At 33.7% G+C, this 93800-nt stretch carries 73 protein-coding genes, 1 pseudogene and 2 other annotated features; of the genes and pseudogenes, 69 read left to right on the top strand and 5 right to left on the bottom strand.

Translation table 11 applies throughout. The features are described from left to right. Positions 1–126: 126 nt before the first annotated feature. The 41 genes and pseudogenes from J2Z80_RS04960 to J2Z80_RS05160 form a co-directional block, all read left to right on the top strand. Positions 127–546: pseudogene (locus tag J2Z80_RS04960) on the top strand (carbohydrate ABC transporter permease); the annotation flags it as partial. 299 nt (positions 547–845) lie between these two features. Continuing rightward, positions 846–1646, top strand: a complete 801-nt coding sequence (locus J2Z80_RS04965; protein ID WP_209453406.1) for a polysaccharide deacetylase family protein — start codon at positions 846–848, stop codon at positions 1644–1646. A 172-nt stretch (positions 1647–1818) separates the two neighbouring features. After that, entirely contained in the window at positions 1819–2859 is a 1041-nt protein-coding gene (locus J2Z80_RS04970; RefSeq protein ID WP_245301155.1) for an alpha/beta hydrolase family protein, read from the top strand. A 99-nt stretch (positions 2860–2958) separates the two neighbouring features. Further along, positions 2959–3879, top strand: coding sequence for a pectinesterase family protein (locus tag J2Z80_RS04975; RefSeq protein ID WP_209453408.1), 921 nt, complete (start codon positions 2959–2961; stop codon positions 3877–3879). Between the two features lie 36 nt (positions 3880–3915). After that, positions 3916–5478 (top strand): glycoside hydrolase family 28 protein, encoded by a 1563-nt coding sequence (locus J2Z80_RS04980; protein WP_209453409.1) that lies wholly within the window; start codon positions 3916–3918, stop codon positions 5476–5478. A 64-nt stretch (positions 5479–5542) separates the two neighbouring features. Further along, a complete protein-coding gene (locus J2Z80_RS04985; protein WP_209453410.1) occupies positions 5543–6994 on the top strand; it encodes a tagaturonate reductase in 1452 nt (483 codons plus the stop codon). 1 nt (position 6995) lies between these two features. Further along, the gene (locus J2Z80_RS04990) at positions 6996–8486 is read left to right on the top strand and encodes a UxaA family hydrolase (RefSeq protein WP_094045932.1); all 1491 of its coding nucleotides are present in this window, start codon (positions 6996–6998) and stop codon (positions 8484–8486) included. A 164-nt stretch (positions 8487–8650) separates the two neighbouring features. Continuing rightward, entirely contained in the window at positions 8651–9988 is a 1338-nt protein-coding gene (locus J2Z80_RS04995) for an MATE family efflux transporter (protein ID WP_094045930.1), read from the top strand. A gap of 11 nt (positions 9989–9999) precedes the next feature. Beyond that, complete coding sequence (locus J2Z80_RS05000; RefSeq protein WP_094045928.1) at positions 10000–10836, top strand: sugar phosphate isomerase/epimerase family protein; 837 nt, start codon at positions 10000–10002, stop codon at positions 10834–10836. 252 nt (positions 10837–11088) lie between these two features. Next, the gene (locus tag J2Z80_RS05005) at positions 11089–11850 is read left to right on the top strand and encodes a DeoR/GlpR family DNA-binding transcription regulator (RefSeq protein WP_094045926.1); all 762 of its coding nucleotides are present in this window, start codon (positions 11089–11091) and stop codon (positions 11848–11850) included. 41 nt (positions 11851–11891) lie between these two features. Continuing rightward, on the top strand, positions 11892–13343 hold the full coding sequence (locus tag J2Z80_RS05010; RefSeq protein ID WP_094045924.1) for a tagaturonate epimerase family protein: 1452 nt from the start codon (positions 11892–11894) through the stop codon (positions 13341–13343). Positions 13344–13361: 18 nt separating this feature from the next. Continuing rightward, a complete protein-coding gene (locus tag J2Z80_RS05015; protein ID WP_094045922.1) occupies positions 13362–14339 on the top strand; it encodes a D-isomer specific 2-hydroxyacid dehydrogenase family protein in 978 nt (325 codons plus the stop codon). Positions 14340–14357: 18 nt separating this feature from the next. Continuing rightward, the gene (locus J2Z80_RS05020; RefSeq protein WP_094045920.1) at positions 14358–15842 is read left to right on the top strand and encodes a gluconokinase; all 1485 of its coding nucleotides are present in this window, start codon (positions 14358–14360) and stop codon (positions 15840–15842) included. A gap of 18 nt (positions 15843–15860) precedes the next feature. Next, positions 15861–17267: an NADP-dependent phosphogluconate dehydrogenase gene (gene gndA / locus J2Z80_RS05025; RefSeq protein WP_209453411.1), complete on the top strand. Its 1407-nt coding sequence runs from the start codon at positions 15861–15863 to the stop codon at positions 17265–17267. A 33-nt stretch (positions 17268–17300) separates the two neighbouring features. Continuing rightward, on the top strand, positions 17301–18917 hold the full coding sequence (locus tag J2Z80_RS05030; protein ID WP_209453412.1) for a mannitol dehydrogenase family protein: 1617 nt from the start codon (positions 17301–17303) through the stop codon (positions 18915–18917). A 110-nt stretch (positions 18918–19027) separates the two neighbouring features. Continuing rightward, positions 19028–19252, top strand: a complete 225-nt coding sequence (locus tag J2Z80_RS05035) for a DUF2281 domain-containing protein (protein WP_209453413.1) — start codon at positions 19028–19030, stop codon at positions 19250–19252. After that, positions 19245–19508 carry a type II toxin-antitoxin system RelE family toxin gene (locus J2Z80_RS05040; RefSeq protein WP_209453414.1) on the top strand — a complete coding sequence of 88 codons (264 nt, stop codon included), beginning with the start codon at positions 19245–19247 and terminating at the stop codon, positions 19506–19508. Before J2Z80_RS05035 ends, J2Z80_RS05040 begins: the two co-directional genes overlap by 8 nt. Positions 19509–19537: 29 nt before the next feature. Continuing rightward, positions 19538–20539, top strand: coding sequence for a LacI family DNA-binding transcriptional regulator (locus J2Z80_RS05045; protein WP_432422705.1), 1002 nt, complete (start codon positions 19538–19540; stop codon positions 20537–20539). Positions 20540–20636: 97 nt separating this feature from the next. Then, positions 20637–21467, top strand: coding sequence for a 5-dehydro-4-deoxy-D-glucuronate isomerase (kduI, locus tag J2Z80_RS05050; protein WP_094045912.1), 831 nt, complete (start codon positions 20637–20639; stop codon positions 21465–21467). Positions 21468–21483: 16 nt separating this feature from the next. Further along, positions 21484–22263 carry a 2-dehydro-3-deoxy-D-gluconate 5-dehydrogenase KduD gene (gene kduD / locus J2Z80_RS05055; RefSeq protein ID WP_209453416.1) on the top strand — a complete coding sequence of 260 codons (780 nt, stop codon included), beginning with the start codon at positions 21484–21486 and terminating at the stop codon, positions 22261–22263. Positions 22264–22691: 428 nt separating this feature from the next. Further along, the gene (locus J2Z80_RS05060; protein ID WP_209453417.1) at positions 22692–27761 is read left to right on the top strand and encodes an S-layer homology domain-containing protein; all 5070 of its coding nucleotides are present in this window, start codon (positions 22692–22694) and stop codon (positions 27759–27761) included. 155 nt (positions 27762–27916) lie between these two features. Further along, on the top strand, positions 27917–29239 hold the full coding sequence (locus tag J2Z80_RS05065) for an ABC transporter substrate-binding protein (protein WP_209453418.1): 1323 nt from the start codon (positions 27917–27919) through the stop codon (positions 29237–29239). A gap of 113 nt (positions 29240–29352) precedes the next feature. Next, entirely contained in the window at positions 29353–30291 is a 939-nt protein-coding gene (locus J2Z80_RS05070) for a carbohydrate ABC transporter permease (RefSeq protein WP_094045906.1), read from the top strand. Positions 30292–30342: 51 nt separating this feature from the next. Continuing rightward, positions 30343–31197, top strand: coding sequence for a carbohydrate ABC transporter permease (locus J2Z80_RS05075; RefSeq protein ID WP_094045904.1), 855 nt, complete (start codon positions 30343–30345; stop codon positions 31195–31197). Positions 31198–31258: 61 nt separating this feature from the next. Next, a complete protein-coding gene (locus J2Z80_RS05080; RefSeq protein ID WP_094045902.1) occupies positions 31259–33028 on the top strand; it encodes a glycoside hydrolase family 2 protein in 1770 nt (589 codons plus the stop codon). Positions 33029–33062: 34 nt separating this feature from the next. Then, positions 33063–34256: a glycoside hydrolase family 88 protein gene (locus tag J2Z80_RS05085; RefSeq protein ID WP_209453419.1), complete on the top strand. Its 1194-nt coding sequence runs from the start codon at positions 33063–33065 to the stop codon at positions 34254–34256. 442 nt (positions 34257–34698) lie between these two features. Next, positions 34699–36939 carry a glycoside hydrolase family 2 protein gene (locus J2Z80_RS05090; RefSeq protein WP_209453420.1) on the top strand — a complete coding sequence of 747 codons (2241 nt, stop codon included), beginning with the start codon at positions 34699–34701 and terminating at the stop codon, positions 36937–36939. 76 nt (positions 36940–37015) lie between these two features. Next, positions 37016–37654: a lactate utilization protein gene (locus J2Z80_RS05095; RefSeq protein ID WP_094045896.1), complete on the top strand. Its 639-nt coding sequence runs from the start codon at positions 37016–37018 to the stop codon at positions 37652–37654. A gap of 45 nt (positions 37655–37699) precedes the next feature. After that, positions 37700–39514, top strand: coding sequence for a heparinase II/III domain-containing protein (locus J2Z80_RS05100; protein WP_209453421.1), 1815 nt, complete (start codon positions 37700–37702; stop codon positions 39512–39514). Between the two features lie 258 nt (positions 39515–39772). Beyond that, positions 39773–41623: a DUF2264 domain-containing protein gene (locus tag J2Z80_RS05105; RefSeq protein ID WP_209453422.1), complete on the top strand. Its 1851-nt coding sequence runs from the start codon at positions 39773–39775 to the stop codon at positions 41621–41623. A gap of 290 nt (positions 41624–41913) precedes the next feature. Further along, positions 41914–42145, top strand: a binding site (T-box leader). 89 nt (positions 42146–42234) lie between these two features. Further along, positions 42235–42762 carry a tryptophan transporter gene (locus J2Z80_RS05110; RefSeq protein ID WP_209453423.1) on the top strand — a complete coding sequence of 176 codons (528 nt, stop codon included), beginning with the start codon at positions 42235–42237 and terminating at the stop codon, positions 42760–42762. Between the two features lie 156 nt (positions 42763–42918). Next, entirely contained in the window at positions 42919–43926 is a 1008-nt protein-coding gene (locus J2Z80_RS05115; RefSeq protein WP_209453424.1) for a substrate-binding domain-containing protein, read from the top strand. Positions 43927–43937: 11 nt separating this feature from the next. Beyond that, positions 43938–45443 carry a sensor histidine kinase gene (locus J2Z80_RS05120; RefSeq protein ID WP_209453425.1) on the top strand — a complete coding sequence of 502 codons (1506 nt, stop codon included), beginning with the start codon at positions 43938–43940 and terminating at the stop codon, positions 45441–45443. Further along, positions 45440–47041: a response regulator gene (locus J2Z80_RS05125; RefSeq protein ID WP_209453426.1), complete on the top strand. Its 1602-nt coding sequence runs from the start codon at positions 45440–45442 to the stop codon at positions 47039–47041. The genes J2Z80_RS05120 and J2Z80_RS05125 overlap by 4 nt, the downstream gene beginning before the upstream one ends. 97 nt (positions 47042–47138) lie before the next feature. Beyond that, positions 47139–48101 carry a sugar ABC transporter substrate-binding protein gene (locus tag J2Z80_RS05130; RefSeq protein ID WP_432422706.1) on the top strand — a complete coding sequence of 321 codons (963 nt, stop codon included), beginning with the start codon at positions 47139–47141 and terminating at the stop codon, positions 48099–48101. A gap of 177 nt (positions 48102–48278) precedes the next feature. Beyond that, on the top strand, positions 48279–49454 hold the full coding sequence (locus tag J2Z80_RS05135; RefSeq protein WP_209453428.1) for a sugar ABC transporter substrate-binding protein: 1176 nt from the start codon (positions 48279–48281) through the stop codon (positions 49452–49454). A 119-nt stretch (positions 49455–49573) separates the two neighbouring features. Beyond that, positions 49574–51073, top strand: a complete 1500-nt coding sequence (locus J2Z80_RS05140) for a sugar ABC transporter ATP-binding protein (protein WP_209453463.1) — start codon at positions 49574–49576, stop codon at positions 51071–51073. Positions 51074–51092: 19 nt separating this feature from the next. Further along, positions 51093–52265: a sugar ABC transporter permease gene (locus tag J2Z80_RS05145; protein ID WP_209453429.1), complete on the top strand. Its 1173-nt coding sequence runs from the start codon at positions 51093–51095 to the stop codon at positions 52263–52265. A gap of 130 nt (positions 52266–52395) precedes the next feature. Beyond that, on the top strand, positions 52396–53565 hold the full coding sequence (locus J2Z80_RS05150) for a pyridoxal phosphate-dependent aminotransferase (protein WP_209453430.1): 1170 nt from the start codon (positions 52396–52398) through the stop codon (positions 53563–53565). 149 nt (positions 53566–53714) lie between these two features. Then, on the top strand, positions 53715–56285 hold the full coding sequence (locus J2Z80_RS05155) for a transglycosylase domain-containing protein (protein ID WP_209453431.1): 2571 nt from the start codon (positions 53715–53717) through the stop codon (positions 56283–56285). A gap of 143 nt (positions 56286–56428) precedes the next feature. Then, complete coding sequence (locus J2Z80_RS05160) at positions 56429–57622, top strand: M28 family peptidase (RefSeq protein WP_209453432.1); 1194 nt, start codon at positions 56429–56431, stop codon at positions 57620–57622. Between the two features lie 12 nt (positions 57623–57634). On the opposite strand, the gene J2Z80_RS05165 is transcribed toward J2Z80_RS05160, so the two are convergent. Further along, the gene (locus tag J2Z80_RS05165; protein WP_209453433.1) at positions 57635–58147 is read right to left on the bottom strand and encodes an ECF transporter S component; all 513 of its coding nucleotides are present in this window, start codon (positions 58145–58147) and stop codon (positions 57635–57637) included. A 189-nt stretch (positions 58148–58336) separates the two neighbouring features. Between J2Z80_RS05165 and J2Z80_RS05170 the strand changes: the two genes are divergently transcribed. Further along, positions 58337–59041, top strand: coding sequence for a YjgB family protein (locus tag J2Z80_RS05170; protein ID WP_209453434.1), 705 nt, complete (start codon positions 58337–58339; stop codon positions 59039–59041). 55 nt (positions 59042–59096) lie between these two features. After that, positions 59097–59290 (top strand) — a binding site (T-box leader). Positions 59291–59337: 47 nt separating this feature from the next. Continuing rightward, the gene (gene leuS / locus J2Z80_RS05175; RefSeq protein ID WP_209453435.1) at positions 59338–61782 is read left to right on the top strand and encodes a leucine--tRNA ligase; all 2445 of its coding nucleotides are present in this window, start codon (positions 59338–59340) and stop codon (positions 61780–61782) included. Positions 61783–61870: 88 nt separating this feature from the next. Here leuS and J2Z80_RS05180 read toward each other — a convergent pair whose 3' ends face one another. The 3 genes from J2Z80_RS05180 to tlp all read right to left on the bottom strand — a co-directional run bounded on the left by J2Z80_RS05180 (position 61871) and on the right by tlp (position 63259). Continuing rightward, positions 61871–62284 (bottom strand): HEPN domain-containing protein, encoded by a 414-nt coding sequence (locus J2Z80_RS05180; protein ID WP_209453436.1) that lies wholly within the window; start codon positions 62282–62284, stop codon positions 61871–61873. Beyond that, the gene (locus tag J2Z80_RS05185) at positions 62281–62769 is read right to left on the bottom strand and encodes a nucleotidyltransferase domain-containing protein (RefSeq protein ID WP_245301161.1); all 489 of its coding nucleotides are present in this window, start codon (positions 62767–62769) and stop codon (positions 62281–62283) included. The genes J2Z80_RS05180 and J2Z80_RS05185 overlap by 4 nt, the downstream gene beginning before the upstream one ends. Before the next feature lie 220 nt (positions 62770–62989). After that, entirely contained in the window at positions 62990–63259 is a 270-nt protein-coding gene (tlp, locus tag J2Z80_RS05190) for a small acid-soluble spore protein Tlp (protein WP_014757081.1), read from the bottom strand. 139 nt (positions 63260–63398) lie between these two features. Between tlp and J2Z80_RS05195 the strand changes: the two genes are divergently transcribed. From J2Z80_RS05195 to J2Z80_RS05210, 4 genes are all read left to right on the top strand, one after another. Further along, on the top strand, positions 63399–64265 hold the full coding sequence (locus J2Z80_RS05195; RefSeq protein WP_209453438.1) for an aldose epimerase family protein: 867 nt from the start codon (positions 63399–63401) through the stop codon (positions 64263–64265). A gap of 82 nt (positions 64266–64347) precedes the next feature. Continuing rightward, positions 64348–65346, top strand: a complete 999-nt coding sequence (locus J2Z80_RS05200; RefSeq protein ID WP_209453439.1) for an inorganic phosphate transporter — start codon at positions 64348–64350, stop codon at positions 65344–65346. 13 nt (positions 65347–65359) lie between these two features. Next, the gene (locus J2Z80_RS05205; protein WP_209453440.1) at positions 65360–65974 is read left to right on the top strand and encodes a DUF47 domain-containing protein; all 615 of its coding nucleotides are present in this window, start codon (positions 65360–65362) and stop codon (positions 65972–65974) included. 188 nt (positions 65975–66162) lie between these two features. Continuing rightward, complete coding sequence (locus J2Z80_RS05210) at positions 66163–67797, top strand: peptide ABC transporter substrate-binding protein (protein WP_209453441.1); 1635 nt, start codon at positions 66163–66165, stop codon at positions 67795–67797. A gap of 33 nt (positions 67798–67830) precedes the next feature. Here the strand turns inward: J2Z80_RS05210 and J2Z80_RS05215 are convergent, their stop codons facing one another. Continuing rightward, complete coding sequence (locus J2Z80_RS05215; protein WP_209453442.1) at positions 67831–69225, bottom strand: APC family permease; 1395 nt, start codon at positions 69223–69225, stop codon at positions 67831–67833. Positions 69226–69447: 222 nt separating this feature from the next. Between J2Z80_RS05215 and J2Z80_RS05220 the strand changes: the two genes are divergently transcribed. The 22 genes from J2Z80_RS05220 to J2Z80_RS05325 all read left to right on the top strand — a co-directional run bounded on the left by J2Z80_RS05220 (position 69448) and on the right by J2Z80_RS05325 (position 93703). Further along, entirely contained in the window at positions 69448–70884 is a 1437-nt protein-coding gene (locus J2Z80_RS05220) for a glycoside hydrolase family 1 protein (protein ID WP_209453443.1), read from the top strand. 61 nt (positions 70885–70945) lie between these two features. Further along, complete coding sequence (locus J2Z80_RS15390; protein ID WP_209453444.1) at positions 70946–71137, top strand: hypothetical protein; 192 nt, start codon at positions 70946–70948, stop codon at positions 71135–71137. Next, positions 71109–71987, top strand: coding sequence for an oxidoreductase (locus J2Z80_RS05230; RefSeq protein ID WP_209453445.1), 879 nt, complete (start codon positions 71109–71111; stop codon positions 71985–71987). Before J2Z80_RS15390 ends, J2Z80_RS05230 begins: the two co-directional genes overlap by 29 nt. Before the next feature lie 132 nt (positions 71988–72119). After that, a complete protein-coding gene (locus tag J2Z80_RS05235) occupies positions 72120–74822 on the top strand; it encodes a sigma-54-dependent transcriptional regulator (protein ID WP_209453446.1) in 2703 nt (900 codons plus the stop codon). A gap of 170 nt (positions 74823–74992) precedes the next feature. Then, positions 74993–76243: a PTS sugar transporter subunit IIC gene (locus J2Z80_RS05240; RefSeq protein ID WP_209453447.1), complete on the top strand. Its 1251-nt coding sequence runs from the start codon at positions 74993–74995 to the stop codon at positions 76241–76243. Positions 76244–76264: 21 nt separating this feature from the next. After that, positions 76265–76582, top strand: coding sequence for a PTS sugar transporter subunit IIB (locus J2Z80_RS05245; RefSeq protein WP_209453448.1), 318 nt, complete (start codon positions 76265–76267; stop codon positions 76580–76582). Position 76583: 1 nt separating this feature from the next. Then, positions 76584–76916, top strand: a complete 333-nt coding sequence (locus tag J2Z80_RS05250; protein ID WP_209453449.1) for a PTS lactose/cellobiose transporter subunit IIA — start codon at positions 76584–76586, stop codon at positions 76914–76916. After that, the gene (locus J2Z80_RS05255; RefSeq protein ID WP_209453450.1) at positions 76909–78219 is read left to right on the top strand and encodes a 6-phospho-beta-glucosidase; all 1311 of its coding nucleotides are present in this window, start codon (positions 76909–76911) and stop codon (positions 78217–78219) included. The genes J2Z80_RS05250 and J2Z80_RS05255 overlap by 8 nt, the downstream gene beginning before the upstream one ends. 129 nt (positions 78220–78348) lie before the next feature. Next, positions 78349–79191, top strand: coding sequence for a MurR/RpiR family transcriptional regulator (locus tag J2Z80_RS05260; RefSeq protein WP_209453451.1), 843 nt, complete (start codon positions 78349–78351; stop codon positions 79189–79191). A gap of 11 nt (positions 79192–79202) precedes the next feature. Beyond that, positions 79203–79685 (top strand): PTS sugar transporter subunit IIA, encoded by a 483-nt coding sequence (locus J2Z80_RS05265; RefSeq protein WP_209453452.1) that lies wholly within the window; start codon positions 79203–79205, stop codon positions 79683–79685. 120 nt (positions 79686–79805) lie between these two features. Then, complete coding sequence (locus J2Z80_RS05270; protein WP_209453453.1) at positions 79806–81179, top strand: PTS transporter subunit EIIC; 1374 nt, start codon at positions 79806–79808, stop codon at positions 81177–81179. 35 nt (positions 81180–81214) lie between these two features. Next, on the top strand, positions 81215–82297 hold the full coding sequence (locus J2Z80_RS05275) for a DUF871 domain-containing protein (protein ID WP_209453454.1): 1083 nt from the start codon (positions 81215–81217) through the stop codon (positions 82295–82297). A 4-nt stretch (positions 82298–82301) separates the two neighbouring features. After that, positions 82302–83228: an N-acetylmuramic acid 6-phosphate etherase gene (gene murQ, locus J2Z80_RS05280; protein WP_209453455.1), complete on the top strand. Its 927-nt coding sequence runs from the start codon at positions 82302–82304 to the stop codon at positions 83226–83228. Positions 83229–83692: 464 nt separating this feature from the next. Continuing rightward, the gene (locus J2Z80_RS05285) at positions 83693–87319 is read left to right on the top strand and encodes a 5'-nucleotidase C-terminal domain-containing protein (RefSeq protein WP_209453456.1); all 3627 of its coding nucleotides are present in this window, start codon (positions 83693–83695) and stop codon (positions 87317–87319) included. Positions 87320–87460: 141 nt separating this feature from the next. Then, positions 87461–88435: a tRNA dihydrouridine synthase DusB gene (dusB, locus tag J2Z80_RS05290; protein WP_245301156.1), complete on the top strand. Its 975-nt coding sequence runs from the start codon at positions 87461–87463 to the stop codon at positions 88433–88435. A 65-nt stretch (positions 88436–88500) separates the two neighbouring features. Further along, positions 88501–89283 (top strand): YiiX/YebB-like N1pC/P60 family cysteine hydrolase, encoded by a 783-nt coding sequence (locus J2Z80_RS05295; protein ID WP_209453458.1) that lies wholly within the window; start codon positions 88501–88503, stop codon positions 89281–89283. Between the two features lie 108 nt (positions 89284–89391). Continuing rightward, entirely contained in the window at positions 89392–89580 is a 189-nt protein-coding gene (locus J2Z80_RS05300) for a hypothetical protein (RefSeq protein WP_014757061.1), read from the top strand. 163 nt (positions 89581–89743) lie between these two features. Beyond that, complete coding sequence (locus J2Z80_RS05305; RefSeq protein ID WP_209453459.1) at positions 89744–90601, top strand: cation diffusion facilitator family transporter; 858 nt, start codon at positions 89744–89746, stop codon at positions 90599–90601. Positions 90602–90735: 134 nt separating this feature from the next. Continuing rightward, complete coding sequence (locus tag J2Z80_RS05310; RefSeq protein WP_209453460.1) at positions 90736–91662, top strand: hypothetical protein; 927 nt, start codon at positions 90736–90738, stop codon at positions 91660–91662. Positions 91663–91664: 2 nt separating this feature from the next. Further along, on the top strand, positions 91665–92249 hold the full coding sequence (locus J2Z80_RS05315) for a hypothetical protein (protein WP_245301157.1): 585 nt from the start codon (positions 91665–91667) through the stop codon (positions 92247–92249). Between the two features lie 143 nt (positions 92250–92392). Further along, on the top strand, positions 92393–93175 hold the full coding sequence (locus tag J2Z80_RS05320) for a helix-turn-helix domain-containing protein (protein WP_209453461.1): 783 nt from the start codon (positions 92393–92395) through the stop codon (positions 93173–93175). A 135-nt stretch (positions 93176–93310) separates the two neighbouring features. Continuing rightward, a complete protein-coding gene (locus J2Z80_RS05325; protein ID WP_209453462.1) occupies positions 93311–93703 on the top strand; it encodes a hypothetical protein in 393 nt (130 codons plus the stop codon). The last annotated feature ends 97 nt before the right edge of the window (positions 93704–93800 follow it).

Here is a 93800-nt window from a genome sequence, read left to right on the forward strand (position 1 = left end):
TCTGTGCCGTACACTCTAATTATACCACGATTCCTACTGTCTATCGTGATAGTTTTCGTTTATCGTGATGCTGTCAAAGCATGATGTTTATTTTGGAAACAACTTCACTTATTAGATACCTATGTTCCTCTTTATGCGAATACAATTTTTGCCAATCAAGCGTTTTTTGTATTTTTACTGATACAATTTTTTAGAGGAATTCCAAAGGAGTTGGATGAAGCTGCAACAATAGATGGATGTAATTCATTTGAAATATTGATAAGAGTATTACTACCAATTATTAAGCCTGCTATTATTACAGTTATGCTGTTTCAGTTTTTATGGAGTATGAATGATTTTATGGGCCCACTTATTTATATATCAAGTGTAGGGAAATATCCTGTACCTATTGCGCTTAAAATGGCAATAGATACTACTATGGGTAATTTTGAATGGAATAAGATTATAGCTGTATCAATAATTACACTATTACCGTCAATAATTATATTTTTTGCAGCACAAAAATATTTTGTTGAAGGTATAGCAACAAGTGGATTAAAAGGCTAATGTGTATTATCATAGAAAGAAACTACTTAGTAGTTGTTTTGGAAATATTTAAGAACAATATCTTTAGAATTAAATTATAATAAGTGTTAGCAAAATCATTCATTAAGTTAAATATCAATGAAGTAAATTATAATGAAATTAGTGCTAGATATTAGTTTATAAAGACAACAACAATAATATATAAATTTTACTTTCGAAGCAAAATGGTCATTACCTTAAAATATTGATTAATATAGATTTTAAATAATTTTTATGTAATTTTAATAAATAGGAAATTTGGTTCAAAGGTGATATGAACTATGAAGATAACTTTCAATTATTATTTCGGGGCCAAGAAAAAAGCATTAACAATGAGTTACGATGATGGACAGATATATGATAGAAGATTGGTGGAAATATTTAATAAATATGGTATCAAGGGGACTTTTAATTTGAATTCTGGAAATTTTGATAAAGAACCATATGTTTCAAGTACAGAGATAAAGAATTTGTATCAAAATCACGAAGTTGCAGTTCATTCATTGAATCATCCGTATTTGACATTAATACCGCGGGAAGATTTGGTAGAGCAAGTAATGGAAGACAGGAAAAATCTTGAAGCGATTGTAGGATATCAAGTTTACGGTATGGCATACCCATTTGGTGATTATGATGATGAACTGTTGAAGAGTCTTCCATCCTTTGGTATAGAGTACTCCAGAACGACGATATCAACGAAGGGGCTTAGACCACCCAATAATTTTTTAGAGTGGCATCCGACATGTCATCATAACCAAGATTTAATTGAAAGATGGAAAGAGTTTAAAAATTTAAATGACAAGAAACAAATGTCGCTATTTTACGTCTGGGGCCACAGTTATGAATTTGAGAATAACAGCAACTGGCATGTTATAGAGGAATTCTGCAAGATGGCATCCTATGATGAATCTGTGTGGTATGCGACAAATATAGAGATATACGATTATATAATGGCATTGAAAAATTTAAAGTTCAGTGCTGATCATAGCATTGTATCAAATCCTTCATCAATACCAGTATGGATTGGTATAGATGGTGAAGCAGTAAAAATAGATCCTGGTGAGATTATTTACTTAAAGTAAAATCTGAGTTGTAGCAATTTCTTGAATGTTCATGTATATAAATTTGTTTGTTGAATTAAATTGTATAATAAAGAAAGTTTAAAATTGTATAGCAATAACAGGATCATGTTTATATACAAAAACGATTATATATTTTTGGTAGGATTTTATATTTGGGAAGGTGAATTAATTGTTGAAAAAATCAGACGTAAAAAATGAATTTCGTCCACTATATTCTTTAGAAAAACTATATAATTCATCTATACGTTCGATGGGTTTTGAGATTGATGATCCGTCAGATTTTACACAATGGAAGGAAGAATTAAAAAAGAAATTGATAGAGATTTTAGGTGGTTTTCCAGAACTAATTCCACTTGAACCACAAGTATTAGAACATAAAGAATTTAATAATTATATAAGAGAAAAAGTAGTTTTCAAGAGTGCACCGTATATTGATGTGCCAGCTTATGTATTAATACCTAAGAACATAAATAAAAGAGTGCCTGGTGTAGTTGCATTACATGGACATGGTTATGGGAAAAATGATGTGGTTGGATTATGGGAAGATGGTGAAGAACGTTCTGTCCCAGATGGTTATGAAGGTAATTTTGGTTTAGAAATTGTAAATAGAGGAATGGTTGTTATTGTACCTGATCAAATAGGATTTGGTGAGCGACGGGAAATAGAGGATATACAAAATGGATATAATACAAATTCATGTAGGAAATTAGCTTTTTGGGCTCAATTATTAGGCAAAACAGTTATGGGAATGCGTGTTTGGGATGTAATGAGATCAATAGATTATCTTACTAATTTACCAATGGTAGATAATGAACGTATAGGTTGTATAGGTATATCGAGTGGAGGAGCTACTACATTATTTGCATCAGCCATTGATGAAAGGATTAAAGTAGTGGTAATTAGTGCCTATTTAAATACATTTAAAGATTCTATTCTATCTGTTAGACATTGTGAATGTAATTATATACCAGGAATTTTAAAATATGCTGAGATGTATGATATTGCATGTATGATAGCACCGAAACCATTGTTAATAGAAAGTGGTATTAGAGATCATATATTTCCTATAGAGGCTGCAAATATAGCTTATGAACATGTTAAAAGAGCTTATAAGTTGTTAAAAGCTGAAGATAAGTTAGATAGGGATATTTTTGAGGGGCGACATCGTCTCAGTGGATGTAAAGCTTATGATTGGTTAAAAAGGTGGCTATAAAATATTTAAATTTAAAATTCAGGAAATAGATAAATTAGATGAATATTTTGTGTATTTAAAATATAATGAATACTATTTATTTTATTGGAGGTAATGAGTTTGCAAAAGATAACAGTATCTAAAAATGGCGATAGCGATTATAAATCGCTTCAAGAAGCAATTGATTCTATTAGAGTGCATCCACTCGAGCATGTAACTATCTTTTTAAAAGAAGGCATTTATGAGGAAAAAGTAATTATTCCAGATAACAAACCAGATCTTAGAATAGTAGGAGAAGGACCACGAAAAACAATTATCAGATTTGGTGATTATGCAGAAAAAATTGATGAAAATAATAAAAAATATGGTACTTTTAGAACACCTGTATTTTATGCTCAATCAGATAACTTAATAATTGAAAATCTAACAATTGAAAATATTGCAGGGTTTGGACCTGATATTGGTCAAGCAATTGCACTTTATGTTTCTGGTGATAAATGTATTTTTAACAATGTTAGTCTATTGGGGAATCAAGATACTTTATACAGTGCAAAGGGAAGACAATATTTTTACAAATGTTATATAGAAGGTCATGTGGATTTTATATTTGGATCTGGAACTGTTGTTTTTGATCATTGCACAATACACAGTTTGCGGGATGGCTTTATAACTGCACCATCTACTCCAAAAGAAAACAAATTTGGTTTTGTATTTTTAGATTGCAATTTGACTAGTTCATCACCAAATAATATAGTTTATCTTGGAAGACCATGGCGACCATATGGGCATGCAGCATTCATACGAACATGGATGGACACTCATATAATACCAACTGGTTGGGATAATTGGGATAATGTGGAAAATGAAAAAACGGCTCGATTTTTTGAATATTGTAATAAAGGACCAGGTGCAATTATTGAAAAAAGAGTTAAATGGTCTCATCAATTGACCACATCAGAATCATTGGAATATACAGTAGAAAATATATTTACAATTAAGGATGAATGGGTTCCTAATGTAAAAGCTCAAAACAATAATTAAGAGAATATCGTTTATCTTATGAAAGAAGGAATTAAAATGTTAAAATTAAATCTTATCTCTGTTTCATCAAGGACGATATCTATAGAAGTTGAGAATGATGAGTGTTATTATACTGATAGAGAGTATGTTTTATATATTAATTCTTTAAATGCTGGTTCTATCAAAACAAATGTTTTTACGATTAAAAACTTGGACCCAGATGAAGAATACAGTATATTAATAAAAGATGAAGAGACCAAAGAATTAAGTGACGAACTTGCTATAAGGACAAAGCCTGAGACAGCATATATTAATGTCAGGGATTTTGGTGCAAAAGGCGATGGAAAAAATCTCGATACTCTTTCTATACAAGCAGCGATAATGGCATGTCCAGATGGAGGAAGGATATATTTTCCTGAAGGTAAATATCTGACATGCCCACTTTTCCTTAAAAGTAATATGACATTGGAATTGGGAAAAGGCGCAGTTTTATTAGGTGCAAAAGAGAGGGAGATGTACCCTATCCTTCCTGGAGAAATAGATTGCAAAAAGATTGAGGACAGCTATTTAGGCTCATGGGAAGGTGAAGCAAAAGAGATTTTTGCAAGTTTAATAACAGGAATTGACGTAGAAAATGTGAATATTATTGGAGAAGGCACAATTGACGGCAATTCCAGCTTTGATACATGGTGGCACGACGCAAAGGTCAAAAGAATCGCATGGAGACCTAGAACTATATTCTTAAACAAGTGCAAGAATGTGTTAATAGAAGGTATTACAATAAAAAATTCGCCTTCTTGGACGATACATCCTCTGCTTTCTCAAAATTTGAAGTTTATCAATCTAAATATAGAAAATCCAAAAGATGCACCAAATACTGATGGACTAGATCCAGAGTCATGCAAAGATGTTGTCATCTTAGGAACCAGATTTTCAGTAGGCGATGATTGCATTGCCATAAAATCGGGGAAATTAGCGATCAGTCGAAAACTGCCAGTTCCATCTGAGAATTTATACATCAGAAATTGTCTGATGGAATATGGTCATGGAGCAGTTGTAATAGGAAGTGAAATGTCTGGCGGTGTAAAAAATGTGCATGTTGATAGATGCGTATTCAGAAAAACAGATAGAGGAATACGCATAAAGACTAGAAGAGGAAGAGGGAGTACAGGCATTATTGATGAGATACATGCTTCAAATATAAAGATGGATAAGGTATTGACTCCATTTACTATAAATAGCTTTTACTTCTGTGATGCGGATGGAAAGACTGAATATGTGTGGAACAAAGAAAAACTTCCTGTAGATGACAGGACGCCTTATATTGGCAATATATATCTAAAAGATATAACGTGCAACGATACGCAGGTGGCTGCTGGATATATGTATGGACTTCCAGAAAGAAAGATTGAGAAAGTAACGATGGAGAATATTTATATTAAATTTGATTTAAATGCAAAGCCTGATTATCCGGAGATGCTTAGTTTTGTAGATGAAATGTGCAGAAATGGCTTTTACTTAAACAATATTAAAAAGCTGAAATTAAAAAATGTAATAGTAGAAAATGCGTCGACAGAGCCTTTTATATTATTGAATATTGATGATGAAAAAATCGAATAGATATTTTTTTAAAATAAAATGTTCACGTGTGCCAAAATAAATCATATCAAGGAGGATGAAATTGATGAAGTTATCGTCAAAGATTTATAAGGATTATAAGAAATACCCAGAAAAAGTTGTACAGTTTGGAGAAGGGAACTTTCTAAGGGCATTTGTCGACTGGATGATTAATGAGATGAATGAAAAAGGCGTTTTTAATGGAAGTGTCGTTGTCGTCCAACCTTTAAGGAATGGATTAGTTCACCTATTAAATGAGCAGGATGGCCTGTATACGCTTATTCTTCAAGGCATAAAGGATGGAAAGGCTGAGAGGATGCATAAGATAATGAACAGCATCAGCAGAGGAATAGATCCATACAGAGATTATGAAAGCTTTCTTAAAGTGGCCGAAAGTGATAGTATAAGATTTGTGGTGTCAAATACCACTGAAGCAGGCATTGCATTTGATGAAAATGATAGATTTGACATTACACCGCATAACAGCTTTCCAGCAAAATTGACTGCCTTTATGTATAGAAGGTATAAACACTTTAATGGAAGAAGTGACAGAGGTCTTATTGTAATTCCGTGTGAACTTATTGACAAAAATGGTTTGAAGCTTAAAGAAATGATTTTAAAATACGCAGATTACTGGAATCTAGAGAAAGGGTTTGTTGACTGGGTAGAAAATGACAATGTATTTTGCTCGGCTTTGGTTGACAGGATTGTAACAGGATATCCAAAAGAAGATATCGACAAGATACAGGAGGAGATAGGGTACGAAGATAGCCTAGTAGATGTAGGAGAAATATTCCACTTATGGGTTATAGAGGGGCCGAAATGGATTGAAGAAGAGTTTTCTGCAAGCAAGATTGGCTTAAATGTTAAATTTGTAAATGATATAACACCATACAGGGATAGAAAAGTAAGAATCTTAAATGGGATGCATACGACAATGGTACCTATTGCTTATCTATATGGTATAGATACAGTCAAGGAAGCTGTAGAAGACGAAGTGGTAGGCAAATTCATAAGAGATGCTGCATATGAGGAGATAATGCCAACTTTGGATCTGCCGGAAGACGAGATTAAAGAGTTTGTTAAAGAAGTCTTTGACAGGTTTAAGAATCCATACGTAAAACACTACCTGACAAGCATAGCCCTTAATGCAATGTCAAAATATGAGACAAGAGTTTTGCCTTCTCTTTTAGAGTATGTCAAAAGGTTTGGAAAATTACCTCATAAACTGGTCTTTTCGCTTTCTGCATATATAGAGTTTTACAAAGGGCAAAGAGGCAGTGAAGTCATACCATTAAATGACGATCCTGAAATACTAAAGATGTATCAAAACTTGTGGAAAAACTTCGATGGCAGTTATGATGGTATAAAATATATTGTCACTAGAGTTCTAGAATACGATAAAGTGTGGAGGATGAATCTAAATGAAGTCAAAGGCTTAAATGATGCTGTTACAGAGTATCTCTACTCAATTGAGAAAAATGGAATCAAAGAATCCTTAAAAGAGGTGCTAAAATAATATGAAGGATGTCATAAAAATAAATTCCAGCGACAATGTGGCAGTTGCATTAAGGAATATAAAAAAAGGTGAAGAAATTGTAGAAGATGGTAAAAAAATAACACTTCTTGATGATGTACCGAGGGGCCATAAAATTGCTTTAGGAAATATTAAAGAAGGACAGAACGTAATAAAGTACGGGTATCCTATAGGTCATGCACTTTCAGATATACCTGAAGGTGCATGGGTTCATACCCACAACATGAGTACTAATTTAAGCGGAATTCTAAAATATACTTACAATAAGAGGCAAATTGAGGAAAGTGTGTATGAGAAAAGAAACATTACTTTTAAGGGATATAGAAGGAAATACGGCAAAGTAGGTATAAGAAATGAGCTGTGGATTGTACCGACTGTAGGTTGTGTAAATGGTTTAGGAGAAAAAATTATAAACAGATTCAAAGATGAAGTCAAGATAGACAGTATTGACGGAATAGAGATATTTAAACATAGCTATGGGTGTTCACAGCTTGGAGATGATCATGCCAATACAAGAACAATTCTAATGGATATAGTAAAGCACCCCAATGCCGGCGGTGTCTTGGTTTTAGGGCTTGGATGCGAGAACAACAATATACCTGCATTTAAAGAAAATTTAGGTGAATATGATAAAGACAGAGTCAGATTCTTGGTTGCACAGGATGCTGAAGATGAGGTAGATGAAGGTGTAAAATTATTAAAAGAACTTTATTACAATATGAAAGAAGATAAGAGGGAAGACGTAGACTTAAGCGAATTGACAGTAGGACTTAAATGCGGTGGCTCTGACGGATTTTCAGGCATTACTGCAAATCCTTTAGTTGGTGCTTTTGCAGACTTTATTATATCGCAGGGTGGAAGTGCTGTACTGACAGAAGTCCCTGAGATGTTTGGCGCAGAGCAAATGCTTATGGAAAGAGCACATGACGAAGATGTATTTAAAAAGACTGTTAACCTGATAAATGATTTTAAGCAGTACTTCATGAAATACGATCAGCCTATATATGAAAATCCTTCTCCAGGAAATAAAGCTGGCGGGATAACAACTCTGGAAGAAAAATCTCTAGGGTGCGTTCAAAAAGGTGGTAAATCAGAGGTGGTTGATGTCTTAAGGTATGGTGATACGGTTAAGAAGAAAGGGTTAAACCTCTTAAATGCACCTGGAAATGACCTTGTTTCATCTACTGCATTAGCAGCTTCAGGATGTCAAATTATTCTTTTTACTACTGGAAGAGGGACTCCTTTTGGAACATTTGTTCCAACAATAAAGATATCTACAAATACTCAATTATACCAATTAAAACAAAATTGGATTGATTTCAATGCTGGAACTCTTGTTGAAGATAAAAATATCGATGAAGTTTTAGAAGAATTGGTTAAATATGTAATTAAGGTGGCTAGTGGGGAGCTTGTTAATAACGAGAAGAACAATTTTAGAGAGATTGCTATTTTTAAGAATGGTGTAACACTGTAGACATGGTAAAATGACAGCTATTGCAAGGAGTTTGTATCACAAATAGTCATAGTATCTACTTTATTAAGTATTTTAATACTGACTTTAGTTATATACTTTTAAGGGTTATCTTTCCTGTGCATTAGATGATTACTATTAAAGCTTCAAAGGGATCGAGGAGAGCAATGATTATCAAAAAGGACATATTCAAATTGATTGGGCCTATAATAACGGAGCAGACATTTATAAGCTCCATGGGCATAATAAATACAATATTAGCCAGTAGACTTGGAAAAGAAGCTATATCATCTATAGGAATGGCTGACTCAATAAATAACATTTTGATTGGATTTTTTTCTTCACTGGCAGTTGGCGGTACAGTTGTCGTAGCTACTTACATTGGTCAAAAGAATCAAAAGGCTGCTAACGAAGCCAGCAAGCAGATAATGTACTCTGGAGAATTCATTACGATTTTGATAACTATTTTAATATGGTTTTTGAGGTATCATCTTGTTTATTTGCTATTTGGTAAGGCAGAGAAAATAGTTTTTGAAAATGCAATTTTATACTTAGGGATAAGCCTTATAACATACCCGTTCATAACTGCCCAGTTGGTGGCATTTGGAGTTTTAAGAGGTGCTGGAGATACCAAGACACCTATGTATATAAATATATTCATAAACGTATTGAATGTTGTTTTAAGTTATTTATTTATATACGGGTTAAAGATTTTAAGATTTCATGGCATGGGTGTGAAAGGAGCGGCAATAGGTATTGGATTGTCAAGGCTTGTGGGAGCTATAATTGCTTTATATGTTTTAATAAAGGGAACTAGCGTGATAAAATTAAGCAATTTGCGTTATTTCAAGCCGGATTACAAAATGCTTAGATCTATATTCAATATTGGACTTCCGGCAGGAATTGAGTCGCTTTTATTCAGCGGTGGCAAACTTATAACGCAGGTCTTTGTTGTCTACTTTGGAACTGCATCAATAGCTGCCAATTCTATAGGTTTTTCAATACAGCAGATATTCAATATACCTGGGAATGCATTAAGCATAGCTTCAACGATAGTTGTTGGCCAGGACATGGGCAGGGGTGATCCAAATGCCGCAAGAAAATCACTGTACTACATGACAGCTCTTGCTAGCACATGCATGGGTATACTAGGGCTTGTTTCATATCCATTTTCAAGATTTTTAGTCTCAATATATACCACAAATCAGGACGTCATAAATATAGCTGTGAAGGTTGTAAGGCTTAATTTGCTGTGTATGGTTTTGTGGGCATTGTCATTTGTTTTGCCTGCAGGATTAAAAGGCGCTGGTGATGCAAAATATACTCTTATGACATCTATTATTGGCATGTGGGTATTCAGAATAGTATTAGGTTATGTTTTAGGAGTAATTTTAAATTTTGGGCTTGTTGGTGTTTGGATAGGCATGTTTACAGACTGGGCTGTGAGAGGCATACTTTACCTGACAAGGTTAAGGGGCACGAAGTGGCAGAAAGCTGTGGTATAGAGGTGGTATTTATGAATTTAGGCATTAGAGCACATGATTTAGAGCATCTTTCAATAGAGAAACTCCCGGAAGAAGTTTTTAAAAAAGGGCTTTCTTCTGTTCAATTGGCCATTAATAAATCTTTTCCAGAATTAAATTTGAAAAATGGAAGTTTATCTCCCGGGTTAGCCCGCTATATTGGAGATTCTTTTAAAAGTTATAACATCCAGATTGCAGTACTTGGATGCTATGTAAACATAATTCATCCAGACTTAGATGAAAGGAGGAGATCATTAGAGTTTTTTAAAGAGCACATCAGGTTTGCAAGGGATTTTGGATGTAGCATCGTGGGGACAGAGACAGGAAATGTACATGCTAAGATGGGCTTTACTACTGATAACTTCCGCGAAGAGCCTTTTCTTGAAGTTGTAAAAAGCGTCAGTGAATTAGTAGAAGAGGCAGAGAGATTTGGAGTTTTTGTTGGAATTGAGGCTGGTGTAAATCATCCGGTTTATTCTCCTAAAATGATGGGAAGGCTTATGGATGAAATAAAATCAAACAATTTGCAGGCTATATTTGACCCGACAAACTTATTGACAGAAGAAAATTACATGAATCAAGATACCATATTTAATGAAGCGTTTGAACTTTACGGTGATAGAATTGTGGCTGTTCATGCAAAGGACTTCACAATAAAGAATGGAAAATTAGAATTTGTGCCTGTTGGAAAAGGTTTGCTGGATTATGATACCATATTTAAATTTATAAAATATAACAAGCCGTACATCAATATTTTGATGGAAAATACAAAAGAACCTTTTATTGACGAAGGCATTTTATATTTAAAGCAAAAATACAAAATTGTGTAATGTGAAATCCACAAAAACCACATAAAAATTTTTGATTTTAAGAAGGAATTTTTGGATTTATGTAGAATATATTAAATTAAAGAAGAGAAAAAGCCAAATATAGATTTATAATATAAAAATTTTTTCAAAAGCGAAATTTGTGATCGTTGATAAATTTTTTAAATAATAATGTAAATCATTCACTTTTGAGTTGGGATTTATCATGTTTAACATAGATAATGATGTGAATATTTGTATATAGGATGGTGTTTTATGTTAGCTGCAACAAGAAGAGGTAAGATAAAGGAAATACTGATGAAGAAAAAGTCTGTGAAAGTATCTGAGCTTTGTGAGATGTTCCAGGTATCTGATGAGACAATAAGAAGAGATCTTGAAGAATTAGAAAAAGAAGGACTAATTGAGAGAAACTATGGCGGTGGGGTACTGAAAAAGAATGTAATTGTTCCGCCGCTCCTAATTAGGATGGAAGAAAATATCGAAGAAAAGGAGAAAATAGCGAATAAGGCTTTGGATGAAATAAAAGAAGGCATGAGCATATTTTTAGATGCAGGTTCAACGACGTATCAAGTAGCACGCGCTATTAACTATAAAGGTGTAAAAAACTTAACGGTCATAACAAATGGATTAAACATCGCTGCAGAGCTTGCCAGCAATACGGATGTTAATTTATTTGTGACTGGTGGGAACTTAAAAAACGTCAATTATTCATTAGTAGGACCAGATACTGTGGAATATGTAAGACGGTACAATGTCGATACAGCTTTTCTTGCGGCAGCCGGCGTTTCGGCAGAAAAAGGCTTTACAACGTCAGATATTTTTGAAGCGGAAGTTAAAAGGTCTATGCTTGGCTCTGCAAAAACGGCTATAGTTGTTGTTGACAGCAGTAAATTTGGAAAGGATGCTATGGTATCATTCTGCAACATAAAGGATGTTGACAAGGTGATAACGTCAGGAGACCAAAATCTTGATGTGATAGAAGATTTAAAGAGTCATGTCAACATAGTATTGGTATAGATATATTAATGGTCTTTCGTGTTTGAAAGGAGAGAAGAGAAATGATAGGGAATGTTTTGTCCACGTTGGAAGAGAATGGATTTAAAGTTTACCCTGATTCTCTGATGAAACTTGGAGAAAATATATATATATTCGTCGTTAAAAGGCAAAATGAAAAAATGGTCGGCATTCTGTCTTCTAGCGATGTAAAACTTAATGGGGCATATTTTTCTGAAGATAAAAATGTCAGTGATAAGTTGCGTTTAAACATATATCCATTTACTTTTGAAAATTACGTTACATTAAATGGCAAATTTCATATAGGGCCTACAGTTTGCAGAGGAAATTCCTCATTTGGAACAGGTGATAGACTCGGACTTGTGACAGCAGCTCAATTAACCGCATTAAAAAAATACGATGTTTTTCCAATATTAGCACAGCAATCTCCAAGAGAGCTTATAAAGACAAATAGAGATTTTAAAGACGTTCTTTTAAAGGTGGTGCTGGGGGTATTAGAGACAGGATATATAGGACATTTTGGCGCAGATGCAGATCATATCAAGGACGAATATTATTTATTGGAAGGTATAAATGCAGGATATACAATGTACACATTGGACTTAAGCGAACAGCTAATTGATATCAGCAGTTTAAATCCATCAGAGATGAGAAACAAAGCTCAAGAATTATCTCAGGTAAGCAAAGACATAATTAAAGATTTTAGCGGTAAAAAATTAGACATAATTTCAGATAGCGGATATGTTGTATCAGAAGAGGAACTCTATAAATCGGCGGTTGCTTATGAAAATGCTATGAAGTTTGTGGATAAAGTAAATAACATTTTAAAAGAAAAATTAAGTGATTTTGATATGGAGATATCTATAGATGAGGGTGGAAAGGTAACGACTTTGGAGGACCATTTGTATGTAGCAGAATATCTCCACAGAAACGGCATAGATTTCTTCAGCATAGCACCTAAATTTCCTGGGGAATTTGAAAAGGCTGTTGACTACATTGGAGATTTGGATGAATTTTTGTTAGAGCTCAAAAAACATTACCAGTTGTCAAGGATGATAGGCGGGTACAAGATAAGCCTTCATTCAGGAAGCGATAAGTTCAGCATTTACAGGATATTTAGCGATATTACTGAGAAAAATTTTCATATAAAGACATCAGGTACAAGTTGGCTGCAGGCTATAAATTTAATATACGATTATGACAAAGAATTTTACAGGGAACTCTATAAAATCGCTCTTGAAAACCTGGAGGAAAGCAAAAAGTCTTATAAAGTTCTAATTAAGAAAGAAGATTTTGGTAAAGAACCAGAACTTAATAACCCGAAATTTATTTTAAAACCTGAGATAAAACAGCTTTTCCATATATCCTTTGGAGTTTTGCTGGATTTAAAGAGAAAAGAAATTGTAGATTTTCTGAATAAATATGAAGAAGAGCATTATAAAATGGTTTCTAAGAACATAGATAACCATTTGAAAGAAATATTCTATAAAAATTAATCTTAGGAGGAGAAACTAATGAGTGTAAAGATAGCTATTGTAAATTCCAGTAGTTTCGGGAGAAATTTTCCTGAGCATTTAGAAAAACTGAAATCCTTTGGAGAAGTTGATAGGTTTCAATTTCCATACGATATGAGAGGCAAAGAATTGGCTCACGAACTTATGGGATACTCAATCATCATAGCCAGTGTGAAGCCGTACTATGACAAGGAGTTTTTCCAGTATAAAGACAAGACGCTTCTTATTACAAGGCATGGCATAGGATACGACAACATTGATATAAAAAGCGCTCAAGAAAAAGGGACATACGTTACAAAGGTTGACGGATACGTTGAAAGAGAAGCTGTTGCAGAATCAGCAGTTACATTACTTCTTGATGTGATTAGAAAAGTAAGAGCAGCTTCATTAAAAGTAAAAGAAGGCAAATGGAGTGAAAGAGCTAGCTTCATGGGGTGCGAGATAAGAGATAAAGTTGTAGGTATAATTGGCATCGGCAATATTGGAAGCAGGGTTTGTGAAATATTGAAATATGGATTTAATGCTAAAGTTATAGCATACGATCCGTATCTGGCACCGGGTTTAATAAGAGAAAGAGGAGCAGAACCGGTAAAGACTTTAGAAGAGCTTCTCAAGACGGCAGACATGATATCTTTAAATGCATCGTTAAATGCAGGAAATTACCACATGCTATCTAAAAAAGAATTTTCAATAATGAAAAAAGGCGTTTATATTGTTGATACGGCTAGAGGAGAGCTTATAGACCAGGATGCCTTAATAAAAGCTCTTGATGATGGAATTGTTGCCGGTGTAGGCATGGATGTTGTTGAAAATGAACCTATTGATGAGAATCATCCGCTTTTAGCGTATGAAAATGTCATTATCACGCCACATATTTCTGCATACACTAGAGAATGTTTAAAAGGAATGGGAGACAAAGTCGTTTCAGATGTGGAGAAAGTTTTAAATGGCGAAGTTCCTGATGGCGTGATAAAATGAGAATCGTGGAGGATTAATATGGAAGATAGGTTAGCTCTTTGTGTTGATATAGGTACGACTAATTTAAAAGCAGGCGTTGTAGATAAAGACGGAAATGTATTAAGCCTTTCTAGGTCTGAGATTCCGCTAGAGAGGGATAATAATGGAAAGGCTGAACATAATCCAGAAGTGCTTTTTGCAGCGTTTGTTAAGGCGGCAAAGGAAGCATCAAGGGGATTTGAAGGGAAAATTTCGCTGATAATACCATCGTCTTACATGTTTGGATTAGTTCCGGTTGATAATGATTTAAACCCATTGATGGGGATAATGACGCTTCTTGATTTAAGGGCAAAGGAAACTTATGAAGACCTGTTAAGCACAATTGATGTAAATGAAGCGTACAAAAGGACAGGCTTTGCACCTACATTTCATGCACCTTTATTTAAGATTTTTTGGTTAAAACAAAGGAGAAGAGAAGTATTTGATAAAGCCAAGTATTTTTTAAGCTCAAAAGATTATATAATATCAAAGCTGCTTGATAAGCCGTATACAGAACCAAGCATATCATCCGCTACAGGTCTTATGAATATTAATACACTTAAATGGGACAGTTATTCGCTTAATGCTTTGGGAATAGATGAAAGCAGGTTACCTGAGATAGTGCCGTCAGATGGAATTTTGGCTGAGTTGCCACAAAAATCAAAAGAGCTTTTGGGTTTGGAAGGAGATGTAAAACTTCTTCCTGGTGTTTATGATGGTGGGGCAGTAGGTATAGGCATCGGAGCATTTGAAGAAGGTGTTGGCGCGATAAATATAGGCACTACTGGAATGTTTAGAGTAGCTTATCCTGAAGCTATACTGGATAAAGAAGACTCAATGAGGCTTCAAACGTATTACCTTTCATCAGGAAAATGGTTTGTCGGTGCAGCCATAAACAATGCAGGGATAATTTTAAGGTGGTTAAGAGACAATATTTTTAATGTAAGTTATGATGAACTGACAAATGAGGCTTTAAAGGTAGATACATCAAATCTCTTTTTCTTGCCGTATATCACAGGAGAGAGAGATAAGGAAATTGGGAATATTGCATCAGGTGTATATTTTGGGCTGAAAAACAATCACAATAAAGGGCATATGATCAAGGCTGGAATGGAAGGTGTTGCGTACTCTTTAAGGATGCTTTATGAAGCAGTCAAGGACAACAACGTTGAAGTTAAAGAGATAAGGGCAGGAGGAGGTGGTACGAACTCTGATTTATGGATGGACATATTTTCATCTGTATTAGGCCTGCCTATAAAGGTATCTAATGTAGAAGAGCCTGAGCTTTTAGGTTCAGCATTGCTTGGCTTCTATTCACTAGGGATATATAAAGACCTTGATGAGGCGACAAAGAAAATGGTAAAAATAAAAAATGTTTATGTGCCTCAAGATGAAAAAATAAGGCAGTATGACAAGGGATTTCAATTTTTTAAGTTGATGACAAAGGATTTAAAGAACCTATTTGAGGTTCACAGTAAATTATAAAAGATGGAGGTTAATAAGATGAACAACATTGGATTAATTGGACTAGCCGTAATGGGACAAAATCTAGCTTTAAATATTGCAAGAAAGGGCTATAGCCTGTCAGGCTACAATAGATCTCGTCAAAAGACTGATGAATTTATAAATGAAAAGGTGAAAGACGAAAAGATTTATCCATACTACGATATTAAATCATTCGTAGAGTCTTTGGAAAAGCCAAGAAAAATAATCCTCATGGTTAAGGCTGGTAAGCCTGTTGACGATGTCATACAAGAACTTTTACCGTATCTAGACAAAGGGGATTTAATAATAGATGGTGGCAATTCATACTTTAAAGACACAAACAGGAGAATTGAAGAACTGAAAGCAAAGGGAATATATTATTTAGGTATGGGTGTTTCTGGCGGCGAATACGGTGCACTGCATGGACCGTCGTTGATGCCTGGTGGAACAAAAGAGGCTTATGACATGGTAAATGAATTGCTTCTTAAAATAGCTGCCCAAACAGAATCTGGCCCATGCTGCACATATGTTGGCAATTATTCTGCCGGACATTTTGTAAAGATGGTTCATAATGGAATAGAATATGCTATAATGCAGTCAATATCAGAAGTATACGACGTGATGAGGAAGGTTTTGAAGCTTTCCAGTGAAGAAATTGGCAATATATTTGAAGAATGGAATAAAGGTGAGCTTAATTCATATTTGATGGAAATATCGTATAAAATCATGAAGCATAAAGACGAAAAGACGGGAAGGCCACTTGTAGAGCTTATTCTAGATGAAGCAGAACAAAAGGGTACAGGTAAGTGGACGGCAGAGACGTCTCTTGACTTGGGAATTCCTACACCATCATTAAATCTTGCAGTTGTTGGAAGAGCATTGTCTTTCTTTAAAGAAGAAAGAACTAAGATTTCAAAGAGAGTACAGAGAAATTATCCTACAGGCAATTTAAACAGAGATGAAATAATTGAGGATTTAAAGAATTCGCTGCTTTTTGCTGTATTTGCCTCCTTTTCACAAGGGCTTTGGCTTATATCTGAAGCATCAAAGGTGTACAACTACAATATAGATCTTTCTGAAGTCTTAAGAATTTGGAAAGGTGGATGCATTATAAGGGCCAGAATTTTAGATTTCTTAAGAGAAATCCTCTCTGATGACAAAACAAATATCAACTTGTTAAACAGTCAAAAGTCTATAAGCTATTTGGAAGAAAAATTAGAATCTATAAAGAAAGTGACAAAACTGGCTAAAGATTTCTACATCCCGACGCTTACGATTAATTCTTCGCTAGATTATTTCTTTAGCATGTCAGAAGCAAATCTTCCTGCAAACTTAATACAAGGACAGAGGGACTTCTTCGGTGCACATACTTATAGAAGAATTGATATGGAAGGCATTTTCCATACAGAGTGGGAGCAAGATTAACAATATAAAATTTTGAGTAGGGAGAGAATTGGGATGAAATTAAAAATACATGAATTAAAAGATCCTAAGAAATGGGAAGAGATGGGGATAAAGCTTCCGCAGTTTGATATAGATAAGGTAATAGACGAAACAAAGAAGAATCCAAGATGGATTCACTTTGGAGCAGGCAATATATTTAGAGGATTTATAGCAATGCTGCAGCAAACACTTCTGAATAAAGGCTTGGCAGATTCAGGTATAATCGCAGTTGAATCGTACGATTTTGAAGTGCACGACAAGATATACGTGCCTTATGATAATTTAGGGCTACTAGTTATAATGAATTCCGATGGAACATTGGAAAAAGAAGTAGTAGGCAGCATAAGCGATATTTTGCTTGCAGATCCGTCGAACAAAGAAAATTGGGATAGATTGAATGAAATATTCTCTAATCCTTCGCTTCAAATAGTAAGTATGACAATAACAGAAAAAGGCTACAATCTAAAAGATTTTGCAGGTAATTTTATAAAAGAAGTCATGGAAGACATTGAAGCAGGACCGGAGAATCCTAAGAATGTCGTGTCAAAGCTTGTATCTCTTGTTTACTCTAGGTATAAAAAGGGAGAGTATCCTCTCGCACTTGTCAGCCTAGACAATTTCTCTGGCAATGGTGAAAGGCTTCACAGTGCTGTAATGACAATTGCCGAGGAATGGGCAAATAAAGGATTTGTAGACAAGGGATTTACTCAATATTTAAATGATCCGTCAAAGATTTCTTTCCCGCTTACGATGATAGACAAGATAGTTCCAAGGCCACATGAATTAGTAAAAAAATCATTAGAGGAAAAAGGCTTAGAAGATATGAACATAATCAAGACATCTAAAAATACAGTAATTGCTCCATTTGTAAATGCTGAAAAAGCTCAATACTTGGTTATAGAAGATAAATTTCCCAATGGGCGCATGAAACTTGAAGAGGCAGGAGTCCTTTTGACCGACAAAGAGACAGTTGAAAAAGTCGAGAGAATGAAAGTCACAACATGCTTAAATCCGCTTCATACAGCATTAGCTATATACGGATGCTTATTAGATTATAGAACAATAGCAGATGAAATGAAGGATGATTGTTTAAGAAAGCTGGTTGAAAAAATTGGCTATGTTGAAGGGATGCCTGTTGTCATAAATCCAAAAGTACTTGATCCGGAAGAATTTATAAAAGAAGTAATCGAAGTAAGGCTTCCGAACCCGTACATGCCGGATACGCCACAGAGAATCGCAACAGATACATCACAAAAGATGGGAATCAGGTTTGGGGAGACGATTAAATCGTATATTCATAGAAGCGATCTTGAAGTAAATGACTTAAAATTTATACCATTAGTCATAGCAGGTTGGTGCAGATATCTGATGGGGATTGATGATGAAGGAAATCATATGGATTTAAGTCCAGATCCGCTTTTAAATGATTTAAAATCTCACGTATCAAATATCAGGCTTGGCGATGTTGACTCCGTAAAAGACAACTTAAGGCCCATTCTTTCAAACAAAGAAATATTTGGACTTGACTTGTATGAGGTTGGCTTGGGAGAAAAGGTAGAAAGCTACTTTAAAGAATTGATTTCTGGTACTGGTGCAGTAAGAAGCACACTTAAAAAATACCTTGAATGCTAAATATAAAATGAAATTAGAGAGTGCAGAGGAAAATTTCCTTTGCACTTTTTATTTTTATAAAAATAAATTATAATAAAAGAAAAAAATAATAATAACGGTGGTGTTGAAAAATGGATAATACTTTAAAAAAGAAAGTACTGGACATTATTGAAGAGTTACCTGAGGATAAGATCGTAGAAGTAATTGATTTTATGGAATTTTTAAAATTAAAAGATGAAGCAGAAGATGATGAAATACTTAATGATAAAGAATTGATGGAATCTATAGAAAGAGGATTAAAAGATATAGAGAACGGTAATGTATATGACTTTGAGGACGTGTTTAAAGATGTATAAGATTCAACTTTCAAAAGAAGCCGTTAAATGTATTGAAAAATATAATAAAAAAACAAAGGAAAGAATTAAGAATTGTATAGAGAAAATATCACTTTCACCGTATGGTGGGAAAAACATAAAGAAACTTAAAGGTATGTCTTGTCAATTATACAGGTACAGATTAGGCGATATAAGAATTATTTATACGATCAAAGAGGAAAAAGCATTAGTTATAGTGGTTACAGTAGGGCATCGCGGTGATGTTTATAAAAAGTAAAATGATTAGTTACATCATTAGAAAAAAGGGTGATTATTTTGGTCAACATAAGAGATGTGGCTAGATACTGCGGTGTGTCAGCCATGACTGTATCGAGAGCATTGAATAATAGCAATCAGATATCACAAGCTACAAAAGAAAAAATACTGAAAGCTTGTGAAGAACTAGGATACAGGCCTAATTTTGCAGCTAGAAGCTTGGTGACAAAAAAGACTAACATGGTAGGCCTTATTATACCAGATATTACAAATCAATATTATTCACACGTAAGCAAAGGTGTAAGCTCATATCTGAGTTTACAAGGTTATGGACTTTTGCTGTGCAACAGCGATAGAAGAAAAGATGATGAGATAAGATATTTGAATTTTCTTTCGGAAGGAAGAGTTGATGGAATAATTATTTTGCCTGTGCAGCCAAGGAAAGAAGACTATGAAGGTATAGCGAAGGAAATACCATTTGTGATGGCAGATAATTACGCGGAAGGGCTTGATGTAAGCTTTGTTGGCACTGACAACTATCATGGAGCATCAGAAATTATAAGTCACATGATAAAACAAGGATTTAAAAGGATTGGAGTTATATTGGGTCATAGCAGTTCTAGTGCATCTAATGAAAGGTTTAAAGCTTATAAAGATGTTTTGAAGAAAAATAATATTGAACTCGATAATGAAATTGTTTTAAATAGCAATGCTACATTTGAAGATGGCTTCAATTTGGCAAAAGTGCTTATTGAGAAGGGCGTTGATAGCATTTTTGCAATAAATGATACGGTGGCTTTAGGGGTTGTAAAATATTGTTATTTAAACAATATCAGGATACCTGAAGACATAGGAGTTGCCGGATATGACAATATTGAGCAATCATCAATGCTGCCTGTGCCATTGACGACGGTAGATCAAAATGGCAATCAACTGGGGAAAGTTGCAGCTGAAACTTTATTAAATCTATTAGCAGATGAAAGTACGGTACCAAAAAAAATTATACTTAAACCCAAATTGATTATCAGAAAATCTTTAGGAGAAAATATTTAGCGTTATTGACTATTCTCTAAATAAAGGTTATACTTAATTTAGAACATTTCGTTAACGGTAACACTCTGAAATGATAAATTAAGAGGAGGCTTTTAATATGGAAGTAAGGTATGCAAGTCATTATGAAGACGTTAAGCATTATGACACAACTGAGTTAAGAAAGCATTTTTTAATTGAAAATTTATTTACACCAGGTAAGCTTAATATGGTGTACAGTCATGTAGACAGGATAATCGTAGCAGGTGCTGTTCCGACAGATAAGCCACTATACTTAGAGGCAAGCAAAGAATTGGGCTCTAATTATTTTTTAGAAAGAAGAGAGATGGGAATAATTAATATAGGTGGAACAGGCATTGTGAATTTGGACGGTGAAAGGTATGAATTAAATAACAGCGATGGATTGTACGTGGGCATGGGCATAAAAGAAGTCAGCTTTGAAAGCTTAGACGCAAATAATCCAGCAAAATTCTATATAAATAGTGCGACTGCACACAAGAGTTATCCTACTGTAAAAATAGGCTTAAGTGAGGCTAACAAAGTAAAAGCCGGTACAGATGAAGAATGCAATAAAAGGACAATAAATCAATATGTACATCCTGCAGTATGTCAAAGCTGTCAATTAGTCATGGGTATGACGATATTAGAGCCTGGTAGCATATGGAATACGATGCCGTGCCATACCCACGATAGGAGAATGGAAGTTTATTTGTATTTCAATATGGACGAAGATAATGTAGTATTCCATTTCATGGGTACACCAAATGAGACGAGGCATATTGTTGTTAAAAATGAGCAAGCGGTTATATCACCAAGCTGGTCAATTCACTCAGGCGTAGGTACAAAGAATTACACATTTATTTGGGGAATGGTTGGAGAAAATCAGACGTTTACTGATATGGATGAAATACCTACAAAAGATCTGAGGTAAGAGAAGGAGGTAAAACATGTACAATATTACAGACTTTTCAATGGACTTTTTTAGACTAGATGGCAAAGTTGCCATAGTTACAGGTGGCAATACCGGATTAGGGCAAGGATATGCCGTTGCACTTGCGAAGGCAGGTGCTGACTTATTCATCGTTACTCATAATGACCGCTTTGATGAAACGAGGGAACTTATTGAAAAAGAAGGCCGAAAGGTAGAATTCTTCCAGACAGATTTATCGGTTAGAGAGAATATAAATGAAGTTGTAGACAAGTGTCTCGAATCTTTCGGCAAGATAGACGTGCTTGTCAATAATGCAGGGACAATAAGGAGGGCACCGCTTCTTGAGTACAAAGATGAAGATTGGAAAGCAGTTCTCGACATAAACTTAAATGCAGTATATTATTTAAGCCACGAGGTAGCAAAAGTTATGGTAAAGCAAGGCAGTGGCAAAATTATAAATATAGCTTCAATGCTTTCATTTCAAGGTGGAAAATTTGTTCCTCCATATACAGCATCAAAACACGGCGTAGCAGGTATAACAAAAGCTTTTGCTAATGAATTGGCTGACAAAAATATACAAGTAAATGCAATAGCACCGGGATATATTGAGACGAACAATACAGCTCCAATAAGGGCTGATGAAAATAGAAACGCAGAAATACTTTCAAGGATACCTGCAGGAAGGTGGGGGCATCCATTTGATGTGATGGGCGCTTTAGTATTTTTGGCAAGTAAAGCTTCAGACTACGTAAATGGACACGTATTGGCTGTCGATGGCGGCTGGCTTGTAAGATGATAGGAAAAAGGCATGGCAAAGTGCCGTGCCATTTTTTAATATACTTTATAAAAAAATTTAATTAACAATAAAAACATTAGAAGGATTTTTTAAATTTGTGTCGAATATATTAAATAATATAGTAATCAAGTTTTAATAGTATTAAATATAATTTATTTAAACAATAAAAAAGTAAATGTTGTTTGTTTACACAAAGGTATGGTATGTATATTAAATTAGAATATTTAATTAAGGTATAAAATGTATAAGATTATTTAAAAATGGCAGCTTTAAAATAAAAAATAAATATATTACAGTAAAAATTGATTATCATATATATATATATATATATAAGGGAGGTGGTACGAGATAAAATTTTTAATGTTAGTTGTAATCTAAGGTTGCAGAGTATATACTAGCAAATTATTTTGAGTGAAAGGAGTGATAAGATGAATTGCAAATTAGAAAAGACAGTATCGTATATAATGACAATAATATTTAGTATGACTTTTGTTTTCTTTAATGAGGCGTTTGCTATGACAAACAATAACAATGTCAATACTACAATAAGTTCAGCTGCTGATAATACAGACGTGCTTTTAGAAGATGATTTTCAAGAATGTGTTGCAGGTAGCAATAATGTTGTTGGCTGGAATTTAATAGGAGGTACTTGGACTGTTAAAGAAGATACGACGACAAATAACGTTTATCTTAGTAATAGCAGTAATAGCGAAGTATTTGCAATTGCTGGTGATACTTCTTGGACAGATTATTCAGTTGAAGCTGATGTTCAATTGAACGGAAATGGAACTGCATATCCAGGTATCTTAGCAAGATATACCGATAATACTCATTATTACATGTTTAGACTTGATCCTACAAATTTAAGCACATTAGAATTAAGCAAGAATATTGGTTCGACATCTGGAATTATATTGGCTTCAAAAAGTTTTCCTACCAGTGTTAATAAATGGTATAATCTAAAGATGGAATTAAGAGGGAATTCAATAAAATGTTATGTTGATGGTACTTTAGTTTTTGATGTTCAAGATAGTTCGTTGTCTTCTGGGAAAATAGGATTTCGGGCTAAATGGGGACCCATTTCTATTGATAATTTTGTAGTACGAGATTTAAGATATTTTTCGGATGATTTTGAAGGTACTTTTAGTACAGCATGGACTGTTGATTCAGGAAATTGGAGTGTTATTAAAGAAGTATATAATGAAATGAATTATGTATATCAACAAAATGATAATAGTGTTGAAGGAATTGTAATTAATAATAATACAAAAAATTTAGAAGATTATTCTGTTCAATCAGATTTTATGGTAATTACCCCTAACACAAAAGGTGGTATTATAGTTAGAGAACAAGACAAAAATAATTATTATTTATTTAGACTAAACTTAATAAATCCTCAACAAGCAGAACTAATAAAAGTTGCGAATGGCATTCCAATTTTATTAGGTAGTTATTCTTGCACTTTAGAATTATATAAATGGTATAAAATTAGAATAGAATTGATGGGTTCAAAAATATTATGCTATTTAAACGGTAATAAAGTTATTGAGGTGAAGGATACAACTTATGCGTCTGGTCCAATGGGACTTTGGACAGAGAGTGGTATAGCTGATTTTGATAATGTAGCTGTAGGTCCTATGACTGATACAACAAAAATACCAAAAATCGTCAATGTGGATGGTTCAAAAGAAGGTAGGACTTTTGAAGGCATTGGATTGGTATCAGCTAATGGTTCGTCGAGACTTTTGATGGATTATCCACCCGAGCAGCAACAGGACATTCTAAATCTATTATTTAAGCCTAATTATGGTGCTAGTTTACAACATTTAAAAGTAGAAATTGGTTCTGATGCTAATAGTTCGTCAGGAACAGAACCTTCACATATGAGAACGGAAAACGATTTTGATATAACAAGAGGAGCTGGTTTATGGTTAGCTAGTAAGGCAAAAGCTATAAATCCTGATATTTATCTCGATGCTTTAAGATGGGGTACACCAAGTTGGATTAAAACTGATGAGCAAAAACTTGAGTATTATTTGAAGTTTTTACAGGGTGCAAAAGATGTATGGGGATTAAACTTTGATTATTTAGGTGCTGATCAAAATGAAGGAAGTTTTGATTCTAATTGGGTGACTAATGTACTTAGACCAGGATTAGATTCGGCAGGTTTTTCTAATGTTAAGCTTGTTGCTGATGATTCTGTTAGTAATCCGTGGGGAATTGCATCAACGATTAAAAATAATCAAGCTTTGAAAAATGCTATTGATGTATTAAGTGCTCATTATACTTCTAATAGCACAACTGATGCACAGAATAGTGGAAAACCTCTTTGGTATAGTGAAGGAAGGCCTCAGATGAGAGCTTATTCACTAGAGGATCCAAATGGACCGCTTCAAGATATGGCAAAACAAATAATTTCTTCCTATGTTAACGGTAAAATGGTAAAATTTGAGATGCAACCGTTCTTCGAATCATATTACAATATAGTACCATACAATACAAAGGGAAACTTAATTGCTGATAAACCATGGTCTGGGTACTATGAAATACCTGTAGGATTTTGGATTACAGCACAGTTTACTCAGTTTATAAAACCTGGATGGATTTATTTAGATGATGGCTGTGCTTCTGATAGCAGATATAACTATTTAACTCTTAAAAAACCTGATAAGAGTGGGGATTATAGTATCATTATAGATAATGTAACTAGTGATCCGGAAACTTTCCAATTTAATCTTACAGGTGGGTTATCTAATGGGACTGTGCACGTGTGGAAAACTACAGAATATGTTCAATTTGAAAAGCAACAAGACATAATACCCACAGTTACAGATTCAAGTGTAACATTCACTGTAACAGTAGATCCATATTCTATTACCTCACTTACGACTACAACTGGACAACAAAAAGGACAACCTAAATATGCTATTCCACAAGATACAAATTTAGTACTTCCGTATGCTGATAACTTTGATAATTACCAATTAGGTAAAGAGCCTAAATATGCCACTGATGAGGGAGGAGCATTTGAGGTATCTAATGGAGGGGAAAATGGCAGTAAATGCCTTGAGCAGGTTATTACCGAACAAATTAAACCAATTGATTGGGGTTCAAGAACAACACCAGATCCTTATACAATATTAGGTGATCTAGAATGGTCAAATTATTCTGTTAGCTGTGATGTGAATCTTGAAAATCCACAAATGTCTGATCCTACAAAAGGATATGTTGCATTAGGCGGAAGGACTTCAGATGCGACTAGTAATACAGATATAGCGCAGTGTTATAATATAAAGCTAATGCAAAATGGAGATTGGGAATTAAGGAAAGGAATGAGTGTTTTAGAATCAGGAACATTAGCTGATTTTGATCCTTCTAAATGGTACAATTTAAAATTGTCTTTTGAATATAATAACATAAAAGCTTATATTAATGGGAAAATTGTGGCAGATTATAATGATACTATAGGTGCAATAATAAGTGGAAATGTGCTTTTAGGAAGTGGATATCATATTGCGAAATTTGATAATCTTGTTGTCGAACCTATCAGCGATACTATACCAATATATGTTAAAAGAATCGATGATTCAGATAGTAATATTTTATATCAAGGTAAATGGAATAAAACGGTGGATAGTTATACAAATTGGAATAGAACGTTAACGGTTTTTAATCCTAATACATCTGTAAATGATAATACATTAGGGAATGGTTTAAATCAATTTGAATATGTTGGAACTTGGAGTTATGGTTCTCAGAGTGGGGCGTATCAATCTGATAACCATTGGAGTAGTGTTATTGATTCATATTATCAAGTAAGATTTCAGGGAACACAAATAAGATTGTACGGCGCTTTAGATAAAGTTCATGGAATAGCTGGTGTGTCAATCGATGGTAGTCCTGAGACATTGGTAGATTTTTATAGTCCACAAAGAGTAGATCAGGCTTTGGTTTATACGAGTCCAGTACTAGAAGCTGGCACACATATACTTAAAGTAAGAGTTACAGGAACAAAAAATAATAATTCTACAGGAACAGTTATTACGGCAGATAGGGTTGATATAGTTGATAATACTCAAAGTCCTACAGAAAATTATTTGGAGTATTCTTTTTCGGGAACTGGCATAAATATTGTTGGTATTACTGGTACAACAACTGTTGAAGCGGATGTATATATTGATGGGCAGCTAAAAGATAGTATAAATGAAGTTCCAGATTTTCAAGGAACAAAAAAATTAATATACGGTATAAGCGGATTAGTACCGGAGAATCATATAATAAAATTTGTTCCAAAAACTCCAATAAGTGTAGACGCTTTAGAAATATATGGATTACCACCAATTAGTTATAGTAGAACAGGCGCCTCGACTACTACAAGTGGCAGTAGTAGCAATACAAGCAATACAATAGGTGTAGTCATAAAGAATGGTAACATTATTACATTGACGCTTGATGCAGGAAAAGCTAAAGACTTGATAGTAAATTCAAAAGACAAGGAAGTCGTATTTGACATAACCACAATAGGCCAAGGACAACAAAAAGTCGTACAGATTTCTAAAGACATTTTAGACACAAGTGCTGCTAATGGCAAAGAAATCGTCATAAAATCAGACAACGCATCGATAGCACTTACGAAAGACGCACTTAACCAAGACCAGATACAAAACGGTGTCAATGTATCTATAAAAGACAATGGAAAGCCTAATGTGACAAATTATGTGCCGCTTTCTAATGTAGTAGACATAACAATAAGTGGTAGCAGTGGAAATGTAGCATTGGTAAAGCCAGTGGAGGTAACACTGAACATATCAAAAGCTAACGATCCAAGAAAAGTAGCAGTTTACTACTACAACCCAACAAATCAATGGGAATATGTAGGCGGAAAAGTAGATGCGGCATCTGGAACAATAACATTCAATGCAACACACTTCTCACAATATGCGGCGTTTGAGTACGACAAGACATTTAATGACATAAAAGACAATTGGGCGAAAGACGTAATAGAAGTATTAGCATCAAGGCACATAGTAGAAGGAATGGCAGACACTCAGTATGAACCAAACAAGACAGTAACGAGAGCAGAATTCACAGCAATGATACTGAGGCTTCTAAACATAAAAGAAGAGCAATACAGTGGAGAATTTAGCGATGTAAAGAGTGGAGACTGGTATGCAAACGCAATAGAAGCAGCATACAAAGCAGGATTAATCGAAGGTGACGGAAAGAACGCAAGGCCCAATGACAGCATAACAAGAGAAGAGATGACAGCAATAGCCATAAGGGCATACGAGATGCTGACACAGTATAAAGAAGAAAACTTAGGTGCGACATCATTTAGCGATGACAAATCTATAAGCGACTGGGCAAGAAATGTAGTGGCAAATGCAGCGAAATTAGGAATAGTAAATGGAGAACCAAATAACGTATTTGCACCTAAAGGAAATGCCACAAGAGCAGAAGCAGCAGCTATCATATACGGCTTATTAGAGAAAATTTAATGTCAGTAAAAATTATAGATAAATTAAAACCAAAATGGTATAAAAAGCTTTTTTAGAATGATTTTTAGGAGATTAAAATATGTCTCCTAAAATTCAGATATATAAGGCAACAGAAGTTGCCGAGAATACTCTAAAATAAAAAGGAGGAGATTTAAATGAACAAATTATTTAAATTATTTTCTTTAATGTTAACTTTTGTGTTAATTCTATCAATGTTTTCTGGTTGTTCACAGTCAAACAAAAATACATCAACAAATAATTCAAATTCTCAAAATGTATCGAGTCAATCTAAAAAGACTACAATTAAATTTGTAGTTTGGGATTATTCTAAGGCTCCAGAATACAAAGACATAATAGATGCTTTTGAAAAGGAAAATCCAGATATCACAGTGGAACCAGTTGAAATTGCAGCAGCAAACTATGATCAAAAATTAACAGTTATGCTAGCTGGTGGAGATACTTCGGATGTAATTGCTGTAAAAGATATGCCTTCGTATTCAAATTATGTTTCAAAAAATCAAATTATATCGTTAGATGATTATATTAAAAATGACAATATTGATATGAAGCCCTATAATGGAATAGAAAATTCTTTAAGAATTGATGGAAAAATATATGGCTTGCCATATAGAAGTGATTTTTGGGTACTTTATTATAATAAAGATATATTTGATAAAGCCAAAGTACCATATCCATCAAATGACATGACTTGGGATCAATTTAGAGAATTAGCAAAAAAACTAACTAGCGGTTCAGGAAATAATCAGATTTGGGGAGCTTATATTCATACTTGGAAATCTGCTGTAATGGACTGGGCTGTAGCTGATAAAAAAGGTACTTTAGTTGATGGAAATTATGAATTTTTAAAACCTGCATACGATGTATTTCTTCCAATGCAGAATATAGATAAGTCGATAATGCCTTTAAGTGTGGCAAAAGCCTCAAATTCAAGTTATACTGGAGTATTTGAAACTGGTAAGGCTGCAATGCTTCCTATGGGAACATGGTTCATAGGTACATTATTGACGGACAAAAAGGCTGGAAATACTAATGTGAATTGGAGTATAGTTAAAGCGCCTCATTTCCCAGGTGGTAAAGCTGGTATGACTTTTGGTAATGTTACACCTGTTGCAATAAATAGTGCTTCAAAAAATAAAGATGCTGCGTGGAAATTTGTTAAATTTATGGGTTCAGAAGAAGCAGCAAAAATTTTGGCTAGACATGGAGTTATGCCGGCATATAGAACTGATGATGTAATGAATACTTATACAAATACAGAAGGTTTCCCATCAGACGGTAAGGATGCTTTAGTAACAGAGAGTGTTCAAATTGAATTTCCACCTGACAAAGATGGAGCAGCAATTGATCAAATGCTACAAGAAGAACATGAACTTATTATGATTGGTCAAAATTCTGTTGATAAAGGAATTGCTGAGATGAATAAGAGATTTAAAGAAATAAGAAATCAGAGCAAGTAGTTGTATTAATTAAAGTTAAACAATTAAATAGGGAGGTATAAATAAGAATGCCTTCCTATTTAATTTAAAATAAATATATTCACTAATAGAATAGAAAGAATGGAGTGAATCTGATGAGAAGTAAGTCTAGTTACGAGAGCAAAAATTTAACTAAGGATAAAAAGAAAAGACGAATTACTTTAGAAAGAAAAAATACATTAATTGCATACACTTTTATATTACCTAATTTTTTAGGCTTTTTAATATTTACATTTATCCCTGTAATTGTTTCAATATTGCTGAGTTTTATGGAATGGGATACAGCAAGTCCAATGAGGTTTGTTGGATTAAAGAATTTTATTATGTTACTAAAAGATGAGACATTTAAAATTTCTTTTTTTAACACTATTTATTATACAATAGCTACTGTTCCATTAACGATGGTGTGTTCTTTGGCACTTGCAGTATTATTAAACGAAGGAATTAAATTCAAAAAATTTTTTAGAGGGGCGGTTTTTTTCCCATATATTACATCTCTAGTTGCTGTTGCAGCAGTATGGAATATGCTTTTTCTTCCAACAATGGGCCCTATAAATGAATTTTTAAAAGCGATAGGAATTAGTAATCCACCTGGATGGTTATCTTCAACTAAGTGGGCTATGCCTGCTATTATAATAACAAGTGTATGGCGCAATATGGGATATTATATGGTATTATTTCTTGCAGGTTTGCAAGGTATACCAAAAGAATTATATGAAGCAGCAACAGTAGATGGTGCAACTTCGTGGCAAAAATTTAAAAATATTACATGGCCTATGCTTACTCCCACAACTTTTTTTGTCACTATTATGCTCACGATATCAAGTTTTAAAGTATTTGATTTAGTTTGGATAATGACTCAAGGTGGTCCTGGGCGTTCTACTAACGTATTGGTATATGATATTTATCAGGAAGCATTTTTAAATTTGAAATTTGGATACTCGTCAGCAATAGCAATGGTATTGTTTGCATTAGTATTAATAATAACAATAATTCAATTTAAAGGTGAGGAAAAATGGGTTAATTATATGTAAAATATGCAATCTATATTAAAAATATAAATTTATCTAAAAGGATGTGATTGTATGAAATTTAATGTTAATGCACTTGTCTCAAAGAATAATTTAAGTATCATTAAACAATTGATATTGTTTATAGTGATGGTTTTCTTATCATTTATAGTTTTGCTTCCTTTTTTCTGGATGTTATCTTCTTCATTAAAGTTGGACAATGAGGTTTTTTCTGTTCCAATACAATGGATTCCTAATAAATTAATATGGAGAAATTATATTGAAATATGGAAACAGATACCTTTCTTAACGTTTTTTAAAAATACTATTAAGTTAAGTGTAATAATTACATTTTTACAGGTGTTAACAAGTAGTTTTGCAGCATATGGATTTTCTAAAATGAGATTTAAAGGAAGGGATACTTTATTCTTGGCATATATAGCAACAATAGCAGTACCATGGCAAGTGTATATGGTTCCTCAGTTTATATTAATGAAAAAATTTGGATTAGCTGATACACATTTGTCGTTGATATTATTACAAACTTTTACAGCATTTGGAGTGTTTTTACTAAGACAGTTTTATCTTAGCATTCCTGAAGAACTTTCAGAAGCAGCTAGAATTGATGGTATGTCAGAGTATGGGATATATTTTAAAATAGTTTTGCCTTTATCAAAACCGGCTTTAGCTACTTTAACATTATTTACTTTTGTAAACACATGGAATGATTTTTTAGGGCCATTGATATACTTAAATTCTACAAATTTAAAGACAATACAACTTGGGTTGCAAATGTTCATATCTCAGTATACGGCACAATACGCGTTGATTATGGCGGCTTCAGTAGTTTCTATCGTACCATTGCTTATTGCATTTATTTTTACACAAAATTATTTTGTAGAAGGAATAGCAACTACTGGTTTGAAATAGATTAAGAGTTTAATTAAGATTAAAAATAAAGCTAACATTTACAGGAGGGGTAGATAATATTATGAGATCAAATAATTATGTTGAGAATATTCATGATGAAACTTATGAGAGAAAATTTAATATAAAATGTATAGATGAGAAAAATATGATTTATGATTCATTTAGAGATAAAGAATATTTAAATGGTGAATGGAATTTTCAAATTGATCCATATGATACATGCTTAAGATCAAAGTGGTATGAAGAAATTAAATATGATCAAAATGGAAACAAGATTCCAGTTGATTATGAATTTGATAAATGGGATACCATTAAAGTCCCTTCATGCTATAATACTCAAGATAAAGCTTATTTGTATTATGAGGGGCCTGTTATTTATACTCGAAGGTTTAATTACGAAAATAAAGGTGAAAACAGAGTTTTTATAAAATTTGGTGCAGTAAATTATACTGCAAAGATTTTTTTAAATAAAAATTATCTTGGTTATCATAATGGTGGTTCAACTCCATTTTATGTGGAAGTGACTGGATTATTAAATAAAGAAAATAGATTAATTGTTGTTGCTGATAATACAAGAAAGGAAGAATATGTTCCTAATAAAAATACTGATTGGTTTAATTATGGAGGTATATATAGAGATGTAGAATTAATAAGATTACCTAAAACATTTATTAAAGAATTTTTTATATTTTTAGAGCCTAGAAGTGGTTTTAAAAAAATAAATGTATATATCAAAGTGGATGGTGAAAAAACAGAAGGGCAAGCAATCATTAAAATAGATGAACTCAATATTTATGAAAAAATCAATATTACTAATTGTGAAGGATATTTATCATTTGAAGCAAAACCTGAATTATGGTCTCCAAATAATCCTAAATTATATGATGTAGAAGTTTTTTTTGAAAATGATTCTATAAAAGATAAAGTTGGTTTTAGGGAAATTATTACATCAGGAACAGATGTATATTTAAATGGAGAAAAAATTTATTTAAAAGGTGTAAGCTGTCATGAAGAAAGTGTAAAAAATGGAAAAGCGATTTCAGATGAAGAGATAATTGAGAATTTTAAAATAGCTAAAGAAATGAATTGCAATTTTATGAGACTTGCACATTATCCACATACGGAAAAAGCTGCCAGATTGGCTGATGAATTAGGTATACTATTATGGGAAGAGATTCCTGTTTATTGGGCTATTGATTTTAGTAACGACAAGACATTTAATGATGCTAAAAATCAATTAACAGAATTAATTAAGAGAGATAGAAATAGAGCAAGTGTTATTATATGGTCTATAGGTAATGAAAATAATGATTCTGATGAAAGATTAAATTTTATGAGTTTACTTGTAGAAGAAGCTAGAAAATTAGACAGAACGAGACTCATTTCTGCTGCGTGTTTAATTGATAATTGTAATCTGGTTATAAATGATAGGCTAGAACAATATCTTGACATAATTGGAATAAATGAATATTATGGTTGGTATGATCCTGATTTAAATAAATTAGAAAAAATTTTTAAAAATTCAAATATTAAAAAACCTGTAATAATAAGTGAATTTGGTGCTGATGCAAAAGCTGGTGAAAGAGGAACAGTAAACGATATGGGAACTGAAGAGTATCAACTTAGTATTTATAAACAACAGATATCTTTAATCAGTAAAATAAATTATATTTGCGGTATGAGTCCATGGATTCTCTACGATTTCAGATGTCCAAGAAGAACAAATAATTTCCAAAAGATGTATAATATAAAAGGGTTATTATCTGCAGACAAAAAGTACAAAAAATTATCGTATTACTTTATGAAGAGTTTTTATGAAACATTGAATTAGAATAAGTATTTGATTATGGAAGGAAGGATAAACTATGGTTACTGAAATGGAGCATATAAATAATATAGAAAGATACTCGAAAAGACCAAATATAAATTTGGAACTAATATATGATCAGATTAATTTTGTATTAAAAAAAATTAATGATAACATTAAAGAGTTTGGAATTAAATTCCCTGAAGCAACGAGTAAAAATAAAAGATATGGAGTAACAGATAATGTAGATTGGACATCGTCTTTTTGGACAGGCATGTTATGGCTTGCTTATGAAGTTAGCGGTGACATAAAATATAAAAATGTTGCAAAGTCACATTTGGAAAGTTTTAAACAAAGAATAGAAAATAGATATTATACTGATACACATGATCTTGGTTTTTTATATACTCTTTCTTGTGTTGCAGCATATAAGTTAACGAAAAATTTTGAAGCAAAAGAAACTGCTATAGAAGCGGCTAATTTATTGTTAGATAGGTATTTTTCTGAAGTTGGAATAATACAAGCATGGGGTAAACTTGATGATCCAATTCAGCGTGGTAGAGTTATAATTGATAGTTCTATGAATTTGCCTTTATTATATTGGGCTTCTGATGTAACAAATGATAAAAAATATTATAATGCTGCGTATAATCATATTAGTAATTTAGCTAAATATAATGTACGCGATGATGGTTCGACATATCATAGTTATTTTATCAATGTAAGTACAGGAGAGCCAATCGGAGGTAAAACAGTTCAAGGATATTCAGATGATTCATGTTGGGCACGAGGTCAAGCATGGGGAATTTATGGATTTATTTTGAGTTATATTTATACGCGAGATTCCAAATTTCTCAAAATTTCTCAGGCAATAGCAAATTATTTTCTTAATAGATTACCGAATGATTATGTATGTTTTTGGGATCTTATATTTAATGACGAAATTTCTTTAAATGAAGAGAAAGATAGTTCAGCTGCAGCTATAGCAGCCTGTGGTTTATTAGAATTATCAAAAAACATTCCTTATGGTGATCCTTATAAAGATATATATGAAAATTCAGCATTAAGAATTTTAAAGTCTTTAATTGATGATTATACATCAAAAGAATGTCCAGAATCAAATGGTCTTTTATTGCATGCTGTTTATTCAAAGCCAGATAAAAAAGGAATTGATGAATGCTGTATATGGGGTGACTATTTTTATTTTGAAGCTTTAATTAGACTAATAAAGAATTGGGAAATGTATTGGTAAAAAGTTTTTTGTATAATTTTTATATAATAAGATATTTTTTAATTATCAGATATCCAATTTTAACTTTTGATTAGTTAATCTTTATTATTAATGGAAGTAAGTTAACTTCCATATTTTGTTATATATTATTAGAATATTTTTTAATATGAATTATGATAAAAAAAACAAAATTAGAATAAAAATTATAGAAGGATTTTTTAAATTTATGTCGAATATAAATAACAAAGAGTTAATTCAAATAAATAAAAAAGTTCTATATAAACAACCGTGATACAATATAAATAATAGAAATTTTAGCAATTTATTTATTTTATTATAAGATGAATTTAAAATATTTTAATTATCTTTGCTATGAAATAAAATACTATTTAATTAATACGAAGTCTATGCAAAATTACATTTTATTAATATACTTGAAGAAAATTAATAGGGGATGGGATTGATGGAAAGGAAAATAAGAAATTTCAATATTGATTGGTTGTACATTCCAGAAGATATAGCAGATGGTGATAAAATTTCGTGCGACGAAAGTGATTTTGATAAAATAAGTTTGCCACATGCTAATAAAATTTTACCACATCATTATTTTAGCGAAGATGATTATAGATTTGTTTCATGGTATAGAAAGCATTTTCGTATAGATGACAAGCATAAAGGGAAAAAGATTTATATACATTTTGAAGGAGTAATGACAATTGCAAAAGTTTATATAAATGGTATTTTTGTTGGTGAACATAAAGGCGGATATACTCCTTTTGAATTTGATATTACTGATTATGTAAAATATGGTGATTGTGATAATTTAATTGCAGTTCAAGTTGACTCAAAAGAACATCCTGAGATACCACCAGAAGGATTTATTGTCGATTATATGCTTTTTGGTGGCATATACAGAAATGTTTATATTAAAATTGTCAATGAATTTCATATAGAAGATGTATATTTTGTAGTTGATAAGTTAGATAAACATTCGGCAGAAGTTTCAATTTTAACTACATTAGATGGAACTAAGGTAAGTGGTTCTAAAGTATTAACGGAAATTATAGATAAAGATAGAAATATTTGTATGTCTTCGGTGATTGATGTTAGAAATGCAGGTAAAGAAGTTACTCAAAAAATAAAAATAGAAAATCCTCGAACATGGCATCCAGATCATCCATATCTTTATAATGTAGCAGTAAAACTAATTGTTGATAATACTGTCTTGGATGATTATACATTTAAGACTGGATTAAGAACTGTTTACTTTGGAGATGATGGTAAGTTTTACATTAATGGTGAACCATTAAAATTAAGAGGATTAAATAGACACCAGACATTTCCGTATGTTGGAGGTGCAATGCCGGATAGAGTACAAAGAAAAGATGCAGATATATTAAAATATGAGCTAGGACTAAATTATGTTAGGACATCACACTATCCACAAGCAGTTTCTTTTTTAGAAAGATGCGATGAAATAGGAATACTAGTTTTTGAGGAGATTCCTGGATGGCAACACATTGGTGATGAAAATTGGAAACAGCTAACAAAAGAAAACATTAGAGAAATGATATTAAGAGATAGAAACCATCCATGTATATTCATGTGGGGTGTGAGAATAAATGAGTCTCAAGATGATCATGAATTTTATGAAGAGACAAATAAAATAGCGCATGATTTGGATAGAAGCAGGCCAACGGGAGGTGTTAGATATTTACGAAATAGCGAAAAGTTAGAAGATGTTTTTACTTATAATGATTTTATATATAATTTAGAAGGTAGGGTACAGCTACCTAATCATAAAAAATATTTAATTTCTGAGTATATGGGTCATATGTATCCGACAAAATCATATGACAATTTGCAAAGACTTATTATGCATGCGAGGTTACATGCAACTATACAGGATAAGCAATATGGAGTTCCAAATATAGCTGGAGCATCTGGATGGTGTGCTTTTGATTATAATACAACGAGACCTTTCGGTTCTGGTGATAATATTTGCTATCACGGTGTATGTGATATTTTTAGACTTCCAAAGTTTGCAGCACATTTTTACAGGAGTCAGGCTGATCCAAAGTTATATGGAGCGTTTGTTTTTATAGCTTCTTATTTAATACCTTCTTTTGAAGAGGAAAATGGTGATAAATTATTGATTTTTAGTAATTGTGATTTTATAAAATTATACATTAATGAGAAATTTTTAAAATTAATACAACCAAATAGGATTGATTTTCCGAATTTGCCACATGCTCCATTTGAAGTTTCTTTAAAAGAAGTTGGGGTAAATTATATGGATATAAGAGTCAATAATGCTGAAATTACCGCAGTTGGAATTATAGATGGAGTTGAAGTTGCAAAGCATACATTGAAGCCTTATGGTAAGCCATATAAATTATTGTTAAAAGTAGATGATAGTGAGATTTATGCCGATGGTAGTGATTGTACGCGTGTAGTTGTATCTGTTGTTGATAAAAATGATTCTGTTCTGCCGTATGCTAATATACCTGTAGAATTTGAAATAAATGAAAATGGTCTGTTGATTGGTGAAAATCCTTTAGTGCTTGAAGCTGGTAGAGGAGCGATATACATAAAATCTAAAAGAAAGCCTGGGAAAGTTATTTTGAAAGCACGCTCACTATATGTTTCTAGTGAGGCAAAAATTGAATTAGATGTGAAAGATCGAGACTATTTATATCTATAATCAATTTTTAATAAAAGGTTAGTTGTGCAATTGATTTAATTAATTATCAGATTATTAATTGTGTAGGTGAATAATTATGAATAAATACAAGAAGTGGCAATATAAACTTTTGGCTCGGGAAATGGTTAATATATTGAATAAAAAAGGATATGAATCTTATTATGCGGAAAATTTAGATAATGCAAAAGAAATAGTTATCAATATGATACCTAAATCATCAACAGTTGCAGTGGGTGGTTCGGAAACATTAAACGATATGGGTTTAATCGATGAGTTTAGAAATGGGAATTATAATTTTTTTGATAGATATCAGAATTTACCTTTTAGTGATATTGTTGAAATATATAGGCAATCAATGTTAGCAGATTTTTTTGTAAGTAGCGTTAATGCAATTACTAAAAATGGAGAATTGGTAAGTATTGATTCTACAGGAAATAGAGTAGCTAGTATGATTTTTGGACCTAAAAAAGTCATTATTGTAGCTGGAGTAAATAAAGTTGTGGATAATTTAGATGAAGCATATAAACGATTAAAAAAAATAGCTCCTATGAATGCACTAAGGAATGGTCATAATACGCCTTGTATTAAGACTGGCAAGTGTATGAATTGTGAGATACAAGCTAGTGTGTGCAACTTTATAGGTATAATTAACAATGGCAGAAAATTTCCAGGTAGGATTAATATAATTTTAATTGCTGATGAAGTTGGTTTTTAATGTGCTTAAAAATTTAAAATGGAGTTGATTTAAATCGTGTATGATTTGACCAATATAAAAAAATGTTTAGAATATGGGAACTCTAAAAATTATATTTTATTTCCTGAGGTGAGAAATGAATTTACTATAAAATACGTTAAAGATAATTATTACGGTCTTAATGAGCTAATTAATAAAGCTGATCTAATATTGAAGGAAGATTCGCCAAAAATAACCTTTAATATGTATATGTCATTTAAAAAAACTGGTGATCGTTTAAAATTTGAAAATGCATATTTTAAAAGAAGAGAGCAATTGTTTGTTCCCATTCTCGCATATATTTTAACAAAAGATGTAAAATATCTACCATTCATTGAAGAGAAATTTTGGGAGTGGTGTGATCTATATAGTTGGGAATTACCTGCACATTTTAATATAACTGAGAATGAAAATGAAATTGATGATGATCCAGCTACCGCAGTAGCATTATTTGCTTCTGAGACAGCTTTTTTCTTTTCTGAAATTATATCAATAATAGGCGATAAAATGGATAAATTTCTGGTTAATAGAATAAAAAGAGAAATATTTAGGCGTGTTATTAATCCATATATGTCGAAAAAGTATTGGTGGGAATCTACACATATGAATTGGGCTTCTGTATGTGCAGGTTCTGTAGGGGCAACTTCTATATATTTAATAGATGATGTTGAAACACTGGCATTGATAGTCGAAAGAGTTTTAAAAACTATGGACATCTATATAGATTCTTTTGATAAAGATGGATTAATAACGGAAGGATTAACATACTGGTATTATGGCTTTAGCTTTTATGTATATTTTGCTGAATTATTAAAAGAACGTACTGGAGGGAAAATTAATCTTTTACATGGAAATAATAAAATCATAAAAATAGCTTGTCTTCCTCAAATTCTATTATTTCCATCTGGAAGCTTTGTTAATTTTTCTGACTCTGGAATTGGGAAATGGAACGGTGATAGCGGATTATTTTCTAAATTAGAAAGTAGTTTAGGAATACATGGTTATAATTATAAGAATAGTTTAAATTTATATAATGATCATACATTTAAGTGGGCAACGATGATAAGAAAACTGTTTTGGACAAATTTTAAAAATTTGATGAATAACACATGCGTAAAAACGGGTTGCTATTATTTTTCTAATTCACAATGGCTAGTTGATCGTAGACTTACAGATAAAGGAAAATTTGTTTCATTTTCGGCTAAAGGAGGCAATAATGATGAACCACATAATCACAATGATTTAGGACATTTTATACTACATTATGATGGTGAAGATATATTTATCGATATAGGTGCACCTGAATACGTGAAAGAGTATTTTCGAAATGAAACTAGGTATAAATTTTTAGCAGCTTCTTCGTTTGGACATTCTGTTCCAGTAATAAATGGCAGCTTACAGTGTTATGGCAAAAAGTTTTATACAAAAGTGAAAGAATTCAAAGAAGATAATCCCAAAATTTGTTTCACTTTAAACTTGAAGAATGCTTATTCATGTAAAGAGCTGATTGATTACGAAAGAAAATTTATTTGGAATTTTAAAGAATTAATTCTTGAAATATTTGATAATTTCAAATTTAGCAAAAATAATAATGAAATTGAAGAGATTTTTATAACAAATATTAAGCCTCAAAGTGTTAATGATGGCGAACTATTAATTTCTAGTAGTTCTGGATTGGTAAATTTATTATACGATAAAAATATTTTTTGTGATATAGAAAAACATAATTATAAAAATCATTATGGAATAGAGAAAAATATATATAGAATAGTATTTAAAATCAATACAAACAATTTGAAAGAATTTAATTTTAAAATAAAGATTAAGATTAATGAAAAATAAATTATATAATGTCTAGAAACTTATACTGGCAAAAATAAGTAATAAGGTAGAATTATAGTTATAACGAGGTAAAATATTCTAAATTAAAAATAAATAGGAAAATTGTATTAAAAGTATTGAGTTAATAAAAAACTTTTAATAAAATTTTTGTTGCGAACAGGGATTATTATTAATACAGCAATATTAAATTATTCAGGGAAAAATTGACGAGTTACAAAAGTTCAAAAAGCCATATTAGAAAAAAGGAGAGGATAATTAATGAGAAATTTCAATTTGCCTATATATAATAGTAAACTTGAGACAAAGGAAGACTTACAAAAAGTATTAAGACAAATTTTAAATCCTTTAAGCAAATATTATATTAATAATTATACGGGATTACATTTAGCGAATACTAGTGCTAGTTATGCTGATAATATTGCATATATTGAAGGACTATTAAGATTATTATGGGGATTAGTACCATATTCATATGGCGGAGGGAAGTCAGATTTATGGAATATCTATGTTGAAAGTATAAAAAGAGGAACTAATCCAGAATGTGAAGAATTTTGGGGTCAAATTAAAGACTTTGATCAGAGGATAGTCGAAATGGCAGTTTTAGGATTTGCACTTGCACTTGTACCAGATAAGATATGGATTCCTTTAAGCGAGAGAGAAAGACATAATTTCAATAAATGGTTATTACAAGTTAATGAGCATAAAGTTTATGAATGTAATTGGTTGCTTTTCCGTGTAATTATAAATACTGGATTAATGAAAGTGGGTGCAGAATACAATGCTGATAAAATTAAAGAAGACCTAGATAAAATAGAAGAATTTTATATTGGAGATGGATGGTATTCTGATGGCAAAGATGGTTACTCTGATTATTATATATCATTTGGTATACATTATTTTAGTTTAATATATGCCAAATTAATGGAAAATGAAGATATGGATAGATCTATCTTATTTAAGAAAAGAGCTGCAGAATTTGCAAAGGATTTTATATATTGGTTCAGTGAAGATGGGTCTGCTATTCCTTATGGAAGAAGTTTAACTTATCGATTTGCACAATCAGCTTTTTGGAGTGCGTTAGTATTTGCTGGCGTTGATGTATATTCATTGGGAATAGCCAAAGGCTTGATTTTAAGAAATTTAAGATGGTGGCTAAAACAACCTATTTTTGAGTCAGACGGAAGACTGACAATAGGGTATGTATATCCTAACTTAATTATGGCAGAAGAATATAATTCTCCTGGATCTCCATATTGGTCATTATTATCTTTTTTAATTTTGTGCTTAAAAGATAATCATCCTTTTTGGACAGTAAGTGAAAAGCCGTTGCCTTTACTTGATCTAGTTTTTCCTCAAGAAAAACCACATTTTGTAATTTGCAGAAATAAAGAGAATAGTAATGTATTGGCCTTTAATGCAGGTTATAAAATGATTAATGATCATATAAATGCGGCCGCTAAATATGAAAAATTTGTATACTCCACTGCGTTTGGTTTTAGTATTCCTAGAGGAGAATGGGGTATAAGTCAAGGAGCATTTGATTCTACGTTAGCCTTGTGTGAAAGTGATGATAATATATATAGAACAAAAAGAAATTGTATAGAATATAAAGTATGCGATAATTACGTCTATACAAGATGGAAACCATGGAATAATGTTGATGTTAAAACTTGGTTAGTTTGTGGAAATCCATGGCATATCAGGATTCATGTTATAACTACAGATAGAATTTTAAATACTGCTGAAGGTGGTTTTGCGTTGGGTATTGAGTATGATAAAGAAATTATTAATACTGATGGAAATTCAATATTAATTAACTCACAGTATGGCACTAGTGGAATTATTAATTTAAATGGGGAAAGAGAACCTAAAATTATATTTCCTTCGCCTAATACAAATATTATACATTCACATACAAGTATACCCATGCTTATAGGGAAACTAGATTTAGGTGTACACATATTAGTATCAGCTGTTTATGGTAATATTGAAAAAACAAACTTTGAAAATTTCATTACTAATGCTCCATCTTTAAAAATAATAAATAAAAAAATTATTATATACGATGAAAATAAAAATAGAATTTTTGAATTATTTATAAGAGAATAAATTCTAATTAAACAAACATTATTTGTAAGTTTAAATTATTGTTAGTATTAAAAACAATAAACAGTAATATTATAGTGAAATTATTTAAACACATGTCATTTCAATCATGATTTTCCTTTTTTTACAAGCAATATAACTTAAGGAGATGTATTATTAGCACAATATCTCCTCAGTATTTACTGAGGGGATTTTTTTATTGCGATAAAATTTCAATTACATGTATTGTCCAAAAATTGAAAAAACTATTGACAGAGCTATTTTACTGCTGTATAATAGTAAAAAAAATAAAAGATTTTTCGATGATCAGGAATAGTAGCATTAGCGATTAATACAAGCGAGTCAGGGATGGTGGGAGCCTGATTATTATAGCTTTTGTGAATGGGCCTGTGAGATGCGAGGTGAAGTTTAGTAGCCGAGCCGGTAAGCACCGTTATATGTGATGCACATGTTAGTGTGCTTAGAGATAAGACATATTGTCTTAAGAAGGGTGGCACCGTGGAAGCGTAGCCTTTCGCCCCTACATTTGGGGTGAAAGGTTTTTTTATTACTCAAATTTATCTTTAAGTTCAATTTGACAGATTACTTGATTGAGTGGAAAGGAGGTGAAGGGAGTGAATTCAAGAAAGACATTGAGAGAGTTTATACTTTGTGCGCTTCTTATGGCGATTGGCGTTGTTCTGCACTTTATTACTCCTGCATTTATGCTTAATATGAGACCAGACTTTATGCTATCTATGCTTTTTATATCTTTAATGCTTGTTGATGATTTAAAGATAAATTACGTTACAGCGATTATAGCAGGTATACTGACAGCTCTAACAGGATCGATGCCTGGCGGTCAGATTGCTAATCCTATAGACAAACTTGTTACATCAACCATTATAATTTTTATGCTTAAGCTTTTGAGAAATAGAGTAAACGAAGGAATAATCGTTGGAATTGTAGGTATCATTGGAACGATCATATCAGGTTCTGTATTTTTAGGTGTTGTATCAATTATAGCAGGACTGCCGGGACCATTTTACCTTCTCATGCTGACAGTTGTTTTGCCGACGGCAATTGTAAATACAGTAGTTACTGTGATTGGATATTATATTATCAAGAAGGTTTCAAAATCTACTTTAGTTGTCAATAAATAAAAATTTTATTTTGTCAATGCAAATCCTCGCAAGAGGATTTTTTATTTTTGTGTAGAATTAAAATGATGTGTGACATCAACTTAATATCTTTCTATTGAAAAAGTTTTAGCAATATCGTAATATTTTATTCGAGAAGGAAGTTATGGAGGGGCTATTGTGAAAACGTTACAGAAAGTTTACGCTTTTTTGAAAAGAAATATAATTTTGATATTGATGACTTTGATTGCGGTACTCAGCATTTTTTTATATAAATTTCAGCAAATTGAGGAACCAGTTTTAGCAGGAAAACCGTCTTATCATTTCTATTTGGTCGCACAAAATTCTGTCGATCCTTTCTGGAAAGAAGTGCAAAAAGGTGCCGAAGATGCTGCAAAATTTTACAACGTTGCTGTTGAATTTAATGCTCCTAAATTTAATAATTTAGATGAAGAGCTAGAATTTCTCGATATTGCAGTTCTGTCGAAAGTTGATGGCATCATAACGCATGTTTCTTATGATGGAGATTTTAATACTTTAATAAATGAAGCATATGAAAACAAAATACCTGTTGTTACAATTGAAAATGATTTAAAAGACAGCAAAAGGAAATCATTTGTTGGTGCAAACAGCTTTATATTGGGAGAAGAAGCGGGGAAGCTTATGAAGTTGGCAACAGGTGGTAAAGCAAATATAGCAGTTATCATGAGCAACGATGTGGGAAAAGATACGGCAAGCCAAAATTTAAAGCTAAGTGGATTTTTAGGTGTTATTAATAGTACTTCAGAAATGAAGGTATCAAAAGTATATACGTCGCAGTTAGGAGCCCTAAGTGCTGAAGAAATAACTCAGTCAATAATAAACGGCGGTGAAGGAATAAACGCATTATATATAACGGATTCGGTTGATACGATAGGTGCAGCTCAAGTTGTGGTGGATTTCAGCAAAGTAGGTGAAATATCTATAGTTGGGTACGGTGATACACCGGATATTTTGAGATATGTTGATAAAGGTATTATTTATGGTACAGTTATGAGCGACCCATATAAGATGGGGTATGAGAGCGTTAAGGCAATGATGGAAATCAAGAAAAATAATGAGGTTTCTACATTCATAGATACAGGCGTAAATATTATTACAAAAAGCAATGTAAAAGAGTATGAGGATAAGATAAAACAAAAAGATTAGTAGGTGTTATTGTGAATAAAAGTTTATTTGAATTTAAAGGCATAAGGAGAAAAATATTTGCACATCTTTTAATAACTACGTTGATAATGGGTATAACCAGTATTTACTCTTATTACAATGCCAAGATTGTAATTGATAGATTAAAATCAATATTTACAGATTACGTCTACTTAAACAATCTCAATAACGATATAAATTCTCTAGAGACAGAAGTGGAAAAATATCTTTCCACAAAATCCTCCGATTCGCTTCTTAATTATTATACGATTAGCAACAAACTAAACAATAGTGCTGAAGACATGATAAACATAGTGACATATGATAATGACAGCCTCATGCAAAAAGACATTGGCAATATGATAATGAGCTTACTATCAGAAACTGATAAAGCAGTAAATGCGAAAAGAGGCAGAATAAGCAGCGAATATATAGAATACTTTACTAGAGCAAATAAGATAAATGACTATATAAAGATGTACATTAATAATCTCATATACAATAAGCTTCAAGAAGGATCGTTAAAGTACAATAAAATATCAAAAAATATGGTTTTTATAAGCTTTTTAAATATTTTTCTAATATTAATATCTGTAGTTTTAAATATTGTGTTAGCCATTATATATACTTACAGGATAACTAGGCCAATATCTGAGCTTTCTGATACAGCCGAAAGGATTTCAAAAGGAGATTTTGACATCGAGCCTATAAGAATCAAGACAGATGATGAGGTCAATATACTGGCTGATGCGTTTAATAAAATGGTTACAAACATTAAAAACTATATTGATGAAATAAAGATGCAGGCAAAAGTGGAAAAAAGGCTTAAAGAGCAAGAGATGCAGAACCTAAAGATGAGAAATATATTAAGAGAGTCTGAATTAAAAGCACTTCAGTCACAGATAAATCCACATTTTTTATTTAATACTTTAAATGCGGCATCACAGATTGCAATGATGGAGGGTGCGGAAAAATCGTCAGAGTTTATAGAAAAAGTAGCAGATCTATTCAGATACAACTTGAGAAAGCTAGACAAGCCGGTGACATTGAAAGAAGAAGTTGATAATGTGTTTAACTACATGTATATATTAAAAACAAGATTTGGCGAAAAAGTAGAATTTCAAACAAGCATAGATGAAAGCCTTTTAAATCTCAAAGTTCCCTGCACGATTATACAGCCTGTTGTTGAAAACGCCTTTATACACGGCATAGAGGAGATAGAAGGGAAAGGTATTATCCGCATTGAAATAAAAGAGGTCGACGGCAGTATACACATTGATGTTATAGATGATGGAATGGGCATGAGTCATGAAAGCATCAATAAAATTCTTTCTGCAGATGATCCTGACAACGATGAAAATAAGCATGTCACAGGCATTGGAATGCACAATGTAATAAATCGTTTAAGGTTATATTACAATATAGCTGATATCAATGACGTCATAGAGATTGAAAGCCGCATTGGATATGGAACTAGAGTAACATTGAAGATTCCTATGGGAAGGGGTAATGCAGCGTGATAAAGTTGTTGATTGCTGACGATGAGCAGATAGTCCTTGACTCTTTAAAATTTATCATCGAGAATAACTGCCACGATGTAGATGTTATTGGTTTTGCAAAATCGGGAAGAGAAGCAATTGAAAAAGCTGATGCATTGAAGCCTGATGTGATTTTTATGGATATAAGGATGCCAGGCATAGATGGCATGGAAGCTATCAAAAGGATTAAAGAAATCCACAATGACATTGAGTTTGTAATAATAACGGCTTATGACTATTTTAATTATGCAAAAGAAGCGATAAAACTGGATGTAGTCGATTATCTGTTGAAACCTATGAATAAAAATAAGGTAATCGATACGGTTTTAAAAGTCAAAAAAATCGTAGAAACAAAGCGGGAAAACATGATGAAGGAACTTGAGATGAAAGAGAAAATGATAATGATACTGCCACATCTTGAAAGTGAAATGATATATTCACTGGCATCAGCCACATTTAGGCAGGAAAACATTGATTTCTATGGAAGTATCTTCAATATGAATCTAAATATTGGATATGCTTTAGTGGTTTTATTTGAAAAGGATGATAATGAGAGTCACTTAGACAATTTAGCTGGTAATGTCAAGATGCAGGAAACATTAATCTACATTAAAGAATTTATAAAAAACACAGGGCCTTGCTTAGCAGGTATCTTGCTTGATAGGATAATTGTATTTGTTCCAGTTGAAAGTGATGAAGATCTGTTTACAATTAAAAATACTTCAATAGATTTTGCGGAAAAAATTTTAAAAGAAACACATGGCAAAGATTCAAAAGTCAGGATTGGAATAGGCAGACCATATCAAACCAGTTATTTTTCAAAATCATACGATGAGGCTGATTTTGCTGCAAAGATGGGTATAGACAGCATAACACATTTTGATGATATTAAATTGTCTGACAATGGAGAGCTGATTTTAAGCAATGATGATGAAGAACTGATAAATAATATTATATCGAACAATATTGATGCGGCTCTGATTAAAGTCAACGGCATATTTCAAAAATTGCTGCTTCATTATAAAGATGATATGAATTTATTTAAATCAAAACTTTTGAGTTTATCTATTGAAATAATTGCTAAGATTAGTTCGTATTGCGATGTAACTTCCGAATTAGAAGAGAATATGATTGTTAAAATTTTGAGGACAAATGAAATTGAAAACATTAAAAAGACTTTTTCGCAGTTTATATCAAATATAGTATTGAAGCTGCATGAAAACAGAGAGAGATATTACACAGGACTTATTGCGAAAGCTATTGAGTTTATAAATGAAAATTATGATAAAGATATTAAGCTGTACGATGTGGCAAAGATGCTGAATATCAGCTACTACTATTTCAGTAAGACGTTTAAAGAGGAGACAAAGTGCAATTTTGTTGATTATATTACTCAAGTCAGGATAAATAAAGCAAAAGAGTTTTTGCTAGATGATTCCATAAGTGTGAAAGAAGTCTGCTTTAAGGTAGGCTATAATGATCCAAACTATTTTAGCAGGATTTTCAGGAAGGAGACCGGCATGACTCCTACAGAGTACAAGAGTAAAAATTCGGAGGGAGGTGTTGCGTTTGAGTGTTAAGTTTAAAAACGTGATTTTGGCTTTGCTTATCCTAGTTTTACTGTTTTTGCTGATCTTAATAAGCAGCAAGGTCTACAAATTTTATGTTGCAAGTAAGTTGGATCGGGAAGTTTCAAATGATAGTGATGTAATAAAAATAGGATTTTCTCTAGGTACTTTAAAAGAAGAAAGATGGGTAAAAGATCGAGACATATTCATGGCAAAAGCGAAAGAGCTTGGGGCAGAAGTGTTTGTTCAAAATGCCAATAATGACGATGAAGATCAGTTAAAGCAAGTGAAATATTTGCTGGACAAGAAAATCGATATTCTTGTCATTGTTCCAAACGATCTTAAAAAAGCTTCTGCAGCGGTAGAGATGGCTAAAAAAGCAGGTGTTAAGGTTATATCTTACGACAGGCTTGTTTTGAATTCAAACGTGGATTTATACATTTCATTTGACAATGTAAAGGTCGGAAAGTTAATGGCAGAATATCTGGTAGAAAGGTATCCAAAAGGCAACTACCTCATAATAAACGGTGCAACAAATGACAATAACACAAAGATGATTAAAGAAGGGTATGACAGCGTATTGCTTCCCAAGGTTAAAAGCGGTGATATAAATATAATAGGAGAAGAATGGTCGCCAAACTGGATGTCAGAGTACGCATTTCAATCTACTGAAAAATATATACAAAAGAATTATAAAATAGATGCAATCATTGCTGGAGATGATGGACTTGCTAATGGCATAATCGAATCACTGTCTGAGCACAGATTAGCAGGAGAAGTTGCTGTTGTAGCTCAAGATGCAGATCTTGCTGCTTGCCAGAGGATTATAGAAGGCACTCAGCTTATGACTGTATACAAGCCTCTTGACAAGCTTGCGGGAGATGCAGCTAAATTGGCAGTGAAATTGGCAAAAGGAGAAAAGTTAAACGTCAACAATACAATTTACGATGGGAAGTACAATGTCCCATATTACAAGCTGGAGCCAATTGCTGTTGACAAGACTAACATAGATGATACTGTGATTAAAGATGGCTTTCATAGCCGCGACGATGTGTACAGATATACTAATTGATTTTTTTAAGGCTTAAAGCCTTTATTTTTTTGTCATAAAATAATCCAGATAAAATTTCAAATGAAATTATTTAAAGCAAAAAAATACATAAAAAGAAAAATTGGTTTAGAGGCGAAATAAAGATGTTTGTAGAATATATATAACGAAAATATAAGCAACAGAAAGGAGATAGTATTTATGAAAACATTTAGGTTATGGCTTGTAGTTGCTTTGATGGTTTTTGCAACTTTTGCATTTGCAGGTTGTGGAAATAGCACAAGCTCAAGCAGCACAGGCTCAAGCAATACAAGTTCAAGTAATACGAGTTCAAGCAATACAAGCTCAAATAGTGCAGATAAGTATTCAAATGTTGGTATAGTGCTTCCAACAAAAGCTGAATCAAGATGGCCGATGGCACAGAAGCAATTCGAACAAGTATTGCCAGGTGCTACAATTCTTTATAGTAACGGAGATACCGCTACTGAAAAGACAAACGTTGAAAGTCTTATATCTAAAGGTGTAAAGGTTCTTGTTATCGTTCCACAGGATGCAACTGCAGCAGCAGCTGAAGTAAATGAGGCTCATAGTAAAGATATCAAGGTTATTTCTTATGACAGACTTATAATGAATACACCAAATGTTGACTATTATGTAACATTTGACAGCGTAGCTGTTGGTGCAGCTCAAGCTCAATATTTAGTTGACAACGCTAAAGGTACAGGCAATCACTTGTATTTATACGCAGGTGCTCCATCAGATAACAATGCATTCTTATTCTTCCAGGGTGCTTGGAGTGTTCTTCAACCAAAGATTGCTGATGGTACATTTGTAATAGAAAATTCAAGTATTGCTGATTCATTGAAAAACACAGCAACACTAACACACAGTCAATTAGCTCAAATTATAAATCAGATTACAACAAACTGGGATCCAGCAACTGCTAAGACATTAGCACAAGCTAACTTGGCAAAAGCAAAGGCGGATCAGAAGGGCGTTGTTTATGTTCTTGCTCCAAATGACGATACATCACGTGCTATAACAGATACATTCAGAGCAGACAAAGATGTTACTCAGATTTACTCAACAGGTCAGGACTTTACACAGGCCTCGTTGCAGTACATCTTAGATGGCAAACAGAGCATGACAATTTGGAAAGCAGATGCAAAACTTGTTGCTGACGTTAAAGATATAGTTGATTCTATCAACAATAATACAAAGCCATCATGTATCGTAACAACTTACAATAATGGCAGCGCAGACGTTCCTGCAACAAAAGCTCCTTTGATTATCGTTACAAAGGACAATGCTGAAAGCGTTATTAATTCTTCAGGATTGTATAAAGTGGATAACGGTAAAGTTACTCCAGTACAATAATCACTGTTAACTATTACGCTATACAATTTGGAAGGGTAGGATAAACTTTTGCTTATCATACCCTTCGACTTTAATTTAGGAGGTGCAAACTCTTGAAAGATGCTGAATACATTCTTGAAATGGATAATATCGGTAAAACCTTTCCTGGCGTTAAAGCACTGGATGGCGTAAACTTCAAGGTTAAGCGAGGAGAAATTCATTGCTTGGTTGGTGAAAATGGCGCAGGAAAATCAACGTTGATGAAGATTCTCTCCGGTGTTTACCCATCAGGTACATTTACTGGAAGAATTATTTTAAATTCTACTGAACAACATTTTAGGAGCATTGAGGATAGTGAAAAAGCAGGAATTGCCATAATACATCAGGAGCTTGCTTTAATACCGGAACTTACAATTTATGAAAACATATTTTTGGGACACGAAATCAAAAAAGGCCCGTTTATAGATTGGAATGAAACGATTATTAAAGCCAAAGAAGTGCTTAAAAGAATTCGCGTAAATATTAATCCTGAAACTAAAGTTAAGGATGTTGGAGTTGGAGTTCAGCAGCTTGTTGAAATAGGTAAAGCCTTAAGTAAAGATGTTAAACTTTTGATATTAGACGAGCCGACAGCAGCGCTTAGTGAAGTTGATTGTGATAACTTGTTGCAAATTTTAAGAGAATTAAAGAAACAAGGCATAACCTGTATAATGATCTCGCATAAATTAAAAGAAGTTATCTCTATTGCTGATACAATCACGGTTTTAAGAGATGGAAAGACAATTACGTCAATTGATGCTACTAAGCGCAAAGTTGAGGAAAAAGAAATAATTAAGTATATGGTTGGCAGAGAGATAGAAGACATTTATCCAAAGAGGGAAGGCGTTAAATATGGAGATGTATGCTTTGAATTGAAAAACTGGACAGCTTTTGACCCAAGTAAAGGACGTGAAATTCTCCATAATATTAATTTTAAAGTCCACAAAGGTGAAATTGTTGGAATTGCAGGGCTTATGGGCGCAGGGCGTACCGAAATGGCTCTAAGCATTTTTGGCAATACAAAACATTATATTATAAAAGGTGAATTATATGTTAATGGAGTCAAAAAGCATTTAAGCTCTCCTGAGAAAGCTATTAAAGAGAAAATTGTATATGTTACAGAGGATAGAAAAGGAAATGGCCTTGTATTGATTCAAGATATAAAATTTAATATACCTCTTTCCAATCTCAAACAATTGCTGAAAGGGCTTTTTATTGATCAACATGAAGAAGTAAATGCTGCCAATAAGTTCTTTAATGAGTTAAATATTAAAGCACGCTCTATCGAGCAAGTTGTTGGGACTTTGTCTGGTGGAAATCAGCAAAAGGTCTCAGTAGCGAAAGGACTTTTTACTTTGCCAGATTTGTTGATTTTGGATGAACCAACTCGAGGAATTGATGTTGGAGCCAAGTTTGAAATATACACAATTATGAATGAACTTGTTAAGAGGGGTATGAGCATCATAATGATTTCCTCTGAGTTACCTGAAATATTGGGTATGAGCGATAGGATATATGTTATGTCTAATGGTACTATGACCGGTGTTATAGACGCCAAGGATGCAACAGAGGAGAAAATTATGGAAATGGCTACGGCCTGATATTTTGAGGAGGGATATTATGAAAGAACTAGGTGTAATTCTTAGAAAAAACATACGTGATTATGGTATGTTTATTGCATTAGCTGTAATTTTTGTTTTATTTACTATTTTAACTAATGGTACATTTATTTCTCCATATAATATATCAAGTTTGATAAATCAAACAGGTTATATAGCAGTATTAGCTACTGGTATGACGCTTGTCATTATTGTTCGGCAAATTGACTTGTCAGTCGGTTTCCTTTCAGGCTTTTTAGGAGCTATAGCTGCAATATTGATGATGAATTATCATGTTCCAGCTATTCTCGCAATACTTATTGTACTGGCTTTAGGTGCAGTTATTGGTTTGTTCTTTGGTGTACTGATTGCAAAGGTTGGTATACCTGCGTTTGTCGTAACTCTTGCAGGTATGATATCTTTCCATGGATTATTGCTATTCGCTACTCAGGCAGGCGGTACAATTAACATTACTGATAAATTCTTTAATGAAATAGGTAATGGTTTTATACCAAGTTTCGGAAAAATTGGCGGATTTGCAGTGTCAACTCTTGTAATTGGTTTAATTGGTATAGTATTGTTTATTTATTTTCAGTTTAAGGCTCGGAACACAAAGAAAAAATACAATTTTGAAGTTCTGCCTATGCCTTTCTTTATTGCTAAAATCGCTTTTATTGTTGCTTTGATTGCAGCATTAATACTTGTTTTGGCGATGAATAATGGTATTTCTTGGACATTTGTTATTGTTTTTGTAGTTGTTTCTATATTTACGGTGATATTAAATAAAACAGCATTTGGGCGCCACATTTATGCTGTTGGTGGTAACCCTGAAGCAGCTGAACTTTCTGGTATCAATGTGGCAAATGTTTTAATTTACACATTTGTTATTATGGAGACTTTGACTGCACTTTCAGGAATACTTTTTGCATCAAGAATGCAAAGTGCTTCACCAACAGCAGGCACAGGTTTTGAGCTCTTGGCAATTGCCGGTGCATTCATCGGCGGATGCTCTGCAAACGGCGGTGTTGGTAAAGTTACAGGCTCATTAATAGGTTCTTTAGTTATGGTATCGCTAACCAATGGTATGGATTTAATGGGACTTGGAAGTTCTATTCAATACGTAATACAAGGTATAATACTTGTTTTAGCTGTTGTATTTGACATCCTTACACGTCGTTCTCAAGCTGTTGGCTGATTAAGGGTGTCTATAAAGGTGCCTGGCGGGTTTATCCCGCTTTTTTATTTTGCAGATATTATGATGCTTTAAATTGATGAAATTGTGTTATAATTGAATCAAGAGTTTTTATTGAAAGTGGGGGAGTATAGTGAACTACGAAGATAGAGTGGCAAAGCGTGCAAAATCTATAGAGATATCTACAATAAGGTATTTTTTTAATATGGTAAAAGATGTGCCAGATGCCATATCGCTGACGATTGGAGAGCCTGATTTCGTCACACCAAAGCACATAATCGATGCAGCGTATGCCTCATTATTAGAAGGCAAAACAGGATATACGGTAAATGCCGGGCTTATAGAATTGCGGCAAGAGATATCAAAATATCTCAAAAGAAGTTGCGATGTAGAGTATAAGCCTGACGGTGAGATACTCGTCACAATCGGTGCGACGGAGGCTATTTACATAGCACTGAATACTCTTGTGGAAGATGGAGACGAAGTATTGATACCGGAGCCGTCATTTGTGGCTTACGATCCGTGTACGAAATTGGCTGGTGGCAAATCTGTTTTTGTCCCTACATATGAAAAAGATAACTTTGTCTTAAAAGCAGATGTATTAGAAAAGTATGTGACAGATAGATCGAAAGTTTTGATTTTGCCATATCCCAATAATCCAACAGGAGCTGTCATGCCTTATGAGGAAATGGTGAAATTGGCTGAGGTAGTATTAAAGTATGATTTGCTGGTTGTGACGGATGAGATATACTCTGAACTGGTTTACGATGGCTTTAAGCATGTAAGTTTTGCATCACTGCCTGGAATGTGGAAAAGGACTGTTTTGATAAATGGTTTTTCTAAGTCTTATGCCATGACAGGATGGAGGCTGGGCTATATAGCCGCACCGGAGTATTTTGTAAAGCACATGACGAAGATACACCAGTACGATGTAACATCAGCATCAACACAGTCGCAATACGCAGGATTAGAAGCCATGAAAAATGGTGGAAATGACATCAAATTTATGAGGGAAAAATATGATGAAAGAAGGAAGTTTTTATATGACAGCTTAATTGATATGGGGTTTGAATGTTTCGAACCTAAAGGCGCATTTTACATATTTCCATCAATCAAGAAGACAGGACTTACATCGGCAGAATTTGCAAAACGGCTTTTATACGAGGCAAAAGTTGCAGTTGTTCCTGGCAGCGCCTTTGGAGAGCATGGAGAAGGTCATGTAAGGATGGCATATGCCACATCAATGGATAATCTAAAGGAGTCGGTAAAAAGGATGGAAAAATTTTTGCGAAATTTTAAATAGGAGTAACACATGGAACAGTAAATATAAGTTCCATGTTTTTTTATATATTTTAATTATTTTTTAATAATTTCGACATTTGCCTGAAAATAAAATATGATATAATATGTTATGGTATAATATTTGTATTAAAATTTTTGAGGGGATATGTTATGGAGAATAATACACAACTTAGGCGAAGTGATAGAAATAAAAAGAAAAAAAATAAGAGCGCTTTAAAGAAGATCCTCAATGTTGTGTTGTGGGGTGTATTGATATTAATTTTGGCAGGTATTGGCGCTGCAGGTGGCAAGGTGTTGGCTATAATTAAAAATACGCCGCCATTATCGCAAGATGCATTGACAAAGATGAAACAGTCATCGATAGTTTACGTAAAAAACAGCAATGGAAGCTGGAGCCAAGCGGCTATTTTACATGGTTCTGACAATAGACTTTGGGTATCAATAGATAAAATACCAAAGAATTTGCAAAATGCTGTTGTTGCTATAGAAGATCAGAGATTCTACAAGAACAATTTAGGCATTGATCCTAAGAGAATAGTAGGTGCATTGGTTGCGGACATAAAGGCTGGCGGGAAACCTATAGAAGGTGCAAGTACCATAACACAGCAGCTTGTCAAAAATACGATGCTTACAGATGAGAAGACATTGACGAGAAAGATTCAAGAGGCTGTATTGGCTTGGCAACTTGAACAGAAGTATACAAAGAAGCAGATACTGGAAGCATACCTTAATACAATTTATTTAGGTGGTCCACATATAAATGCATATGGGGTTCAAGCAGCTGCGCTTCAGTATTTTGGCAAAGATGTAAGTCAGTTAGATCTTGCAGAATGTGCTATGATTGCCGGAATTACTAATAATCCATCCATGTATTCACCTGATTCAAATGTGGAAAAAGCTACAGAGAGGCAGCACCTTGTTTTAAGTGAGATGCTGAAACAAGGCTTTATTACTCAAGAACAGTACAATTCCGCTATTAATGAAAAGCTTAATTTTGTTTTCAAGAATCTCAATTTGTCTACGTACAGCCATGGATACTTTATAGATCAGGTCATAAATGATGCTACTGATGCACTTGTAAAGAAACTTGGCATAACTAAATCTGAAGCCTTGAATAAAATATACAATGGTGGGCTTAGGATATATTCTACAATGGATCCAAACATACAGACAATAATGGAAAATGCCTTTAAAAATCCAAAATTGTTTCCTGTTGATCCGACGTCAAAAGAATCTGTGCAGGGTGCAATGGTTGTAATAGATTGGAAGACTGGCGAGATAAAGGGTATAGTAGGTGGAAGAAACACAAATGATTTCAAATATGTTACAAGAGGTATAAGTTTTGCCGATTCAAAAAGACAACCGGGATCATCTATAAAGCCTTTGACTGTTTATGGACCAGCACTTCAAAGCGGCCTTACTGCTGCGACAGTTGTGGATGATGTTCCTACGACATTTACACTTCCTGGTGCAAAGCCATATACACCTCACAACTATGAAAGCAATTATTACCATGGATTGGTGACTCTGAGGGAAGCTATAACAGATTCTTTGAATGTGCCTGCTGTGCAGGTCGTAAATAAAATAGGCATCAATGTATCGGCGACCTATGGAAAGAAATTTGGGCTTGATATAACTAAAGATGATATGTATTTGCCAGCATTAGCGTTAGGTGGTTTGAGCCATGGGATAACACCCATTCAGGAAGCTGCTGCTTATGGTGCTATTGCTAACAAAGGCATGTATATAAGCCCTATTACTTTTACAAAGATTGAAGATTCAACTGGGAAAGTATTGGTTGACAATAAACCTGAGGAACATGTGGTGCTGAGTGAGCAGAATGCATATATATTGAGAAGCATGATGATGGATGTTGTAAATCACGGTACAGGTACGGCAGCAAGGCTGTCAAACATGGACGTGGCCGGAAAGACTGGCACGTCTGAAAATTCAGGCAATATATGGTTCTCAGGTTTCACACCATATTATGTTGGAACAGTGTGGATGGGGTATCCATCATCAAATAATGCTGTTAAAAATTATGGTGTACCACAGGTTGGCGGAACATTTCCGGCAAAGATGTGGAAGACAGTAATGTCTGAGATACATCAGAATCTTCCAGCTAAGCGCTTTACTGATAAACCATCTGGAATAGTGTATGAAACAGTCTGCAAAGATTCAGGAGAATTGCCTACTGATTTATGTAAACAAGATCCAAGAGGAGACAGAACATATACTGAAATGTTTGCTGTAGGTACACAGCCGACAGAATATTGCACAGTTCATGTATCTGCAAAGATAAATACTCTGACTGGGAAATTGGCATCTGAATGGACGCTGCCATTCCTTGTAAAAGAAGAAGTGTTTATAAATCCACCAGGAAGAACAGCAAAGCAAAATGCATACGCTGCTGACGGAAAATATGTTGTGCCGACAGAAGTAGATACAGAAAATCAAATTCAGCCAGGGGATAATCAGAGTGGAAATACTGATCAAAACGGCGATGCAACAAATAGTGACAGCAGCAATACTGCCCCAGTAAATGGTACAGAGCCCGGAACGACAACTGATAATGGAGGGCAAAGTGGCACCTCAACTACTGATGAGCAAAACAACATCAGTGGAACAAATGGTAATCAGACTAGCAGCAGCGGGCAAAATAATTCTGCAACTAATCAAAAGGGAGTTGGGAAGATAATAAACTCAATACTTGGACGCTAAATAAAAAGATGGCTATGGGTTATGTAGCCGTCTTTTTTTACGTATACGATTTTTATTATTGCGTATAATGGAGTAAGATTAGAAAAAATTATTGAAGGAATATTGGCATTCTTGTAGAAATATATAAGCAGGGGGCGTATATTATGAAAAGCATTGATTATTTAAAAGGGCTTTCTAAGTTTGAGCATCGTGGTTCGGCAACAAAAAATGAGAGAAAGGCTGCTGACTACATTGCCAATAAGCTTGAAGGTATGGGATATGAAGTAGTTAAGCAGGAATTTAAAACAACTCGTGACAATCTCTATATTTTGCCTCTTCAGTTTGGTATCCTCTTATTTATAATGGGTGCTGCGTCATTTTTCTACGATAAATTTCTAAATGCATTAGAATTGATTATTTCATTAATTTCAATAGGATTGTTGATTTTAGAACTAAGTGGGAAATCTTTTGAGACAAGCATAATGCCAAAACATCGTTCAAAAAATGTCTTTACAAAATTTGAGAAAAACGATAAAAAGAAGATAATTGTATCTGCACACATTGATACTCAAAAAGGAAGTTTGATGTTTAGCCCTAAAATCGTTGACAAACTGAAAATGATATATAATATCGGCTATTTGGGATTTGCACTGATACCTGTCGGCATAGTCTTTGGACTGTTTCATCTTTATCTAATTTCATATATCGTGCTTGGAATTGGCCTTTTAATAACTTTTGCTATGATTGTATTTTTGCTTGTATGTGAGTTGGGTGGGAAATATACAAATGGTGCCAATGATAATGGTTCAGGGGCATCGCTGGCTTTGGCAATAGCAGATTATTACATTAACAATAAAGAAAATTTTCCAGATGATGTTGAAGTGATTTTCCTCTTTACAGGAAGCGAAGAGACAGGCGAAAGAGGAATGAAATATTTCTTGAGAAGATATAGGAGATTATTAAACAAAGATACTCAATTTGTAGTATTGGATAATCTCGGTGCTGGAAAATTGACATACCTTGAAGGAGAAGGAATGATATTCTATAAAAAAGCAGGTGAAATGCTCATAGATATAGCTGATGAAATGAGGAAAGAATATCCAAATGGAGTAGTGCAGAAAAGGAAAAATCTACTTTTGCCGACAGATGCGCTGCCTGTGCTGGCAAATGGCTTTTGCGGCATAACGTTTATATCCATGGATGAAAATGGAAAGATAAAGAATTATCACTGGTTCACAGATACTATAGACAATGTCGATTCTAAGTTATTAAGGTATGAAGAAAGCTTTTTGATAGAATATATATTGAGAGTTTCAAAGAAGATAAGCAGTGCAAAAAGTGTTGAAGCAGTAAAATAGGAGTAGGGGCACCTACTCCTTTGATTTATTAAAATAACCTGTAAGTATAAATATTAAGAATATAGATAGTATACCACCAATGATGGCTGTCGCAAGCTGCGGAAGTGTAAACGCTGCAACGATCTTTTGCGGTACGTTGACATTAAACCAAGTCAGAATATATTTTACTGAAGCTGCCAGCCACAAAAATTTTACAACCGCACCTACGATCATACCTATTATGTTGTTTTTTACAGTTTTAAATAGCACTACGTACAGTGTATTACCTATCATTATAAAAGGAATAAGTATCGGAAATCCCATAAGTCCTACTAAAAAAGCGATGATTGGTGTCAAAAGGCCTATTGACACACCTGACCAGATTCCAACAAAGTATGCAGAGATTATAAGCATTGCATTTACGATTGAGCCCGTTATAAGCTGTGGCATCTTGATAAACTGCACTATGATTGTAATTGCCAGCAAGATAGCTGTCCTAGTTATAAATCTGGCATCAAATTTTTTAGTTAATGAGTTATTCGGCATATTACCACCTCCAACATCAATATATTTAACTATATTTTAACACTCCAGAAGAATATTGTTAAGCGAATATCGATAAAGTTTTAAAAATATTAATTATGTATTAAATCTGGCTTAAATCGATTGACTAAAAGTGTTGTAGAAGATTATTATTTATGGAGGGGAGCTAAATAAAAAATTGGAGGATTGATTATGAAAAAATATGGCTTATTGATAGCATTTGTTGTCATCGTATCGGTATTTGCTGGATACCTGCTCTACAATAATTCTCACAAAACACAAAGAGAAAATCAAGAATCACAAAGCCAGAAAAGCACCATAAATGATAATTCGACTTCACAGAATAATACCACAGATGAAAATAATGACAGTAACAGTGAAAGTGTTAATACTAGTGACAAACAGAATCAAAATCTTGTAGCTGAAAACCATAATGCTGACTTGATAAATCAAACAGTTAGCCTTGCAAAAGAAGGGAAGGTCATAAATTGCGACTTTGTAACGGGAAAAACTACTATAGATGATATAGAAAAGGTATATGGCACTCCAGATAAACAAGAGTACATCTCATCTGCCAAAGGAACCTACACAACTTTTACAGACAAGGGACTTGTATTTGGATTTAATAAAGGAATGCAGGTTTTTGAAACAAGGTCATTTGATCCTAGATTACAAGCCATTTCAAGAAGCGATATTGAAAAAGTATTGGGAGAAGCCCCATATAAAGCCACTATAAGCGGCACTCCAAGCCAAACTGTTTTAGGATATACGATGAATTCTGATTACAAGCTTGAATTTGTCATATCAAATACAACAAATCTTGTGGATCATGTAAATGTGTTGTATCCAAGAGCTACAGTAAATTCTATGGCAGACGATCCTGGACGCCAGTGGTAATTTATCTTATTGCATTTTAAGAGTATTTGTAATAAAATATTGATAAATATATATTGATAATGCAATGATGTGGAGTAGTAGGCTAAGACTTTTTCAGAGAGCCTTGTGACGGTGGGAAAAGGCATTGTGTTAGCTGAACTCGCCATTGAGCATGCATATTAAAAGTATGCACGGTTGTACCGTTATATGAAACAAGTGGGCTTGCGTCAAAAAGAGTGGTACCACGGAAGCGTAGCTTTCGTCTCTTTGTGATGTGAAGCCTTTTTTATGCAAAAAATATTAATAGGAGTGAGAAGATGACTTATTCAAGGGATATTGATAAAAAATGGCAAAAGAAGTGGGAAGATACAAAACTATACAAATTTAATCCGGATAACATCGACAAAAAATTGTACTGTCTTGAGATGTTTTCATATCCATCAGGTGCTAAGCTTCACGCAGGGCATTGGTATAACTACGGGCCTGCTGATTCATGGGCAAGGATGAAAAGGATGCAGGGCTATGAAGTTTTTCATCCAATGGGTTTTGATGCGTTTGGATTGCCGGCAGAAAACTATGCCATAAAGACAGGCATACATCCACAGGATTCTACCCTTCAAAACATAAAGACTATGGAAAGACAGCTAAGAGAGATGGGTGCCACATTTGATTGGGATTATGAGGTTATAACATGTTTGCCTGATTACTACAAGTGGACACAATGGGTATTCTTACAACTGTACAAGAAAGGTTTGGCTTATAGGAAAAAAGCTCCTGTCAATTGGTGTCCAAGCTGCAAGACAGTTCTTGCAAATGAGCAGGTTGTGGAAGGAACTTGTGAAAGATGCGGGAGTGAAGTAACTAAAAAAGATTTGACTCAATGGTTTTTGAAAATAACTGAATATGCAGAAGAACTTTTAGATAAGCTTGATGAGCTGGATTGGCCTGAGAAGACGAAGATGATGCAGAGAAACTGGATAGGAAAATCAGACGGTGCTGAGATAGAGTTTAAAGTCGATGGCAAGGACATATCGTTTAAAGTTTTTACGACAAGGGCTGACACGCTGTACGGTGTTACATACGTAGTTTTAGCTCCAGAAAATGAGATAGTAGATCTCATAACGACAGATGAGCATAGAAGAAATGTAGAAGAATATAAAGAATATGCCAAAAAGCAAAGCGAGATAGAGAGGCTTTCGACGGAAAAAGAGAAGACAGGTGTATTTACAGGAGCGTATGCTATCCATCCTATCACAGGCGAAAGAGTGCCTATATGGATATCCGATTACGTTCTTGCCACATACGGGACAGGCTGTGTAATGGCTGTGCCTGCTCATGATGAAAGAGATTATGCATTTGCAAAGAAATACGATTTGCCAATAAAGAGAGTCATCAAGGGAAATGATGGAGTAGACGACTCACTGCCATTTGTTGAATACGGTATTCTTGTAGACAGTGGTGACTTTACAGGAAGCAAATCAGAAGATGCAAGGATAGAAATAGTGAAGATGCTCGAGAAAGAAGGCAAAGGAGCTCTTAAGGTAAACTACAGGTTAAGGGATTGGCTTGTATCAAGGCAAAGGTATTGGGGAGCGCCTATACCAATAATACACTGTGAGAAATGTGGACTGGTGCCTGTGCCTGAAGAAGATCTTCCGGTTCTTTTGCCTTACAATGTGGAGTTTTCTCCAGATGGGGAGTCGCCTCTTAAGAAATCTGAGGAATTTATGAATACTACATGCCCTAAATGCGGTGGCAAAGCATTAAGAGATCCTGATACACTTGATACATTCGTTGATTCATCGTGGTACTTCTTAAGGTATCCTGACAACAAAAACGACAAAGAGCCTTTTAACAAAGAGCTCATTGATAAGATGCTTCCGGTTGACAAATATATAGGCGGTGCTGAGCATGCATGTATGCATCTTTTGTACGCCAGATTTGTCACTAAGGCATTGAGAGACTTAGGATATCTTGATTTCGATGAACCTTTTAAATCTCTCATACATCAGGGAATAATTTTAGGGCCTGATGGAAACAAGATGAGTAAATCAAGAGGCAATACAATATCACCTGATGAATACATCAATGAATACGGTTCTGACGTATTTAGGATGTACTTGATGTTTGGATTTGCCTTTACTGAAGGTGGCCCGTGGAATGATGACGGTATAAAAGCCATGTCCCGCTTCATACAGAGAATTGAAAGGCTTGTAGATAAATTTATAGAAGACAGAGGCAAAGAAGGCAAAGATGAGATTTCAAAAGATGAGAAAGAACTTAATTATGTAAGAAATTATACCATAAAAAGCGTCACAGAAGATGCTGAAAAGTTCCAGTTTAATACTGCCATAGCAAGGATAATGGAGCTTGTAAATGCTCTTTATAAATACGATGCTGACGTGGAAATTAAAAACACAAAATTGTACGAGGAAACTATTGCAGATCTTGTAAGACTTTTAGCTCCTTTTGCACCGCATTTTGCAGAAGAAATTTGGGAGAAAATGGGATACAGCTATTCTGTTTTCAATCAAAAATGGCCAGAGTACGATGATAAAGCTTTAGTAAAAGATGTTGTTGAGATAGCAATACAAGTCAACGGTAAGGTAAGAGGACGTCTCGAAGTTTCTCCAGACGCGAGTGAGAAGGAAATTCAAGATGCTGTCCTTTCAGCAGAAAGCATAAAACAATACGTTGACGGCAAAGAAATAGTTAAAGTCGTAGTTGTAAAAGGCAGGCTTGTGAATATAGTTGTAAAATGACAAAAGGCAAGAAAGTAATTCTTGCCTTTTGCAATATTATTGTCATACGTTAACAAAATAACAAATTATTATAAATCATATTTCTTATCTATTGACTTGAAATAGCTTTTTCTGCTATATTGACTACTAACTTTGAATCGTTTATAGCTTTCCTTGCGTCTTCTTCTGTGTATTCAAGTGTTGGAATAAAATCGATATCGCCATAAAAGGAAAATTCTCTTTCTTTTCTAAGCCACTTAGATATTGAAGCAAGTTTATCTACTGCTTCTTTTACTTCATCAGAGAACTTATCTTTATATTCAATTAATAAGTATCCTACATCATGCTGTTTTGGCGGTTCAACTCCAATCTTTCTTAACATGCCTTTTAAAGCAAGTTCTACAGCTTCTTGCGCTTCTCTAATCACATCTGAATAATCTTCTTCATTCATAAGAAATTCAATCATCTTAATGCGTGTTTTAGCTTTTTGCAAGTAGCTTTCAGCAAGTGTAATATTATTCATATATGAAACACCTCATCATTTTTGTAATCCGGTTTTATTACCCAGTGCCATTTTTCGTTGTTTCCTACTTTATATGCACCCATTTTTTTAAGATTAGAAGAAAGTTCACTCAAATACTTTGAGAAGAAGTCATTTTTATCATATAATATTTTTGCATCATTTATCATATCAAGAAAAAGCAAGCTGCCTATTTTTACTTCAGAAGGTGTTTTAATAATTGGAGATAATTCCGTGTATATTTTTAAGTTTCTAAGCTTTTCGATGTAATTTTCTAATAATGATTCAACTTTATTAAATTGTTGTACGCGCTTTATTCTTCCATCTGGAATATTTTCAGCGACAATTAATATATCTATATCAGATTCAGGGCTTGGCGTGCCTCTTGCAACAGACCCGAAAATTACAAGACTGATTAAATTATCGCCATATACTTCTTGGCAGGCTGATTTTAAAAGATAAAGTATTTCGTTAAAATATTCTATCATCAAACAGATTACCATCCTTTCAAAATCTTACAATTATTATAACACATAATAAATATTAGGACAATTTATAATTATGGCATTGCGAGAAATGCATTTATATGATATGACATTTAGATGGTATTATTCAGAGATTATTATGATGAATTGGGTTTATACTTGCATGCAAGTACAAAAACTAAGGTGGACTTAAAAAAATAGGCAGTGAGAAACTGCCTATTTTTTAATCTTTTTTGTCTACACCGTTTCCGGCTTCTACTTCGTCTACGATTTCGTCTCTCATGCCATGGATGCTTTCAAGTCTATGGCGATTTTTTTCTTTGATTCTTGCGATTTCTTCTGGAGAAAGTTCTTCAGCATGCAATTTCAAGTAATCTTCAGCTTCTCTGTAATTTTCTATTGTATCGTGAATCATATCCTGCAATTTTCCTACGTTATCAGAACGGTCATCGGGCTTTGGAGGATTTTTGTAACGCCCTTTTTCCTCAGCCATCTCTATCACACTCCTAAAAGTATTTTTTCAAAATTATTTTTAACTTTTATATTTAATATATGTATTGAAAAAATTAGAAAAGCTTAGGGCGATTATAGTATAATAGGTTTTAGACAAAATAATAAAAGAGGTGCTGTAAATGTATAAAGTGGAAAAATATATGGATAAATTTGAAACGTACAGGCTTTGCGATTTGGAGAATAATTCCTATTTTGAAGTTGTGCCAGAGCGGGGAGGGGTCATAACGAAATTTGTATATAATGGAAACGAGATTTTATACCTTGATAAAGAAACACTGTACGATACAACGAAGAATTTAAGAGGAGGAATACCCATACTTTTTCCAATCTGTGGGTACCTAAAAGATGAGAAATATACGATAGATGGCAGAGAGTACAACATGAAACAGCATGGTATTGCAAGGCTTTATAAATGGGATGTAGTTGAGACAAATGCTAATGATTCTGCGTCGATAACATTAAAGTTTACAAGCAGTAGCGAGACAAGGAAAATATACCCTTTTGATTTTGAACTTATTTTTAAATATATTCTCAAGAGCGGAATGCTGACAATAGAACAACAATATGTAAATAAGTCAGAGAAAAATATGATATTTTACTCTGGATTTCACCCATATTTTTATATTGAAAATAAGGGCGATGCCTTAATATCAGTTGATTCAGATGTATGCTATGATGCTATAGATAAAAAGCAGATTGCTTTCGATGGAGAGATTGACTTTAAAAAGACGGAGGTAAATCTTATTTTTGAGCCTAAATCAAATAAGTGTTCTATATTAGATAAAAAAAGAAATATGAAAGTTATTCTTGAATACGATGAAGTTTTTAAATACGTAGTTGTATGGGCATTACGCGATAAAGAATTTATATGTGTCGAACCTTGGATGGCTAAACCTGACTCCATGAATACAAAGGAAGATGTAAAAATTTTAAAGCCTGGTGATGAGCTAAAAGCAGTGTTTAACATAAGAGTATCTATGGAGTAATATTTATGGTTGTGGCACATTAACGTTTTGATTTATTTGCACATAATATAATGTACCACAGGAAATATATTGAGGTGTCAAAATGGATTTGCACTATGCTTTAATAGCTTTTATTTTATTATACATCTTTATTACAGGGTTTCACGACGAAGGAAATCTCATAGCTACGATTATTTCGTCAAGATCTATCGGCATAAGAAGTGCCTTCATAACAGCGTCTTTAGCTCAATTCATCGGGACAGCTACATTAAGCACTACAGTCGCATCCACCATAAGCAAAGACGTGCTTAAGCTTAAATACATTACAATTGCTGGCAATGATCTTTATATCATGATATTTACAGGCTTGCTTGGTGCTGTTGTTTGGAATCTTGTCACGTGGTATATAGGTATGCCTTCCAGCTCCTCACATGCATTAGTTGGAGGTATGATAGGGCCTTTCATAATTAAATATGGAATTGATTCTATTAACATCTATGGAATATTGTTAAAAGTCATAGTTCCGCTTTTTTTATCTCCGGTTTTTGGCTTTTTGATAGGATATCTGGTGATGTATTTGACAAGCCGTATTTTAAGGAGGGCTGGAGTAAAAGTCAATACTGTCTTAAAAAAGCTTCAATATTTGACTCTCTTTATTTTAAATGCCGGTCAAGGTGCTAATGATGCTCAAAAGGGAATGGGACTTATATATATATTGACGATAGGAAGCAGTCTATCAAAAAGCAGTGAGTTCCATAATACGATTAAGATTTTGTCGGCTTTTATGATATCTTTTGGGCTTCTTTTTGGCGGTCTTAGAATGATTAAAAGCGTTGGAACCAGGATATACAGAGTTAAGCCTTTTCACTCTTTTAATGCGCAGATATCGTCCCTATTCATAGTTATAGCTGCTGCACTATTTGGACTGCCTACAAGTGGAACGCAGATAATCAATTCTTCTGTGCTTGGAGTTGGTGCAAAAGAAAGGCCTGCTGCTGTAAGGTGGCAGTTTGCAAGAGGTATGTTTGCATCTTGGATTATTACAATACCTGCATCTTTTGCTATATCTTCGATTTTGTTTTTGATTTCTAAAACTGTATAAAGGTGTGGTGCAAATGGGATTGTTTAATTGGCTATTTTCAAAAGGCGTGGATTTTTACAAATTGCTGCAGGAGCACTCTAATTTGGCTTTAAAAGGTGTTCAGGCATTGGCTCTCTACATGACAACCGGCAAAGATGACGACGGTGAAAAAGTGATAAGTATAGAAAAAGAGGCCGACAATAAGAGAAAAGAGTTAATTGATGAGCTTGATAGCACATTTATTACACCTATTGAAAGAGAAGATATATACGAGCTATCCAGTGCCATCGACAATATATTGGATTACTGCGAGACGACGGTAAAAGAAATGGAGATATATGAGCTTGTTCCGACAGAGGAGCTTAGGGAAATGGTGGATGTCATATTGAGAGGTACAGAGCTTATAGATAAAAGCGTTTATAATCTTGATAAGGATAAGAAAGTAGCGATTGACTGTGCGTTAAAAGCTAAAAAACTTGAAAATGAGATGGAGTCATATTATAGAAAATATCTAGCGGAGCTTTTAAAGAATGATGATATAAAATACATTTTAAAAATGCGGGAGATATACAGACATTTAAACAACTGTGCTGATAAGATGGATTTAGCAGGAGAAATATTAGGCCATATTCTTGTGAAAGAAATATGAATATTTATTCTTTTAGGCAGATATATGCCGTTTTTTTATACTGTTGTTCACAAAGAAGACTGATGTTTAAAGCAAAAATATAATAAATGTTTAATTATTAAAATAAATTAATAAATATTAATAATTTATTTTGAATTATTATTCACGTGATGGTATAATTTTAATAAATTTTAAATGGGGGGATTTAAGTGAGAAAATTTTTGATTTATTTTATTGTGCTTACTTTTTTAGCGGCTAGTGTTTTAACAGGCTGCGGCAACAATGGAAGCAGTTCATCAACTGCGAATAGCAAGTCTAATTCAACTGAGCAAGTCTTGCATTTAAATCTTGGTGAAGAACCTCCGATGCTTGATCCAGCAAAATCTACCGATGGCGTTTCATTTCAAATACTTAACGCAGTATTGGAAGGGTTAGTAAGAATTGGAGCTGATGAAAAACCTAAAGAAGGTTCAGGTCTTGCTAAAAGCTGGGAAATTTCTGAGGATGGTCTTACATACGTGTTCCATTTAAAAGATAATATCAAATGGAGCGATGGAAACCCGATAACAGCATATGATTTTGAATATTCGTGGAAAAGAGCATTGGATCCTAATACTGCATCTGAGTATGCATACATAATGTATCCTATAAAAAATGCAGAAGCCTATAATTCGGGTAAGGTAAGTGCTGATTCTGTAGGTATAAAAGCATTGGATGACAAGACACTTAAAGTAGAGCTTCAAGAGCCTACACCTTATTTCTTAAGTTTGACGGCTTTTATCACGTATTTGCCACTTGAGAAATCTTTTGTGGAAAAGGAGGGAGATAAATTAGCATCAAGCCCTTCTGATTTAATATACAGTGGTCCATTTGTATTGAAGACATGGAACCATGAACAAAACATTGTCCTTGTTAAAAATGATAACTACTGGGATAAGGATAATGTCAAATTAAGCGAGATAGATTTTGACATGGTAAAAGATCTAAATACTGTCGCACAGGGCTATGATTCCGGTCAATATGACGAAATCAATATAAGCGGTGATTTCGTGCCAAAGTATAAAGATCAGGTTAAAGTGCATCCAAATGGTTTTACGTATTTCTTAGGTTTTAATACTTTGAATCCGGTTTTCAAAAATGCAAATATCAGGAAGGCATTTACAATATCAATAGACAGAAAGAGCTTTACAGAAAATGTCTTGAAGGATGGTTCTATTCCAGCTTGTGCGTTTGTGCCTAATGGCATCACAGGGTTAAATGGAGATTTCAGAAAAGAAGCTGGTGAAGCTTTATTCAAAGAAGATGCAAATGAGGCGAAAAATCTTCTTAAGAAAGGCATGGAAGAATTAAATATAACAAAACTTCCTAAGATAACTTTACTGGCAGATGACACAGATGTTGCAAAGAAGGAAGCCCAGGCAATTCAGCAATTTTGGAAAAATAATCTAGGCGTAGATGTAGTTATACAAAACGTATCATACAAGATAAGGCTTCAGATGTTTTCAAAGCAGCAATACGATGTTTGCTTGACAAGGTGGGGAGCCGACTACAACGATCCTATGACGTTTTTAGATTTGTGGACTACAGATGCTGGTAATAACAATGTGAAGTATTCAAATCCTAAATACGATGAGCTTATCAAAGAGGCAAAGTCAACAAATGATAATGCTGTACGCATGGAGAAGATGAAAGAAGCAGAAAAGATATTGATGGATGATATGCCTGTGGGACCTTTATTCTACTCTGCGACAGCCTATGTTCAGAGAGATTATGTAAAAGGTTGGGTAAGGCATTCTGTCGGTGTTGACAGCGATTGGAAGTGGACCTATATAGAAAATCATTAAAGTATTAAAGGCATTCCACATTGTGGAATGCCTTTAATGTTGTACGTTTCTTTTTTCATAATTTCTATATATTAGATAGCCTATTATCAAGAAAAGAAGTGTCCCTCCGACTAATTTGACTTCATACCAGAGAAGGCTTCCTAAATTCATGCCTGCAGGTGGAATGATAGAAAGGATTATTGAGAACAACACGACTAAGAAGCCTATTCCACCGACAAGCCAAGCTCCGAAATTTCCAAACGGAACCTTATAAAGCCTTTTGACATCGGGCTTTTTATACCTTAGGACGATCAGTGCAGAAAACATCACAAGGTATGGTATGAAGTATAGTATCGATGTCATGGCAGACAGCAGCCAGTAAGCAGATTCTACAGTCGGTGTTGAAAAAGCCATCAGTATCAGTAAACTTACAATGACGGCTTGTGTTATCATGGCATTTACAGGTGTGCCGTATTTATCATGAGATTTCGTAAAAAATGGCGGCATTATGCCTTTTGAACTAGTGAAAATCATGTTTATCGGTCCTATTATCCATGCATTTATTCCGCCTATCCCTCCTATAAATATCAAAAATGCAGCGACGCCTATTAAATATTTTAAGCCAATTTTGTCGAATATGATTTGTATTGCCTGCATTATCCCAGTCGCTAAACCTATTTCCTTTTGAGGAACTATGAAAGTTATGGAGATAGTGCCAAGGATGTACAACGCTGGTATAATGAAAGCAGATAAAACTATTGCTTTCGGGAAAGTCCTCTCAGGATTTTGCGTCCTTTCTGCCAGTGTCGGTGCTAATTCAAGCCCTGCGTAAGCAAATATCATGGATGAAAAGAAGACGATATTGCTTAAACTTGATAGATTAGGGAAAAGCGATGAAACTGTGTATGTTGCTTGAATTTTCTGATGAAGACCAGTAACCCAGTATATAGAAAAACCGATAAGCAGTATTCCTGGTATTATTGTTCCAAAAAGGCCGCCTGCATTTGAAAGCCATTTGCTTAAGCTAAGACCATTGACATTTACAAGCGTTATTATCCAAAAAAGTACAAATATGAATATGGATACGAATCGATCATTATCTGCAAGCTTAGGGTTCACCATGTAAGCAGCAGTGCTGGCGATGTATATAAGCATAGACGGATAGTACACCACATTTGTAAGCCAATATGACCATGACGTTAAAAAGCCGTATTTGTCGCCAAATGCTTCCTTTGCCCATACATACAAGCCACCTTCATAAGGCCATCCTGTAGATAGCTCAGCTACCGCAAGTCCTTGTGGTATGAAGAACAAAATAGAAGCTAAGACCCACAGCATCACAGAAGATGCTCCGTATTTTGCGGCAAGGGGAAGCCATCTTAAACCTATGATTGCCACTACATTCATAAGAACGATGTCACGCACTTTAAGAATCTTTTCTTTTTCCACAGTTTTGCCTCCTTAAAAATTTTTAATTAGCAAAATAATTTTATCATACAATAGTATCTATGTATATGTTTTACATAAAAAGGAATTTTATAAAATTGAAATATCCAAAATTTTGATTTGTACTTCAGTTGAGGTAATATTAGATTAGAAATACAATGATATCCAAGGCAATATAAAATATTCAATCAGAATGAATTCATACTTTAAACTGGAGGGATATAAATGGCGTACAAAAGGTACCATTTGCCAGAAGGTTTTATACTGGGTGCGGCTGCATCTGCATGGCAGACAGAAGGCTGGTCTGGGAAAAAGGATTACCAAGATTCTTTCATGGATCTGTGGTACAAATCAAATCCTGAACTATGGCACAACGGTTATGGTCCTACTATAGCTACAAACTTTTACAACAGATATCATGAAGATGTTAAGTTGATGAAAGAAATAGGGATAAATGCTTACAGGACGTCCATAGATTGGTCAAGGTTTATAAAAGATTATGAGACAGCAGAAGTTGATGAAGATGCCGCTAAATATTACAGCGATTTAATTGATGATTTGATAAAAAATGGTGTTGAGCCTATGATCTGCCTTGAGCATTACGAACTGCCGGCCGCTTTGTTTCAAAAATACGGTGGCTGGGGTTCAAAGCACGTTATAGAGCTTTATGTAAAGTATGCTGAGCAAGTGTTTAAATTGTATGGCGATAGAGTCAAGTATTTCTTTACATTTAACGAACCAATTGTCATACAGACTAGATCATTTCTTGACAGCATAAGGTATCCATTTTTTCAGGATACAAAGATGGCCATGCAGTGGAGCTACAATAAGATTCTCGCTAGTGCAAAAGCTATCGAAGCTTATAAACGAGGAAATTATAACAAAGACGGTAAAATTGGCATAATTCTAAACATAGAAGTGACATATCCACGGTCATCCGCTCAACATGATATTGCGGCTGCAAAAATTTACGATCTATTTTTCAACAGGATTTTTCTCGATCCATGCGTCAAAGGAGTGCTGCCGGATGAATTATTGAAGATACTAAATTATCATCACTGTTGTTTCGAATTTACAGAAGAAGAATTAGATACAATAAAAAACAACACGGTACAGATACTGGGATTGAATTTATATGCACCTGCCCGTGTCAAAGCAAGAGACTCAGCATGGAATCCATCGACGCCATTTCATCCTTCGTACTATTACGAGAAATTTGAACTGCCGGGCAGAAAAATGAATCTATCGCGAGGATGGGAGATATATCCGAGAATCATGTACGATATGGCCATGAGAATAAAAAATGAATATGGAAATATTGAATGGCTGGTAACGGAAAACGGCATGGGGGTAGAAAATGAGGGAAACTTTAAAAATGAAGATGGAGTTATACAGGACGACTACAGGATAGAGTTCATTTCAGAACATTTAAGATGGCTTTTAAAAGCTATAGAAGAAGGATCTAACTGCAAAGGGTATATGCTGTGGGCATTTACAGACAATGTATCACCCCAGAACGCATTTAAAAACAGGTATGGCTTGGTAGAAATTGATTTAGATTATAATAGAAACAGGCGGATTAAAAAATCAGGTTATTGGTATAAAGAAGTGTTGAAAAATCGGTATTTTGATTACAAAGACTTTACACCAGAGTACAAATAAAGTAAGCTATGTGTGTCTTATCTTCACACATATATGCTATATTAAGAAAGGGAAGAATAAAATGAAACTAAAAATAGGTTTTATAGGATTTGGGAAAAGTACAAATAGGTATCACTTGCCGTATGTACTATTAAGAAACAATATAGAAGTCAAGAAAATATATTATAGAACTAGAAAGAAAGAACTGGAAGAAAGATACGAAAGATATAATATCGAATTTACAAATGTATTTATTAAGTTTATTAGAAGATGAGGAAATTAAACTTGTATCAATATGCACTCCACATGGTACACATTATGAGTTGGCAAAATTGTGTTTAGAGCACAACAAAAATGTGCTGGTAGAAAAACCTTTTACAACCACATTAAAAGAGGCTGAGGAAATTTTAAGTTTAGCTGAAGAAAAGGGCCTTATCGCTATGCCGTTTCAAAATAGAAGATTTGACAGTGATTTCTTAGCGTTAAAGTATGTGATTACCAACAAATATGTAGGAGACATTGTGGAGGTCGAATCCCATTTTGATTATTTTAGAAGAGAATACCCTGATTTTAATGGAAAATATCATGACGGAGCCTTTTTCGGACTGGGCGTTCATACCGTTGACCAAATGGTATCTCTATTTGGGAAACCCAACAAAGTTTATTATGATATTAGGTCAATCAGGAACAAAAATAACCCTGATGATTATTATCATGTGGAACTGTTTTATGGCAATTTTAAGGCCATAGTTAAGACTAATCACTTAGTAAAAAGTCCTTATCCTAAATTTATTTTGCATGGAACGAAAGGAAGCTTTATAAAATACGGCATAGACAAACAGGAAGAATGCTTGAAGGCCGGCATGATGCCGCAGGATGCAGGATTTGGATTAGATCCTGAGGAAAATTACGGGAAAGTCATCTACGTAGATGATTGTGGAAATGATAAAGAACTGATAATTAAGACACCTGTAGGAGATTATGGAAAAGTATATGATAACCTATATGATGCAATAGTCAACAAAAAAGAAAAACTTGTAAGTGATTTTGAAATACTTACAGTAATGGAGATATTGGAGACAGGATTTAAAGGGGAGAATCCTAGAGTACATGTGTTTGAATGATATTATCTAAGACCCGGCTATTTAAAAGTTGCTGGGTTTTATTTTTATTAGGTTTTATAAAATTGTAAAAAATTAAAGTGTTTTGATGTGTATTGCAGTATGGTATAATAACCTTGTAGGAGGTATTTTTTTATGAAGAGAATTGATAAAGTTTACGAGAAGCTTAAAGAAATATGCTTAAGACAGCTAAAAAACGATGGTATGATAACAGGATGCTCTGCAATTGATCTATCTAACGAGCTTAATATTCATAGAGCAAATGTGTCAAGCGATCTAAATAAAATGCACAAGGATGGCAAGATAGATAAAATCGAAGGAAAGCCTGTCTTATTCAGCATAAAGCAAGATGAATTGACCAAAAATCTTAATACAATAGAAGACGACGCTTTTAAAAAGATAATTGGTTCAAATCTAAGCCTTAAAAATGCTATTCAGCAAGCAAAAGCGGCTATCATGTATCCTCCACATGGGCTTCATACATTAATATTAGGTGAAACGGGTACAGGCAAGTCGATGTTTGCGGAGACAATGTACGAATACGCCAAAGAGATAGGCAGGATCAAGACAAATGCTCCATTTGTGGCTTTTAACTGTGCTGATTATGCCAACAATCCACAGCTTCTCATGGCGCAGCTATTTGGAGTGAAAAAAGGGGCGTACACTGGTGCAGATAAAGACAAGATAGGGATAGTGGAGAAAGCGGACAAAGGAATACTATTTCTCGACGAAGTCCATAGATTGCCACCAGAAGGACAAGAGATGCTTTTTTATCTTATAGACAAAGGGATGTTCAGACACTTAGGTGAAACAGACGCACAGCATAAAGTGGATGTCCTTATAATATGTGCGACTACAGAAAATGTGGAATCAATACTTCTTAAGACTTTTACGCGACGAATCCCGATGGTGATAAATTTGCCATCATTAAAAGAAAGAACTTATGAAGAGAGATTTGAAATAATAAAGAATTTCATGATTGACGAGGCATCTATAATCAAAAACGACATATCATTAACATCAAACGCATTGAAAGCATTTCTGCTTTATGATTGTCCAAACAACATAGGGCAGCTAAAAAGCGACATAAAGCTTTGTGCGGCAAAAGCATACCTTGGATTCATGATGAATAGGGACAAAGAAGTTGTTATACACACAGAAGATCTTCCACAGTATATAAAAAGAGGGCTTTTCAAATACAAAGAGGAAAAAGATAAAATCGATAAATTTGTAAAAGACGATAAAATAATGTTTTCTATAGACAAAATGGATATCATTCCATCTGAAGATAGTAAATCATTCAACTTTTACGAAGCGCTGGAAGAGAAGCGTAAATCTCTGGAGAAAAAAGGTATAAATGAAGATGACATAAAACTCATAATGAATCTTGACATTGAAACGTATCTAAAAAGGTATATTGATGAAGCTAAAAGGTACAATTTAGAGGAACTTTATAAAGTTGTCGACAAGAGAATTGTTGATATTGTGGATAATTTTCTGAATCATGCAGGAAAAATGTTAAAAAGAGAGTTTAGTGAAAAGACACTGTATGGTCTTTCTATGCACGTTGCCAGCTCAATCGAAAGGATATCAAGCGGCAAGAAAATAGAAAACCATCAATTAGATGATATAAAAAGGATATACAAGGATGAGTTTGAAGTTTCTAAAGAGCTTAAAAAATTGATAGAGAGAGAATTTGACATAGAGGTTCCAGAAGATGAAGTAGGCTTTATAACAATGTTTTTGTGCCTTGACATAAAACAAGAAAAAGATGAAGAAAAGGTTAGCGTCATAGTTGCAATGCATGGTGAGTCTACGGCTACATCCATAGCAGATGTTTCAAATAGATTGCTGGGGGAAAATTTTGTCGTAGGGTACAATATGCCACTTGACCAGAAGCCTGAAATCGCTCTTAACAACCTATGTGACCTAATTAAGAAGACGAATAAGGGAAAAGGTGTGCTGTTATTGGTAGACATGGGTTCATTAGTTTTCTTTGGCGATATGGTGTACGAGAAGACAGGTATTCCAGTTAAGACGGTTGAAATGGCATCAACACCTATGGTATTGGAAGCAGGGAGAAAAGCATTATTAAATGCATCACTTGATGAAGTTTACGACTCTGCGCTTAATTTAAGCCCTTATATAGGAAGGATATATAAGGACAACTTTGAGATGCAAAACGGATTTAAAAATGACGTCATAATAACTGCCTGCATCACAGGTGAAGGCACAGCATTGAAATTAAAATCCATCTTAGAGAAAAAACTTGATTTAAAATCAGCAGGCATTGACATCATACCTTTAAATATAGAAGACAAAAGAGAATTTAGGCGAAAGCTACAGAATATAAAGAGAGAGAAAAACGTATTAGCAGTAGTAAGCGCATTTGACCCAGGCGATGATACAGTTAAATACATTTCAACTACTGATGTGTTTGACAATCGGAAATTGAGATCTTTAAAAGCTATGATTGATTCAAAAGACGCACTTGAAACCATAGACAACATGAAAGAGATAGTTGCAGAAAACGTAAATATTGATGCAGGAAAATACATCGATGCATTTAAAGAATTTTACCTAAATATAGCGGAAAACAACGTGACTCTCGACAACGACAAAATAATCGGCCTAATACTTCATCTTGCCTGTGCTATAGAACGTGTATTAAATGGCGGCGAATTAATACGGATCAAAAACTGTAAATCAATTATAGAAAACAACACATCAAAATACGAAATGATAAAGACCACCGTAAAACCAGTAAACGAAGCATTTAACATGGCTTTATCAGACGACGAATACGTCAGTATAATGAAAATAATTTATTCACTTTAATACATATATGTGTATTGATTACGGTTACAAATAATACAGGTTAATACAGGTTTTTTAACGATACGAAAAGCTATGAAATTCAAGCTTTTGCTATTCAAGATTGCTTTGGCACGGTATTTGCAAAAAAAGATAAGTGATGTAAAAATATATTAAATGAAGGGAGATATAATATGGATGCATTTACAAATTTCATCCAAAACATTTTAGTACCGCCATTAGTCAAAATAGGAAATGAGAAACATCTAGTAGCAATACGTAATGGATTAGCAGTAACTTTACCATTTATAATTGTGGGGAGTATATTTTTAATTGTATCTAGTTTACCGATTCCTGGTTGGGATAAAATCATCGGTAAATATAGTGATTTACTAAGCGTCCCTGTTAATGTGTCATTTGGTATACTGGCTCTGTTAACAGCAGCCGGCATAGGATTTTATTTATCAAAGGAACTAAAAGTCGATCCAATTAGTGGTGCGTTATTATCTTTAGTGGCTTTTTTGACAACTCAGATAACTGATAAATTTGCACTTGATACATCAAATTTTGGTTCTACGGGGCTTTTTACAGCTATCATTGTTCCAATTATTTCTGTGGAAGTGTTGAGGTATTTTATAAAAAAAGACATAGTTATAAAATTACCTGAAGGTGTTCCACCAGCTGTATCAAATTCTTTTGTTTCTTTATTACCAGCATCGGTTATAATTATTGCGTTGTGGATAATTAGGGCTGTTTTTGGTTTTGATATTACATCCTTTTTGCAAAAAGTATTTAGTCCATTAGTATTTGCTTTGAATTCTTTGCCTGGAATTTTTGTTTATGTTTTGCTGGTGCTATTATTTTGGACTGTAGGAATACATGGAGACAATATTATGGGTGCAATTGGGGGCCCAATATTCTTACAATTTATTACGGCTAATACAAAAGCTTTTTTAGCTCATCAGCCTATTCCATATATAACTGCACAAGGATTTGTAGACTTTTTTGTAAATGTTGGAGGCACAGGTGCTACTATAGGTTTGGTTATTTTGATGCTTTTCTCCAAAAGCAAAACTTACAAATCTTTAGGAAGATTGGCATTCCCATCAGGTATTTTTATGATAAATGAACCAATTACTTTTGGGTTTCCAATAGTGTTTAATCCAACTATTATGATACCGTATGTTGGTACAGGTTTACTATTAACAGTTACCACTTACATTTTAATGTTTTTTAATATAATCAGTAAACCAGCAATATTAGTACCGTGGACAACGCCACCAATTATCTCAGAATATTTAATAACAGGCGGTGATTGGAGAGCAGCAGTTTGGGGAGCAATTGAAATATTAATTAGTATCTTAATATATTACCCATTTTTTAAGGCGGAAGAAAAAAAGCAATTAATTTTAGAAAAAAATGAAGCTATAGAGGAGTATAATTAATATTAGGAAAAGGTGGTTTTTATGAAAATATTACTTATGTGTGGAGCAGGTATGTCGACGAGTTTGTTAGTAAAAAAGATGGAGAAACAAGCAAAAGATATGGGATATAATGATATAAGTATTGATGCTGTACCAATAGATGAATTAGAAAATTATGTAGATTTGTATGATGTGTTTTTGCTAGGACCACAAGTGAGATATATGGAGAAAAAAGCTAAAGACATAATAGAATCAAAGGGTAAAAAATGTACAACAATACCACCGCAGGTTTATGGAAGAGTAGATGGAAAAAAGACTTTAGAGATAGCATTAGATTTAGCTAAAAAAGGAGAAATTTGAAATGGAACTAGAGCAGATTGTTTTTGAAATAATTTCGCATGCTGGAAATGCACGTAGCAATTGCTTTGAAGCATTAAGGCTTTCGAAGGAAGGTAATATTGATGAAGCTTATAAATTTATAGAAAAAGCTAAAGATGAATTGATTGAAACACATAAAATACAAACAAATTTATTACAAAAAGAGGCATCTGGCGATAAACAAGAAGTTACGCTTTTATTGATGCATGCAGAGGATCATCTTATGACGGCGATCCTTGCAAAAGAATTGATAACAGAGATGATTGAAATGTATAAAGTGATAAATAATACAAAGGAGAGTTCTTTAAATGTCTAAAAGAGGTTTGAAAATAGCCACCATAGGGGGTGGGTCTAGCTATACACCTGAATTGGTGGAAGGTTTTATAAAAAGGTATGATGAGCTGCCTTTAAAAGATTTGTACCTTGTGGACATTGAGGAAGGAAAAGAAAAGTTAGAGATAGTAGGAAATCTCGCAAAGCGAATGGTGGAAAAGGCAGGTGTAGATATAAATATTCACCTGACTTTGGATAGGCGTGAAGCAATAAAAGATGCAGACTTTGTGACGACACAGTTTAGGGTTGGACTTTTAGATGCTCGAATCAGAGATGAGAAAATACCTTTAAGATATGATGTGATAGGACAGGAGACTACAGGGCCCGGTGGATTTGCAAAGGCTCAGAGGACGATACCGGTGATACTTGATATATGTAAAGATATAGAAGAATTATCTCCAAATGCGTGGCTTATAAACTTTACAAATCCTTCTGGAATCATAACAGAAACAGTTTTAAAGCATACAAATGTGAAAACAATTGGACTTTGCAATGTTCCAATAGGTATGGTATATGGTGTTGCAGAAATGCTTGATGTAGATGTAAAGCGGGTGTCAATAGATTTTGCAGGGCTTAATCATCTTGTATGGGGTACCCATGTGTATTTGGATGGTGAAGACATAACAGAGAAATTGATAGATAGCTTTGCAGGTGGCAAGTCCATGTCGATGAAGAACGTGCCTGACTTACCATGGGAGGCAGAATTTATCAAATCTCTTGGAATGTATCCGTGCCCATATCACAGGTATTATTATCTCGCAGATAAAATGTTGGAAGAAGAGAAAAGAGATGCAGCAACGATAGGGACAAGGGGTGAGCAAGTCAAAAAGCTTGAAAAAGAGCTGTTTGAATTGTACAAAGATCCAAATCTCAATGTAAAACCACCACAACTGGAGAAAAGGGGTGGAGCTCACTATTCCGATGCAGCATGTTCACTGATAAACTCAATATACAACGATAAAAAGGACATTCATGTGGTAAATGTCAAGAACAATGGTACAATTTTAGATTTGCCAAATGATGTGGTTATTGAGACAAATGCCGTAATAGATAAAAATGGTGCACATCCAATAAATATAGGGCATGTACCGACAAAGATAAGAGGTTTGATGCAATCAGTGAAAGCGTACGAGGAATTGACAATAGAAGCTGGTGTGACAGGAGATTACTATACTGCACTTCAAGCCTTAACAATACATCCGCTTGTACCATCTGCGACAGTAGCTAAAAAAATTTTGGACGACATTATCAGAGAAAACATAGATTATTTGCCACAATATAGATAAGCAAAAAAGCCGGATTTTCCGGCTTTTTGTAGATATTTCATGAAACTAAATTACAGAATAATAAAATATACTTGAAATTTTATTTCACATGTAATATAATTATAAATAGAAAGAGGTGAAAACATTAACATGGCAGGAGATATAGAAAAAATTAAAGCAGTTATAAATAATTTAAAGCCTTCAGAAAAGAAAATTGCAGAGTATATAATAGAAAATGCTGATAAAATTTCAGAACTATCTATAGGTGAACTTTCAAAAAATAGCGGCACAAGCGAGGCAAGTGTTGTAAGATTTTGCAAAAATCTTGGATACAAAGGTTATCAAGATCTTAAAATAAAGATTTCAGCAGATTATACGTATAAGACAAAAAGCATTCAAGGTTTTGTAAATATAAACGATGATATAAATTCTATTGTTGTTAAAATATCAAAGAATAACATGCAGTCAATAGAAAAGACAATGGATATGCTGGATAGAGATGAACTGCAAAAAGCTGCTGATGCCATATTAAATGCCAATAAAATAGATATTTATGGTGTTGGAGCATCTGCTATTGTTGCGCAAGATATGTTACAGAAATTTATGAGAATAAATAAATCATGCACAGCTTACAGCGATTCTCACATGCAACTTGCATCTGCTGCAAATCTAAGCAATGGGGATGTTGCGGTAGGAATATCTTATTCCGGTGAGACAATGGATACTGTAGATGCCTTGAAAATAGCGAAAAATTCAGGTGCTACGACAATTTGCATCACGAGATTTGGTAATTCATCCATAACTAATGTTTCAGACATCAAACTTTTCGTATATTCTACAGAAGCGATTTTTAGAAGTGGTGCAATGGCATCACGTATAGCACAATTAAATGTCATAGATATACTGTTTTCTATAATTGCTTGTAGAAAATATGAAGATATAATTAAGTATTTGGAAAATACAAGTGAAGCTGTTTCGTCTAGAAAATATTGAAGGAGGATTTTATGTTAAATATATTCAGAAAAAGTTGTAAAACGTTATTGATAAAAGCACCAGTTGATGGAGAGATAGTAGATATAGTGGAAGTTCCTGATGAAGTATTTGCTCAGAAGCTTGTAGGTGATGGAGTTGCGGTAAATCCTAAATCGGATATTTTTGTATCACCAGTTGATGGTATTATAACAACTGTGTTTCCGACAAAGCACGCAATAGGCATCAAGACAATAGAAGGAATCGAGATAATGATACATGTTGGTGTGGATACTGTAAAATTAAACGGAGAAGGGTTTACGACATTTATAAATGAAGGCGATAAAGTAAAAGTCGGAGATAAATTATTGCAAATAAATAAATTGATTTTAGAATCAAAAGCAAAATCTCTCATATCGCCAATCATCATAACAAACATAGAGCGAATCAAAGAGATGAATAAAATTGTTGGTACTGTAACTGCTGGAGAGACAGATATCATAGAAGCAGTTATTTAATTGCTTAAGTGTGAATTAAATTTTCATAAATATAATTTATTTATGAAATAATGCAACATGAAAGGAGGATAGAAAAGTATATCAAGCTTTCAAAGATAAAAAAGAAAAGGAGGATGAAAAATGTCAAGAGAAAAAGACATAGCTGAAAGCATCATCAGGGAATTGGGTGGCAAAGAAAATGTCGTATCAATCACTAATTGTATGACAAGATTAAGAGTGTTGGCAAAGGATTATGACAAAATCAATTATGAAGCACTTAAAAAAGTCGATGGCGTCATTAAAGTCAACGAAGAAGGAGGAGAGTTACAGATTATTTTGGGACCAGGATTAGTGTCAAAAGTAGCAGGCGAGGCGTCTAAAAAAATAGGAATTAAATTGGGAGATGCACAAGAAATCAAAGCCGCAATAAATGAAAAAAACAAAACCCCCTTTAAACTTCTTTTAAGAAGAATCGCCAGCATATTTATTCCTTTGATTCCGGGATTAATAGGTGGCGGATTGATACTTGGCATAACCAATGTTGCTACAAAGTTTAATTGGATAGCTGATAAAAATTTGCTGGCTATGCTAAGTTTGTTTGGAAGCACAATTTTTACTTACATGGGTATCATGATAGGAATGAATACTGCTAAAGAATTTGGAGGTTCACCGACGCTTGGTGGTATACTTGCAGGTATCATCTATAATCCTGTTTTGGCAGATATAAAAATTGGCGGCAGTGCACTTGTTGTCGGCAGAGGTGGAATTATCTCGGTATTAATTGCAGCCGCATTTGCAAGTTGGCTTGAAAAAAATATTAGGAAAAGAATGCCAAACAGTATAGAATTACTTGCGACACCTCTATTGACAATTTTGATAGCAGGCTTTGCAACGCTTTACGTATTGCAGCCACTTGGTGGTTTTATAGCTGATGCCATAGGCAAAGCTGTGACAGTTGCGATTGCCGGTAAAGCTGGTGTGTTTACAGGATTTATACTTGCTGGTACTTTCTTACCGTTGGTTATGACAGGCTTACATCAGGGGCTTACGCCTATACACATGCAGCTTATTCAATCTACAGGTGTTACAATATTGCTTCCAATTTTAGCAATGGCAGGTGCTGGGCAAGTTGGTGCAGCAATTGCAGTATATGTCAAAACAAAAAGCAAACAGCTTAAAAAGATTATAGAAGGTTCAATACTTGTTGTAATTTTAGGTATTGGTGAACCACTTATTTACGGTGTTACTTTACCTCTTGGACGACCATTTATAGGAGCATGTATTGGGGCAGCTTTCGGAGGTGCATTTGAAGCATTAAAAGTTGTAGGCGCAAGAGGATTAGGAATATCTGGTATACCTCTTGCTGCTTTAATAGAACCAAATAAAATAATTTATTATATCATCGGTTTAATTATATCATATATTGCAGGATTTATAGCAACTTATTTGTTGGGATTTGAAGATCCAGTAGATGAAGAGATAAAAGATACTCAACCATTTAGTTTTGATGCATAAAAAGGGGCGTTTTGCCCCTTTAAGGAGTTGATTGTATGGCATTTGGCGTATCTGTTTATACTACGGATGACTTTTCAAGTCAAAAAAATAAAGAGTATATTAAAACGGCAAAAGGTTTGGGTATATGTTCTGTATTTACATCAATGCATATTCCGGAGATAGAATATGAAAGAAAAATAAATGAGATTAAAGATTTAGTGGAGTATATTAAATTATTAGACATGAAACTTACAATAGATATTTCACCTGTTACTATGAATATATTAGGTTCTTCATCAAACAACCTTAAATCATTTTATGAATTAGGAATAGATTGTTTGAGACTTGATTATGGGTTTACAATAGATGAAATTGCGGAAATGACTAAAAATAAATACGGTATAAAAATCGAATTAAATGCAAGCACGATAACAAAACAACAAATAAATGATTTGATATATAGGAATGCCGATTTGAGAAATTTAAGTGCTTGTCACAACTTTTATCCTAAACCATATACAGGACTTTCCTATGAATTTTTTAGAGAAAAAACTTTGATGATAAAAAGTTATGGACTTAAAGTTTCAGCATTTATTCCATCTCAGAAAGGCAAACGAGGTCCAATATATGAAGGATTGCCTACTCTTGAAGTTCATAGAAATATGAAGCCAGATATATCAGCAAGACATTTAATCTATTCAGGAATTGATGATGTATATTTTGGAGATGCATATGCATCCTTTGATGAGATAAGTGATGTTACGTCAGTCGATAAAGATGTGATTGAATTAAAAATTGATTTAGTTAATGACGTTACAGATTGTGAAAAAGATTTGATTTTTAATTGTATCCATACAAATAGAATTGACTCATCGGAATATATTGTAAGATCGGAAGAATCCAGAGGATATGCAAAGATCGGCAAGGAAATAAAAGCTCATAACTGTATTGATAGAAAAAAATACAGTGTAACAATAGATAATGAAAATTTTAAAAGGTATTCTGGAGAGCTAAATATCTGCTTGATTGATTTACCTAAAGATGAAAGGGTAAATGTAGTAGGACATATAGTTGAAGAAGAGTCTATTCTGGCCGATTTAGTCAAACCAGGCGTGAAATTCAGATTTAGAAAGGGCTGATATTATGAACTTAGAAGCATTAATGACAGAAGGTAGAAATCCAAATACGGTTGATATAGATAGGTTAAGTACAGAGAATATGCTAAGAAAAATAAACGAGGAAGACAAAAAAGTTCCGATGGCTGTAGAAAAAGAAATATCAAATATTGCAAAGGCTATAGATATTGCAGCGGAAAGATTAAAAAAAGGCGGCAGGCTTATATATATTGGCGCTGGTACAAGTGGCAGGCTTGGAATACTTGATGCTTCTGAATGCCCTCCTACATTTGGCGTATCTCCAGAAATGGTGCAGGGAATAATCGCAGGTGGAGATACGGCTATAAGAAAAGCTGTTGAAGGTGCAGAAGATAATATAGAACTTGGTAGATTGGACTTGATTGAAAGAAATTTATCCAACAATGATGTTGTGGTAGGAATTGCGGCGAGTGGAAGAACGCCTTATGTTTTAGGAGCACTTCATTATGCTAAAGAAATTGGAGCAGCGACAATAGGCATATCGTGTAATCCAAACTCTGAGATGAAAAATTTAGTTGATGTAATGATAGCACCTGTTGTTGGACCTGAAGTTATTATGGGTTCCACTCGAATGAAAGCAGGAACTGCTCAGAAGCTTGTATTAAATATGATTTCTACTGGCGTCATGATAAAGATTGGTAAGGTGTACAGCAATTTGATGGTTGATGTACAGGCGACGAACGAGAAATTAATTCACAGGGCAAAGCGAATAGTTAAACTTGCAACAGGAGCTGATGACGTTGCTATTGAGAAGATATTAGATGAGACAGATTATGATGTTAAATTAACTATACTAATGATACTTACAGGCCTTGAAAAATCTGAAGCTCAGGAACTTTTGGAAAAGGCAGGAGGTCATATAGAAAAAGCGTTGAAAGAAAATAGGATGAAAAGAAATTCTACTATCAATGCATAGTGCAAATATGATGTATAGCGTTGTTTTTTGGCTGAAGAAAATTTTTCTTCAGCTTTTATAATTCATAGCAAATTGGAATAATTTTTTAATATTGAGAGGATTTTTGAGATACATGTACATAAATTTTGGATAAAGGCAAATTTTGGAGTTTGTAATTGTTTTAGTAAAGATATAAAATTATATTAAAGTTGTCTGACATCTGATATATTACAATTAAATATTTAACACAAATTCAAGCTTTACATGATTTTAACACACACTTAATAATCACTTTATAATAGTCTGTTATATTAATCTTGTGAGAAGTTGCACCAATCATCAATGCAGCTAAAATTTCATTGACTTTAGGTTAACGTGCATCTGATTTATTCCATGCATCAGTGTTTAAACGAATATGACATAAGGGGGGGATTGTGTTTATACTCAAAAATATTTCAAATAATAAGATAAGTAGGAGGGTTTATATGTTTAAAGGTAGAGGCAAAGTTTTAAGTATCATTTTGACATTTGTGATGGTATTTGGCATGGCATTTTCAAGTATGCCTCAGATATCATATGCAGCTACGTCAAAAACATTTGACTTTGTGGAAGTCACTGATTTCCATGGATATCTGCAAGCATCAGGCAAATTAAGCGATGGAACGCCTATCACTCAGGAGAGAGGATCGGTACTGGCAAAAAGGATAAAGGACATAAAAGCAGCAAATCCTGATACTGTCGTACTATCTGGCGGAGATATGTTCCAGGGTACGCCTCTTTCAAACGTTTTAAAAGGTCAGCCTGTTATCGACATGATGAAAAGCATAGGTTTTGATGCCATGGCATTAGGAAATCACGAGTACGACTGGGGTATTAATTCTGTCATCGATACAAGCAGCGCAGTCTTAAAAGGTTCTACAATACCTGTTTTAGCAGCTAATGTATACGACAAAACCACAGGCAAACCTGTAAGTTATACGAAACCGTACGTTGTAATTGAAAGAGATGGAGTAAAGATCGGCATCATCGGCATTGTTGATAACAAAGAATTTCCGTCTATAATTTTGCCATCTCTCATAAGCAATGTAGATTTTAAAGATCCTGTGCCAATTGTAAATAATCTTGCACAGCAGTTGAGAAATGATGGTGCACAGATTGTAGTCGTCTTGGCACACATGGGAGCTACGACTGATAAGAATACAGGTGAGACAACAGGCAATCTCATTGATTTTGCAAAGAGCGTAAAAGGCGTAGACGCCATATTTGGCGGACATACCCATACGATCGTCACAACCAGAGTGAATGGAATACCTGTAGGTGTTGCAAATAATGCAGGTATGGGCTTTATCGATCTTAAAATAACAGTAAATAGTGATGGCACTGTAAATACAGGAGATATGGTTTACAATGATGATTACAGCTATTACAATACGAAAACACCGATAGTTGATGAAGATGTTCAAAGTATAGTCGATAAAGCCATACAAGATGCTGGACCACTATTTAGCCAAGTAATTGGCACTGCAGATGTAGATTTGACGAGAACTCAAAGTGCAAATCCTTTTGGAGATTCGATTTTAGGAAATTGGACGTCAGAAGTCGTTAAAGATGCTGTAAATGCAGATTTTGCTTTTGGAAACAATGGTGGACTTAGAACTGACGTATTAAAAGGCGATATCACTGTTGGAACAATGTATACGTTGATGCCATTTGACAATACCATTGTCACAGTAAGCATGACTGGTGCAGAGATTAAGAAGGTATTGGAACAAGCTGTTCAGGATGGTGGCAAAGGGATTCAGGTTGCAGGTCTTTCATTTAAGTATGATCCGAATAAGCCATCTATGAATAGAGTATTTGACATGAAGAAATCTGATGGAACACCGATAGACATGAATGCAAGATATCTTGTAGCAACGAATAATTTCATGGGAACTGGCGGAGATGGTTTTACAGAATTTACTGATCCCGATGTGCAGAAATCTTACATAGATACGCAGAAATTGGTGAGAGATGCATTTATCGATGCTGTAAAAGCACAAGGTCATATAACAGCAAAGATAGACAATAGGATATCTCCAGCCACAATGATAGATTCTAATGAGACGACTATAACAGTTTTAGCCACATCTGACGTGCATGGGAATTTGGTGCCATGGGATTACAGCAGTGCAAAAGAAGCTAATCAGGGCCTTGCGAAGGTAGCAGGTTATGTTGACAAAGTAAGATCTGAAAATCCCAATGTCGTATTAATAGACAATGGCGATACGATTCAGGGTACGCCACTTTCATACTACTATGATAAAATTGACACGAAGTCTGAATATCCGATGGCAAAAGCCATGGGTGCTATGCACTACGATACGTGGACGTTAGGCAACCATGAATTCAATTATGGTTTGGATGTCTTAAACAGGGTAATCGCTGATATGGAAAAAGAAAATATCCATGTCTTGTCTGCAAACACTTACAAAGATGATGGCACCAACTTTGTAGAGCCGTACTACATCAAGACGATAACTACGCCTATGGGCGATGTGAAAGTAGGCATATTAGGACTTACTACAAAAGAAATCCCTTCATGGGAAGACAAGGCACATTATGCAGGGCTCAAATTTAATGATCTTGTAGAAGAAGCAAATAAATGGGTGCCTAAAGTGAGAGCCGCAGGAGCAGATATAGTTGTCGTTGCTATGCACTCTGGTGAGGAAAGCCCATCAGATACTATACCGGAAAATCAGGTAAAAGCTGTAGCTCAAGGCGTAAATGGTATAGATGCGATAATAGCTGGCCATACACATGCTGTAATACAAATGGATACATTTAAAAATCCGGAAGGCAAAGATGTGATAGTGACAGAGCCTGGCAAATGGGGGCAATACGTTTCAAGGATAGATTTCAACTTATCTAAAGATGAAAACGGAAAATGGGTAATCGACAGTAAGACAAGCAAAGCTGTTGCGATGGACAGTTCAGTACAACCTGATGAAAACATAATGCAGCTTGCAGAGCCATATCAAGAAGCTACTCTTAAATACGTAGGAACAAAGATAGGTACAGCTTCTGGTGACTTCTTAGGAAAAGATCAATTGACAAAAGAAACGGCTTTGATGGATCTTATAAACAAGGTGCAAAAATACTATGCAAAGACAGATCTTTCAATTGCCGCGCCGTTAAGCAGCACTGCACAGATATTAAAAGGCGATGTCACAATACAAGACATGATGAGCGTATATGTGTATGAAAATTATTTGTACGGAATAAAGATGACTGGCAAACAGTTAAAGGATTGGATGGAATGGTCTGCCCGTTATTATCAGCAGGTTAAATCTCCAGATGATCCTATAACAAAAGATAAGACCCTCAATATACCGGATTACAACCTTGATCAGCTTTATGGAGCAAGTTACACGATAGACCTTACACAGCCTGTTGGAAACAGGATAAAGAATCTTACGGTAAATGGCAAACCAGTAAAAGACGACGATGTATTTACAGTTGCAATAAATAACTACAGATTTAATGGCGGCGGAGGTTTCATGAAGGCAGCCGGAATTACAAATCCTGTTGTTGTCTTTGACTCAGCTAAAGCTTATGGTGACGATGGACAGGTAAGAAACTTGATGATAAGCTATATAAAGGTGAAAGGCACTATAGATCCTGTTGTCGACAACTACTGGACAATATCTAAGACACCAGTTTCAGAAGGAAATATTATAAGCAAAGGTATTGTCACAGCGTCAGCTTTAAATGTGCGTTTAGGCGCTGGAACAAATTACAAAGTGATAGACATATTAAGGGCTGGTCAATCCATTGATATAGTAGGGGAAAATAATGGATGGTACAAGATTGACTACAATGGAAAGACGGGTTATGTATACAGTAAGTATGTAGCTTCGTCCCCAGATTTATCAAATGTATCCGTATTGAAAGTGGTGAAGGTGACTGCTAAAGACGGGCTTAATGTCAGAGTGAACAATTCCATAAATGCGTTAAAAATAGGAGCAATACCGTATGGATATGAATTAAAAGTAGTCGGCGAATACGACGGATGGTATAAAGTCCAGTATAACGGCGCGTACGGATTTGTTTACGCAAAGTACACAAAATAGAAAGATAAAGTTAATGAAAGGGAAGGCTGTATGATGGCAGCTTTCCCTTTTGTCATACATAAATAGTATAAAAGGCAGTTGGATAGAGACAAATATAATGATAGAATATAGATGATTTATTATAGTGATTGTAAGAAGGGAATGAAGAGGAAGTTGTACATAGGAGATGTAGAAATCAAAAACAATGTTTTTTTGGCACCTATGGCAGGTGTTACAGATAAGCCTTACAGGCGTATATGCAGTGAGATGGAATGTGGATTTGCATACACAGAAATGGTCAGTGCTAAAGGCCTTTACCATGGAAGCGAGAATACAGAATTTCTTACAGACATAGATGATGATGAAAATGTGGCATTGCAGATATTTGGTTCTGATCCTTATATAATAGGTGAGATTGCAAAGAGATTAAATGCGTCAAATGCAAAGACAATAGACATAAACATGGGATGTCCGACGCCTAAAATAGTGAAAAACGGCGATGGTTCAGCTTTAATGCTTAAACCGGAATTGGCGGAAAGTGTAATTAAAGCTGTGGTAAAAAATTCGTCAAAGCCTGTAACTATAAAGATAAGGAAAGGATGGGACGATGCTCATGTAAATGCTGTTGAGATTGCTAAAATGTCTGAAAATTGCGGCGTAAAAGCTGTGGCTGTTCACGGTAGGACGAGAGAGCAGTTTTACTCAGGTCGTGCTGATTGGGACATAATAAAAAAAGTGAAGGATAATTTAAAAATACCCGTAATAGGAAATGGAGATGTCTTTTCGCCGGATGACGCAAAAAGGATGATAGATGAGACAGGCTGTGACGCAGTAATGGTTGGCAGGGGCGCAGAAGGAAATCCGTGGATTTTCAAAAGAATACATCATTATCTAAGCACAGGCGAAATTTTGCCAGAGCCGACTGTAAGTGAAAAGATTGACATGATTTTAAAGCACCTTGACATGATGATAGAATACAAAGGTGAACAAATAGGAATATTGGAGATGAGAAAGCATATAGCATGGTATCTTAAAGGTATCCGCGGTGCATCTAAAATAAAACAGATGGTATTTACCATGTCTTACTATAAAGAAGTCAAAGAGCTTTTGATTAGCATTAAAAGACAATTTGAATAATGTAAAAAATACATGCACAAAACCCTTCTATAATAGCATAGACTAAAAAGAAGGGGGATTTGGAAATGCTCATATTGCCTAACAATAAATACCTATCAAGTAATAATGAATTGCAAAAACAAGTTGAAATATCTGGCGTTAGCATTGAGGAGTTTAATTTCAAGGAAAATTTAAAGAAAAAAAGCCTCTTTAAAAAAGAGGACTTTTATAAAAGGTTTCTCACTTTAAATGGAGCTATTATGATATCAAAACCGTTTGAAACTGGAGAAGTAAATAAATTCTATGTAAGTTTATACGATTTAATTAAAAACATCAATTCAGAAGAAGTATTTGGCGTCAAGTTTCCTTCGAGAAGCAGTGAAAAGACAGTCTATAAAAACAGCATATCATTTGACAAGTTTACGATAGGAGACATAATAGTAGCAACAAGCCAGGGTTTTCACGTGCAAGGTGCGATAAGACATGCTGCGATATTTGACAGCAGGAGATATCATGGAAGCATCGATGATAAATGCCTATTGACAGCGGAACCAGACCAAGGTGTGATTTATGAGACAATAAGATTTTACAGAGAAAATTTCAGCGAGGCGTGGGGGCTGACAGTCCCAAAGGCTACAATAGAAGAAAGAGTAAAAGCCGTTGATGAAGTATCCAAATTTGTCGGAAAACCTTACAGTTGGAGGGCTGACAAAAACGATGATGAAAACTGGTATTGCTCAAAAGTCCCATGGGCCGCATACAAAAAATCATCAGGAATAGACATAGACGGAAATGGAGGCTTTTGGGTGCTGCCAATTGACATCTTTATATCAAAAGAAACAGAAGTATTTGAGTATTCTAATTCATAAGGCAGGATTTTAACCTGCCCTTTAAAATGCAATTGAATGTTATAACTTTGTAATGTATAATTTAGGAAATCGTAATTTTATTTTATTATTGTAATAGGGGGATGTTTAATGGATCGCGATAAGTGGAAATTCAGGATCGGTGGAGCGCTTTTAATATTGGTGGGACTATGGAATGTGTTTGGGTTTGTGATTACAATAGAATTTGGCAAATTTTCTTTTGGCATAAATGATATAGGAGATATCATTATCACCATATTGATGCTATATTTAGGATATATAATGGTGAGATACAGTTGATTAATTTCCAGCATCATTATAAAAAGCAATAAAATGGAATAATAGTTATTATCAATTGATTTTGAAATTCAATACTTTAAATCAAAAATTATTGCATATTTTCAGCCGTTAAGCTATAATATATACCAATAATAAAGTTTCAATTGATAATATGGAGGATATCATGAATAAACAAAACTCAGCTTTGCTTTCAGTGATTTCTAATAGTGCATTAATAGTTATAAAATTATTGGCAGGAATACTAATGCATTCAGTAAGTGTAATTTCTGAAGCTATACATTCTTCTATTGATTTAATTGCCAGTTTAATTGCTTTTTTATCTATACGAGTAGCAGTAAAACCGGCAGATGAAGATCATCCTTTTGGACACAGCAAATATGAGAATATTTCTGGATTTGTGGAAGCTATCTTAATTTTTTTTGCAGCTATATTAATCATATATGAGGCAGTGCGAAGAATAGTAACAGGTACTTATGTAGAAAATTTGGGAACTGGAATTATTGTGATGCTTTTTGCATCTTTTGTAAATGCAGTAGTATCATATTTTTTATTTAATGTAGCAAAAAAAGAAGATTCTATTGCCTTAAAGGCAGATGCAATGCATCTTTTGACTGATGTATTTACTTCTTTAGGAGTTACAATAGGACTTGTTATTATAAAAATTACTAAATTGGGTATTTTAGATCCAATCATAGCTATTTTTGTTGCAATGCTTATTATAAAAGCGTCAATTGGACTGACAAGAGAAGCATTAAAAGATTTAACAGATACCAGTCTTCCAGAAAAGGAAGTTAAAGAAATAGAGAATATTATAAAATCAAATTTTGAAATTACAAGTTTTCATAAATTAAGAACGAGAAAATCAGGGCCTCGAAGAGAGATAGACGTTCATTTGCGAGTAGACAAAGATTACAGCATAGTAGAAGCTCATGAACTGTCACATAAAGTTTCAAAGCAGATAGTGGATAAATTTCCGGATTCCCATGTGATAATTCACATAGAGCCTGAAGGAAAGAAATAAAATGAGATAAAAAAAGCAGGGATTCAAACTGCTTTTTAAAATGCAATTGAATGTTAATAGCCTTAATAAACTTTTTTATTTTAAAAAATTTTTTATAAAAAACTGTAACAAATTCCTTAGAAATTTGTCTTATATTGAGAGAGAGCAAGTTGCAAGATAAATTTGGTCCAATTGATAAATATTGCAAACATGGGAAGGATGTGATTGCAATAAAAAAGAAAATATCAATATTTGTAATTATCCTCATGAGCATAATAATCTTCATAGTTTTACTCAGTGTATTTCAATATTATAAAAGCTTTTATGGATTAAAAGGTGAAATCATGCTTATGGAAGGTGAAGCTCCATCATTTCCCGTTTTAATATACGATATTAAAAATAACAAAAAATATGAAATCAGGAATATATTTTACGATGTCCAGTATGATGCAAATAATGGAAATAACTTGATTGCTGTCATTAATAATGAAATTTATAAGATAAATGAATATCAGCGTACAGATTTTGCAAACAGACAACTATTATATACAGGAGAAAACGTCCGTTATCCTAAATTTGTTCCAGATAAAAACGCTATTAGTTTTACACAAAAAGATAAATTGACTTATTATGATCTGGATGCAAAAAAATCAATTGTCATTGCAAAGCTTTTGCTTCCCGGATACGATTGGCTCGATTCAGATACGGTTTTATTTACGGAGGTAGATAGTAGTGGGAGTTTAAATATTATGGCATATAAAATAAGCAATAACAAAACTTATGTTTTTAAAAAAGATGCATCTTATCCATCACTATCATATAATAAAAAGTTTTTAGCGTATCAAAGAGGAAATGTCAGAAATGTAGTGTATATAGAAGAGATTAATGGAAGTCACCGCAAATCTGTAAGGGTAAATTCTATCGGTCTTCTTCCTTATAAGCCTTCATCTGATGGAAACTACTTGATAGGAGCAATGTACTATGCGGGTCATGCAGATGTCGTTATTATAAATGTGACTAATAACAAAATCAGAAAGATCTTTCCCGGCATTTTTCCATCTGTTTTAGATTGGAAAGAATGATAATGGATTTAAATGGAAGATGGGTGATATTAGTGAATAGTTTAATTCGAAATAATAAATACATTATCCATATAACTCTATTGGCTATTTATATTTTATGGATATTGAACTTAGATTACTTTTATCCTTTTATAAGATTTAAGTCTTTAAGATTAAACGATATTTTTTCTTTGTGTATTCAGATAATTCCATTAATGCTGTTAATAAATGGCTTTAGATTTAAACATATTTCTGCAAAGATAGTGAATAGTGTGATTTCAATAATATTAATGTTGATAAGTGCAACAATTGCAGCCATTATTTTATTTGCCACTATTACTCTTAATGTAAATGAGGCGTTTATGCCAATTCACAATATTAGGTTTGAATCAAGCTCCGTTATAGTTTATAGATCAAATTACGGTGCAACTACGGATTTTGGAATAACAGTTAGGCAGGAAAAAGAAATCATAAAAGGTGTTTTGCTTGTTAAAAATTTACTTCGTAAAGATCATGTTTATGATATTTCAGTAAAGAAATTAGATAATAATGCGGTGGAATTAATGGGTGAAAAAATATATTTAAAGCGAAATGTGTATTTCCCATAAATTTTTGTTAGATGATTGCAAATATGTTAAGGAGGCTTTCTTGTTGAATAAACTATTTTTTTATAAAAAAACTGTAACAAATTCCTTAAAAAATTGTCTTATATTATGAAAGAATAAATTTGTAAGTTTTACGGGGGATTTATATGGGAAATATGCAAATATATGATGAAATACTTTATTCATATAAAAGATGCGTAAAAGCAGGGCTTACAAGTTCGACGACGGATCCTGCAATAATTTCAAGAGGAAATGATTTGCAAATCAGATTAAACAAAAATATGACATTAATTGAGACATTTAAAAATGTTGTTGGCAATATTTTAAGGAGCTTAAAGGGTAAATACATATTTTTATTAACTGATGATGAAGGATATCTTTTGGATACGATGTGTCATGAGAAAATCCTATGTCACATCAATTTTGACTGTTCAATTGGCATATCTTTTAAAGAAGAAGCCATAGGTACAAATGCCATATCAATGGCGATGAAACTAAAAAGATTAGTATATTTGGAACCCAAGTATCATTATTGTGACATTCTAAAAAAATGGAATTGCATTGCTGCTCCAATAATTGTAGATGAAAAAATAATAGGATATTTAGATGTTTCAACGATAGAAAGAGACATGACAGAAGAAATGAATGTGGTTGTCGAATTGCTTTCAGATAAAATTGCTAATGAATATAAAAACTGTTTAAAGAATTCTGAACTAGTAAACAAAAATATAGATTTTACAGACAAACAAATAAAAATATTGATAATGCTTGCAAAAGGCTATAAAGAATTGACAATATCAAGAGAACTTGGGATTAAACCAGTTACCGTAAAATATCATAAGAAGAAAATAATTGAGAAACTTTGTGTAAAAAGCATTCAAGAAGCAATAGTAAAGGCAACAAAGTTAAATTTAATAGATATTGATTAAACCAGACTATATCTTTGTATAGTTTTTTGGTTTTTATGTAAAAACTATACAAAGATATAGTAGACATTGGAAATTTATCATTGTAAAATGAATTTAAAGAATTGATTAAATATTTAATGTTAGGAGGAGATTAAAGTGAAAAACAAAAATTTTGTAATTGTTTTTGTTATAATGTTACTTATTTTTTTGTTTAGCAATATACCAGTTTTTGCATTAACATATTCAATGCATTGTTATGATTGGCAAGGTGGTTATTGTGATGGTAAAGCAAATGGAAAAACATATAGTTTGAATGCCGGTAATGTTAGATTAGATTCTTATGCGAAAATAACATGGGTTCCATCGAACTCAAAAACTACAACGGAAAAATATACAATAGCATTAATGAAAGATAATTGGTGGGGAAAATCTAATCAGGGAACACGTACACAAACAGCGTCAATTAATGGTACAAAAAATGTTGCTACATGGAGCATTTCTTCAAGTGGTACATACTATTTTTACTATGAAAACTTATTATATAAGTAGCCAAAAAAGCGCAGACTTCCCCTACAGCTTTTAAAATAGACTTTAAAGGAAATTAATGGATATATTTATGTTTGTTGTGTGGCAATTTCAGGTTTCC

This window comes from Thermoanaerobacterium butyriciformans, from assembly GCF_017874545.1.
In the GTDB taxonomy this organism is placed as follows: domain Bacteria; phylum Bacillota; class Thermoanaerobacteria; order Thermoanaerobacterales; family Thermoanaerobacteraceae; genus Thermoanaerobacterium; species Thermoanaerobacterium butyriciformans.

Bases quoted from the DNA above. Each gene is read 5' to 3' on its own strand.
- J2Z80_RS05195 (WP_209453438.1), top strand. From the start codon at position 63,399: ATGTATAAAGTGGAAAAATATATGGATAAATTTGAAACGTACAGGCTT.
- J2Z80_RS05035 (WP_209453413.1), top strand. From the start codon at position 19,028: ATGGATAATACTTTAAAAAAGAAAGTACTGGACATTATTGAAGAGTTA.
- J2Z80_RS05140 (WP_209453463.1), top strand. From the start codon at position 49,574: ATGGATAATATCGGTAAAACCTTTCCTGGCGTTAAAGCACTGGATGGC.
- gndA (WP_209453411.1), top strand. From the start codon at position 15,861: ATGAACAACATTGGATTAATTGGACTAGCCGTAATGGGACAAAATCTA.
- J2Z80_RS05295 (WP_209453458.1), top strand. From the start codon at position 88,501: ATGCTCATATTGCCTAACAATAAATACCTATCAAGTAATAATGAATTG.
- tlp (WP_014757081.1), bottom strand. From the start codon at position 63,259: ATGGCTGAGGAAAAAGGGCGTTACAAAAATCCTCCAAAGCCCGATGAC.
- kduI (WP_094045912.1), top strand. From the start codon at position 20,637: ATGGAAGTAAGGTATGCAAGTCATTATGAAGACGTTAAGCATTATGAC.
- J2Z80_RS05160 (WP_209453432.1), top strand. From the start codon at position 56,429: ATGAAAAGCATTGATTATTTAAAAGGGCTTTCTAAGTTTGAGCATCGT.
- J2Z80_RS05075 (WP_094045904.1), top strand. From the start codon at position 30,343: ATGAAATTTAATGTTAATGCACTTGTCTCAAAGAATAATTTAAGTATC.
- J2Z80_RS05005 (WP_094045926.1), top strand. From the start codon at position 11,089: ATGTTAGCTGCAACAAGAAGAGGTAAGATAAAGGAAATACTGATGAAG.
- dusB (WP_245301156.1), top strand. From the start codon at position 87,461: ATGAAGAGGAAGTTGTACATAGGAGATGTAGAAATCAAAAACAATGTT.
- kduD (WP_209453416.1), top strand. From the start codon at position 21,484: ATGTACAATATTACAGACTTTTCAATGGACTTTTTTAGACTAGATGGC.
- J2Z80_RS05305 (WP_209453459.1), top strand. From the start codon at position 89,744: ATGAATAAACAAAACTCAGCTTTGCTTTCAGTGATTTCTAATAGTGCA.
- J2Z80_RS05185 (WP_245301161.1), bottom strand. From the start codon at position 62,769: ATGATAGAATATTTTAACGAAATACTTTATCTTTTAAAATCAGCCTGC.
- J2Z80_RS05270 (WP_209453453.1), top strand. From the start codon at position 79,806: ATGTCAAGAGAAAAAGACATAGCTGAAAGCATCATCAGGGAATTGGGT.
- J2Z80_RS05240 (WP_209453447.1), top strand. From the start codon at position 74,993: ATGGATGCATTTACAAATTTCATCCAAAACATTTTAGTACCGCCATTA.
- J2Z80_RS05200 (WP_209453439.1), top strand. From the start codon at position 64,348: ATGGATTTGCACTATGCTTTAATAGCTTTTATTTTATTATACATCTTT.
- J2Z80_RS05250 (WP_209453449.1), top strand. From the start codon at position 76,584: ATGGAACTAGAGCAGATTGTTTTTGAAATAATTTCGCATGCTGGAAAT.
- J2Z80_RS04990 (WP_094045932.1), top strand. From the start codon at position 6,996: ATGAAGGATGTCATAAAAATAAATTCCAGCGACAATGTGGCAGTTGCA.
- J2Z80_RS05320 (WP_209453461.1), top strand. From the start codon at position 92,393: ATGGGAAATATGCAAATATATGATGAAATACTTTATTCATATAAAAGA.
- J2Z80_RS05080 (WP_094045902.1), top strand. From the start codon at position 31,259: ATGAGATCAAATAATTATGTTGAGAATATTCATGATGAAACTTATGAG.
- J2Z80_RS05285 (WP_209453456.1), top strand. From the start codon at position 83,693: ATGTTTAAAGGTAGAGGCAAAGTTTTAAGTATCATTTTGACATTTGTG.
- J2Z80_RS05060 (WP_209453417.1), top strand. From the start codon at position 22,692: ATGAATTGCAAATTAGAAAAGACAGTATCGTATATAATGACAATAATA.
- J2Z80_RS05135 (WP_209453428.1), top strand. From the start codon at position 48,279: ATGAAAACATTTAGGTTATGGCTTGTAGTTGCTTTGATGGTTTTTGCA.
- J2Z80_RS05070 (WP_094045906.1), top strand. From the start codon at position 29,353: ATGAGAAGTAAGTCTAGTTACGAGAGCAAAAATTTAACTAAGGATAAA.
- J2Z80_RS05105 (WP_209453422.1), top strand. From the start codon at position 39,773: ATGAGAAATTTCAATTTGCCTATATATAATAGTAAACTTGAGACAAAG.
- J2Z80_RS05040 (WP_209453414.1), top strand. From the start codon at position 19,245: ATGTATAAGATTCAACTTTCAAAAGAAGCCGTTAAATGTATTGAAAAA.
- J2Z80_RS05170 (WP_209453434.1), top strand. From the start codon at position 58,337: ATGAAAAAATATGGCTTATTGATAGCATTTGTTGTCATCGTATCGGTA.
- J2Z80_RS04965 (WP_209453406.1), top strand. From the start codon at position 846: ATGAAGATAACTTTCAATTATTATTTCGGGGCCAAGAAAAAAGCATTA.
- J2Z80_RS05090 (WP_209453420.1), top strand. From the start codon at position 34,699: ATGGAAAGGAAAATAAGAAATTTCAATATTGATTGGTTGTACATTCCA.
- J2Z80_RS05235 (WP_209453446.1), top strand. From the start codon at position 72,120: ATGAAGAGAATTGATAAAGTTTACGAGAAGCTTAAAGAAATATGCTTA.
- leuS (WP_209453435.1), top strand. From the start codon at position 59,338: ATGACTTATTCAAGGGATATTGATAAAAAATGGCAAAAGAAGTGGGAA.
- J2Z80_RS05000 (WP_094045928.1), top strand. From the start codon at position 10,000: ATGAATTTAGGCATTAGAGCACATGATTTAGAGCATCTTTCAATAGAG.
- J2Z80_RS05260 (WP_209453451.1), top strand. From the start codon at position 78,349: ATGGCAGGAGATATAGAAAAAATTAAAGCAGTTATAAATAATTTAAAG.
- J2Z80_RS05010 (WP_094045924.1), top strand. From the start codon at position 11,892: ATGATAGGGAATGTTTTGTCCACGTTGGAAGAGAATGGATTTAAAGTT.
- J2Z80_RS05020 (WP_094045920.1), top strand. From the start codon at position 14,358: ATGGAAGATAGGTTAGCTCTTTGTGTTGATATAGGTACGACTAATTTA.
- J2Z80_RS05230 (WP_209453445.1), top strand. From the start codon at position 71,109: ATGTATTTATTAAGTTTATTAGAAGATGAGGAAATTAAACTTGTATCA.
- J2Z80_RS05315 (WP_245301157.1), top strand. From the start codon at position 91,665: ATGGATTTAAATGGAAGATGGGTGATATTAGTGAATAGTTTAATTCGA.
- J2Z80_RS05180 (WP_209453436.1), bottom strand. From the start codon at position 62,284: ATGAATAATATTACACTTGCTGAAAGCTACTTGCAAAAAGCTAAAACA.
- J2Z80_RS05030 (WP_209453412.1), top strand. From the start codon at position 17,301: ATGAAATTAAAAATACATGAATTAAAAGATCCTAAGAAATGGGAAGAG.
- J2Z80_RS05205 (WP_209453440.1), top strand. From the start codon at position 65,360: ATGGGATTGTTTAATTGGCTATTTTCAAAAGGCGTGGATTTTTACAAA.
- J2Z80_RS05265 (WP_209453452.1), top strand. From the start codon at position 79,203: ATGTTAAATATATTCAGAAAAAGTTGTAAAACGTTATTGATAAAAGCA.
- J2Z80_RS05165 (WP_209453433.1), bottom strand. From the start codon at position 58,147: ATGCCGAATAACTCATTAACTAAAAAATTTGATGCCAGATTTATAACT.
- J2Z80_RS05095 (WP_094045896.1), top strand. From the start codon at position 37,016: ATGAATAAATACAAGAAGTGGCAATATAAACTTTTGGCTCGGGAAATG.
- J2Z80_RS04980 (WP_209453409.1), top strand. From the start codon at position 3,916: ATGTTAAAATTAAATCTTATCTCTGTTTCATCAAGGACGATATCTATA.
- J2Z80_RS05015 (WP_094045922.1), top strand. From the start codon at position 13,362: ATGAGTGTAAAGATAGCTATTGTAAATTCCAGTAGTTTCGGGAGAAAT.
- J2Z80_RS05275 (WP_209453454.1), top strand. From the start codon at position 81,215: ATGGCATTTGGCGTATCTGTTTATACTACGGATGACTTTTCAAGTCAA.
- murQ (WP_209453455.1), top strand. From the start codon at position 82,302: ATGAACTTAGAAGCATTAATGACAGAAGGTAGAAATCCAAATACGGTT.
- J2Z80_RS05255 (WP_209453450.1), top strand. From the start codon at position 76,909: ATGTCTAAAAGAGGTTTGAAAATAGCCACCATAGGGGGTGGGTCTAGC.
- J2Z80_RS05220 (WP_209453443.1), top strand. From the start codon at position 69,448: ATGGCGTACAAAAGGTACCATTTGCCAGAAGGTTTTATACTGGGTGCG.
- J2Z80_RS05155 (WP_209453431.1), top strand. From the start codon at position 53,715: ATGGAGAATAATACACAACTTAGGCGAAGTGATAGAAATAAAAAGAAA.
- J2Z80_RS05145 (WP_209453429.1), top strand. From the start codon at position 51,093: ATGAAAGAACTAGGTGTAATTCTTAGAAAAAACATACGTGATTATGGT.
- J2Z80_RS05300 (WP_014757061.1), top strand. From the start codon at position 89,392: ATGGATCGCGATAAGTGGAAATTCAGGATCGGTGGAGCGCTTTTAATA.
- J2Z80_RS04985 (WP_209453410.1), top strand. From the start codon at position 5,543: ATGAAGTTATCGTCAAAGATTTATAAGGATTATAAGAAATACCCAGAA.
- J2Z80_RS05245 (WP_209453448.1), top strand. From the start codon at position 76,265: ATGAAAATATTACTTATGTGTGGAGCAGGTATGTCGACGAGTTTGTTA.
- J2Z80_RS05065 (WP_209453418.1), top strand. From the start codon at position 27,917: ATGAACAAATTATTTAAATTATTTTCTTTAATGTTAACTTTTGTGTTA.
- J2Z80_RS05085 (WP_209453419.1), top strand. From the start codon at position 33,063: ATGGTTACTGAAATGGAGCATATAAATAATATAGAAAGATACTCGAAA.
- J2Z80_RS04995 (WP_094045930.1), top strand. From the start codon at position 8,651: ATGATTATCAAAAAGGACATATTCAAATTGATTGGGCCTATAATAACG.
- J2Z80_RS15390 (WP_209453444.1), top strand. From the start codon at position 70,946: ATGAAACTAAAAATAGGTTTTATAGGATTTGGGAAAAGTACAAATAGG.